This is a genomic window from Staphylococcus sp. GDY8P196P (assembly GCF_017891705.1).
Classification (GTDB): domain Bacteria; phylum Bacillota; class Bacilli; order Staphylococcales; family Staphylococcaceae; genus Staphylococcus; species Staphylococcus ureilyticus.
The window spans coordinates 57,672-173,014 of record NZ_JAESJS010000003.1 but is presented as its reverse complement, the minus strand read 5'-3'; the positions used below and the strand labels follow the sequence as shown (position 1 = coordinate 173,014).

At 32.9% G+C, this 115,343-nt stretch carries 104 protein-coding genes, 1 pseudogene and 2 riboswitches (2 of these 107 cut by a window edge); of the genes and pseudogenes, 42 read left to right on the top strand and 63 right to left on the bottom strand.

The window, feature by feature from the left end:
- Positions 1-693: the 5' portion of a DUF819 family protein gene (locus KA814_RS00855; protein WP_064209235.1), read on the bottom strand. Its footprint begins 504 nt before the window's first position; the window shows 693 of its 1,197 coding nt (coding positions 1-693); it begins with the start codon at positions 691-693; its stop codon lies off the left edge, out of view.
- A 152-nt stretch (positions 694-845) separates the two neighbouring features.
- Between KA814_RS00855 and KA814_RS00850 the strand changes: the two genes are divergently transcribed.
- On the top strand, positions 846-2,267 hold the full coding sequence (locus KA814_RS00850) for an SLC13 family permease (protein ID WP_064209234.1): 1,422 nt from the start codon (positions 846-848) through the stop codon (positions 2,265-2,267).
- 151 nt (positions 2,268-2,418) lie between these two features.
- Positions 2,419-2,625, top strand: a complete 207-nt coding sequence (locus KA814_RS00845; protein ID WP_064209233.1) for a hypothetical protein — start codon at positions 2,419-2,421, stop codon at positions 2,623-2,625.
- 485 nt (positions 2,626-3,110) lie between these two features.
- On the opposite strand, the gene KA814_RS00840 is transcribed toward KA814_RS00845, so the two are convergent.
- The 3 genes from KA814_RS00840 to KA814_RS00830 all read right to left on the bottom strand — a co-directional run bounded on the left by KA814_RS00840 (position 3,111) and on the right by KA814_RS00830 (position 6,791).
- Positions 3,111-3,980, bottom strand: a complete 870-nt coding sequence (locus KA814_RS00840) for an SDR family oxidoreductase (RefSeq protein ID WP_046206724.1) — start codon at positions 3,978-3,980, stop codon at positions 3,111-3,113.
- A gap of 173 nt (positions 3,981-4,153) precedes the next feature.
- Positions 4,154-6,040 carry an FtsX-like permease family protein gene (locus KA814_RS00835; RefSeq protein ID WP_064209232.1) on the bottom strand — a complete coding sequence of 629 codons (1,887 nt, stop codon included), beginning with the start codon at positions 6,038-6,040 and terminating at the stop codon, positions 4,154-4,156.
- Positions 6,030-6,791 carry an ABC transporter ATP-binding protein gene (locus KA814_RS00830; protein ID WP_046206722.1) on the bottom strand — a complete coding sequence of 254 codons (762 nt, stop codon included), beginning with the start codon at positions 6,789-6,791 and terminating at the stop codon, positions 6,030-6,032. Before KA814_RS00830 ends, KA814_RS00835 begins: the two co-directional genes overlap by 11 nt.
- A gap of 235 nt (positions 6,792-7,026) precedes the next feature.
- On the opposite strand from KA814_RS00830, the gene KA814_RS00825 reads away from it, so the two are divergent.
- The 3 genes from KA814_RS00825 to copZ all read left to right on the top strand — a co-directional run bounded on the left by KA814_RS00825 (position 7,027) and on the right by copZ (position 11,305).
- Positions 7,027-8,481 carry a SulP family inorganic anion transporter gene (locus KA814_RS00825; RefSeq protein WP_064209231.1) on the top strand — a complete coding sequence of 485 codons (1,455 nt, stop codon included), beginning with the start codon at positions 7,027-7,029 and terminating at the stop codon, positions 8,479-8,481.
- Between the two features lie 176 nt (positions 8,482-8,657).
- Complete coding sequence (locus KA814_RS00820; protein WP_064209230.1) at positions 8,658-11,042, top strand: heavy metal translocating P-type ATPase; 2,385 nt, start codon at positions 8,658-8,660, stop codon at positions 11,040-11,042.
- A 56-nt stretch (positions 11,043-11,098) separates the two neighbouring features.
- Positions 11,099-11,305: a copper chaperone CopZ gene (gene copZ, locus KA814_RS00815; RefSeq protein WP_046206719.1), complete on the top strand. Its 207-nt coding sequence runs from the start codon at positions 11,099-11,101 to the stop codon at positions 11,303-11,305.
- A gap of 68 nt (positions 11,306-11,373) precedes the next feature.
- Here the strand turns inward: copZ and KA814_RS00810 are convergent, their stop codons facing one another.
- The 5 genes from KA814_RS00810 to KA814_RS00790 all read right to left on the bottom strand — a co-directional run bounded on the left by KA814_RS00810 (position 11,374) and on the right by KA814_RS00790 (position 16,895).
- Positions 11,374-12,372 (bottom strand): D-lactate dehydrogenase, encoded by a 999-nt coding sequence (locus KA814_RS00810; protein WP_046206718.1) that lies wholly within the window; start codon positions 12,370-12,372, stop codon positions 11,374-11,376.
- Positions 12,373-12,386: 14 nt separating this feature from the next.
- Positions 12,387-13,550 (bottom strand): aminotransferase class I/II-fold pyridoxal phosphate-dependent enzyme, encoded by a 1,164-nt coding sequence (locus tag KA814_RS00805; protein WP_064209229.1) that lies wholly within the window; start codon positions 13,548-13,550, stop codon positions 12,387-12,389.
- A 62-nt stretch (positions 13,551-13,612) separates the two neighbouring features.
- A riboswitch (SAM riboswitch) is annotated at positions 13,613-13,725 on the bottom strand.
- Positions 13,726-13,851: 126 nt separating this feature from the next.
- Positions 13,852-14,592, bottom strand: a complete 741-nt coding sequence (locus tag KA814_RS00800) for an aggregation-promoting factor C-terminal-like domain-containing protein (protein WP_064209228.1) — start codon at positions 14,590-14,592, stop codon at positions 13,852-13,854.
- 512 nt (positions 14,593-15,104) lie between these two features.
- A complete protein-coding gene (locus KA814_RS00795) occupies positions 15,105-16,148 on the bottom strand; it encodes a PTS sugar transporter subunit IIC (RefSeq protein WP_046206715.1) in 1,044 nt (347 codons plus the stop codon).
- Positions 16,149-16,463: 315 nt separating this feature from the next.
- Positions 16,464-16,895 (bottom strand): 6-pyruvoyl trahydropterin synthase family protein, encoded by a 432-nt coding sequence (locus tag KA814_RS00790; RefSeq protein ID WP_064209227.1) that lies wholly within the window; start codon positions 16,893-16,895, stop codon positions 16,464-16,466.
- A 142-nt stretch (positions 16,896-17,037) separates the two neighbouring features.
- Here KA814_RS00790 and KA814_RS00785 point away from each other — a divergent pair, with 142 nt between their 5' ends.
- Both KA814_RS00785 and KA814_RS00780 read left to right on the top strand, forming a co-directional pair.
- Positions 17,038-17,391 (top strand): DUF488 domain-containing protein, encoded by a 354-nt coding sequence (locus tag KA814_RS00785; RefSeq protein WP_046206713.1) that lies wholly within the window; start codon positions 17,038-17,040, stop codon positions 17,389-17,391.
- Between the two features lie 12 nt (positions 17,392-17,403).
- The gene (locus KA814_RS00780) at positions 17,404-18,069 is read left to right on the top strand and encodes a DNA-3-methyladenine glycosylase family protein (RefSeq protein ID WP_064209226.1); all 666 of its coding nucleotides are present in this window, start codon (positions 17,404-17,406) and stop codon (positions 18,067-18,069) included.
- Positions 18,070-18,208: 139 nt separating this feature from the next.
- Here KA814_RS00780 and KA814_RS00775 read toward each other — a convergent pair whose 3' ends face one another.
- On the bottom strand, positions 18,209-18,766 hold the full coding sequence (locus KA814_RS00775; protein WP_226857789.1) for a M23 family metallopeptidase: 558 nt from the start codon (positions 18,764-18,766) through the stop codon (positions 18,209-18,211).
- A 391-nt stretch (positions 18,767-19,157) separates the two neighbouring features.
- On the bottom strand, positions 19,158-20,096 hold the full coding sequence (locus KA814_RS00770) for a nucleoside hydrolase (protein WP_210122640.1): 939 nt from the start codon (positions 20,094-20,096) through the stop codon (positions 19,158-19,160).
- 306 nt (positions 20,097-20,402) lie between these two features.
- Here KA814_RS00770 and KA814_RS00765 point away from each other — a divergent pair, with 306 nt between their 5' ends.
- Positions 20,403-21,371, top strand: a complete 969-nt coding sequence (locus KA814_RS00765) for a DMT family transporter (RefSeq protein ID WP_064209224.1) — start codon at positions 20,403-20,405, stop codon at positions 21,369-21,371.
- 88 nt (positions 21,372-21,459) lie between these two features.
- A complete protein-coding gene (locus tag KA814_RS00760; protein WP_103161494.1) occupies positions 21,460-22,029 on the top strand; it encodes a TetR/AcrR family transcriptional regulator in 570 nt (189 codons plus the stop codon).
- A gap of 124 nt (positions 22,030-22,153) precedes the next feature.
- On the opposite strand, the gene KA814_RS00755 is transcribed toward KA814_RS00760, so the two are convergent.
- Positions 22,154-22,921: a trypsin-like serine peptidase gene (locus KA814_RS00755; RefSeq protein WP_081254268.1), complete on the bottom strand. Its 768-nt coding sequence runs from the start codon at positions 22,919-22,921 to the stop codon at positions 22,154-22,156.
- A gap of 303 nt (positions 22,922-23,224) precedes the next feature.
- Between KA814_RS00755 and KA814_RS00750 the strand changes: the two genes are divergently transcribed.
- On the top strand, positions 23,225-24,196 hold the full coding sequence (locus KA814_RS00750) for an LLM class oxidoreductase (RefSeq protein ID WP_064209222.1): 972 nt from the start codon (positions 23,225-23,227) through the stop codon (positions 24,194-24,196).
- Positions 24,180-24,413 carry a DUF896 domain-containing protein gene (locus KA814_RS00745; protein ID WP_046206707.1) on the top strand — a complete coding sequence of 78 codons (234 nt, stop codon included), beginning with the start codon at positions 24,180-24,182 and terminating at the stop codon, positions 24,411-24,413. The genes KA814_RS00750 and KA814_RS00745 overlap by 17 nt, the downstream gene beginning before the upstream one ends.
- Positions 24,414-24,628: 215 nt before the next feature.
- Here KA814_RS00745 and KA814_RS00740 read toward each other — a convergent pair whose 3' ends face one another.
- Entirely contained in the window at positions 24,629-25,486 is an 858-nt protein-coding gene (locus KA814_RS00740; protein WP_064209221.1) for a fructosamine kinase family protein, read from the bottom strand.
- A 205-nt stretch (positions 25,487-25,691) separates the two neighbouring features.
- On the opposite strand from KA814_RS00740, the gene KA814_RS00735 reads away from it, so the two are divergent.
- Complete coding sequence (locus KA814_RS00735; protein ID WP_064209220.1) at positions 25,692-26,756, top strand: quinone-dependent dihydroorotate dehydrogenase; 1,065 nt, start codon at positions 25,692-25,694, stop codon at positions 26,754-26,756.
- A 106-nt stretch (positions 26,757-26,862) separates the two neighbouring features.
- Positions 26,863-27,285, top strand: coding sequence for a universal stress protein (locus KA814_RS00730; protein ID WP_046206704.1), 423 nt, complete (start codon positions 26,863-26,865; stop codon positions 27,283-27,285).
- A gap of 89 nt (positions 27,286-27,374) precedes the next feature.
- On the opposite strand, the gene KA814_RS00725 is transcribed toward KA814_RS00730, so the two are convergent.
- The 10 genes from KA814_RS00725 to yut all read right to left on the bottom strand — a co-directional run bounded on the left by KA814_RS00725 (position 27,375) and on the right by yut (position 36,468).
- Positions 27,375-28,196 carry a Cof-type HAD-IIB family hydrolase gene (locus KA814_RS00725; protein ID WP_064209219.1) on the bottom strand — a complete coding sequence of 274 codons (822 nt, stop codon included), beginning with the start codon at positions 28,194-28,196 and terminating at the stop codon, positions 27,375-27,377.
- Between the two features lie 58 nt (positions 28,197-28,254).
- The gene (locus KA814_RS00720) at positions 28,255-28,635 is read right to left on the bottom strand and encodes a VOC family protein (RefSeq protein WP_064209218.1); all 381 of its coding nucleotides are present in this window, start codon (positions 28,633-28,635) and stop codon (positions 28,255-28,257) included.
- A gap of 139 nt (positions 28,636-28,774) precedes the next feature.
- A complete protein-coding gene (locus KA814_RS00715; protein WP_064209217.1) occupies positions 28,775-29,188 on the bottom strand; it encodes a MarR family winged helix-turn-helix transcriptional regulator in 414 nt (137 codons plus the stop codon).
- 495 nt (positions 29,189-29,683) lie between these two features.
- Entirely contained in the window at positions 29,684-30,598 is a 915-nt protein-coding gene (locus tag KA814_RS00710) for an ABC transporter substrate-binding protein (protein WP_046206700.1), read from the bottom strand.
- 119 nt (positions 30,599-30,717) lie between these two features.
- Positions 30,718-31,410 (bottom strand): ABC transporter ATP-binding protein, encoded by a 693-nt coding sequence (locus KA814_RS00705; RefSeq protein WP_064209216.1) that lies wholly within the window; start codon positions 31,408-31,410, stop codon positions 30,718-30,720.
- A complete protein-coding gene (locus tag KA814_RS00700; RefSeq protein ID WP_064209215.1) occupies positions 31,403-32,188 on the bottom strand; it encodes an ATP-binding cassette domain-containing protein in 786 nt (261 codons plus the stop codon). Before KA814_RS00700 ends, KA814_RS00705 begins: the two co-directional genes overlap by 8 nt.
- Positions 32,181-33,002, bottom strand: a complete 822-nt coding sequence (nikC, locus tag KA814_RS00695) for a nickel transporter permease (protein WP_064209214.1) — start codon at positions 33,000-33,002, stop codon at positions 32,181-32,183. Before nikC ends, KA814_RS00700 begins: the two co-directional genes overlap by 8 nt.
- Positions 32,999-33,979, bottom strand: a complete 981-nt coding sequence (gene nikB, locus KA814_RS00690) for a nickel ABC transporter permease (RefSeq protein ID WP_064209213.1) — start codon at positions 33,977-33,979, stop codon at positions 32,999-33,001. Before nikB ends, nikC begins: the two co-directional genes overlap by 4 nt.
- Complete coding sequence (gene nikA, locus KA814_RS00685; protein ID WP_107521815.1) at positions 33,976-35,454, bottom strand: nickel ABC transporter substrate-binding protein; 1,479 nt, start codon at positions 35,452-35,454, stop codon at positions 33,976-33,978. Before nikA ends, nikB begins: the two co-directional genes overlap by 4 nt.
- A 114-nt stretch (positions 35,455-35,568) precedes the next feature.
- Positions 35,569-36,468, bottom strand: coding sequence for an urea transporter (gene yut / locus KA814_RS00680; protein WP_064209211.1), 900 nt, complete (start codon positions 36,466-36,468; stop codon positions 35,569-35,571).
- A gap of 211 nt (positions 36,469-36,679) precedes the next feature.
- On the opposite strand from yut, the gene KA814_RS00675 reads away from it, so the two are divergent.
- Genes KA814_RS00675 through KA814_RS00645 form a run of 7 tightly spaced genes read left to right on the top strand, consistent with a single transcriptional unit; the run spans position 36,680 to position 41,737 of the window.
- Positions 36,680-36,982, top strand: a complete 303-nt coding sequence (locus KA814_RS00675; protein WP_046206693.1) for an urease subunit gamma — start codon at positions 36,680-36,682, stop codon at positions 36,980-36,982.
- 13 nt (positions 36,983-36,995) lie between these two features.
- Positions 36,996-37,409, top strand: coding sequence for an urease subunit beta (locus tag KA814_RS00670; RefSeq protein ID WP_046206692.1), 414 nt, complete (start codon positions 36,996-36,998; stop codon positions 37,407-37,409).
- A complete protein-coding gene (ureC, locus tag KA814_RS00665) occupies positions 37,406-39,121 on the top strand; it encodes an urease subunit alpha (RefSeq protein WP_064209210.1) in 1,716 nt (571 codons plus the stop codon). Before KA814_RS00670 ends, ureC begins: the two co-directional genes overlap by 4 nt.
- Before the next feature lie 11 nt (positions 39,122-39,132).
- Positions 39,133-39,585: an urease accessory protein UreE gene (ureE, locus tag KA814_RS00660; protein WP_064209209.1), complete on the top strand. Its 453-nt coding sequence runs from the start codon at positions 39,133-39,135 to the stop codon at positions 39,583-39,585.
- Positions 39,578-40,267, top strand: coding sequence for an urease accessory protein UreF (locus KA814_RS00655; RefSeq protein WP_064209208.1), 690 nt, complete (start codon positions 39,578-39,580; stop codon positions 40,265-40,267). Before ureE ends, KA814_RS00655 begins: the two co-directional genes overlap by 8 nt.
- 13 nt (positions 40,268-40,280) lie before the next feature.
- Positions 40,281-40,895, top strand: a complete 615-nt coding sequence (gene ureG / locus KA814_RS00650) for an urease accessory protein UreG (protein ID WP_046206688.1) — start codon at positions 40,281-40,283, stop codon at positions 40,893-40,895.
- Positions 40,895-41,737, top strand: coding sequence for an urease accessory protein UreD (locus KA814_RS00645; protein ID WP_046206687.1), 843 nt, complete (start codon positions 40,895-40,897; stop codon positions 41,735-41,737). The genes ureG and KA814_RS00645 overlap by 1 nt, the downstream gene beginning before the upstream one ends.
- A 324-nt stretch (positions 41,738-42,061) precedes the next feature.
- On the opposite strand, the gene KA814_RS00640 is transcribed toward KA814_RS00645, so the two are convergent.
- On the bottom strand, positions 42,062-42,268 hold the full coding sequence (locus KA814_RS00640; protein ID WP_046206686.1) for a hypothetical protein: 207 nt from the start codon (positions 42,266-42,268) through the stop codon (positions 42,062-42,064).
- A gap of 104 nt (positions 42,269-42,372) precedes the next feature.
- A complete protein-coding gene (locus KA814_RS00635) occupies positions 42,373-43,464 on the bottom strand; it encodes a YkvI family membrane protein (protein ID WP_046206685.1) in 1,092 nt (363 codons plus the stop codon).
- 441 nt (positions 43,465-43,905) lie between these two features.
- Between KA814_RS00635 and KA814_RS00630 the strand changes: the two genes are divergently transcribed.
- Positions 43,906-44,376, top strand: a complete 471-nt coding sequence (locus KA814_RS00630; RefSeq protein WP_046206684.1) for a thioesterase family protein — start codon at positions 43,906-43,908, stop codon at positions 44,374-44,376.
- 76 nt (positions 44,377-44,452) lie between these two features.
- Here KA814_RS00630 and KA814_RS00625 read toward each other — a convergent pair whose 3' ends face one another.
- The 3 genes from KA814_RS00625 to KA814_RS00615 are packed head-to-tail and all read right to left on the bottom strand — an operon-like array spanning position 44,453 to position 46,971.
- Positions 44,453-45,100 (bottom strand): TetR/AcrR family transcriptional regulator, encoded by a 648-nt coding sequence (locus KA814_RS00625; protein ID WP_064209207.1) that lies wholly within the window; start codon positions 45,098-45,100, stop codon positions 44,453-44,455.
- Positions 45,101-45,118: 18 nt separating this feature from the next.
- Entirely contained in the window at positions 45,119-46,264 is a 1,146-nt protein-coding gene (locus KA814_RS00620; RefSeq protein ID WP_064209206.1) for an ABC transporter permease, read from the bottom strand.
- A gap of 2 nt (positions 46,265-46,266) precedes the next feature.
- Complete coding sequence (locus KA814_RS00615; protein WP_046206681.1) at positions 46,267-46,971, bottom strand: ABC transporter ATP-binding protein; 705 nt, start codon at positions 46,969-46,971, stop codon at positions 46,267-46,269.
- A gap of 171 nt (positions 46,972-47,142) precedes the next feature.
- On the opposite strand from KA814_RS00615, the gene KA814_RS00610 reads away from it, so the two are divergent.
- From KA814_RS00610 to KA814_RS00590, 5 genes are all read left to right on the top strand, one after another.
- The gene (locus KA814_RS00610) at positions 47,143-47,700 is read left to right on the top strand and encodes a TetR/AcrR family transcriptional regulator (RefSeq protein WP_019468982.1); all 558 of its coding nucleotides are present in this window, start codon (positions 47,143-47,145) and stop codon (positions 47,698-47,700) included.
- 100 nt (positions 47,701-47,800) lie between these two features.
- Complete coding sequence (locus KA814_RS00605) at positions 47,801-49,045, top strand: MFS transporter (RefSeq protein WP_046206679.1); 1,245 nt, start codon at positions 47,801-47,803, stop codon at positions 49,043-49,045.
- A 221-nt stretch (positions 49,046-49,266) separates the two neighbouring features.
- Positions 49,267-50,547 carry a homocysteine synthase gene (locus KA814_RS00600; protein WP_064209205.1) on the top strand — a complete coding sequence of 427 codons (1,281 nt, stop codon included), beginning with the start codon at positions 49,267-49,269 and terminating at the stop codon, positions 50,545-50,547.
- Positions 50,548-51,028: 481 nt separating this feature from the next.
- Positions 51,029-51,781, top strand: a complete 753-nt coding sequence (locus KA814_RS00595; protein WP_064209204.1) for a threonine/serine exporter family protein — start codon at positions 51,029-51,031, stop codon at positions 51,779-51,781.
- 11 nt (positions 51,782-51,792) lie between these two features.
- Positions 51,793-52,251 carry a threonine/serine exporter family protein gene (locus tag KA814_RS00590; RefSeq protein WP_046206676.1) on the top strand — a complete coding sequence of 153 codons (459 nt, stop codon included), beginning with the start codon at positions 51,793-51,795 and terminating at the stop codon, positions 52,249-52,251.
- 100 nt (positions 52,252-52,351) lie between these two features.
- Here the strand turns inward: KA814_RS00590 and KA814_RS00585 are convergent, their stop codons facing one another.
- From KA814_RS00585 to KA814_RS00560, 6 genes are all read right to left on the bottom strand, one after another.
- Positions 52,352-53,110: an ROK family protein gene (locus tag KA814_RS00585; RefSeq protein ID WP_348633950.1), complete on the bottom strand. Its 759-nt coding sequence runs from the start codon at positions 53,108-53,110 to the stop codon at positions 52,352-52,354.
- A gap of 243 nt (positions 53,111-53,353) precedes the next feature.
- Entirely contained in the window at positions 53,354-54,289 is a 936-nt protein-coding gene (gene manA, locus KA814_RS00580) for a mannose-6-phosphate isomerase, class I (protein WP_064209202.1), read from the bottom strand.
- A gap of 16 nt (positions 54,290-54,305) precedes the next feature.
- The gene (locus tag KA814_RS00575) at positions 54,306-56,255 is read right to left on the bottom strand and encodes a PTS fructose transporter subunit IIABC (protein WP_064209201.1); all 1,950 of its coding nucleotides are present in this window, start codon (positions 56,253-56,255) and stop codon (positions 54,306-54,308) included.
- Between the two features lie 78 nt (positions 56,256-56,333).
- Positions 56,334-58,196, bottom strand: a complete 1,863-nt coding sequence (locus KA814_RS00570; protein ID WP_064209200.1) for a BglG family transcription antiterminator — start codon at positions 58,194-58,196, stop codon at positions 56,334-56,336.
- A 237-nt stretch (positions 58,197-58,433) separates the two neighbouring features.
- Positions 58,434-59,366: a lactate/malate family dehydrogenase gene (locus KA814_RS00565; RefSeq protein WP_064209199.1), complete on the bottom strand. Its 933-nt coding sequence runs from the start codon at positions 59,364-59,366 to the stop codon at positions 58,434-58,436.
- A 52-nt stretch (positions 59,367-59,418) separates the two neighbouring features.
- The gene (locus KA814_RS00560; protein WP_064209198.1) at positions 59,419-60,234 is read right to left on the bottom strand and encodes a MetQ/NlpA family ABC transporter substrate-binding protein; all 816 of its coding nucleotides are present in this window, start codon (positions 60,232-60,234) and stop codon (positions 59,419-59,421) included.
- Between the two features lie 93 nt (positions 60,235-60,327).
- Positions 60,328-60,437, bottom strand: a riboswitch (SAM riboswitch).
- Positions 60,438-60,820: 383 nt separating this feature from the next.
- Here KA814_RS00560 and KA814_RS00555 point away from each other — a divergent pair.
- Positions 60,821-61,678, top strand: coding sequence for an ABC transporter substrate-binding protein (locus KA814_RS00555; RefSeq protein WP_046206669.1), 858 nt, complete (start codon positions 60,821-60,823; stop codon positions 61,676-61,678).
- Positions 61,679-62,157: 479 nt separating this feature from the next.
- Here the strand turns inward: KA814_RS00555 and KA814_RS00550 are convergent, their stop codons facing one another.
- On the bottom strand, positions 62,158-63,009 hold the full coding sequence (locus KA814_RS00550) for an NAD-dependent epimerase/dehydratase family protein (protein ID WP_064209197.1): 852 nt from the start codon (positions 63,007-63,009) through the stop codon (positions 62,158-62,160).
- A 526-nt stretch (positions 63,010-63,535) separates the two neighbouring features.
- Here KA814_RS00550 and panE point away from each other — a divergent pair.
- The gene (gene panE, locus KA814_RS00545) at positions 63,536-64,453 is read left to right on the top strand and encodes a 2-dehydropantoate 2-reductase (protein ID WP_064209196.1); all 918 of its coding nucleotides are present in this window, start codon (positions 63,536-63,538) and stop codon (positions 64,451-64,453) included.
- Positions 64,454-64,496: 43 nt separating this feature from the next.
- Positions 64,497-65,315, top strand: coding sequence for an acyl-CoA thioesterase (locus KA814_RS00540; protein WP_064209195.1), 819 nt, complete (start codon positions 64,497-64,499; stop codon positions 65,313-65,315).
- Between the two features lie 52 nt (positions 65,316-65,367).
- Here the strand turns inward: KA814_RS00540 and KA814_RS00535 are convergent, their stop codons facing one another.
- The 6 genes from KA814_RS00535 to KA814_RS00515 form a co-directional block, all read right to left on the bottom strand.
- A complete protein-coding gene (locus KA814_RS00535; protein WP_064209194.1) occupies positions 65,368-66,726 on the bottom strand; it encodes a PTS ascorbate transporter subunit IIC in 1,359 nt (452 codons plus the stop codon).
- 22 nt (positions 66,727-66,748) lie between these two features.
- A complete protein-coding gene (locus tag KA814_RS00530; RefSeq protein ID WP_046206662.1) occupies positions 66,749-67,033 on the bottom strand; it encodes a PTS sugar transporter subunit IIB in 285 nt (94 codons plus the stop codon).
- A 5-nt stretch (positions 67,034-67,038) separates the two neighbouring features.
- Entirely contained in the window at positions 67,039-67,479 is a 441-nt protein-coding gene (locus KA814_RS00525) for a PTS sugar transporter subunit IIA (RefSeq protein WP_046206661.1), read from the bottom strand.
- 10 nt (positions 67,480-67,489) lie between these two features.
- Positions 67,490-68,539 (bottom strand): BglG family transcription antiterminator, encoded by a 1,050-nt coding sequence (locus KA814_RS13785; protein WP_348633949.1) that lies wholly within the window; start codon positions 68,537-68,539, stop codon positions 67,490-67,492.
- 18 nt (positions 68,540-68,557) lie between these two features.
- Complete coding sequence (locus KA814_RS13780; RefSeq protein ID WP_348633948.1) at positions 68,558-69,430, bottom strand: BglG family transcription antiterminator; 873 nt, start codon at positions 69,428-69,430, stop codon at positions 68,558-68,560.
- 292 nt (positions 69,431-69,722) lie between these two features.
- Positions 69,723-70,619 (bottom strand): DUF7916 family protein, encoded by an 897-nt coding sequence (locus KA814_RS00515; RefSeq protein ID WP_064209192.1) that lies wholly within the window; start codon positions 70,617-70,619, stop codon positions 69,723-69,725.
- Positions 70,620-70,902: 283 nt separating this feature from the next.
- Here KA814_RS00515 and KA814_RS00510 point away from each other — a divergent pair, with 283 nt between their 5' ends.
- The 6 genes from KA814_RS00510 (at position 70,903) to KA814_RS00485 (ending at position 77,944) form a co-directional block, all read left to right on the top strand.
- The gene (locus tag KA814_RS00510) at positions 70,903-71,727 is read left to right on the top strand and encodes a zinc ribbon domain-containing protein (RefSeq protein WP_064209191.1); all 825 of its coding nucleotides are present in this window, start codon (positions 70,903-70,905) and stop codon (positions 71,725-71,727) included.
- 14 nt (positions 71,728-71,741) lie between these two features.
- The gene (locus KA814_RS00505; RefSeq protein ID WP_064209190.1) at positions 71,742-73,037 is read left to right on the top strand and encodes a TcaA second domain-containing protein; all 1,296 of its coding nucleotides are present in this window, start codon (positions 71,742-71,744) and stop codon (positions 73,035-73,037) included.
- Between the two features lie 321 nt (positions 73,038-73,358).
- Positions 73,359-74,177, top strand: coding sequence for a hypothetical protein (locus KA814_RS00500; protein ID WP_064209189.1), 819 nt, complete (start codon positions 73,359-73,361; stop codon positions 74,175-74,177).
- Positions 74,178-74,715: 538 nt separating this feature from the next.
- On the top strand, positions 74,716-75,825 hold the full coding sequence (locus KA814_RS00495) for a carbohydrate kinase (RefSeq protein WP_046206655.1): 1,110 nt from the start codon (positions 74,716-74,718) through the stop codon (positions 75,823-75,825).
- On the top strand, positions 75,809-76,720 hold the full coding sequence (locus KA814_RS00490) for a pseudouridine-5'-phosphate glycosidase (RefSeq protein WP_064209188.1): 912 nt from the start codon (positions 75,809-75,811) through the stop codon (positions 76,718-76,720). The genes KA814_RS00495 and KA814_RS00490 overlap by 17 nt, the downstream gene beginning before the upstream one ends.
- Before the next feature lie 9 nt (positions 76,721-76,729).
- The gene (locus tag KA814_RS00485; RefSeq protein WP_064209187.1) at positions 76,730-77,944 is read left to right on the top strand and encodes a NupC/NupG family nucleoside CNT transporter; all 1,215 of its coding nucleotides are present in this window, start codon (positions 76,730-76,732) and stop codon (positions 77,942-77,944) included.
- Positions 77,945-78,062: 118 nt separating this feature from the next.
- Here the strand turns inward: KA814_RS00485 and KA814_RS00480 are convergent, their stop codons facing one another.
- The 5 genes and pseudogenes from KA814_RS00480 to KA814_RS00460 all read right to left on the bottom strand — a co-directional run bounded on the left by KA814_RS00480 (position 78,063) and on the right by KA814_RS00460 (position 84,003).
- The gene (locus KA814_RS00480; RefSeq protein WP_019469020.1) at positions 78,063-78,194 is read right to left on the bottom strand and encodes a beta-class phenol-soluble modulin; all 132 of its coding nucleotides are present in this window, start codon (positions 78,192-78,194) and stop codon (positions 78,063-78,065) included.
- Between the two features lie 379 nt (positions 78,195-78,573).
- Positions 78,574-79,341: a glucosamine-6-phosphate deaminase gene (nagB, locus tag KA814_RS00475; protein ID WP_064209186.1), complete on the bottom strand. Its 768-nt coding sequence runs from the start codon at positions 79,339-79,341 to the stop codon at positions 78,574-78,576.
- 69 nt (positions 79,342-79,410) lie between these two features.
- The gene (locus tag KA814_RS00470) at positions 79,411-80,949 is read right to left on the bottom strand and encodes a PTS transporter subunit EIIC (protein ID WP_064209185.1); all 1,539 of its coding nucleotides are present in this window, start codon (positions 80,947-80,949) and stop codon (positions 79,411-79,413) included.
- A gap of 175 nt (positions 80,950-81,124) precedes the next feature.
- Positions 81,125-82,156 (bottom strand): ornithine carbamoyltransferase, encoded by a 1,032-nt coding sequence (gene argF, locus KA814_RS00465; RefSeq protein WP_164987244.1) that lies wholly within the window; start codon positions 82,154-82,156, stop codon positions 81,125-81,127.
- A 581-nt stretch (positions 82,157-82,737) separates the two neighbouring features.
- Positions 82,738-84,003, bottom strand: a pseudogene (locus tag KA814_RS00460) (MFS transporter).
- Between the two features lie 356 nt (positions 84,004-84,359).
- Between KA814_RS00460 and KA814_RS00455 the strand changes: the two are divergent.
- Entirely contained in the window at positions 84,360-85,949 is a 1,590-nt protein-coding gene (locus KA814_RS00455) for an L-lactate permease (RefSeq protein WP_064209183.1), read from the top strand.
- 217 nt (positions 85,950-86,166) lie between these two features.
- Here KA814_RS00455 and KA814_RS00450 read toward each other — a convergent pair whose 3' ends face one another.
- Positions 86,167-87,186: a zinc-binding dehydrogenase gene (locus KA814_RS00450; protein WP_064209182.1), complete on the bottom strand. Its 1,020-nt coding sequence runs from the start codon at positions 87,184-87,186 to the stop codon at positions 86,167-86,169.
- 22 nt (positions 87,187-87,208) lie between these two features.
- The gene (locus KA814_RS00445) at positions 87,209-88,570 is read right to left on the bottom strand and encodes a gluconate:H+ symporter (RefSeq protein WP_064209181.1); all 1,362 of its coding nucleotides are present in this window, start codon (positions 88,568-88,570) and stop codon (positions 87,209-87,211) included.
- A 174-nt stretch (positions 88,571-88,744) separates the two neighbouring features.
- On the opposite strand from KA814_RS00445, the gene KA814_RS00440 reads away from it, so the two are divergent.
- Both KA814_RS00440 and KA814_RS00435 read left to right on the top strand, forming a co-directional pair.
- On the top strand, positions 88,745-89,500 hold the full coding sequence (locus tag KA814_RS00440; RefSeq protein WP_191905095.1) for an IclR family transcriptional regulator: 756 nt from the start codon (positions 88,745-88,747) through the stop codon (positions 89,498-89,500).
- Between the two features lie 119 nt (positions 89,501-89,619).
- The gene (locus KA814_RS00435) at positions 89,620-90,279 is read left to right on the top strand and encodes a hypothetical protein (RefSeq protein ID WP_064209179.1); all 660 of its coding nucleotides are present in this window, start codon (positions 89,620-89,622) and stop codon (positions 90,277-90,279) included.
- Positions 90,280-90,414: 135 nt separating this feature from the next.
- On the opposite strand, the gene ssuE is transcribed toward KA814_RS00435, so the two are convergent.
- Positions 90,415-90,954 (bottom strand): NADPH-dependent FMN reductase, encoded by a 540-nt coding sequence (gene ssuE / locus KA814_RS00430; RefSeq protein ID WP_046206646.1) that lies wholly within the window; start codon positions 90,952-90,954, stop codon positions 90,415-90,417.
- Positions 90,955-91,504: 550 nt separating this feature from the next.
- On the opposite strand from ssuE, the gene KA814_RS00425 reads away from it, so the two are divergent.
- Entirely contained in the window at positions 91,505-92,737 is a 1,233-nt protein-coding gene (locus tag KA814_RS00425) for an ArgE/DapE family deacylase (protein ID WP_210122639.1), read from the top strand.
- Between the two features lie 175 nt (positions 92,738-92,912).
- On the opposite strand, the gene argB is transcribed toward KA814_RS00425, so the two are convergent.
- The 10 genes from argB to KA814_RS00375 all read right to left on the bottom strand — a co-directional run bounded on the left by argB (position 92,913) and on the right by KA814_RS00375 (position 105,167).
- The gene (gene argB, locus KA814_RS00420) at positions 92,913-93,674 is read right to left on the bottom strand and encodes an acetylglutamate kinase (protein ID WP_064209178.1); all 762 of its coding nucleotides are present in this window, start codon (positions 93,672-93,674) and stop codon (positions 92,913-92,915) included.
- A 12-nt stretch (positions 93,675-93,686) separates the two neighbouring features.
- Positions 93,687-94,925, bottom strand: a complete 1,239-nt coding sequence (argJ, locus tag KA814_RS00415) for a bifunctional glutamate N-acetyltransferase/amino-acid acetyltransferase ArgJ (protein ID WP_064209177.1) — start codon at positions 94,923-94,925, stop codon at positions 93,687-93,689.
- Positions 94,926-94,948: 23 nt separating this feature from the next.
- The gene (argC, locus tag KA814_RS00410; RefSeq protein ID WP_064209176.1) at positions 94,949-95,980 is read right to left on the bottom strand and encodes an N-acetyl-gamma-glutamyl-phosphate reductase; all 1,032 of its coding nucleotides are present in this window, start codon (positions 95,978-95,980) and stop codon (positions 94,949-94,951) included.
- Between the two features lie 32 nt (positions 95,981-96,012).
- On the bottom strand, positions 96,013-97,212 hold the full coding sequence (gene rocD / locus KA814_RS00405; protein WP_064209175.1) for an ornithine--oxo-acid transaminase: 1,200 nt from the start codon (positions 97,210-97,212) through the stop codon (positions 96,013-96,015).
- A 375-nt stretch (positions 97,213-97,587) separates the two neighbouring features.
- The gene (locus KA814_RS00400; protein WP_046206635.1) at positions 97,588-98,925 is read right to left on the bottom strand and encodes a gluconate:H+ symporter; all 1,338 of its coding nucleotides are present in this window, start codon (positions 98,923-98,925) and stop codon (positions 97,588-97,590) included.
- Between the two features lie 205 nt (positions 98,926-99,130).
- The gene (locus KA814_RS00395; protein ID WP_064209174.1) at positions 99,131-99,796 is read right to left on the bottom strand and encodes an ABC transporter ATP-binding protein; all 666 of its coding nucleotides are present in this window, start codon (positions 99,794-99,796) and stop codon (positions 99,131-99,133) included.
- A 10-nt stretch (positions 99,797-99,806) separates the two neighbouring features.
- Positions 99,807-100,730, bottom strand: a complete 924-nt coding sequence (locus KA814_RS00390; protein WP_064209173.1) for an ABC transporter permease — start codon at positions 100,728-100,730, stop codon at positions 99,807-99,809.
- Complete coding sequence (locus tag KA814_RS00385) at positions 100,727-101,893, bottom strand: ABC transporter permease (protein ID WP_210122638.1); 1,167 nt, start codon at positions 101,891-101,893, stop codon at positions 100,727-100,729. Before KA814_RS00385 ends, KA814_RS00390 begins: the two co-directional genes overlap by 4 nt.
- Positions 101,894-101,912: 19 nt before the next feature.
- Positions 101,913-103,409 carry a DUF6583 family protein gene (locus tag KA814_RS00380; protein ID WP_064209171.1) on the bottom strand — a complete coding sequence of 499 codons (1,497 nt, stop codon included), beginning with the start codon at positions 103,407-103,409 and terminating at the stop codon, positions 101,913-101,915.
- Positions 103,410-103,754: 345 nt separating this feature from the next.
- Positions 103,755-105,167 (bottom strand): MFS transporter, encoded by a 1,413-nt coding sequence (locus KA814_RS00375; protein ID WP_046206630.1) that lies wholly within the window; start codon positions 105,165-105,167, stop codon positions 103,755-103,757.
- A 211-nt stretch (positions 105,168-105,378) separates the two neighbouring features.
- Here KA814_RS00375 and KA814_RS00370 point away from each other — a divergent pair, with 211 nt between their 5' ends.
- A complete protein-coding gene (locus tag KA814_RS00370; protein WP_046206629.1) occupies positions 105,379-106,317 on the top strand; it encodes a nucleoside hydrolase in 939 nt (312 codons plus the stop codon).
- Between the two features lie 105 nt (positions 106,318-106,422).
- Here the strand turns inward: KA814_RS00370 and KA814_RS00365 are convergent, their stop codons facing one another.
- Both KA814_RS00365 and KA814_RS00360 read right to left on the bottom strand, forming a co-directional pair.
- Positions 106,423-107,565: a CapA family protein gene (locus KA814_RS00365; protein ID WP_064209170.1), complete on the bottom strand. Its 1,143-nt coding sequence runs from the start codon at positions 107,563-107,565 to the stop codon at positions 106,423-106,425.
- Positions 107,566-107,949: 384 nt separating this feature from the next.
- Positions 107,950-108,576 (bottom strand): nitroreductase family protein, encoded by a 627-nt coding sequence (locus KA814_RS00360; protein ID WP_064209169.1) that lies wholly within the window; start codon positions 108,574-108,576, stop codon positions 107,950-107,952.
- Positions 108,577-108,965: 389 nt separating this feature from the next.
- Here KA814_RS00360 and KA814_RS00355 point away from each other — a divergent pair, with 389 nt between their 5' ends.
- Positions 108,966-111,122 (top strand): bifunctional glycosyltransferase family 2 protein/CDP-glycerol:glycerophosphate glycerophosphotransferase, encoded by a 2,157-nt coding sequence (locus KA814_RS00355; protein ID WP_064209168.1) that lies wholly within the window; start codon positions 108,966-108,968, stop codon positions 111,120-111,122.
- Positions 111,123-111,492: 370 nt separating this feature from the next.
- Here KA814_RS00355 and betA read toward each other — a convergent pair whose 3' ends face one another.
- Positions 111,493-113,175 (bottom strand): choline dehydrogenase, encoded by a 1,683-nt coding sequence (gene betA / locus KA814_RS00350; protein WP_046206626.1) that lies wholly within the window; start codon positions 113,173-113,175, stop codon positions 111,493-111,495.
- A gap of 60 nt (positions 113,176-113,235) precedes the next feature.
- Positions 113,236-114,729, bottom strand: coding sequence for a betaine-aldehyde dehydrogenase (gene betB / locus KA814_RS00345; RefSeq protein ID WP_046206625.1), 1,494 nt, complete (start codon positions 114,727-114,729; stop codon positions 113,236-113,238).
- A 204-nt stretch (positions 114,730-114,933) separates the two neighbouring features.
- On the opposite strand from betB, the gene cudC reads away from it, so the two are divergent.
- Positions 114,934-115,343, top strand: partial view of a choline uptake/conversion transcriptional regulator CudC gene (gene cudC / locus KA814_RS00340; protein WP_046206624.1) — the 5' portion only. The gene runs 145 nt beyond the window's last position; only the first 410 of its 555 coding nucleotides appear in the window; the start codon lies at positions 114,934-114,936; its stop codon lies off the right edge, out of view.

Sequence of the window (115,343 nt, the reverse complement as noted above, 5' to 3'; positions counted from 1 at the left end):
TTTAAAACTGATTGCAACGATTGCTATTGCTGCAGCGATTGAAAATGCGATATCTAATAATTGAATTTTTTTTGGTTGCCAAAATGATTGTTGTGTTGCCGGTGTATGATCACTATGATAATGTGTTTTAAAGTGTTTTTTAATAAACGGAATGGATGGTATAGCAATTAATAACAGAAAATATAATGCCATGACACTATTATCTGCAACAACTGTGGATGAAACCATTTCTCCAGGCGTTTTTAATTTGGAACTTAATGCCGCAAAATTCACACCCCCACCAATGTAACTTCCAGTCATCATCGCCCCTATTTTTGATAAATAAGGCACTGAATGATTTAATATAATAAAAGCTACAGTTGTCCCTATCATGGTCCCTATTGACGCAATTAAAAAAATAAATAACAATCGCCGACTTTCTTTCCAAATTTTTAATATATTTGAACTAAAAAGTAGCAACGGTATAGATAAAGGAACAATATAATCCCACACGGTATCATAAACTGGTGCACTCGTTGGGATAACTTTAAAGTTAGAAAGTAACATCGCTCCTACCAATGCAATAATCGCTCCTGAAATCGTACTTGCCCATTGATATCGTTGTTCTAAAAAGATACTTATTGTGGCCCAAACTATAATAATCGCCCATAATACCCATGTATCATCTTTTCCTACTAGTGTACCCAAAACCATAAAATCACTCCCCTTTATTTTGCATGCATAAGATTAAATTTATTCTAACAATAAAACAGTTGTTTTTTTACAATTTTCTGAAAAATAAATTGTCATTACTTTTCCAACTTGATATTCTTACTAATGCAAGGGTACAAACAAGGGGGATTTTTATGAAACAAAAAATTGGTTTGATACTAGGACCGTTGCTTTTTCTTACTTTTTATTTTATTCCTGAGATTACTGGGCTAGATGACGCTCCTAGGGCCGTACTTGCTGTAACACTTTTTGTCGCCACGTGGTGGATTACAGAAGCGATTCCCATTCCGGCTACTTCACTCATACCACTTATTCTACTACCTTTAAGTGGAGGCACAGACGAACAAGTAGCTGCAAGTGCTTATGCTGATCCGATCGTCTTTATGTATATGGGGGGCTTCATTATTGCCTTGGCAATTGAAAAATGGAACTTACATAAACGTATCGCTATGACGATTATCGCTATGATGGGTTCTAATAGCAATAGGATTATTTTAGGTACCATGATTGCAACGGCATTTATATCGATGTGGATTTCAAATGCTGCAACAGCCTTAATGATGTTACCGATTGCATTAGCTTTAATACATGAAATCCAAAACGCACAATTTTTAAAGCCTGAGTCAGCACATAAGTTCAGTAAAGCTTTATTACTTACGGTCGCTTATTCCGCTTCTATAGGTGGTCTCGCAACATTAATTGGCTCAGTGCCAAATGCAGTTTTTGCTGCAATCGCTTCTTCAAGCTTAAATAGAACAGTTTCTTTTGCACAATGGATGATTTTTGCATTACCATTAACAATTATATTACTTATCATATTATATTTGTTAATGACAAAATGGCTCTTTAAAATTGAAGATGCAGATCAAATATCTTCTGATTTTGCTAAAAAATCATTACGTGATTTAGGACCTATGAGTCTAGAAGAAAAATTAACAGGTATTGTATTTCTATTTGTCAGTATATTATGGATTTGTGGTAGCCTGCTTCCATCTTCTCTCCACTTATCAGATACAGTTATTGCAATGATAGGTGCAGTGCTTTTATTTTTAATTCCAGCTAAATCCCACAAAGGTGGTTTACTTGTTTGGGATGATATGAGCAAACTCCCTTGGGGTATATTACTATTGTTTGGTGGCGGTCTTTCGTTAGCTGCTGCTTTTGAAGACTCTGGTTTAACAAAGTGGTTTGGGGGTATGCTAGGCGTTGTAAAACCGTTGCCACTCATTTTAATTGTTATCGTGCTTACGACTGGCATTTTATTCCTTACCGAAGTAATGTCTAATACAGCCGTATCAAATATGTTAATGCCAATCAGTATTGGATTTGCTGCAGCTATCAGCCAAGACCCTTTCATAATTATGGGTATTGTAGCAGTATCATCAACATGTGCTTTCATGTTGCCCATTTCAACACCACCAAATGCAGCGGTATTTAGTTCTGATGAATTAGAAATGAAAGATATGGTAAAAGCTGGTTTTATATTAAATATATTCACCATTATTGTCATATCACTATTTGCTTATTTCTGGTTACCAATTGCTTTTGGTCTCTAATTGAAACTTTAATTAGAATTGATAACCATATATTTTCATAAGCACGTCGTATACAACTAAGGTACGATAGTATGTAAATACTCTGGACGCATGTCACAGACTAAATTTTCATTTATAATATATGTATTATCATTAAAAGGAGTCATTACTTATGAAAACAATCATCAAAGGGGTAATAGCAATCCTCTTAATCTTAGGTGTCGTAAAAACATTTCAAGATCACGATATCGTAGCAGAAACTACAAATTATTATCAACAATTTAAAGAAGGAGAAATACTACAAAATATTGAAAATGTTAACTTTGACTCTTTAAAAAATATCAATGTCGATGATTTCATTCCTTCAGATTTCTTTTAGCATTTTAAAACGTATGCATCAAACTTGATGCCTTGGTTATAAATGATTAACATACTTTTTAGATATAGATGTACATGCAACCTAGCTTCTCTCAATTCAAAACTAGATCAATAACATATCTATGTTAAATATCATATTAACAATACACGCTCAACTTTAGAAAACTTTACAAACATTGCAAAAGTACTTTCATCTTTCAAAGGATTTTACAATTGCTATAAAATATAACAAAACACTTTCGTTCAATTCATGCTTTTACATGAATTGATATGAAAGTGTTTTTTACTACTAATTAATATAGAAGCATAATCAAAGTCTATCCCCTTAAGAGCTACAAAATGATAATGCTAAATCAAATATTTCAATTAACTTTAAAACAAGACACACCCTACATTCATTACTAATTTTATAGAGTAAGCTTTACTATCAAAGTTGCAGTAAGTTGTTATTTCGTTAGTCCATAATAATCAAGCTACACACTATGCTTAAGAAGTAATATAATCACCGCCATTTACATGAATGACTTGTCCTGTAATGTAAGAACTATCTGCATAAGACGCTAAAAATACATACGACGGTGCTAGTTCTGCGGGTTGTCCTCGACGACCCATTGGCGTTTCTCCACCTTGATGTGCTACTTTTTCTTCTGAAAATGTAGCAGGTATTAAAGGTGTATATATCGGACCAGGTGCAACAGCATTTACACGTACGCCCCGTTCTATCAAACTTGTCGCTAAAGATCTTGTAAACGCTACAATTGCCCCTTTGGTTGCTGAATAATCAATAAGATGCGCTGATCCTCTATATGCTGTTACACTTGTAGTATTGATAATGGCATCACCGTCTGCTAAATGTGGCGCTGCTGCTTGAGATAAAAACATCATGCCAAAAATATTAGTTTCAAACGTTTCTTTCACTTGCTCTGGCGTAATTTCTTGAAAACTATCCTGTGGAAATTGAACGCCACCATTATTTACTAAAATGTTTAAACCTCCAAAGTCTTTAACCACTTTATCAATTAATGCTTGAGCGTCTGACACTACCTTTAAATCATGTGCATAGGCTTTAGCTTTTACACCTATTCCTTTCAAATCATCCACTACTTTTTGAGCATCTTCATGTTCATCATAATAGCCAATAGCAACATTTGCACCTTCTCTTGCAAATAGCATCGCTACAGAACACCCAATGCCAGAATCACCGCCAGTAATCAGAGCAACCTTGCCCGTTAATTTGCCACCGCTTTTATAACCTTCCATCTCTGTTATAGGCTGTGGATTCATCTCTTTTTGTATACCTGGTTGTTTATTTTGTGTATAACCTTTAATTTGCTTATGAAATTCTAATAAATTCATCATTATACCCCCATGTGTAATCATTGTGTCGTGTACTACATACCACGAATAGACAACGACAAACATATTTAAAAAACCCGATACATAAACTAAAAATGCTGTGAATCATGTTATATGTTTATAACTTCATTCACAGCATTTTATTTAAGCTTATTAATAGAATGTTTTATTTTTTAAATTGAATGTTTTACAATTCGGCTTGAATGTATAAAAGACATAATTGCAAATATGCAATACACAATTGAATATACTATCATGACAACATAAACTGGTGTCATACTTGTCGCATTATAAATACCCATAAAAGCTTTTGCTGCAAAGTAAGCATGCATCAGTGACACAACTAAAGGTAAGCCAAAGTTGAAAATTACTTTTAACCCTAGTCCTTTCAACATATCCTGATGAGTATAACCAATTTTTCTTAAAATGCGAAAGTTCGGGATTTCATCTTCAGTCTCATCCATTTGTTTAATATAAATAATACATCCTGCTGCCACTAAAAATGCCAAACCTAAAAATGAAGTGACAAATAATAAAATGCCGACACTTTCATTCATTTCTTGTTTTATCATACCTTGTGATTGGATACTCGGTTCAATAGATTGTGCAATTTTCGTTGCTTTTGTCAAATCTGTATGATGTTTCAAATCATAACCGTATTGTTTATTCGTTTCTTTACCTTCTTGCTTGATTTGCTCATATTTATCCGAACTTACTAATAATACTGGACCACCATAACTTACTTCGCTCATAAATGTCGCTTTATTACTGTCGCCAATCACCTTAAATGTTTCCGTATGACTATTTTTTAACTGAATCTCTTTATTTAAATCATATTTTACTATTCCAGAACCAGCTGCTAAGTTAATCAATTTAGCTTTATTTCCAGAAACTGCTTTATCATTAAAGTATTGATTGCTTGTAACAAACAAGGTTTTCATATTACCCATATTTGATTTTTGAAATACTTGATCATTTAATATATCGTCGCGTGTCACTTCTTTATAGTCTTTCTTTACTTCAATGTGTGCTTTTTGTAATTTACTTTCAAATTGTTTTGCTTGTTTACTATCTTTAAAATTTAAGTCATGAGGTGCCATTAACTTTGTATTTTCATCCATCGTTGATTTACTAATTGCACCAAAACATAATACAGTTACGGTTACCGCTGAAATAGTTGCAATGATTGTTAATGATAATGCATTTTTCTTCATTCTGTGCATGATAGATGATGTAAACACAACGTCAGTGATTGACACATTGCCTTTTTTTGAACGTTTTAACGTTTTAAATATAAGCGAAACGGAACTACGGAAAAATAAATATGCCCCTAACACCGTTAAAAATAAAATGATAAATGGTGAATAGATAACCATATTGAGAAACTTACCAAACATTTCTGTTGAGATATAATATCCTACACCAATCATCACAATACCTAACACACCGAAGATCACTTCGATCACAGTGATTTGAGATTTGGTTGCTTCTGTGCGTGCATTGTCATTCATCATCATTAAAATACTACGCTTACGTAAAAAGATAAAGCTTTGTATGAGTATGAGTACAAATGACACCATAATAAGCATCAATGTTTGTATGACTGCTGGCAATTGGAACGATAACGATACGCTCATATTGATGTCTAATATTTTGAGCACGATCATCAGCAGCAATTTCGAACCAAATATGCCGATAATCATTCCGATAACGCCAGTTAATAAAAGCATCAACGCTTGCTCAATGACTAACATTCTCATGATGTTGTTTCTTGTTAAACCAATCAATTGATACAGCGCAAATTCACGCGTTCTACGCTTAATAAATAGTTGGTTTGCATACATTAAAAATATAACAATTATAAAGAATAAAAATACTGCGCCAATTTCTGAACCTTTTTGAATTGTCTTTAATGATTGCTCATTATTAATACTATTTGTATATTTTAAAGTTACAAAACTAAAATATAAAACGATACTGACAATTAAGGAAAATAAATACATGGCATAATGTCTAACGTTTTTCCTTAAATTCTTGATAACGATTTGATTAAAATTCATTTGCCACACCACCTAAGGCAGTTTGCATGTGAATGATGTTTTTATAAAATGCTTGATTACTATCCTCACCTTGATATATTTCTGAATGTATATCACCATCTTTTAGCATAATGACACGATTTGAATAACTAGCTGCAACGGGGTCGTGAGTGACCATTACGATGGTAGCATTCGTCTTTTGATTTAACTCTTCCAAACGGTTTAGTAAGTCTTGTGCACTTTTTGAATCTAAGGCACCCGTTGGTTCATCTGCAAAAATAATAGCAGGTTTGTGTACTGAAGCCCTTGCCGCAGCAGTACGTTGTTGTTGTCCTCCAGATATCTCATTTGGATATTTATGGCCCAGTTGACTAATACCTAATGCTTGCGTGACTTCGTTATAATTTTGCTCTTTTTCTTGTTTAGATAATTTTTGAATAGATAGTGGTAACATTATATTTTCTTTAACAGTTAATGTATTAAGCACACTATAATTTTGGAAAATAAAACCTATTTCTTTTTTACGAAAGTCTGCTAATGCTTTATTACTCATTTTATTAATTTGATGACCATTAATTTCAACAGTACCACTCGTTATATAATCTATGGAACTAATCACATTAAGCAATGTCGTTTTTCCAGAGCCTGATGGCCCCATAATCGTCACAAATTCACCTTTTTCTATTGCAAAATCTATGCCTTTGAGTACTTCTTGTTTTCTATGTTTATTACCATAATTTTTAGTTAATCCTTCTACTTTAAGAATAGACATGTGTTACACTCCTTCAATCACTTTACTTTTATTTATATTTGTATCATAGCGAATTCACTTTATTTTCTCGTTTGATTTTACTAACAAATACATATTTTCAAATTACAAAACTGTCACATGTTTATTTCGTAATAAATTATATTTTTTAAAATTTTTTTGTCATAAAGTACTATAAACTTTTTTTATGCTATGTGCTATACTATTAAAATTGACTTTTAATAAAGGAGCACAGTTTATGCTAAATAAATTAAAGAAAGAATGGCTCACTGCACCAGGTACAAATATATTAGCAGGTATTGTTGTAGCACTTGCGTTAATTCCTGAAGCAATCTCATTCTCTATCATTGCAGGTGTAGATCCAATGGTTGGATTATATGCCTCGTTTATCATCGCTGTTGTCATTTCATTAGTTGGGGGTAGACCCGCAATGATATCAGCTGCTACTGGTGCTGTTGCTTTAGTTATTGTGCCATTAGTTCGAGATCATGGTATTCAATATTTACTTGCTGCCACCATTTTAATGGGAATCATTCAAATCATCTTTGGGTTGTTGAAAATAGGTAGACTTATGAAATTTATTCCAAATTCTGTTATGATTGGGTTTGTGAACGCATTAGCTATAATGATATTTATGACACAACTTAAACATATCTTTGGTATCTCCATGCCTACATACTTATTTGTCATTATCACACTATTAATCATTTATTTATTACCTCGTGTGTTCAATCGTATACCTGCACCATTAATTGCTATCGTCGTATTAACAATCGCATATTTAGTTACCGGGGCAGACGTTAAAACGGTTGGAGATTTAGGCGAAATTAAAAAAAGCTTACCGCAATTAATAATCCCAAATGTACCATTTAATATGGAGACTTTTAAAATTATATTTCCCTATGCCATATCAATGGCAATCGTAGGTCTTGTAGAAAGCTTATTAACCTCACGCATCGTCGATCAGGCAACCGATAGTTATAGCAACAAGAATCAAGAAGCTCGTGGACAAGGTATCGCAAACTTTATCACAGGCTTTTTCGGTGCAATGGGAGGTTGTGCTATGATTGGACAGTCGGTTATTAATGTGCGCTCAGGTGCAACCACACGACTTTCCACATTTACAGCGGGTGTATTTTTAATTATCTTGATTATGGTCTTTGGTGACTGGGTTGTTGAAATTCCAATGCCAATTTTAGCAGGCATCATGGTGATGGTTTCGGTAGGTACATTTAACTGGGGATCATTTAAATTTATTCAAAAAGCCCCACGTTCTGATGCATTTGTGATGATATTAACGGTCGTTATCGTTTTGTTCACAAGTAATCTAGCGCTTGGCGTCATTGTTGGTGTTATCATCAGTGCATTATGTTTTGCTACAAAGATATCCAATGTTTCTGTCCAATATGAGGAACAAAATCATCACGTCTATTATAAAGTTAAAGGACAAATTTTCTTTGTCTCTATCGATTCTTTAATGAATCAATTAGATTTAGAAATAAGAGATCAAACAATTTATCTCGATTTTAGCCAAGCACATCTATGGGATGATTCAGCTGTCAATGCAATAGATACTTTAATAGAAAATTATAAAAAGAAAAATAATATGATTTATGTAAAACATCTTAATAAAGACAGCCGTAAAATTGTTTCTGAACTCAGCAAAGTCAATCAGCAGCAACATCTAATATAACTTTGATTTAAATCATAAGCTAACATCACTTGTTACATACATACTGATGTTAGCTTATTTTGTTTCAAACAAACACATTGACTTTTATACCTATAGGGGGTATATTAAATTTAACAGATGACATACAAATAGCGTTTCGTTATAAATCTATAAAACAAAAGGAGGCAGTCACTGAGATGAGTAACAACAAAAAAACGACACTAGGCATTACGGGCATGACTTGTGCCGCGTGTGCAAACCGTATCGAAAAGAATTTAAATAAAATGGAAGATGTCACAGCAAATGTCAATGTCACAACCGAGAAAGCAACGATTGAATATAATTCAGATCATACTTCAATCGATGCTTTAACTCAAAAAATTAAAGATACAGGTTATGATGTTGTCACTGAAAAAGCTGATTTAGATGTCATCGGTATGACTTGCGCTGCATGTTCAAATCGTATTGAAAAAGTTCTTAATCGCACTGACGGTGTTGAACAAGCCAACGTCAATCTCACAACCGAAAATGCAACGATAAATTATAATCCAGAAGTGACATCTATAGATGAATTGATAAAGAAAATACAAAACATCGGCTATGATGCAAAAACCAAAGCAGCTCCTTCAGAAAAGAATTCACGCAAAGCTCAAGAATTAAAAGGGAAACGAAACAAATTAATCATTTCAGCCATCCTTTCTTTACCTTTATTATTGACGATGTTTGTCCATTTATTCGGACTACCATTACCGAGTTTCTTAATGAATCCCTGGTTTCAATTCATATTAGCTACACCTGTTCAATTTATAATTGGTTGGCAATTTTATGTAGGCGCTTACAAAAATCTACGAAATGGCTCAGCCAATATGGACGTATTAGTTGCTTTAGGTACGAGCGCAGCATTCTTTTACAGTATTTATGAAATGATAAAATGGTTGAGCAATACAAATGATACACCTCATTTGTATTTTGAAACGAGTGCCGTATTAATAACACTTATCTTATTTGGTAAATATTTAGAAAGCCGTGCCAAAACACAAACTACTAATGCTTTAAGTGAATTGTTAAGCTTACAAGCCAAAGAAGCACGTATAATCAGAAATGGTAAAACACAGATGGTGCCACTCAGTGAAGTTGTTGTGGGAGATTATATACAAGTAAAACCAGGAGAAAAAATACCAGTTGATGGTCAAATAATTAAAGGTATGTCTGCGATAGATGAATCTATGTTAACCGGTGAATCTATCCCTGTTGAAAAAACATTAAACCATAATGTGATAGGATCAACAATGAATAAAAACGGTACGATTACAATAGAAGCAACAAAAGTAGGAAAAGACACTGCTTTATCTTCTATTATTAAAGTAGTTGAAGACGCTCAAGGTTCAAAAGCGCCTATACAACGTTTAGCTGATACGATTTCTGGTTACTTTGTTCCTATTGTCGTAGGCATTGCTATACTCACATTTATCATTTGGATTGCTTTTGTTCAAACGGGCCAATTTGAACCTGCGCTTGTAGCAGCAATCGCTGTATTAGTGATCGCTTGCCCATGTGCATTGGGCCTCGCAACACCCACTTCAATTATGGTGGGTACTGGTAAGGCTGCTGAAAATGGTATTTTATTTAAAGGCGGCGAGCACATAGAACGGACGCACCAAGTCGATACAGTTGTTCTAGATAAAACAGGAACAATCACAAACGGTAAACCAATTGTGACTGATTTTGAGGGTAATAATGAAACCCTACAACTATTAGCTAGCGCAGAAAAAGATTCTGAACACCCATTAGCTGAAGCAATCGTCAATTATGCAAATGAAAAAAACATCGACTTATTAGAAACATCTGCTTTTGAAGCCGTACCTGGTCACGGTATTCAAGCAATGATTCATAACCAAGACGTATTTGTTGGCACACGTAAATTCATGAAAGATGCACATATAGATGTTTCAATGTATGAAGATAATTTAGTTAAATATGAATACGAAGGTAAAACGGCTATGCTCATTGCTATTAATCAAACACTGCAAGGTGTGATTGCAGTCGCTGATACAGTCAAAGACTCTGCCAAGGAAGCAATACAACAACTACACGAATTAGGTATTTCCGTAACAATGCTTACAGGAGATAATGCACGAACAGCACAAGCGATTGCTAAACAAGTAGGTATAGACGCTGTAATTTCAGAAGTATTACCAGAAGAAAAAGCTTCAAAAATCGCTGAACTACAAGATAATAATAAAATTGTTGCTATGGTTGGAGATGGCGTTAATGACGCACCAGCATTAGTTCAAGCCGATATTGGTATTGCTATTGGTACAGGTACAGAAGTAGCAATAGAAGCAGCGGATGTCACTATTTTAGGCGGAGAATTATTATTAATTCCTAAAGCAATCAAAGCTAGTAATTCAACGATAAGCAATATCAGACAAAACTTATTTTGGGCGTTCGGCTATAACGTTGCCGGTATCCCTATTGCCGCTTTAGGTTTACTTGCACCATGGGTAGCTGGCGCAGCTATGGCATTAAGCTCCGTAAGTGTAGTAACCAATTCGCTTAGATTAAAACGAATGAAATTATAACTCAATTTTGTAATAATACTAATAATAAATATCCTTAATTTAAGGAGGTGATTCCTATGGCAACAGAAACAATTAAAGTTGATGGCATGAGCTGCGATCATTGTAAGCATGCAGTAGAATCTGCGCTGACGAATCTAAATGGCGTATCAACAGCTGATGTAAACCTTGAGGCTGGTAATGTTGAAGTCAATTTTGACGACAATAAAGTTACAATGACAAGCATGAAAGATGCTATCGAAGATCAAGGCTATGATGCTAAATAACCTGTACATTTATAAAATAAGGGCTGAGACGATATCAAACGTCTTAGCCCTGTTTTTATATTACCTATTTAATTAACGCGAAGTTTACTATCCCCTGTATATATTACCTCTAATGTTGCATCTAGCGCATCCACAATAAGATTTTTCACAGCTGCATCTGTATAAAAAGCAATATGTGGAGATAGAATGACATCTTGTCGCTCTATCAATTCAACTAATACTGCATCATCCAATTGTGTATTGCGTTGATCACTTGGGAATAAGCCTTTCTCACCTTCATAAGTGTCTAATGCTGCTCCTTTTAATTTCCCACTATTCAATGCATCTATAAGCGCTTTTGTATCAACAATCGTACCGCGCGCACAATTAATAAACACGGCACCAGTTTTCATTTCTGTAAATACTGTCTCATTAAACAAATATGTATTATCCTTTGTCGCTGGGATATGTACAGTGACAATATCCGCGTCTTTAATTGCTTCACTCATGCTTTCCTGATATGTCAAATACGCTTCGCATGAAATTTGAGGTTCAATATCATATGCTACTACTTCTGAACCAAAACCTTCTGCAAAAATTTTACCAACAATGGAACCAATACGACCTGTACCAATAACTGCAACTTTTAAATCTTTTATAGAACGTGACAAAATACTTGGTTGCCATCTAAAATCATATGTTGCAGTTTTATTTTGTATATCATTAAAATTTCTAATTAAATTTAATGCTTGGGATACGGTATATTCAGCGATTGAATTTGGAGAATATGAAGGTACGTTGGTTATAACTAGTTCATATTGCTTAGCTAACTCAAGATTGTAACTATCAAATCCAGCACTTCTCTGAGCAATTTGCTTAATGCCATAATCATGTAATTTTTTATATACTGTTTCATCTAATTCAATTTGTTGTGACAATGACACTCCATCAAAACCTTTGACACGATCTACCGTTTCCAAAGATAAAATGTCACTATCTAAATCTACTAAAACCTGATTTTTTTCTGACCATTCATTAATAAAAGGGATATCTTCTTCTCTGACACCAAAAAGTTTAATGCTTTTCATTAATCGTTTCACTCCTAATCTGCTTCATATAAATGTTTTAATGATTGAATGCGTTCTGCGGCTTCCATTAAGCTATCATCATCCACTGCTAATGAAATACGTACATAGTGCCGCCCATGTTCACCAAATGGAACACCTGGCGCAACCAAAATGGATTTTTCTTTTAATAAATACGTTTCAAATGTTTCACCATCATAATATTTAGGGGTTTTCAACCATAAAAATATGCCACCATTCATCGGTTCAAAAGGGATTCCCACTGCATTCAATTTAGCAGTGAACTTATCTCTACGAACTTTAAATATTTCATTTTGACTCAAGAGGAAATCATCATAGTGATTTAAAGCAAAGGTAGCCGCATCTTGCAGTGCACCAAACATACCAGCGTGCGTATGTGTTTGATATTTTTTCAATGCTTGTATCATATCTTTGTTTCCTACAGCAAAACCAACTCTAAAACCTGACATATTATATCCTTTTGATAAAGAGAAAACTTCTATTGCTAAGTTTTTAGCACCCTTTGATTGTAAAATACTTGGATTTTTATAATCAAAACCAAATGCACTGTAGGCAAAATCATGAACAATTTTAGTTTTTGTGCCTTGAAATTGTTTAATTGCTTTATCAAACACATCTTTTGTAGCAACTGAACCTGTAGGATTATTTGGATAAGTTAGATAAACTAAGCGCGTATTCAATAAGACATCTTTATCTATCGTATGCCATTGTGGCAAATAATAAGGTGGCTTTAACACAAGTGGTTGTGGCTTAGCATCTGCCAATAATACACCTGCTAAATAATCTGTATAACCTGGATCAGGAAGCAGCACATTTTCCCCTGGATTAACGATGCATGTAGGCAAAGCAACTAAGCCGTTTTTCGTACCATATAAGATACAAACTTCTTCATCCTTATCTAATTGAACCTCATATTGTCTTTTATAAAAATCCACGATTGCTTGCTTAAATGTTTCTTTCCCATGAAAAGCGACATATTTTTGATTTTCTGGTTTATAGATGGCTTCTGCGTAACAATCAAGAATACCTTTAGGCGTTGCACCATCAGGTATACCTACTGCCATATTAATCAATGGCAAAGGACCAGGCTCTATTTTACGCCCCATCGTTTTGCCAAAGTAACTATCCGGAATTTGTGATAATCGATCTGATATTACCATTAAAAGTCCTCCTTAAAATAAAAAACTATATGCCCCTTAAGTGACATATAGCTCTCACATGACACTTATCTATCAAGTATTTTACTTGTTGAATGTAGCACAGTACTTATGATAATAGATAAGTCTGTTGCTGAAGTTTCAACGGGTCAAGTCCCTCCACTTCTCTGGATAAGTTACTTTATAATTAAATTAATATTAATTTTATCAGAATATTCTAACATGTCAATATAAAAAAAGAGTGACTCGCTTGAGTCACTCTTTATCTATATCACCAAACAGAACTCGTTCAGCGTTATAGATTTTACCACCAACCGTGGTTTTTACGGAATTCTAATGCTGCTGCTTCAGAACCGTAACGTTGTTTAGCATAGTTTAACATACCTTTAGTTTGATCTGCTACTGAACCAGTACCCCATGATTCTTTAGTTTGGCCTAAACCTCTATATCCTGCTGGGTTAACCGCATTTGGATTACCACTTGATTCAGGCATTACAATTGAATTCCACATAGCTTCTGATCCACCAGCCGCTAAGAATTGTGCTTTAACTGATCCACCAGTTGAAGCTGCTGATGCTTGAGCTGTTTTATATGTTTGCGTAGCTGCACTTGTTTGTGCTGTTCTAACATTTGTAGTTGCTGAAGCTTTTGGTGCTTCTACTGCTGCTGGAGCAGTATATGATTGTTGTGAACGTACTTCACTTGCAGATTTTTCATTTGTATTAACACTAACTTCTGAACTTACATCTTGTGTAGTGTTAGGTGTTGAAGCTTGTGCACCAACTGCATGGTATTCCCATGACCATGTATTACCGTCTGATGTAAAAGTAAACTCGTTACCATCTAGTACAAAATTATAGTTATACGCACCAGCGTGTAATGGTTTTTGATTTAATTCAGCTGAATCATTTAATGCTAATTCTGCTAAATGTGCTTTGTCGATGTTTTGTTCTGAAGCGTGAGCTTGATTGTTGTCAGATGCTGCTGCATATCCTGTTACGCCTAATGCTACTGCTAATGATGAAGCTAAAATTGATTTTTTCATAATAAAATAAATCCTCCAAATTTAATTTCTAATAAAATATATTTTCGATAATTTTTTTGTCGTATTTGCTAAAATTCTTTAAATTTTATGTTTTGTTTTTTGACCATAGTTAATATACCACATATTTTTATCAAACATATTACACTTACATAACAAAACTTTACAAAAATTATTCTGATTTGTAACATTGCAATCTTTTGTAATCATTTTATACAACGTTCTCAAATAATTATTATTGCTCATACGATTTATGAATACTGGCATAAAAAAGTATTTTCACTTGAATCACTTCATTTTTTATATTGTCTGAAAAATTACAAACAACCGTTTTGTTACATAACTGTAATAATATATTTCGATATCTTTTTTATATATTGGGGTCAAACTTGCAAATTTTTTTGTACAAAATTAAAAAAGACCTTTGATTTGAGGCCTTTTTTAATGTTTTCTCTTACATTTTAACTATACGTATTTTCAATATATTACATTAATCAAGCATATATCTGCTTATTTTATGCTAAAAATTTAAATACTTCCTTATTATATAATTTCAAAACTTTCATATAGAACATATGGATTAAGAAACCTATCATAAACGGAACGACAAAAAAAGCGATAAATACATATAATAGATTAAGTAGTAACGGCGCTTCCATATGTCTAAATGCACTGATTGGCCCAACGAGTCCAATGATACCAAAACCTGCAGATTCTTTGGTACCTGCAATACCTAGCAATGCACCAAAAAAACCAGTGATTAGCGCATTGGTAAAGATAGGTAATAAAATGATAGGATGTCGAACCATATTAGGAATCATCATTTTTACACCACCTAAAAATATTGTGATAGGTACACCTGATCGATTTATTTTCATCGTACCTGCCACGAGAACTCCTTCACATGCTACGATACCTAATGAGGCTGAACCTGCTGCTAAACCACTAATACCAATAGCTAATGCTGTAGCCACTGTAGAAATTGGTGAAATGATGATGAAACTAAAGACAAGTGCAATAAGCATTGACATGATGATAGGTTGTAATTCTGTAAATGTATTAACTAAGTTACCGATACCAGTCGTAATTAATTGTATGTATGGTAATAACGTCAAACCAATCAAACCTGAAATTACACCAACGATGGTTGGTAAAATAATCAATGTGAGACTACCAAAACGTTCACCAATTACCAATATAAAAAATACTGCAATTGCTGCTGTAATCATTGTATTAATTAAGTCTCCTACTCCAGCAAGTACCCATACGCCATCTTTAAATTGCGCAACACCACTGCCAACAAAAGCTGAACTAGCAACTACAGCGGTCGCTAAAGGCGTTAAACTAAAGCGCATTGCAATCAAAGCACCTACCAATAGTGGAACTGTAAATTGAATACCTAAAACAACCTGTAGTAAAGATTCAAAAATGGCATGTTTCGGCGCTAAAAGCTTAAACACCTCACCTAAAATAGCATTAGGTATGAGCCCAGCAACAATTGCAATTGCTACTCCAGATAATACATTATTAATAAATTGTTTCGGACTTACTTTAATCATTGTGTGCCTCCTATGTTGTGATAAATAAAATATACCATATTATCGCAATTTTCAGAATATTTATTTATGTAAAATTTTCCATTTCAAATTAAAAATGTAGTTAAGTATATTCTCAAAATTTTCCAACTCTACAGTATGCTTACAAATCACAAAAATTGCACACAAAATACGGACAGACATTCATATCTATTGCATGAACTTGTCTATCCGTATACTTTGGTTGCTATTCAAAACGATATTAAACCTTGTTGTCGCTAAAATTTAACATACTCTAGTACATGCGTATTATTGATGAAACCGTGTTATTAACATACCTTATTTTTCGTCCATGAATTCACGCGTCAATACTAAACCTTGTGTTGCATTCTCAAAAAATTCTAGCTTTTGTAGTGTATTTTGCTCTGGCAAGTGTTGCTCAAATTGTTCCCATATCCAAAAGGCAATATTTTCAGCAGTTGTATTCATTGGTGGCAATGTTTCATTAACGAGTTGACCATCCAAATAAGTTGCGATTTTTTGATTATATATTTTATCTACTTCATTAAAATCTAATGCCAATCCGGTATCGTCTATTTCAGATAAAATTTCAATATCGAACTTATAATGTTGATTTGCTAAATCTTTGTGTGCTGTTTGACTGAAATATATTCGATTATCACAAGTGAATTCATAATAATTTTTAATAAGCACTGCATTACTACGGTATCTAAATTGTTCGGGTGGTTGTACTTGATCAAAATTCGTCATAGTTAAAATCTCCTTTTCAGCATTATATTTATCTATACCCTTTAAGGTAGAATATATGACCTCTGAGACCTCTGATGTTTTTAATATTAAATTTTAGGCTATAGAAAAATAATTGAAATAATTCAAATTAAAGGAGTATTTTATGACTATTCAAATACAACGCATTTATGAAAAACCACTTAAAGAAGGCGTTCGTGTACTTGTAGACCGTGTTTGGCCAAGAGGTATATCAAAAGATCAGGCCAATTTAGACCATTGGCTAAAAAATATTGCACCTACATCCGAGTTAAGAAAATGGTTTAATCACGATCCTCAACTTTATGCTGCATTTAAAGAAAAATACGAGAAAGAATTACGTGAAAATGAGGAACAACAAGAAGCTTTTAATGAATTGCAAGATATTATTGCTAACAGTAAGCAAGATGTCATTTTGCTATATGGTGCAAAAGATGAGCAACATAACCAAGCAATTGTGTTGCAACAATTATTACAATAAGGTGTGAGTACGATGACTCAGTGGCAAATTGATATAAATGATCCGGCTGTACAAACACTTATGAATCAAGATGAGACACTTGCAAAACTTATAAAGCAAATTGGCAACATAGAAATAACACTACGTACCAATCCGCTAAAATCGTTAATTCGTTCTATCATTGGACAGCAAATTACCAATACTGCCGCTTCAGCAATTTTCCAAAAATTTTCAGATGCTATACACAATCAATGGACCCTTGAATCGATTTTAAGTTTGAAGGAAACACAAATGAAACATATTGGTCTTTCAAAAACTAAAATCAACTATATTCAAAATTTGCTTGCATATATAGAACAAAATAAATTGGATTTTGCTAATTTACATGAATTAGATGATAAAACTGTAAAACAAGTTTTAACACAGGTCAAAGGGATTGGTCGTTGGACATCAGAAATATTTTTAATTTTTACATTAAAACGCGAAAATATATTGCCCATTTTTGATGTAGGTTTACAGAGAGCTGCACAATGGCTATATCAAACCTCAACCGCAGAAAGAAAAAAACAGCTCACTCTCTGTGCAAAACAATGGCATCCATATGCTTCATATGGAGCATTTTACTTGTGGAAAGCAATTCATCGAAATTTATTAAATTACGATTCTATTGACTCAGTTATAGATAAATCAACTTCTTAATAAGTTAATTTTATAGTTCCTAACTATGCCTTCAATATGGTAGAACAAAATTATTTTATATAATTTTGTTCTACCACATTGTTATCATTACATTATTTGGTAAATTGTGCCGTGATAGGCTAAAATATTTTCTAGACATTTATTGCTTATACAAACTTTTTTCACCTTTTGGCAATGATTCTATAAATTTTCTTGGGTTTTCCGCATAATCGTTGCCAACGCCACCTTTCATTCTTTGGAAATGTAGATGCGGTCCTGAAGTTTGAGAACCAGTATTACCAGAAAGTGCGATGATTTTTCCAGCTTCAACTTTGTCTCCAGGTTCCACTTTAAATTCATTTAAATGCATATACCATTGATGGTATACACCATTTTCTTCCCTAATTTGCACTACCTTACCACCTAACTCATTTTCAAAAGTTCTAGTTACCTTACCATCTGTTGCGGCAGTTACTGGTGTGTTTTTAGCTATACCATAGTCGATGCCATAGTGTTTACCATCAAAGTCATTATATTCATAATCACCAAAAGATTCTGTCTCTCTACTAATATTAAAAATACTTCTATCTGTTTCTTTTTCATCTTTATTTCCATCATTTTGTTGCACTAAATTTTCTCTTATATATCGTTGTACCGTATCTATATTTGTTAATAATAGTATTAACGGCACTAACACAATAATTAATAATAGTATCATTTTAAATGTATTTTTCACTATCTGATTCACCTTTTAAATTATGATATTAATATCATAATAAATGCTTTCATCTATATTTTGCTAATTATTCAACTTAAAATCTTCTCATACTTTCGTACTAAATGAATGGCACAAAAATATCAAAACACTTTTAGTAAACATATATCCATTGAATTCAGATATGAAAATCTCTTGATACCATTAATGTAAAATAAACGTCAATTTCTAATTTATTTTACTAGAAACCGACGTTTATTTTCAGTGACAAATATTTAAGCTCTATGCTTTTCTATTATTTTAATAAAATTTAAGAAATGCTAATGCGCACATTCTTACAAGTGATGTATATTAATATCTTCAAAATTTATGAAGCAATACCTATTCATTTAAATTACACGTTATAACTTTCTAACATATGTTCCATCAAAGTCCAAACGCGTTCAACATCTACTGATGTAGCAAAATATGCATTTTTTTCTTTGTTTGTAACATTATTTAAGTCGACTGACATTGTACCGTAAGTGAGTGAACTTTGATGTTCTATGTCGATATGTGTCTGTTGCATGGTAAATAAGTCTGGCTGCAATAAGTATAAAATTGTACACGCATCATGAATAGGACCGCCATCCATATTAAAATGCGTTTTATACGTAGATTTGAAAAATTTTAGTAGTTCAACAACAAATTTGGATATTTTATTATCAATAGCACTAAATCTTTGAATAACTTCATCTGTTGCTAAAACTTGATGTGTCACGTCTAGCCCAAAAACATTAATGTTAATACCACTTTCAAATACACGTGTAGCAGCTTCTGCATCTACCCAGATATTAAATTCAGCAGTAGGTGTCCAATTTCCGAAAGTACCGCCCCCCATGATAGTAATAGAATCAATGTATTGAGCAATACTAGGATCTTTAATTAATGCGGTAGCAACGTTAGTAAGCGGCCCCGTTGCTACAATTGTTACAGGGTCAGATCTTTGTTTCAATGTTTTAATGATTACATCTGCAGCGTGATATTGTGTTGGTTTCAACGATGGTACTTCTGGTAATTTAGGTCCATCTAATCCAGAATCTCCGTGAATTTCAGAAGCAAACGAAGCAGGTTTTATGAGCGGACGTGAAACACCTACTGATACTTCGATATCTCGTCTTCCCATAACTTCTAATACATTAAGTGCATTTTTGGTGTTTTTTTCAACTGCTTGATTTCCAGCTACAGTGGTCACTGCTAGTATATCAAGCGTGCTATGTTTCGCACCTGCAAGAATCAATGCTATCGCATCATCATGACCTGGGTCACAATCCATGATTATTTTTTTAGTCATTTAACACACTCCAATCTTCCTATATAAAAATAAATTGTACTAACTTTATCTAAGTATCATTTTGAAATTAATATTTTATTATTAAACACAACTACCTAAATCGCAACAACATGCTTTCAATTATATTGCTCTGTCTTTTTATACTACTGTTAAATCTATCATACTACTTTTCCATTGCATCCGCTTTTTATTTTTCCGAAAATTCACTTATTTTTATAAAATATCATCTTATTTGTACGAATTATGTTTGCTGTAATTAAAAAAACTGGTAAGTTAGTATCATTAAACAACTTGAGGTGGTCTTAAATGCGAGCAATTTTAATTGGTATATTAGCTGCTTTCTTTTTTTCTATTACATTCATATTAAACCATGCAATGTCTAACGACGGCGGAAGTTGGCTTTTTAGTGCGTCACTACGTTTTATTTTTATGTTTCCGTTTTTATTAATAATGGTTATTTGGAAGCATAAAACCCGCCCTCATGTTGTTCTGTTGCATATTAAACAACATTTTTTCGCGTGGCTATTGTGGAGTTCTCTTGCCTTTGTCTTTTTCTATGTGCCTATAACTTTTGTATCAAATTATAGCCCGGGCTGGCTTATTTCTGCAACATGGCAATTAACTATTATTTGCGGCCTTCTCACTGCTCCTTTTTTCTACACATACATACAACAAGATACAGCTACAATTAAAGTGCGAGAACGAATCGCATGGCGCCCGTTAATTACATCGAGCATTATGATTCTAGGTGTTATTATTGTACAAATACCACACATTTCAAATATAGACTTGCATATATTTTTATTATCCGTTTTACCGTTAATCGTTGCGGCATTTTGTTATCCATTAGGCAATCGTAAAATGATGGTGCTTGTTGGCAATGACTTAAATACGATTGAACGGATTTATGGTATGACCTTAGTCACCTTACCATTATGGTTGCTCATCTTTCTCATTGGATTGGCTAGGCAAGGACCGCCATCTTCAAATCAAATCATGCAAACTTTCTTAGTTGCAATTTTCTCTGGTATTATCGCAACAACATTATTCTTCTATGCTACAAATATGGTAAAACACAATCAAACTAAGTTAGCTGCAGTTGAAGCAACACAAGCGATGGAAATCGTTTTTACATTAATTGGTGAAATGTTACTTTTAGGTTTAGCGTTACCAAATATATTGAGTATCGTTGGTATTATGATCATCACATTTGGTATCATTATCTATTGTTTTTTAAATAGTAAAATAAATAATCGTAAAATAGAAATAAAATAATGTTATAGTCAGTTATGTTTATTGACAACTTGTGCGTAAAGCAAGATAATTTGTCTGATGCTAATAACAAATATAGAGGTGTAATCAATTGAATCATACTCATATAGATCCCCGTATTATAAGAACAAAGAAATTATTAATGGATGCTTTTCGTGAAATTGCAAAAGAAAAAAAGTTAGTATCGATTACAGTTAAAGATATCACCGAACGTGCTACTGTCAATCGCGCTACTTTTTATGCTCATTTTTACGATAAATATGACATTATGGATTATACATTGTCTGAAACAATCTTAAAAAATTTAAATCAATCACTCAGTATGGTTGCAGAATTAAATGAAAATGCATTGTGTCAATGTTTTATTACAATCACTAGCTATATTCAAGATACGCACGAAGAGTGCCGTCTAAACAGTGAAGCATATGGTGAAATTGTCGAAAAAAGAATTAAAGAAGAATTAGAAGATATTTTTTTAAAATTAATGTCTGATGAACACAAAGATATAGATAGAGAAACGCTTGCTACAAGTGCACGTTTTCTTTCATGGGGGTTATACGGCATTGCCAAACATTGGTTTCATTCAAGTAAATTGCCTGCTGAAACGTATATCAACAAGTCATTACCCTTCATTACATCACAACTTTCAAAACAAAAATAATTCACATACAATGAGTTTAGACAATGAAAATAGTTGTTCTGTAAACATTCACCCCCTCGTTAAACCATCAGTTATCATAACTTTATTTCACGAGGGGGATAATATATTTGAGTACAACAATTGTTTAAACATTGTGTTTCTTGATAAATTCTAATACTTCACCTGTTATCGCCACTGCATTATTGCTTTCTCCTTCCACTCCTCCGTAATGTAGGCCGATTAGTTCATTATTATCATTAAAGACAGGTGAGCCTGAATTCCCACCAAATGTGCTAGCACTATACGTCAATATGTTATCATTATTACTTTTGACTTTACCGGAACTTTCCCACATCGTTGCTAAAGGTTTGTCACCTGGATAACCAGTAACTGTTATTGGCTCATTGCTCGACACAGTGGTAGATTCTCCAATAGTGACAGGTGTCACAACATCACCAACCGATTGTCCTTCACTGTTTTTATTAAAATGAATAATTACTAAGTCAGCATCACCAGGATATGCTATCACTTCTTTTGCCTTAAAAGTACCGTACGGAAAACTATTTTCATTTTCAGCAGCGGGCGCAAACGACAGATTTGCATTATTGTTATCCGCTACATGTTTATTCGTCAGCACTGTATTTTTACCAATAACCACACCGGTAGCAATCATTTCTCCTTTTTCTATGTAGCCAATTGATTGGTAATGACTCGTTCGAGTATTTTTAATTTGATGTCTATTTTCACCTGGTAGCATTACCCTTGGCGTGGCAGTACCTATTTGGTTGTGTTCATTACTCTGTTGTGAATCTGGCAAAGTTCCATTTTGCGTTTGTGCTTGCGTCTCATCATTGATAGCGCTTGATAAGAATAATAGAACACCTATAACGATGCTAACTAAAATATTTTTCAACAAAAGTACCTCCTATTTAAAAGATATTACTTTTTTAATTTACAGAATTTTAAGATTTTAATCAATAATCATTAATGTTTCATTATGATTTTATAAATCGTTAATATTCATTCACAAATTCAACAATCATTGGGACATTAACTAAATAACTTAAACAACATATTGCTCACGTTGTTGTTTACACAATGAATCTATAAACATGTTGTTTGCATTATAATAAGTCGTGACATATAATCAATCTAAACAACAGATGTTTCTTAGTTTACAATCGTTGTTTAATATGATTGAAGAGGAGGGATAGACGTGACAACAATTCAAACACACAATGGTTTCAAACGAACTTTTCAACAGGAACATTTAACCTTAGGATTAATGTTACCCTTTGACGATTCTGAAAATATCGCATTGCCGTTTGATCAACAAATAGCATTAGTTCAATATGCTGAAAGACTTGGATTCACAAGCTTATTTGTGCGAGATAGTCCTTTATATAGTCCGCATCTTGGTAATGTAACGACAAACTACGATCCGTTTGTATTTTTAACTTTTATCGCTGCCAACACATCCAAAATCGCTCTCGGAACATCTAGTATTGTTGCAACATTACGTCATCCTGTGCATATAGCTAAAGCATCTGCTTCTCTTGATTTAATATCAAACGAGCGATTATTATTAGGGATTGCTACTGGAGATCGGCAATTTGAATTTCCAACTTTTAAAATCAATCCGAATGAGCTAAGTCAACATTTTCAATCAGCTGTATCATCTTTAAAAGAACTATGGCAATCATCATCACCACAAACGTCAAATCATTTATTTGAACTGTATGAAGATTCTGGCCTACAAGTATTACCAAAGCATAAGCATATTCCAATTTTCGCAACAGGATACGCCAAACAACATATGGATTGGTTAAAAACGCATTTGGATGGGTGGTTATTTTATCCTCAACCATTCCAACAACAAAAGGCATTATTACAGCAATGGCATCAAAATGAAACATTCAAACCATTTATGCATCCTTTAGTCATTGATTTATCAGCGAATCCAAATGAACTTGTAAAGCCAATTAAAGGTGGTTATCGCTTAGGAAGAAACACTTTGTTAAACATCCTAAAAGCGTACGAACGCATCGGAACCAATCATATCATGTTGCAGTTTATAACCAACGACAGAACTTATAAAGATATATTAACAGAGGTCGGCAATGAAATAATCCCACACTTTCCACCTCGACATTTACAGGAGGACAAAATTTATGAAACTACTAGATAGAATTAACCAATTAGCAAATAAAGAAAAAGTACAGCCTTTGACTGTAGAAGAAAAACAAGAACAGCAAGTATTAAGACAAGAATATCTTCAAATGATTCGTGGCCAAGTCGTTAACACATTTTCTACTTTAAAAGTTGTGGATCCTTTAGGTGAAGATGTTACGCCTGATAAAGTTTATAAATTGCGTGAAGAAATGGGCACGCTAAATTTAGATTAATAAGAAACCCGTCAAGCAGCAAATGCTTAACGGGTTTTCTTTATATCAATTAGATTGAAATATACTAATGATTCAGTTCATCATATTTAATTTTATACTAATCTCATCATTCTAAATGGCTATTACCGTCTATTTCATTTTTAAAAATTGTATATTCATCGTGAATACAATGTGCCACATCACTTTATAACAATAGAAAATCATCTTTATCATGTTTAACCATTTAATATGTTTTCCATGGAGCGATCTACACTGCCTGCATACATACTTCCAAATTTTAATAAATGCACCATTAATAAATATAAACGATAAAATTCTAATCGCTGATTCGCACCTTTACTTAAAGGATAATGCTTATTATAAGCATCATAAAAAGCTTGAGTAAAACCACCGAACACAGTGGTTATACCTAAATCAAACTCTCTATCACCATATAGTGGCGCCGGATCAAACAATGCAGGTTGTCCATTTTCTAAGAACATATAGTTACCACCCCATAAATCACCGTGCAATAATGATGGTTTACTCGTATGATTCCTTAATGAACTTACAATTTTTTCTCTCACTTTATGATAAGTTTGTACATCATCCTCTATCCATAGACCTTGATTTACCAATCTATCTTTTAAATGATCTAAACGTCGTTCAACAAATATAGTCATCCAACTGTCTGACCAATTATTATTAAACGATACATCACCACCTTCATATGGTAAATCAAAGCCAAACTTACCATCTGGCTGCTGTTGTTGATGCATTTTAGCCACCAAGGATCCAAGATCGGCTTGGCTTCCTTGTGTTCCTTCATTTAAAAAGCTTAGCAACAGATAGGCATCACCATCGATTTCACCACTATCAATAACGATTGGCGCAGTGATGCCAGATTTCTCAAACAAATTGAGCCCAGCGACTTCTGCAGCAAAAAAATCTTTACTTCTCTGACGCTGTACTAATAAAAAATATGGTGATTGAGATGTTTCTACTCTATATGCTTCGTTAACGTCTCCACCACTTACTGGTACGATAGACCGTATGTTGTCTAATGGTAATTGTGATTGCCATTGTGTTTTCATAATATTATCCCTCCATCATTCCATCACACAATTATACTATTACCGTTTAATATAAAATTTAATCAAAATCAATGTCTTCCCCGATAATTTGAAGGTTGTATTAACATTACTTATTTACACTAGGCATATGAATGCTAAAATGCTAGTCTATTAAAGACAAATCATTTCATCTACTACTAATTTAAACAAATGGAGCGATGACAACATGTACAAGTTAATTAAACCTATATTATTTCAATTAGACCCTGAAAAGGCACATGGCATGACGATAAATGCTCTTAAAATCCCACAAAAGCATACTAAATTGTTGCCGATACTTGAAAAATTATTTCATTATCAACATCCGATATTATCGCAAAATATGAAAGGGATACATTTTGAAAATCCAATTGGATTAGCTGCAGGATTTGATAAATCTTGTGAAGTTCCTAAAGCATTAGATAAAGTAGGTTTTGGTGCTTTAGAATTAGGTGGAATAACACCTAAACCACAACCTGGCAATGCTAAACCACGCATGTATCGTTTAGTAGAGGACCATGCTCTGATCAATCGTATGGGATTCAACAATTTAGGTATGAACAAAGCATTGAGCAACTTAAGAAAATTTAGTTACCATACACCTATTGGTATAAATGTAGGTGTAAATAAAACAACACCATATGAATCACGTTATCAAGATTATATAAAAGTCATCGACACATTTAAAAATGACGTTACATTTTTCACTGTTAATATCAGTTCGCCTAACACGGAAAACTTGCAAAGTTTTCATGATAAAAATGAATTTTCTCAATTATGTTCTGCTATACAAAATTACAAAATCCAGCATGAACTAGATGTACCTATTTTTATTAAATTAACATCTGATCTTAGTCCAGAAGGTTTATCACAAATGCTTAAACCCATCACACAAACGTTTGATGGCATCATTTTAGCTAACACTACGCAAAAACGCGAACAGTTACACTCCATTAATCAAAAAGAAACCGGTGGGTTAAGTGGTAAACCTTTATTCGAACGTAATTTAAAACTTATTGCACAAGCATATAGGGAAACGCAGGGGCAGTTTTTAATCATTGGTACGGGCGGTATTTTCACAGTGAATGATGTCATCAAAATGTTACGTCATGGTGCATCATTGGTGCAAATTTATAGTTCTCTCGTATTTGAAGGCCCCGGATTAACTAAAAAGATGAACAAACAACTCGTACAATATTTGCAAAACAATGGATACAATCATGTCAGTGATATCATAGGATTAGATGTGTAAAATATTTTAGTTTTTCTAATCGAATTATTTATTGTAAAATATTAATAGTGAAATTATGATAATTTTTTATTATATAGGGTAAATAATTACTGAAGGAGGCGCTAAAATGTATAAAAATATATTATTAGCCTATGACTTTGATAATTCTTTTAATAATGTTCCTCAAGAATTACAAAATTTAACTACTGGTGTTGATAATGCAAAAATCACTATTTTCAACGTGATACCTGAAGGTGATTTACAAACCTCAGTTCGCTATGATGGCAAACATTTTGAAGAATTAGCTGAAGAAAAAGGCAAAGAGTTATCACCTTTTGTAGAAAAACTAGAATCACTTGGCTTAAAAATCCAAGTGAAGTTTCGTTCTGGCTACATTAAACAAGAAATATTAAATGAAATCGAAGAAAACAACTATGATATCGTCGTTATGAGTAATAAACGTGCCAAACCAGACATAAAAAATGTACTAGGTAATGTCACTCATAAAATCGCTAATAGCGCAAATATTCCTGTACTTATTATAAAATAATGTTACACCATTAATAAAACTCATTATTCTGTTAACAAATCTCTCGTAAGGATATGTCGTAATGGAATAATGAGTTTTTTGTCATTGTGTTAGTTTGTCATATTGTTAGCTTGTTTTAAATATCGTTCAATGACTTGCAACACACCTGATTCATCATTAGATGGCGCTCTGTAATTTGCGACTTCAGCCACTTCTGGACTACATTCAGCCATTGCATAACTATTTGGCGTCATAGCTAACATTTCTATATCATTATTTGCATCTCCAAAAGCCATCAATTCATGAGGTTGAATCTTCCATTTATCTAAAAGTGTTTTAATCGCCACACCTTTATTCACTTTAGGTAATATTAAATCTAAACTATCATTTCCACTCGTTACTGGCTTTATTTCTTCTCCGTATTGTTCAGTCAAGCCTCTCATCACTTCATCTAAAAGTAGTGGGTCTTTAATTCTAAGCGCAATTTTAACAAATTTATCTTGATTAATTGTGTTAAAGTCTGTAACTTTTGTTATATTAAAATAATATTTATATAAAAATGATAAAAAGTCGTTACTCACACTTTCTAATACATAAGCCGTTTTAACTCCACTTAACACAATATCTTCAATATGATAATGATTAATGATCAAATTCAAAACGTCAAAAACCAATTGTTGATCAAAATATTCAGCCGCTTCTAACTTGTTATTTTGATACGTCACTGCACCATTTTCGGCTATATATGCTATCTGCTGATCTTTGTCAGGAAAAAACGAACGCAATTGCGCATATTGGTTTCCACTAGCAATGATAAATTTCATATCCCTGTCCATCATGCTCTTAAAAATTTTATTGAAATAAGCTTCATCAAAGGTATTATCAGATTTAAAAAAAGTACCATCTTTATCTACCGCTATTGCTTTTATCAAATGTTACACCTTCCATTCCTGTACAAATCATTCAAAGATGAGATTGTCTTGTAAGTCATTACATTACAATAACATTGAACAAATGGCCATCTATATCACTAAATAACGCCCCATAATACCCTTCATGTTCTGTGCCCGTTTCGAGTACTTTTCCACCTGCCTGTTCAACCAATGAAACCAACGTATCAACTTCAGGTTTTGTTGAAACTGAAAGTGATACTAATGCTTCATTACTACCTATAGATGAAAGTCTAGAAACATTTTCAAATTGTTCTTTTTCTATCAGCATAATGATTTGGCCATCTTTCGTTTGAATACCTCGCATTTTATTCATCATGTCTTTATGTTTTTTGATTGTAAACCCAATCGTATCATAAAATTTTTCACTTGCTTCCAAATCTTGTACTGGTAAATTGAGCCATGCAGCGTTAATTTCCATCAGCATTCTCTCCCTTTTCAAATTTTTCAATGTATTACACACTTATAGTAAAACATAAAATACATTAGAACGCATGACTTAATCATTTTTACATTTCAATAGCGTAAAGTTTTAAAATTTTTATTTCATACGACAAACATTAATCACTATCATCCATTTTTGCTAGTGTTCTAATACTCTTTAAATTCACTTGCTTTAATAATTGGTCGTAAGTATGAAGTGCTTTTTGGGTTACTTTTTCTCCATTACTAGTTAAGTAAATATACATGGCTCGTTGATCTTCTACACACTCTTGTCTATATACAAGCGCAGTCTCTGTATTTTCCATCCTTACAATAAGTCTAGACATCGCACTTTGACTTAAATCAACCACTTTTATCAAATCATTGATCTTGTATTTTTTATTTTTTGACTTATAAATTTCATATAATACATAAAACTCTTTAATACTTAGATGGTATTGTTCTTTCAATTTCCTCTCGATCATCGCTTCAATATAATGTATATATTTCGTCATTTTAATCCAGTTATCCACTTTTTGTTCTTTTTTCATGATATATCTCCCCACTAACCATACATTTGAAAGTTTCTTTAGTTCATTAATTAATTTTTAAATGATGTTGTACAAAAAATATTAATTCTAGCTTCTGGGTTTTGTCTAACACTACCTATATAAATACTTGGCTTCAACAATAAATTTGGCAATCTATATCATTCAATATACTCAACATTTTAGCATTTTCTTTCTAGTTTAAAGGATAAAAATATCGAGTTAAAGACTAGATACTCACATCCCTTACTATATACAGCTAATCATTTTGTTATTTTCTAAACCATTTGCCTACATTCATTTTAAAACATTTTAAAAATTATATATACTTTCATCAACCCTATATAATTAGGACATTATTTATCATTGAGCATAATACAAAAACCATTTTAGTGTACTAACAACAACTACTAATAAAATAAGTTCAATTCTATTAGTGTTTAAACTGTTAATAGTAACTAAAATGGTTTTAATTTATAAAATTAATCCGGTTTATATTTATTGCTTTTTCAATAATTGATCTTTCAAATCTTTACGTTCATATTCTAAAGAGTAAGGATCATTTAGCCAATAAATACCCTCGTCTACTTTAATTGTATGTCCATTTTTGACAGCCTCGGTACTTTTCCATAGATCTTTATTTTCAAAAGATAATTTAGTTCCTTTAGCGACAGGTGTAACCACGTAATCACCCGCCATATCTGGAATTTCCTCTTCAGATATATCAGCTAAATCATTTTTCTTAGTAGCTTTTTCAACATTTTCTGGCATTTTCAAGCCAAATGCATCATACAACACTTCACTACCATGACCGTATGTCTTACCGAGTGCATACACTTTTTTATCAAAATCTTTAATAATTGAAACTGTTGTGTTTTCACCAATAGCTTCTTTTATTGTTTTACCATCATTTTTTGTTTTTTTATCCCATTTATCAATCCATGCATTCGCTTGTTTTTCCTTACCTATAATTTTCCCTAATTCTTGATGTTGCTCTTTGTAATCATGTTTCAAATAATCAAAAGCAATTGTAGGAGCAACTTTATTTAATTTTTTTAAATTTTTATCTGTATTGTAAGTAATAATTAAATCTGGTTTTAATTTTGCGACACTTTCCACATTCTCTGCGTCTACTTTTTTGACATCTTTAAATTTATCTTTTAACACTTTGCTATCATTCACGATGTTAGCTACACCTACTATGTTCCCATCAAGTTGTTTTAAGCCACCTGCATAAGTAGCCCCCAGTACGACAATGCGTTTAGGTTTTTTAGGAATTTTCACTTTATCCCCTGAATCTTGAACATACGTCTTTGTTTCTTTCTTACTTTTTGATGATTCATTATTTGATTGATTACCACATGCTGCTAATACCAAAATAAGTGCAAGTAATGGTAATAATAATTTTTTCATTTCTAAATATCCCCTTTTCATATAATTACAATTTAAACTGAGCTTAATTATATATTATACTTCATTTATATTGAGCAAACCACAAAAATTTGTTGATTGTACTTTAATTATTGCCCAGCTTAATATAGAGAAAGTAGCGCTTTCGTATAATGATGGCGATCTTCAGAAAATAAATCAGTAATCATAAAATCATCGACAATTTCTCCATCTTTCATAACAACAATACGCTCAACAAATTGATTTAAAAATGCGATATCATGAGAAATCATAATGATGCCGTTGTTTGTTTGATCACAGTAATCTTTCAAAACTTTTATCATTCTTTGTTCAGCGATGACATCTAAGCTCGCTGTTATTTCATCACAGATTAACATATCAGGTTCTAGCATTAACGTGCGTATGGTGTTAAATCGTTGTAACTGACCACCACTTAACTCGTCTGGAAATTTTTGTAATAATGCTTCTTCTAACTGCATGTATGACATTAAATATTTTAGGTTTGAGCGAATATCTGATGTTGATTGTGAACCTTTGTAATATCGTAATGGCTCTTCAAGCGCGGTTTGTATTTTGAATTTGGGATTAAAGCTGTCATATGCATGTTGGAATATTGGAAGCATACTTAATCCTTGTGTTGAATAATAACCTTGGTAATCAGTTAATAATCCTAGCATGATATGGGCCAAAGTCGTCTTACCAGAACCGCTTTCACCAACAATACCTAGTTTTTCATTTGGAGATATAGTTAAATTAATATTTTTTAAAATAGGCGCATTTTTATATGCAAAGTTAACCTGTTTCAACTTAATCATTTATGCCATCCTTCCTTAACTGACTACGCGCATCAAATAATTTAAGACTATATGGTTTTACATTCCCATCTTTAAATGCTTGTACATGGTTAAAGTCTATGACCTTACCATGTTGAATAACACTAATCCAGTCACTAAAATCGAGCACATGAGATAAATTATGTGTAATCATCAATAAAGTCACCTTATGGACTTCCGCTAAGTGCTTGATTAAATGCATCACATTATAACCAGTGATTGCATCTAATGATGCTGTAGGTTCATCAGCGATAATAACACTTGGCTTTAACATTAAAACACTGGCGATTTGCACCCTTGCAAGTTGACCTCCTGACAAGTTAAATCTATAACGCGGCATCACTGTTTCTGGATCTAAATCCACCCATTTAAGTGCTTGTTTTACAAACTTTTTAGCCGTTGTTTTGTCTACCTTATAATGCATTTTATAAATCGCAAGTAATTGCTTACCTAATTTTGTATGATCATTAAAACTATGTGTATAATCCTGAGATATAAATCCAATTTCTTTTCCTAGTAAATTACGCACACCTGTGATGGATTGCCCTTTGTAAACTAGTGAATCAAAATGTGTGGTTAGCATATTAGGAACTTGTTGCACAAGTGCTTTTGCAGTTAAACTTTTTCCAGAACCGCTTTCACCCACCAAAACATTCACTTTACTTTTTCGTAATGCTAAATCAAGTTGATCTACAAGTCTTTGTCCGCTGTTATCTGTGATGGTTAAGTTCGCTATTGCTAAAAGGTTACTATTAGCCATCTACATCACGCTTTCTTTTTAAAAGTTTATCTCTCAATGCATCACCAGTTAAATTAAACAATAAAATAGTTAATGTGATTAGAAATGCTGGTACAATCAATAGTAAAGGATATGAACTGATATAATCTCTACCTGCATTTAACATTGCCCCCCACTCTGGTGAAGGTGGTTGTGCACCTAAACCTAGAAATGAGAGTGAAGAAATATAAAGTATAATCTTCCCAAAGTCTACGGTCATTAAAACAATCACAGATGGCATCACTTGTGGGAAAAAATGTTTAATAATAATACGATGTGTTGGTACATTAAATAGTTTAGCCATTTGAATATATGGTTTCCCTATTTCACTACTTACAATCGAACGTGTCAGTCGCGTGTATGTCATCCATTTTATAATCGTAATTGCTATCACTAAATTCCAAATACTAGGTTTAAAGAAACTTGCCATAGCAATCATTAACACAAACTCTGGAATACTTAATCCTATGTCAATAACACGCATAATTACAGTATTAACAAAGCCTTTTTTATAACCTGCTAAAAGCCCCAATGGTACACCGATTATTACAGTAATTAACAATGTGATTAAACTGATGATTAATGTATATCTAGCACCTATGATTACTCTTGCTAGTAAATCGCGACCATAATCATCTGTACCTAGCCAATGTGAACTACTAGGAAGCTCTAGTGTATGATTCAAATGTACCTCCAAAGCACTATCTGTTGAAATAAAAAATTGAGCAATGATGAGCAACAATACGTATATACCAAACACGTAAAAGATAAAACTGCTTTTATTCATGTCTTTCATTCCATATCACCATCCTGACCGTGGCGTTTTAATTTATCATTGATTTTATTAAAACGACGTTTAGGATCGATCCATAAAAGTAACAAATCACTAATCGTATTGGCTAACACCACAAAGCATCCAATCATGATAACGGCACCTTGTACTACCGGATAGTCCCTCGCTCTAATACTATCCACAAGAAAGTGACCTAGGCCCGGTATACCAAATAAATTTTCAATCACTACCGTACCACCAATTAAACTCCCAACAGACATTCCTAATACAGTAATCACGGGAATAATAGCTGGCTTAAATAAATCTTTCCATAATATATATTGTTCTGACATCCCTCTTAATCTAGCCGCTTCAACTTCTTTAGATTGATACAATTCAACTAAAGTCGAACGCATCAATCTTACATAATATGCACTCATTCCAACACTCAATGCAATGACAGGTAATATATAACCAGCAATGGAATCTAAACCTGATGAAGGAAGTATATTTAATCGTTGTGCAAATATATAAATTAATATCGTTCCTAAAAAGAAGGAAGGCACACTTACTGTAAATGAAGTCAGTATTCTTATCCATGTATCTACCCAAGTATGATAACGCTTAGCTGCTAACATACCCAAAGGAATGGCAACTAGAAATACGATAACTATCGTTAATATTGCAATCGTTAAGGTTGGAGGTGTATAGAAAATCAATTCCTTAATCACAGGTTCACCAGTTTGATAACTGGTACCAAAGTTCAATTGTATTATTTGACCTAACCATTGAAAATATTGCATTACCGGGGATTGATTAAGCCCTAATCGCTCTTTCGTAGCTTCAATTTGATCACTCGAAACATTCGCTACATCTAAGTGCAAAACCTTGTCAACTGGGTCTCCGGGTGTAAGTTTCATTAATATAAAAGTAATAGTAGAAAGGACAAACAATACAATGATCATTTGTCCAATTCTAGAAAGTATCTGTTTTAATATCATTCTTTTTTATCAACCTTATAATCAATAAGGTAAATACCTTCTGGTGTTGAAGTTAAATTTTCTACATCCTTATTCATTCCAACAATATTGTCATTGTAAGAAATATAACTGTTTGCGATGTCATCATTTGTAATATCAATGATTTGATTGGTAATGCGATTTCGTTCTTCTTTATCCACTGTTTTATTTAACTCATCTATTAATGCTGCGACCTTATGATTATCATAACCCCCTGCATTAATTGCACCTTTGGGTTTATAAGCTTGGTTAAAGAAATAACCTGTATCTCCTCTAGGGATTGTGCCGAAGCTGTAAAGTGAGGCATCCCATTGTTCTTTATCTTTTAAATACCCCTGTATGTCATCCACATTGCGTAATTTGATATCAATATTTGCCTTTTTAGCATCTGACTGAATCACTTGTGCAATTTTAGGTAATTCGGGACGACCATTATACGTAGATATCGTCAGCTTTAATGGGTGTGCTTCACTGTATCCAGCATCTTTCATTATTTTCTTAGCTTGCGCAATATCTTGTTTTTGCACATCTTTATTTTCTATAAAGTCGAGTTTATTGTTGAACGGTCCAGTTGCTGATGTTGCATAACCTTTTGAAACATTATCTGTAATACGCTTGCGATCAATGACTTTATCTAAGGCTTCACGAACCTGCTTTGTCATTTTGTCACTCGTGTGATTATATAATAATAATCCAGTTCTAAAACCAGAGACAGATGAAATTTTTGTCTTATCACTCTCTTTTAATGATTTAACTTTTTCAACTGGTACATCTGTAATAACATCTGCTTTTCCAGAATCTAAATCACTCGTGCGGGCATTGCCGTCTTCTTGATATGTAACATTGACGTGGTCTAGTTTAGGTTTGCCTTGCCAATAATCTTTATTTCGGTCCAATTGAATTTTCTGTGATTGTTTATAATCTTTGATTTGATATGGACCAGTGCCTACAGGGGTTTTATTGATATCTCCTTTAGCTTTAGTATCATAAATAGCTGAGAATGGGCTAGCTAATTCTGAAATGAGCTCAGGATATGCGGATTTAGTTGTGATTTGCAACTTTTGTCCATTCACTTTGATATCTTTGATTGGTAGTGAACCTTTGACTAAATCACTTTTTTGAATACTTTCCTCCAAACTAGCTTTAACCGCTTCGCCTGTCACCTTTTTGCCGTTTTGGAATTTAATATTATCTTTTAATGTTAAATCTAATTGAGTCGGTGATGTTTGATCATAAGATTTAACTAACAACTTTTGAACTTTGCCATCAGATGTCGCTTTAAACAATGATTCTGCAGCACCTATTTTCACAGGCACATCCGTTTCATATGGTGCGATAGATGTCGTTTTCAAAGGTAACTCTACATCTAAAGTTTTGCCTTTAGACTCGCTGTTAGAGCCACTACAACCAGCCAAAATCACTGCTGCAGAAGCTAATACTGTGATGATTTTTTTCATAAATATACCTCTTTTCAACAATTTTTATTAAATAATAAACGCATAATCAAAGTTCATCCTTTTTCATTATACTTAGTTTGTACATTTAATTAAACCGCATGCCTCAGTGGTTACTTATTTTTGTACACGCATACTATTGCCTGCGAATAACATAATCCATGTAGCAATAATAAACGGTAAGGTAAATACAGGTAATCCAAATGGTGTTAGCAATGTAATCATGCCTGCATGTATAACCACTGTTAGTAAAACACCCAGTACAATACTCATATACCTTGGAATTCTAGTTTTAAATGCCACGCCTAACGCTAAAACTGTAAGAATGACATTATAACCAAATAAACCGTCATTAATCTGATCATGATTTGCACCGAGTATTGTAACTGCTGCAAAGCCAATAACATTAGCAATCATTGCGTAGCATCCTGCTTTTCTGGAAGCAATAAAAATTCCAATTAAAATGAATGTACCTGCCAAAACACTTTTCAATAAAAAAACTTCACTAAAACCTGATAAAAAGGCACTGATAAAATCGATTTGATGTCCCGAAAATGTAATTTCTTTGACTGTGTTAGGCAATATCTTTACATCTGCATTTACAAATTTGAATTGGAAAGACATCAATAAAACGACCCAGCTTACAAACACATATGGCATCGTTAACATTGGTACACCAAAAGGTTTGAAAAATTCCCTGAATGCAGATCCTAATGGCATTGTTATGACTATTGCAACTAAGACGATCAATAGGCTGTACCATTCAGGTACTAAAAATAACGTTAATGCAATTGCTGTCAATACTGGATTGAACCCTGCTAAACCACTATTAATCTCTTCCTCTGAATAATTCGTATGTTTAGCTAATAATAACGATATTAAACTAGCAATAAGTGCCATTAAACCGACTTTCCAACTACCTACAAATAGGCCTATTAAGATAAATAAACCTGTCCATGCATTGTTCAACAACAAAACCTGCGCGATATTTTTTAATAATATTTGAATCGCATTCACAATGTCACCTGATTTCTATAAAATTTACGTTATTTATCTTATATCATACAACCTATAATTAAAAGTCTTTCAAATTTTACTGAATTTGTTATTTTTGCATTTTTCACTAATGTGTAATTCTTGTAGTTAGCCTAGCAACCCTTTATTATAAAAATGTAGACACTTATACATGAGTGTTGTTTTCAACAGTTTTGGAAAGGGAGTGAACAACGTGCATTTTACACAACGTGAGCAAGATAAATTAATGTTAGTCATTGCATCCGATTTAGCACGTAGACGTCAACAAAGAGGATTAAAATTAAACTATCCTGAAGCAGCTGCTATCATTAGTTTTGAATTATTAGAAGGCGCACGCGATGGGAAATCAGTCGCAGAGCTCATGAGTTATGGAAAACAAATATTAAGTGAAGATGATGTCATGGAAGGTGTTGCAGATATGTTAACTGATTTAGAAATTGAAGCAACATTCCCTGATGGTACAAAATTAATTACTGTCCATCATCCGATAGTCTAAAGGAGGATACTAGATGAAACCAGGTGAAATTATTGTTAAGCGTACAGAAATCGATGTTAACAAAGGGCTTCATGCCACAGTCATCACAGTAAAAAATACAGGTGATCGGCCTATACAAGTTGGTTCTCACTTTCACTTTTACGAAGTGAATCCTGCTTTAGATTTCAATCGTGATCACGCATATGGCAAACGTTTAGATATACCCGCAGGTGCTGCAGTTCGTTTTGAGCCAGGTGATGAAAAAGAAATTCAATTAGTAGAATATAAAGGGAAACGTAATATTTATGGTTTCCATGGCAAAGTAAATGGTCCAATAGACGAAACCCGTGTAGTTAAACCTGATGATTATACTAAAGACTCAGAAATTATCGATGAAGCTAATTTATCTGAAGATAATGCTAATAAAGAAAGTGGGTATAAAAAATGAGCTTTAAAATGACGCAATCTCAATATACAAGTCTTTATGGCCCAACGATTGGTGATTCAGTTAGACTCGGTGATACAAACTTATTCGCCAAAGTCGAAAAAGATTTTGCTACTTATGGTGACGAAGCTACTTTCGGTGGCGGTAAGTCCATCCGAGACGGTATGGCTCAAAACCCTAACGTAACAAGAGACGATAAAAAAGTTGCAGATTTAGTGATTACTAATGCGTTAATCTTAGATTATGACAAAGTAATCAAAGCAGATATCGGTGTGAAAAATGGTTATATTATGAAAATTGGTAAAGCAGGCAATCCGGATATTATGGATAATGTTGATATTGTTATTGGAGCAACAACTGATGTTATTGCTGCAGAAGGTAAAATCATAACTGCGGGTGCCCTTGATACACACGTTCACTTCATTAACCCAGAACAATCACTCGTTGCACTAGAAAGTGGTACAACGACATTGATTGGCGGAGGTACAGGTGCTTCTGAAGGCTCAAAAGCAACAACCGTTACACCAGGTCCTTGGTATATTCATCGCATGTTAGAAGCGGCAGAACAAATTCCATTAAACGTTGGTTTTACTGGAAAAGGACAAGCCGTTAATCATACGGCTCTCGTAGAACAAATACATGCGGGTGCCATTGGCCTTAAAGTCCATGAAGACTGGGGTGCAACACCATCTGCCTTAGATCATGCTCTACAAGTCGCAGACGACTATGACATTCAAGTAGCCTTACACGCAGATACTTTAAATGAAGCCGGCTTTATGGAAGAAACAATGGCTGCAGTTAAAGACCGTGTGTTACACATGTACCATACAGAAGGCGCTGGTGGCGGGCACGCACCTGACTTGATTAAGTCAGCTTCATACTCAAATATTTTACCATCATCCACTAACCCTACCTTGCCTTACACACACAATACCATTGATGAACATTTAGACATGGTTATGATCACACACCATCTTAACGCTTCCATCCCTGAAGATGTCGCTTTTGCTGACTCACGTATTCGTAAAGAAACGATTGCTGCAGAAGACGTATTACAAGACTTAGGGGTATTTAGTATGGTTAGTTCAGACTCTCAAGCTATGGGACGTGTGGGTGAAGTAATTACACGTACATGGCAAGTGGCTCATCGCATGAAAGAACAGCGTGGCGCACTTGAAGGAGACGGTGAATATAACGATAATAATCGAATCAAACGTTATATTGCGAAGTACACAATTAATCCTGCAATCACGCATGGTATTTCAGAATATGTTGGGTCTATTGATGAAGGTAAACTCGCAGATATTGTGATGTGGGACCCAGCGTTCTTCGGTGTTAAACCTGAAGTAGTACTTAAGGGTGGTATGATTAGTACAGCAATCAACGGTGATGCTAATGGTTCTATTCCAATTTCTGAACCGCTCAAATACCGTAATATGTACGGCCAATTAGGTGGTAATATGCAAAGTACTGCCATCACTTTCGTTTCGTCTACAGCTTACGAAAATGATATTGGTAAAAGTTTAGGCTTAAAACGTAAATTAAGACCAGTTAAAAACATTCGTAATTTATCTAAAGCAGATATGAAAAATAATAACGCTACACCTAAACTAGATGTGGATCCACAAACTTATGAAGTATTTGTCGATGGCGAGAAAATAACAAGTGAACCAGCTACTGAATTGCCACTAACACAACGTTATTTCTTATTTTAGGAGGATAAAGTATGATCATCGAAGAAATTAAAGGTAATATTGCAAATCTTACGCAAAATGAAAAAAACAAACATGTTGAAAAAGTTTACCTTGAAAATTCTGACTTAGTGAAACGTATTCAACGCGTTACAACAGATCATGGTAATGAAATTGGTATTCGTTTAAAACAGCCAATCGATTTACAATATGGTGATATTTTATATCAAGACGATACAAATATGATAATTATAGACGTCAATTCAGAAGATTTATTAGTTATCAAACCACGCACATTACAAGAAATGGGTGACATTGCACATCAATTAGGTAATCGACATTTGCCAGCACAATTCACAGAAACAGAGATGCTTGTACAATATGACTATCTTGTAGAGGATTTACTGAAAGAATTAGGCATACCCTATAGCCACGAAGATAGAAAAGTAAATCAAGCATTCAGACATATAGGTCATTCACATGATTGATCATGCACATTTGCGCCTTTTTCAATTTTGTGATTCTCAATTTCCAACAGGCGCTTTCAGTCACTCATTCGGACTTGAGACATATATCCAAAGAGATATTGTTCATGATGAAGCATCATTTAAACAATGGCTTGAATTATTCTTAAATGAACAACTTTCGTTTGCTGATGGTTTAACGATGCGTCTCGTCTATGATGCACTCAATCATCAGAACACAGAAAAAATCTTGTATTTAGATAAAATACTTTTTGTACAAAACCTACCTAAAGAAACCAGACAAGGTTCAAAACAAATGGGTAACCGCATGGTCAAATTAGCAGCAGAACTTTATGATAGTGAATGGTTAAAGTGGTATCAAACGCAAAACAAAAATAAAAATGCAAAATTGCATCCTGCGATTTGTTTTACGATACTCGGTCACCATTTGGGTGTCGATATTGAAATGATTATCGATTACTATTTATACCAAAATGTTTCGAGTTTAACACAAAACGCCGTTCGTGCAATTCCTTTAGGACAAACTGCTGGTCAAAGAATCGTGCATGATATGATTCCCTTTATGAAAAATACGAGAAATCATATTATGACATTAGATGAATCACAACTAGGTATCACTGCACCCGGATTAGAAATCAACCAGATGGAACATGAAAACGTAAACGTAAGAATATTTATATCTTAGGAGGGCATTTAAAATGACAGAGACAGTTAAGATAGGTGTCGGTGGCCCTGTAGGTGCAGGGAAAACACAACTTATCGAAAAATTAGTAAAACAATTATCTAAAGAATTTAGTATCGGAGTCATTACTAACGATATTTATACAAAAGAAGATGAAAAGATTTTAGTTAATTCCGGTGTGTTACCTGCAGACCGCATTATCGGTGTCGAAACAGGCGGCTGCCCACATACAGCAATTCGTGAAGATGCTTCAATGAACTTTGCTGCAATCGATGAATTAAAAGAGCGCAATGACGATATCGATTTAATCTTTATCGAATCTGGCGGTGACAACCTTGCTGCGACCTTCAGCCCAGAGTTAGTCGATTTTTCTATTTATATTATCGACGTTGCCCAAGGGGAAAAAATTCCTCGTAAAGGCGGACAAGGCATGATTAAATCTGATTTCTTTGTAATTAACAAAACCGATTTAGCTCCATATGTTGGTGCTTCATTAGAACGTATGGCCGAAGATACAGAAACATTCCGAGGCAAAAGACCATTTGCATTTACTAATCTTAAAACAGATGAAGGCTTAGATAAGGTTATCGAATGGATTGATCAAGACGTCTTTCTTAAAGGTTTAGCTTAATGGCCGATGCACAACAAAAATGGACTGGCATATTAGATTTAACCATTTTTAATAATGGTAGAAAATCTGTAGCGCGTAATATCTTTTTTGAAAAAGCATTAAAAGTCATACGCCCAGTCTACTTAAACGGCTCAGATATACCTACATTTTATATTGTAAATGTAGGCGGTGGTTATTTAGATGGTGACCGTTACAAGATGGATTTTACAGCAGAAGAAAATGCACATGTAACGCTAACTTCACAAGGTGCGACAAAAATTTATAAAACATTAAATGATCATGTCGAACAATATCAAAATTTTACCATTAAAGATAATGGTTATATTGAATATGTCGGCGATCCTATAATTGCATTTGAAAACGCCAAATTTTTCCAACAAAATACGTTTAATTTAAGTGCTAGCGGTTCACTGTTCTATACAGATATACTGACACCTGGTTATTCAAAAGAAGACAAAGCCTTCACATACACATATATGCATCTGCTTAATGAAATTTATGTTGATAATGAACTCGTAACTTTTGATAATTTGTTACTTGATCCAACTAAAAATAAGGTTGATGGCCTAGGATATATGGAAGACTATACACATTTAGGCTCATGTTATTTCATACATCCTGAAGTAAATCAATCCTTTATTGATGATGTATATGATCACATCAAGCATTATCAAAAAGTATATAATTGCCGTTTTGGCATTACGCAACTGCCAACACATGGTTTCAGCATTCGAATTCTATCAAATAAAACACAAATTATTGAGCGCATTTTAAATGCAGTTCAAACGTATGTTGTACATCAAATCTTTGATAGAGAAGTCAATTTCTTAAGAAAATATTAATTTTCATTGTGCCAAATATCAAACAACCACCTTCACGTCAAAAATAATAAGACTTACAAATTAACTTATACAAAAGAGAACTAATCCATACAAAAGATGGATTAGTTCTCTTTTTATACAACATATTGATTTTGACCGTGCCTGACTGAGGCTATCATTTATATCATCAGAGCCAGTCAGTTTCTGCTAATTTAACAATCAGAGGCTGAGACAAAGTGCTCCGTTCCAGCCTCCTCTATTGCACATCTAAAATTTTGTGTTTGAGTCAGCTATTTGTGATAGCTTATCAACACGTAATGCTTAAATAGCTTTTTTACCATTCATTTAAACTATATTTAGCAACCATACAATACTAATTACTAACAATATAATTGTCGCAATGTAAATCGCTAGCTTTTGTCCTTTTTTTAATGATTTTTCTTCATGTGTAAACAAGCTAAATAATGATCCATCTTTCCCCATCAGCAGTGCAATAGAATAAATCAATAATATAATCGCTATTATCAGTAACAACAATGCCACATAAACCATTTGCGATTGGCTCCTTTCGGATTTCAATAGTTATCATTTCTTATACGTACCTGCTAGCTTAACATTTACACTATAAAAATATGTACCTATTTTCATATGATATTTTACAAATCTTGCAATGATTTACCTTGTTTTTTTATTCGTCTCACCTTAAATGGTGCATAAATTAATACGATTATAATAATGATTCCCATATAACCAATTACTGGATAGAAAAATGTCATTAAATCTGTAAAACCTGCAAAACTAATTGCAAAACCGATTAAAGTGAATATCGTATAAAATATTTTAAATTGTTTCGTTTCAATTTCAGTGAAACGTGTAGCTAATGAGTAAAACATACCTAGGCATGTGTTAAAAATCATTAAATAAATAACGATTGACATGAATACGCCTAATATAGGTGAAATATCATTGACTAATCCTAACATTGGTAACGGCAAGTGCCCAACTGTTTCAATCTTAGAAAAAATTGCCAAATGGCTAATCATAATCATTAAACCTAATACTATACCGCCAACTAAACCGCCCCATGCCGCTATTTTACTATTTTTCTCATTGCCTCCCATGACAATTGACATTGATGCACCTAATCCTACATTAAGTGAGACATAATTCACACCTGCGATAAACCAATGTGGGACAGCTGAGGTATGACTTTTAGCCAATGTATCCAATTCACTAAATGAACCTGACATCGTAAATAAACAATATATCGCAACGATAACAATACAGATAATCAATAGCGGCGTAATGTTACCAATCACTTTTACAACGTTATCCACACGTAACATTCCAAATACAAGTACTAAGATAACCATAAGAGCGGTACCGTACACAGCTGGTATGCCAAATTGTTGTTCAAAATTCGAACCTCCACCTGCAAGCATAACGACACCAAATCCAAATAAGGCAATAATGAGCACAATGTCTACTAACCATGCAATCACTTTGCCAAACATTGTACCACCAGTCAATTTATGTATCACGTCGTTATGTCCTTCAGCTTTAAATATACTACCTAGCCAAACTAACATCATACCTACGTAAGCGAATAACACGGTAGAAACAATTCCCGCGAGTATACCTAACGTTCCAAAGCTAGTAAAATACTGTAGTATTTCTTGACCTGAGGCAAACCCTGCACCCACGATGATACCAATGAATGCACTACCTATTAAAAATATCCTTTTCATATAAATCCCCTTCGCTAAAGTTACATTAAATTTCATTTATAAACATTTACAAATGTCTATAACACTACTTTGCTCGCTTGCATCTTTAATCTTGATATAGGATGAACGAGCTTAAAATATGTTTGTGGTTTTCACAGAACCTTAAGTCTGTACCCGTTTTTCCTAGTCACCCAAACCTTTGTTACCTACCGAATTCTGTTTAAATTCAAAATTTTTATATCTTTTATTTTAAATTTATAAATACTGATATAAACTTAAAACATTCAAAATGCAAGCGTTTACATTTTTTATAATAACTTACTTACATTTGTTTATCAATGCTCGTATTTTTAATAATTAATGCTGAATTATGCTTAGATTCAATCAAAATACTAACTTAAACTGTTTAATGTTGTTACAATAATATAGGTTACTATTAATTTTTACTCGAGGAGTGATTTTGTGGCAGAGGAATACATTTATAAAAACACCGTGCAACCATCTTGGATAGATAATAATAACCATATGCATGATGCACAATATTATTCCATTTTCAGTGATGTTGTCGTTGGCTTTTTTGAATCAGTCGACTTATATGTTTCTTATCGACAAACACATGAAATTACCATTTTTAGTTTGGAGGCACATATTTCATTTTTAAAAGAACTTGTGTTAGATGATGCCTTTTATGTTAAAGTACATATTTATGATTATGATGCGAAAAGAGTACATTTATTCCTGACAATGTATAATGACAATGATGAGCGTATTGCTACATATGAAGTTATCATGATAGGTGTTAGTAAAGTTACACGTCGGAGCATGGCGTTCCCTCAACCTATACTAGAGAAAATACAAGCAGCTTTTAATATGCAAACGCCGTTTAATCCGCCATCACAACTAGGACACGTTATTGGTATACCTAGAAAATAAAAAAAGAAAAGTAGAACGGAGATGCTAACTTCCATTTCTGTTCTACTTTCTTTATTTTAAATAAGCTATTATATTGTTAGGCTTTAAACATGTAGTAAAGACTTTCTTTTGTATAAAGTAAATGTTTTTCATACGCTTCGTCACATTGATAATTCAAATCAATTAAACAACTTATATTTAAATTGATTGTTTGAGCAATTAAACTACGTACAAAAAACTCCGCTTCGACATCTCGCATTTCACCACAACGTATCATCTTATTGATTATCGGCTTTAAATGAGCAACTAAACGCTTATTAAATATTTCTAATAAAACTGATTGAAATGTTTTACTTGTCATAGCCTCATTAAAGAATATCTTTATCAGCATTCTATTTTCATAAATAAATTGAGAACGATTGTCCACAAATGTATTTATAAATATTTCCAAGTTGCTTGCACGATTCAATTCATTTAAGAATTCTTCTGCTACAGTTGGCGCTATATTATCTTTTATGATAGGCACTAAACCTGCATATAGCAATGCTTCTTTATTTTTAAACTGTTTGTATACTGTACCTTCAGCAACACCTGCCCGCTTCGCAATATCACTTGTACTTGTTTGATTATAGCCTTTTTCACTAAAGAGTACGAGGGCACTTTCAATCACTGAACGTTGCTTTTCAGTTAAATGTTCTAACTTAGGTACAATTTCTTCCACAATATCTTTAATATTTCGATTCATTTTTGATACCACCCATATTTAAACTTTTCTATAACGCTTCATACCTAAAATATTCAATATCAAGAGCACTACAAAAATACCAAATAATATACATAAATTGATATAAATATCTTGTATACCAAATCCTTTAATCATGACATCTTGCATAGCTTGCCCCGTATAGAATAGTGGCATCAAATGTGCAAAGTATTGCAACCCTATATTCATAGACGATATTGGTATTAATCCTGCAAATAGCACTTGCGGTACAATTACAAGTGGTATAAATTGGATCATTTGAAATTCTGATGATGCAAAAGTAGACAGCAGTATACCGAAAGTTAAAGCTACGAGGGCCGTTAATACCGTTGTAGCTAAGACAAGCCAAATCGAACCTGCAACAGCTATATTTAACACATATATAGCATATATAACTACTACAAAGGTTTGTATCACGCTAAAAATACCATAACCCATTATATAACCATAAATAATATGACTACGCTTAATTGGTGAAGACAACAACCGTTCCAACGTCCCTGAGGTTCTCTCTTTTAATAAACCGATGCCAGAAATTAAAAAAGTGAAGAAGAATACGAAAAATCCTATTAAAATGGGATTAATTGTATCAAAATATGTAGCATCTTTATCCCCATATAAATAATGTGTATTAACTTTTGTTGGCTTGCTGATATTTTGCTGATTATCTGTCATACTTTGACCTGAATTAGCATTATCAGGCATTTGCGATTGAACTTCCTCAAGTGCCTTTTTTAATGATTCTGTATTTTCTTTCATTTGAGTCATATTATGATTGGTTAACCATTTTTGGTTTGTAGAAGCCATGATGCCCTTATCAGTTGGATTATCATTAGCAAAAGTGACTTCTAACTCATTATTTTGCATATACATAAAACCAGTCAATTGATCTTCTTTTATTTTATCATCTATATTTTTATGGTCCTTAAAATTTTCTATCGTAATATCTTGTGACTGTAATTCATCTTTCAGTGATGCAGGAATATCATGAACGCCTACTTTCACACCATTCGAGTTATCTGAAACTGTAAATATATAATACAGTAATGTTAATATTAGCAAAGGTGCTACTAGTAATAACATTAACGTACGTATGTCTCTGATTGTTTGTTTGAAAATTCGTTTAGTAATATAAAATGCATTCATATTTAGTCCTCCATTTTCAAAAACACATCTTCAATAGATTCAGCTTGATATTGCGTTTTAATATCTTGTGGTGATCCTATTGCAATAATTTCACCATGATTCATAAGTAATAGTCTGTCACAACGTGTTGCTTCATCTAATACGTGAGTTGTGACTAGAATACTTTTCCCTTCTTTTTTGGCTGCATCCAAATCCCTCCATACCGCTTGTCTAAGTTTAGGATCAATTCCAACAGTTGGTTCATCTAGTATCAATATTTGTGGATCTTGTAGAAAACTAATAGCCAAAGACAACCTACGTTTCATGCCGCCAGAATAGGTAGATACCTTTTTATCTAATGCTTCTTGAAGTTTTACCATATCACTACAAATTTCCACGCGTTTTTTGATGTCTTTTCTTTTTTTTATATATATACTTCCAAAAAATTCTAGGTTTTCTCTCCCCGTCAAATCTGTGTAAAGTGCATCACTTTGAGCCATATATCCAATGTCACCTAAAATTTTTCTATTGGGCATTTCAACTCCATTTATCGTTACCCAACCTACATCAATACGTTCCATTCCTAACATGCATTGGATTAGCGTTGTTTTTCCAGTTCCAGACGGACCAATTAATCCAACAATTTCACCTTTTTCAAAAGCAACATTTATATCTTCTAATACTTGTTTATTACTAAAAGATTTACTTAAATTATTCACTTCAATCATTTCTACACCCCACTCCACAAATAGTGAGTATACACTCATTTTATTGTTATATTACACTTCTAAATATAAAATGTCAAAATCATAATATGTTGATATTACTTTGACATTTTGCTATTTAGCTGTTAACTTTAAATAGAACGGTCATTCTACTAAGAAGAAAGTGTGAGACGATTGTCACAAAAGCGACAAGATATATTATCAACTGCTGAAAGGTTATTTTATGAATATGGGTTTCGTGGTATCGGCTTAAAGCAAATTATACAAGAAGCCAATGTAGCTACGATGACTTTATATAATCATTTTGAATCTAAAGACAATTTAGTTGAGGCGGTGTTAAAACAACGTGAATCTAGATATTGGCATTATTTAGACACTTATGTTGAAAAACAACCACACCAACCTTTTATTTCTGCAGTCAAAGCACATTGTCAGTGGCTTAATGATCATTCTTATAAGGGTGATATGTTTATGAGGGCTATCGAAGATTATGCGAATACAGATAACGAAATTGAAAATATTGCTAGAGGACATAAACAAAAGTTGTTAAATTACTTAGAGCAATTGGCAAATAATGCTGGTATCGTCAATGGATTGGATTTGGCAATTCAATTCACACTATTACTTGAAGGAACAACCTCAATGACAGCATTACTAGGTTCAAAAAAAGCTACATCGCACGCCATAACTATGGCTGATTTACTACTTAACGAAGCACACAAAGAAATTTAATTCTTAAACGAGCATGAGCATCTTACTTTATATACTCATCTCGTATTTTTTTAAAATTAAAATAGAATGAACATTCTATCTACTAAAGGAGAAATTTATAGTGAAATTTTCTAAACTTGTATTTCCTGGTATAGCTATGATAGCAACAACCTATGGTTTAGGACGTTTTAGTTTTGGTTTGTTTTTACCTGAAGTAACCACTGATTTACATTTATCTGCATCACAATCAGGGATTATTTCCTCATTATTTTATTTATCCTATTGTTTTACAATTATCTTTTCAACATTACAAACTGATAAAATTGGCCCTAAACGTATGATTATATTAGCAGGAATCTCTGTACTAATAGGTTTATTAGGGATAGGCATTTCAACAAGCGCAATCGTTTTATCTATCGGTGTCATCTTTGCCGGTGCGAGTACTGGACTCATTTCACCTCCATATGGCTACACCATTTCTTTATGGATTAAAGTGCATGAACAAGGAAAAGCAAATACTTGGATTAATTCTGGCACAAGTATTGGCCTTATGTTTACGGGTATAACAGCCATGTTCACTTTTATAGATTGGCGACAAACTTATTTTATCTATGCGATATTGGCACTTATCGTTTTACTTTGGAACTATCTCATCATTCCATCATTAAAGCAAAATATTAAAATTCATACAGGTTCATTTAACATTCGTGATATTTCAGCTAGTACACGTATCACGACTGCTTCTATATTATTAGGTGTATCTACTGCAACCTTTTGGACATTTTCCAAATCATTTGTTCAAAATACTGGTAATTATTCTGATATTGCACTTTCACTCTTTTGGATTTTGATAGGATTATTCGGCATGATAGGTGGCATATCAGGTGCAATTATTGATAAACGCGGACTTCGTTATGCATTTAATTTAGGTGTTATAGCACTTGCCATCGCAACAATCGCCCTTGCTTTCACACCCAAAATTTGGATTATTCCCTTTGTATCTGCTGCACTATTTGGTATGAGTTATATATTCTTAACTGGCGTACTTTTAGTTTGGGGAATTAAAATATTTGTTAAAAATGCCTCTTTAGGTATAGGCATACCCTTCTTAATGTTGGCTATTGGACAAGTGATTGGATCTACTTTTGCAGGATTATTTATAGATACGTTTAATTTTATGTTTACATTTATGATATACGGTTTAATTGGTTTTATTCCCCTATTTATTTATCCTAAAGTTGAAGCTCTCGAGAGCAAATTACCAGAAGGAGATTACAGTCAGCTACAACAGCAAAACGCTGAAGTTTTAAATCATGAAAATATGGATGATACACACGATCAATATGCGCATGATCAACATTACTAATATATAAAATTGCCTAGGAAATAATGATCCTAATCGAATGAACAGATTTTGCCTATAAAGTTCCCCATGAATATTGTTACATATTAATATTCGTGGGGACATATTATTGTTATAAACATAAAATTAATCCTTACTTTCTTAGTAAGGATACTTGAAATTAAAAAAGTGCTCTTGTATAGTAATAATTATCAGAAAATTCAAATATATAGGAGGGACAATGTATGTCTCAAAATCATTGGCATTTAGATACTTTATCGATTCATGCGGGTCAAGAGGTAGACGCATTCTCAAAATCACGAGCAGTACCGATTTATCAGACCTCAAGTTACGTGTTCGATGATACAGAACACGCAAGAAAACTTTTTTCACTAGAAGAACCCGGAAACATTTACACCAGAATTATGAATCCTACACAAAACGTTTTTGAAGAACGCATTGCTGCACTTGAAGGTGGTGTCGGTGCCCTAGCCACATCTTCTGGACAAGCTGCAATTCACTTAGCTTTATTAAATATTGTTGAAAGCGGTGATGAAATTGTAGCATCTTCAAATCTTTATGGTGGTACCTACAACTTATTTAATGTCACTTTCAAAAAACTAGGTATTAAAGTACACTTTGTGGATCCAAGTAATCCCGAAAATTTCAAAGCAGCCTTAACGGATAAAACCAAAGCAGTTTATGCCGAAACAATTGGTAATCCTAGAATAGACGTCTTAGATATTGAAAAAGTTGCTCATATTGCGCATGACCACGAGATACCTTTAATTGTTGATAACACTTTCCCAACTCCGTATTTATTACGCCCATTTGAGTATGGCGCTGATATTGTGATACACTCAGCCACAAAATTTATAGGAGGCCATGGGACTTCCATTGGTGGCATCATCGTCGATAGTGGTAAATTTAATTGGGATAATGGAAAGTTCCCTGGTTTAGTCGAACCGGATCCAAGTTATCATGGTGTTTCATATGCAAATGATGTAGGCGAAGCTGCTTATATTACAAAAGCACGCGTACAATTATTACGTGATCTTGGTTCTGCTGTTTCACCGTTTAATGTACATGAATTTCTAATTGGCTTAGAAACGTTACATCTTCGTTTAGAACGACATTCAGAAAATGCACTTAAAGTCGCACAGTTTCTTGAAGAACATCCTAAAGTTTCTTGGGTGAATTACCCTGGCTTGGAAAGTAATGCATATCATAATCTTGCTAAAAAATATTTACCTAATGGCCAAGGCGCAATTTTAACCTTTGGTGTGGATGGTTCAGTTGAAGATATTGCCAAATTTGTTGAATCTTTAAATTTATTCTCACATTTAGCAAATGTAGGCGATTCAAAATCATTAGTTATTCATCCAGCTAGTACGACTCATTTACAACTTTCACCTGAAGAACAACAATCATCTGGTGTCTTACCAGAATTAGTAAGATTATCAATTGGTACTGAAAATATTGATGATATTATTTCAGATCTTGAACAAGGCTTACAAATATTATAAAAACGTCTGCATGTCTTTAAGTCATTTGATAAAAATCTAATTCATTCAAAATGATTATGACGGTCTGCAATAGAATGGCTAAAACTTGAGCGAACAAGCTTACATTAAGTCCCACTGACTCAAAACATTTGAGAAGTGGGACTTTAATTGCTAATTAAATGTTAAAGGCTGAAACAATTAACTTTTATCAGCAATATAATATCTAATTGTCTATGTAGACGTCGCATCGATAAAAATAAGACATGTTTTTATACTTGAATTTTATTGATTTAACTTTTTAAAACCTTTAAATTTCATTTTGCTGAAACGATAACGTCTAATCATTACTTAAGACACCTCGCAACGTAACCGCAGACAACCCGAAGGCTAACGTCAGCAATGCATATTGTTTATGCTTTTTACATTTAGTAAATTCTCTTTGAAATTACATAATAATATTGGGATAATAATGATAATTATTTATCAAGTCGGAGGTACGCTTTTGGATAACTACAAAGATAAAGTTACGATGAATGTGATATTACTTGCTGGTAAAATTTTATTGTCATCTGGCGCTGAGGTTTCTCGTGTTGAAGATACAATGAGACGAATCGCCATTTGTATGGGTTATTATAATAGCCAAGGATATGTCATTAATGTATTTATCAATTTTTCATTAAGTGAAGAACACGATACTCGAATTTTGCGTATTGATAAAAACAGTACTAATTTACTTAAAATATTTCAAGTCAATAATATTTCCCGTAAACTTACAGACAATCAACTTGCTATAGAAGAAGCTTTTGAAGCGCTGAAAAATATTGATAGATCCAATTTAAGTATTCCACTATGGAAAAAAGTGATTGCGGCAGGTATTATATCGTTAAGTTTTTTATACTTACAAGGCGGTACTTGGTCTGATGCAATTACTACAATTATCGCTGGTGCTATAGGATTTTTAATCGTTGAGTATATGCAAAGTAAATCACTCACCATGTTTATACCTGAATTTGTAGGTTCATTTATCTTGGGTACGACCGTTATATTTGGTTCAGAACTGTTTCAAGTCAATCAATCTTTCGGACCAGCTATGATTGCCTCCGTTATGCCAATTGTACCTGGTGTACTAATAACGACTGCGATACAAGATTTATTTAGTAGACACATGTTAATGTTTACAGCAAAATTTTTAGAAGCACTCGTCATTGCCTTCGCAATTGGCTCAGGTATTGCGATTGCTTACTTAATTTTTTAGGAGGTCACATAATGACAATTTTATTTACTTTTTTATGTAGCTTTAGCGCATCATACTTTTTTAATGTGATTTACGATGCCCCTAAAAAATTATTTTTTCCAGCTGGGTTTGCTGGCTCAATGGGCTATTTTGTCAGCTACATTTTAGAACAATCATTTGAAATGGATAGTATATATTCTAGCTTGCTTGGTAGTTTAACATTAGGTTTGCTTGCCCATATTATGAGTCGTATTTTCAAAGCGCCCGTTGTACTTTTTATGATTCCTGGCATCATTCCACTTGTCCCAGGTAGTATTGCTTTTAGAGCGACACAGCAATTGGTGACTTTAAATTTCACAGATGCAACCAATACCTTTATACGAGCGATTTTAATTGCAGGTTCAATTGCATTAGGATTATTACTTTCTGATCAACTATCTAAAACATTAAACATAAGAAAATATATTTTGATTAAGCGCAACAGACTATAAATCAACTTAAGCATTTTAGACATCAAAAAATAGCGAGCATCTGAAATTTCCATTAAATCATTTCAGATGCTCGCTATCTTTATGAATGTGCAAACTGTTTTTATTGTTCATTTACATAATAAAGACCAGTAAGCACATTTTCTGCCAAATTACTTACTTTAATATGAAATGGTTTGTTTTGAATCAAATGGTGCTTTTGCGCATACGCTTCAATGTTTGCTTTATATGGTAATGCACTTTGTGTAACACCACCACCAAGAATAATATGATATACATTAAAGATATTAAATAAATTCGTACATAGTTGTTGTGTTAGTAACACTACTTCATTCATCATACGACTGATATTTTCATTGTCATTATTCATGTAGATGTCGATTGCTTCTCTAGTACTCACCACTTTTTGTAAAATATCACTCGCTTTACGACTGATCGCTAAACCTGACAGTTCATTTTCAACACATCCAAATTGGTGACACACCGGACATTGATAATCGCTATTATTTTTTATGATAGTATGACCAATTTCTCCAAAATTACCATCAATGCCAGTAACGAGTTGACCATTTCTTATATATGCCATACCAATACCTGTGCTAATTGTTAAGTATATGACATCTTCTACATCTGAATTTAAATATTGATATTCCGCTAATATCGCTGCATCAGTATCATTTACAAAATGTGGTTGAAATGCACTTTGCGCCTTTATAAAATCACCAGCATTAAAGCCTACATATTTCTGTAAATTAGGAGGATTCAAAAACAATCCTTCAGTATAATCACAAGGTCCTGGCATCGCGATATTCAATGTACTTTGCGCTACATTATTATATTTTTTGCTGAATTCATTTGCTATATTAATAATTTTTGTAAATTCTGCTTCCGGGTGATCTACATCCGTCTCGAATTTTGACTGTCAATCACTGATAAGTCTTGGTCTATAACCCCTACAATGGTTTTCGTGCCACCTATATCTGCGCAAATTTTAAGCATATCCATACACCTCATCACTCATATTATTACTTCAATTTTGGATAAAAAGAGGTGTAGGTTAAATGAATCTGCCTTAACGCAAATCCATGCCCTCACCTCTTAAACATTATACATAACTTATAATCATTGTCATATCACCGTTAAATGCTATGTTTTTATCTTCTGTCGTTAATATAAAATGTATTCCTTTTTCTATTTTATAAACTTCATCATTCGTTTCTACATTACCATTACCCTCAACTATGGATACAAGACAATATGCGCTTGGTTTTTCATAATTTAATGCACCCTTGATCATCCAGCGTTCGACCGTGAAGAAATCATTTGAAACAAATTGCGTATATGTTTGCCCTTGTCTCACCTCGTGTTTGGGTGTTGTATTGGGCGAAGTCGCAGCAAGATTAATCACAGCTTTACTCTGCGCTAAATGTAGTTCACGTTGGTTACCTTTGTTGTCAGTGCGCTCATAATCATAGATTCTGTATGTTGTATCGGAAGATTGTTGTGTTTCTAATATTAAAATACCTTCTCCGATAGCATGTACTGTACCAGCAGGCACATAGAAAAAATCTCCCGCCTTCACTTTAACTTTATGAAATAACTTATCAAATTGTTGTTGATCTATCATATCATTCAGTTCATCTTGATTTTCAGCGTTTACACCGTAAATAATTTCAGCATCTTCTTGTGCGTCTAATATATACCAACACTCTGTTTTACCGTATTCACCCTCATACTTTTGGGCATAGTCATTATCTGGATGGACTTGTACTGATAATTTATCTTTTGCATCTAAAATTTTAGTTAGCAATGGAAATTTAACATCACCTGAAACACCAAAAAGTGCTTTATCCTCATTCCACACTTCTTCTAAAGTTTTACCTTGATGCCTTCCATTTTCTATTGTATTTGTACCATTTGGATGCGCCGAAATCGCCCAACATTCTCCTGTATAATCACTTGGAATATCATAATTAAATGTTTTTAGAGCTGTTCCACCCCATATCCGTTCTTGAAATACAGGTTTTAAAAATAATGGCATTGCATGATACCTCCATTTAAATATCTTTTAATATATTATAAATCTGCTTACTATTTGTTGCATTTATTAAATTTTGCCTAGTTTCATCATCCATCAATGTTCTTGATAATCTTTGTAATAATTTGAGATGTGTGTCACTGCTATCACTTGGTACAGTAATTAAAAATATCAATTGAGGTAACGTTCCATCTAAACTTTCCCATTTCACGCCGTGCTTATTATTCATGACTGCTACGATAGGTGCTTTAACCGCATCCGATTTTGCATGAGGAATGGCTACGTTCATTCCAATCGCTGTCGTTGATTCCATCTCTCTCTTTAAGACATCGGATTTTAATTGTGATTGATCTGTAATATACCCTTGTTCATTTAAATTTTCTATTAACTGGTCTATTGCTTCATCTCTAGATAAAGTTTGTTTTGAAATATGAATAACTTGTTCACTAAATACACTTTGTTCTTCTAATGCTTGATTATCCATCGTTGAAACACTATTTTTTTCTGTTTCTATCTCATTTTCTGATTGATCCATACCCATTTCAATATTATTCGTATCAACTGCAAGTGATGGCGTTTGTCTTCTTAAAATTAAAACCACACTCATTGTAACGATACTACCAATGATTACTGCAATAAAAAACCACAATATTTGATCAATTCCGCCTAGCACTGCAACTATTGGGCCTCCGTGTGCAACTCTGTCACCTACACCACCAATTGCAGCAATAACGGCAGCTACCATCGCACCAATCATATTAGATGGTATAATTCTAAACGGATCTTGTGCAGCAAATGGTATAGCACCTTCCGTAATACCGAACAATCCCATGGTAAATGATGCTTTGCCCATTTCAATTTCACCTTTATTAAACTTACGTTTATTGATAAATGTAGCCAATCCTAAACCAATAGGAGGTGTACATACTGCAACTGCAACCATTCCCATAACAGCATAGTTACCCTCCGCGATTAATGCTGAACCAAATAAAAATGCTACTTTGTTTACTGGTCCACCCATATCAAAAGCAATCATAGCGCCAACTATTAATGCTAAAATAATAATATTTGTCCCTTGCATACTCTTTAACCAAGTTGTTAAACCTTCAAAAATACTCGCAATTGGTGCGCCAATCAAGAAGATAAAAATTAATCCTACAAGCAATGAAGAGATGATTGGAATAATAATGATTGGCATAATAGGTGCCATCGCTTTAGGTACTTTAATATTTTTTATCCATTTTGCAATATAACCTGCGATAAATCCTGCAACAATACCACCTAAAAACCCAGCGCCTGCATCACTACCATAAAAGCTACCGTCAGCTGCGATTGCGCCTCCAATCATACCAGGTACCAAACCAGGTTTATCTGCAATACTCACTGCAATATACCCAGCCAATATTGGAACCATAAAACTAAATGCTAGAGAACCAATATTTTCAATTGATTTCCAAAAAGAATCTTCTGGTATAACTAAACCTTTTGATGAAGCCTCACCACCTAAAGTTAGAGCAATAGCCATCAATAATCCACCAACTACAATGAAAGGTACCATAAATGATACACCATTCATTAAATGTTGATAGACCATTTGCATCCCACTTTTTTGCTCTTGATCATCATCTTTTTGATTCGTATCCCCATTACGATCATGATGAATATGTCCGTCTTTATCAATGATACGTTGAATTAATTCTTTTGGTTTATGAATGCCTTCACGAACACTTTCATTTATAATTAATTTCCCATCAAAACGTGACAAATCTACTTGTCTATCGGCTGCAATGATAATGCCATCCGCTTCTTTAATTTCTTTTGATGTTAAAACATTTTCTGCCCCTACACCACCTTGAGTTTCTACTTTTATATTGACGCCCATTTCTTGAGCAGCTTGTTCTAACTTTTCTTGTGCCATATATGTATGCGCTATACCATTTGGGCACGATGTAATCGCTAATATTTTCATCATTTCATCCTCCTCACATTCAATTGTAAACGCTTTCTAATATTGATAAAAAAACATAATTGCCGTTATCAACGGCAATTATGTTTTGATGAGTTTAATCATATACTGTTTTAGATGTTGTGCATCCATAGTCATAAGTTGATCGACATCATACTCGTTTAATCCAGCTATCACATGTATGATTTTCTTCATTGCTGAGGTATCAGAATTTGCGATGGCTAAAAAGAACACTAATTTAACTTTATTTTGTTTCCATAGTAAGCCATGAGGGCATTTAAATATAATAACATGTGAACGCAACACTTTCGCAGGATCACCATGTGGCATACTAATACCATTCCCTATATATGTTGAAGCAAATTTTTCACGTTCCAATGCACTCTTCATATAACTTTCCGTAATAGCATGTTGTTTCATCAGCATTGACTGTGCGTTTTCAAAAACATGGGTTGCAGTTTCCTCATCTGTCATCGTTTGAACATCAAATTGAATTGCAGATATTTCATCCTGTTTCAACACAGGGTTTCTTTTATTATTGATAAATGATTTAATGTGATTTATATCATTATCCGAAAGCAAAGGGGATACCTCTATCACGTGTAATGTATTTGGTAAATCAGCAGTGTCAATGGGATGCGTGGTAATCAACATATCAACATTTGAAAAATTGTAATGAGACAGTCTCTCTAATTTTAAAGTATCAACAATATTTATATGACTATCTAGATTCGCAATTTTCACTTCCAACAAACTAGATATTCCTAAACCATAATAACAGGTTATCACAATGTTAACTTCGTCTTTTTTATTACGATCAATAGATGATTGAAAATGTAATGCTAAAAAAGCAATTTCATCTTCTACTAAGCTTAAATTTGAATCTTTAGCCAAGTATTTTACAGTTTCATACAATGCATTAAAAACAAAAGGATAGTATTTTTTGATTTCATCCGTTAATGGATTATTAATATATACATTTTTAGCGATACGCAAATACGCTCTGCTAAAATGTACTTGAATGTTTTCACGTAAAATATTGTCTTGGGTAAAATTGATACCAACTATTTTTTCCATTTGATGAATCATGCGCGCTACATAGCTTTCAACAAAAAAGGTTTCTATACCCAAATCATATTTATTAAAGTAATAACTAATGAAAAAAGAAAATAACTTAGCTGTATCTTTCGATAATCCATAAGCTAATTTATGGTTGATATCTTCTATACACTGCATCGCTATTTCTTCAGCCTCTTCATTTATCACCCATGAATCTTCACTTATCTTTTCCCTTTTTATAATAATGACTAAATGAATGAGTAATTGTTGAATACGCATATCAGAAGTAAAAATATAATGTTTTGCTAATCTGTTTTTAATAATATGACATATGGTTTTGATGTGCGCTTGAGGTATTTCATTAAGTATCAAACCCTCTACTGTCTTTTCATTATTAGACAATTGATTTAAATGTAATATCGCATTCCTTATATTCATTTCATTACCAGTTATGGTAACACCTTTTTTCTTAATGACCTCAACGTTAATATCAAATGATGCACACCAAGCCTTTATTCTATTTATATAATCATTAGCTTCTGCTTTCGTTACCATAAATGCTGATTCTATTTGATCAATGGTAGTGGGTTTCTGATACATTAATAATTCATATCCAATTTTCATTAACTTTTCATTTTCTTTTGTTAAATAAGAATGTATCAATGTCTCTAATTCTGTCTCATCATAATGGTCATGATTGAGTTTATATCCTTTCCCTTTAACACTTGTAATCAAGCGATTTATAATTTCACCATTAATGTATTGTATATCATTTCTCACTGTTCTATTGGAAACACTTAAATAATTAGCTATTTCATCTGCGCTTAGGTAATGATTACTGTTGTTCAACAATAACCTAATGAGTTTAGCATGTCTTATCAACATGATTGCACCGCGCTTTCTAATCGTTTAATTTTTTATTAAATTCAATATTAATATTTAAATACATTGTAGCCATACCTTCATATTAAAGCAAGCAGTCACACTATGATACTTCTGACATAATGATGAAACAAAAATATGAGTACAAAATAAAAAAGTGGCAATTTCTATATAAAATCTAGAAATCGCCATTTTTTATGCTATGTGATACTTATGTTTCTCACTCTATATTAAATGAACTTAATTTTGTGCTATATGAATTGTTTGTCTGATATATTGATATGCTTCAACGAGCTGCTGTTCTTCTTGTTCATCCAATGTGATAGGATATCTTTGTACAATACCATGCTGATCAATTAATGTCGGCAAACTATACGCCCCGTCATCTAGCCCGTATTCCTGACTGTTTGATGTTAGTGGCATAATTGTGCGTTGATTCAAAGCAATCGCTTGTATCAATGTAGTAGTCACCCTGGAAATCGCTGCATTGGTCCACCCTTTTTGATAAAAAACATCCATTGATACTTCATTGATAATTGATGTAATATGTGCTTTATCAATTACTGGTGATTGACTTAAAGCTTCATACTCTGATAGTTCCATACCATGAATGCGCACTTTGCTCCATACAGGCACTGCATACTGACCATGTTCACCAATAACAAAAGCTTCAACATTTTTAGGATCAATTTGGTAATGCTGAGCGATAATGGTTTTGAACCTTGAGCTTTCCAATGCTGTACCCGTTCCAATGATTTTATGAGTTGGATAATTGACTTGATTAGCAAAATATACCATCGAATCCACTGGGTTAGAAATTAAAATAATAATAGCTTCTTGCGTTACTTCAGCAATTTGTTTCATAACATTTTTTATAATATCATGATTATCTTGTGCCAATAGTGTACGATCACCATCGTTTTTATCCGTTTGTATACTTGCGGCAATTACTATAAAATCTGCATCAGCTAAATCTTGATATGCGCCAGCTTTAATTCGCACATGACTTGTATTAAACAATCCTTGCGAATGATTATGATCAAGCGCCTCACCGCTTGCAATTTCTTCTTTGCTATCAATTAATACAATTTCTGAAAATAAATTCAAATATTGAACGTCTGTCAATACTTGGCTGCCCACTCTACCAAGTCCGACAATTCCTAACTTAGACATGTTTAACCATACCTCCTCTGTTTGTTAAAACCTATATCATAAATTAATGTTTTTATTTTTCATAAGGTATAACATCTTCATTATATTCTTTTTTTATGAACTTTTTCATATCTTCAGATTGTAAAACTTTTAATAGAGTTTGATACTTTTCATCATCTTTATGGCCTTTTTGAACTGCAATAATGTTAGCAAATGGTGATGATTTACCTTCTATTGCAATAGCATCTTTGTGTGGCGTCAAACCATTATCTATCGCATAATTAGAATTCATGATGACAGCTGCGCCTTCTTTACTTTTATATGTTTTAGGTAAAAATTCTGCACCCTGCTTATTGTTAAATTTGAGATTCTTTTTATTTTCCACGATATCTTCAAATTTGGCATCTTCAATTTTGACACCTTTTTTAATTTTTATTAATCCTTTATCTACGAAAAATGATAAGAAACGCCCTTCTTCAGCTGGATTATTGGAAACGTAGATTGTAGAGCCTTTAGGAATGTCTTTGATGTCTTTATATTTTTTACTGTATACGCCCATTGGTGTCGTAAATACTTTTCCTACTTCCTCAATATTATAATTATGGTCATCTCTTTCAGCCTTCAAATAAGGTACATGTTGAAAGAAGTTTGCATCAACATCACCTTTGTCTAAAAGTTTATTAGGTACTTTGTAGTCATTAACAACTTTGATTTCTAAATCATACCCCTTTTTCTTCATTTCATCTTTCGCATGTTTTAAAACTTCGCCATGAGGTGCTGGTGATGTAGCAATCGTGATTTTTTTATTTTCTTTATCTTTGGACGAACCACAAGCTACGAGTATTGCAGCAAAACATACTAAAATTGTTAAACTAATCAACTTTTTCATAACATCTCTCCTTAACCTTGTCTGAAAATAAAATTCACTCATTATGTAAAAAAATACTTTCTCTTATTGTAATAAAGAGAAAGTATCCACCTTCTCTTATCTTTGAAAGTAATCAAGATTACTTTCTGTGAATTAGCACCATTTCGTTTAACGATGGTTGCCGGGTTTCATCGGGCACATCCCTCCACCTCTCTAAATAAGAGTCAATCCTATGTATTTGAGTTGTATTAATCCTAGCATTCCACTCATGTATAGTCAATAAATTTTAGAAAATTCTAATTAATTATTGATTAATCTAATGTTAATAAAATTGTTCCATGTGAAACGAATATATTTACACTATGAACCGGCAATGCACTCACATCTTAATTATTTAATTTGTTAGTTTACATAATGGTTTTACTTCTATTTTCAAATAAACATAATGATGTCCGTATATGAAACCACCAATATTGTGTGGGTTTTCTAAAATATAAAACATTCGTTTATAATCATTGTTGGCATTTGAAAATATAGATTTCTATTACGTTTTGTATAACAGTTAAGTGGAATATTAATACTGTACTATCTATTAGGAGGTAATACAATGACTTTTGAATTTAAACATGATTTAGGAACGACTGATTTACCAGAAGATATTCATTCAGCAGTAGCTTTAGAATTTTCTTTTGTCGATGCATTCGTTGCTTTAAATATAGATGTTAAAGGCATTGCTGATGATAATGATAGCACAAATTTAATATCACCAATTAAAGAAGCAGTTGGTAAATATAGATCTGTTGGCACTCGTATTGATCCAGATTTTGAATCAATTCGTTCTGCCTCTCCGCAACTTATCATTGGAGATGTTGATCGTCATCAAGATATATATAATGAATTAAGTGAGATTGCACCTACTATTTTATTTAGAAGTTTTGATGCTGGCTATCAAGAAACTTTAGAAATATTCCAACGTATTGGTACAGCAGTTAATAAATCTAAAGAGGCTAAAGAGCGCTTAGACAAACACAATGAATTAATCAATGATTTCAACAAGCAAATTGATATAGATAAAAACAAAGAAACATTGGCGGCTGTAGTTTCTGAACAAGGTATAACTGCACATTCTAACAAAACGTATGTAGGTGAACTTCTAAGTAAATTAGGTTTCAATAATGCACTTAGTGAAAACATTGCGGATAAACTACCTGCATACAGAGAATCAAATTATTTAGAAATGTCATACGAACAGCTTGTTGAGGTTAATCCAGAAAGATTAATTATAATGATTGATGAAAATAATGATGAAGATTTAAACAAATTACAAAACAGTAATCAATGGGACCAACTTGATGCTGTAAAAAATAATAATGTTCATTTCGTAAATAGAGATGAATGGTCAAAACTGCGTGGCTTATTTGCCTCTGAAGATATTGCAAAAACTTTAGCTAATCTTAAAGAATAATGTATCTTTATAATTGTATTATCAGTTTACTCGTTTTTTAAAATTAGTTATAAATGATGAAAGGTGCATTTGGTAAGATTGTTATAGATTTTAATAAGTAGGACCATTGAAACACTAAACCCGAAACTTACTAGAGTAAGCTTCGGGTTCTTTTAGATGTGCTGTGTTAACATTCGTAAATAATGCACAATGTAAAGCTATCCTCAATAACGGCATATTGTCCATCATTGGTAATATAGGCGGTTTCGCTTTATCATTCAGATGTATAAATTGTAAATAACATTATTATTTTGATTTCAAAGACATTTTTATCTCCACTAATATACACCATAATACTATGCTTTATTGAATATTATGTAATTAATTAAAAATCTAAGAAAGCCTTAACGATAATGCTGTTAAGGCTTTCTTACATAAAAAACATACATTAATAATATCTCGCATCAATGTTTATGCCACTTTCTAATAAATTTCTAAATCTAGTTTATTGGATTCATTCCAACTTTCCATGTTTTATAAGTTAATTTACCACCTTGCCTTTTAAACTTTTCATTACTTACACCGCGTTCATAGGGTGCTGCAGCTTTTATATTAATGTGAGGTGTTACATTTAATAAGTTTGCATACCAGTCAGCCCAAACATTGCCTTTTACAGGATCATCATCTGCTACATTATAAATACCCGAATCAAAGTTTAAAGCCTGAATTGCTGTTTCAATTGCATCATCTATATGAATAAATGATTGAACACCATCTGTGATTGAAATTTCATTATTCATAAATTGATTATAAATCATGCCGTCTTTACCATACCAAGTACCTGGACCATATAATAACCCATAACGCAAAATGACATAATTTTTTATTCGAGCTGTTTCTTTTTCTAATCCATCAACGCCATCTACTGTAATTTTACGATCTCCACTAGATTCGTAATCTAAAGGCGTATCCTCAGTTGCCAACCCATTACCACCTTCATATGCGAAAGCAATGCTTTGTGATTGGATATGTTCCACGCCGTGCTGAATTGCTGCATCAACAAGATTTTTTGTACCTTCAATTCTAACTTTTGTGTTAGCTGACATATCAACTTGCTTTAAATCAGTAATTTCATTCATGATAATGTCTGGTTTGAAATCACCAATACTGCGTTCTATCGTTTCGTATTCTAAAATATTACCGATATATGCTTGAATACCTGCATTAACTAGTTTCTCCTCACCCTTTTTAGATGTTGTTAATCCAGCTACTTCATAGCCTTCTTCAAGTAAACGCTTTGTCAGTTTCGTGCCAATAAGACCTGTAGCACCAGTTACAAATACTTTCGTCATAATCATCCTCCTTCATGATTCACACTTTATAATCATTTTTATTTTTCTTGTCTAAATTTTATACTACTTTCAAAGATGATAATACACGTGACCTTCAAAAGCTTATGTAACATCTTAAAGGTCATGTTCATTATAAATATCAAAATAATGATATGAGCATGGTTCTACATTTCAAATAATTGCTATATAGTAATCACCACTTTCACTCCATGCTTCATTTATTAAATATACCCACAGCGTATTTAACAATAAACAATGAATTACGTTATATATCACTTGCTTTTGCAACTACACGGCCAATCCATTACATAATCATCAAAAATTTAATGTTTTTATATTTTGGCTTAGATTATTAAGTCTCATTTCTCAAATATGAAGGATGTTCTTTGATATTTAAAATTTATTGTATATTATGCAATGAGCATGCCTTTAAATTTTCTGTTCATTTCCAATGCGTAACTTTGAACTTTTAGTGGTATATATATATAACAATATGAATCATTACATAGATTAAGGAGTGTTTAAGATGCGTATTTTAGTCTTAGGAGCAGGTGGAATTGGAGGCTATTTTGGTGGTCGTTTAGTAGAAAATCATAAAAATGTCACTTTTTTAGTAAGACCGAAAAGGAAATCTTATTTGGAAAGGAACGGCTTAGTCATCCATAGTGAGAACGGTGATTATAGTTTTACCCCTCAATTGATTACTAAAGAAGACAAAGCAGAACCATTTGATGTAATTTTACTATCTTCAAAATCCTATCACCTTGAGCAAGCAATCGATGACTTGAAACCATTTGTTGGGGACCACACAGTGATTATCCCACTGTTGAACGGTGTTGCACATATTCCAAAATTACAAGATGTTTTTGGTGAAAATAAAGTCATGGGTGGATATTGCATCATTGAAACCTCATTGAATGCCACTGGTGAAGTCGTACAAACTAGTGATTTCGATAAACTTTTCTTTGGAGAATTAAATGGTACGAATAGTGATAGAGCTAAATTAATAGAAGATACTTTCGCTAATACAAAATCTGAATTTATATTAACTTCAGATATCATGCGTGGTATGTGGCAAAAATATCTAATGATTACAGTATTATCAAGTGTAACTACGATGATGCATGCACCAATCGGACCAATACGTGATAGTGAAGGTGGCACTGATTTTATCAAATCATTATATGAAGAAGTTTCATCCATTATGAGAAGTCACCAAGTGCCCATTGACGATACAATAGTTGATCAGTATATGAAAGGACTTACTAAGCTCTCATATCATTTCAAAACATCAATGCAACGTGATATGGAAAAAGGCTTAAATATCGAAGCCGATCACTTACAAGGCTATTTACTGAATTTAGCCGAAGAACATCAACTAAACGCACCATTGCTTTATGCTTCATATCAAAATCACAAAGTTTATAAAGAAATGCTTCAATAAAATCTTCTTAAAACTCAGCTAAAAATTATAAGGAGGCATATCAATGAGCTTAAATACGTACGCACACCCTTTTGATATCGCAACAAACCTAAAACAACAAGAAATTGGCGTTTATCATGGACATACTTCTGACGATTATGCCAATATGGTTGGCCCTTTTGGTGGTGTGATTGCATCAACATTATTACGAGCAATTATAGAACATCCTGACTGTCTTGGTAGCCCAGTTTCATTTACTGTTAATTACGCAGCACCTGTCAAAGACGGCTCATTTATTATTAAGGCAAATCCTACAAGAACCAATCGTTCTACACAACATTGGTATGTTGAACTGTGCCAACATCATGAAATAGTTATCACAGCGACTGCAGTTACCGCAAAGAAAAGAGATACATGGTCTTCAACCGAATTAAACAAGCCAGAAGTGCCAGATGCAGAACGTGTAGACAGTTTATCATTAACTGAAGTCCCACCCTGGGTAAATCATTATGATATTAAAATAGTAAAAGGTGCACCTAGAGCTTACACAAAATCAAATCATGCAGATTCAGTTACATTACAATGGATGAAAGACAAGCCAAATAGACCACTAGATTATTTATCACTTGCTTCAATGTGTGACGCCTTTTTCCCAAGAATATACGTCCGTCGTGAAAAAGTTGTTCCAATAGGTACAGTTTCTCTTACTGTTTACTTTCATTCTGACACGGAAGCATTAGAAAAACATAATAATCATCATGTATTAGGACATACACGGGCACAAAATTTTAATAACGGTTTTTATGACCAAACCGGCGAAATTTGGAGTGCTGATGGATCGTTATTAGCTACGACAACACAACTTGTTTACTATAAAGAATAAAACAACACAAAATCCTAGGTTTATGATTTTACATAGCCTAGGATTTTTATGATTACTGTTCTTTCATCGCTTTTTGGTTCGAACGTTTTTGTAATAAAATTGACACTACAGCGACAACAACAATTAAGCCAACAATACCAATGATGCCCAAATATTTTGCTACATTACCAAGCACGACACCCACTACTAAGAAATCTGTATCTGAGAACGTAGTAGCAGCACCACCTAAATCCCCTAAAAATGGCAAGAATAATAATGGTAGGAACGTGATTAATAAGCCATTTAAAGCTGAGCCAGCTACCGCACCTCTAATACCTCCGCGTGCATTACCAAAGACACCTGCCGTAGCGCCCAAGAAGAAGTGTGCCACCACACCTGGAAGTATCACGACACCACCGAATAAGAATAAAATGAACATCCCAATCACACCTACAACAAAGCTGACAAAGAAGCCGATTAACACTGCATTTTGTGCATAAGGGAAGACTATCGGACAGTCTAACGCAGGTTTCGTATTGGGAACCAATTTTTCAGATATACCTTTAAATGCAGGCACTATTTCTGCAAGAATTAAGCGAACCCCAGTTAAAATAATAAATACACCTGCTGCAAATGTAACGCCCTGAATAAGTGAAAATACAATAAAGTTTTGCCCATCGCTGATTTCTGAATGTACGAAAGTAGGTGTAGCAAACAATGATGCTACAAAATAAAGCAATGTCATTGTTAAAGAAATACTGATCGTACTTTCTCTTAAAAAACTTAACCCTTTAGGAAAATTGATATCTTCAGTCGATTTTGATTTACTTTTAAATAATTTTCCAATTTCTCCAGCAGCCCAATAACTCAATGTACCAAAATGACCCAAAGCAACTTGATCGTTTCCAGTGATCTTTTTCATTGTAGGCTGTGCTAAAGCTGGTAATATTGCCATAATCAAACCTAAAATAATCGCCCCAATAATCACTGTTAACGTACCTGTCACATGACCAACTGACAATAATATCGCTAAAAATGCAGCCATATAAAATGTATGGTGGCCAGTTAAGAAAATATATTTCAAATTAGTTATACGTGCAATAATGATATTCACTAGCATGCCAAACACCATGATTAACGCTGCAGTCGTACCATATTGTTCCAGTGCAATTGATATGATTGCTTCATTATTAGGCACAACCCCCTGCACACCAAATGCATGTTGGAAAATTTTACCAAATGGTTCTAATGATTGCGTTACTACATTAGCACCCGCACTTAAGACTAAAAATCCTAAAATTGTTTTTATCGTACCTGAAGTAATATCAGTTGCTGACTTTTTCTGAACAATTAATCCAATCAATGCGATTAGGGCAACTAATATCGCAGGTTGACTCAAAATATCGACGATAAAATCAAGAATTGGCTTCATCGTCCCACCTCCTTATTAATGATTAAAGTACGTTTAAATCTTTTAATTTTTCATCTAGTTTTTGCTGTAATTCTTCTTTATCTAATATATTATCTAACACAATGACATCACCTAAATTTTTTGTGTTTTCTTCTAAATCTCTTCCACAAATAAATAAATCTGCCATATCAGGGCTCGCGCTCATAACATCACTATGTTCAACCTTTATGTCTGATGGTGCATTTAAATTTTTAAGTGCTTCTTGTGCATTCATTTCAACCATAAAACTACTTCCTAATCCGTGACCACATACTACTAAAATTTTCATTGTCCTCATTCTCCTTTAAATATATTTATAATTTCACTTGATGTTTGTGCATTTAATAAATGTTCTACTGTCTGTTGATTGCCTAAAGTTATAGCTAAATTTCTCAATACTTCTAAGTGTCCTTCATTATCTATAGCACTTAATACAAACACCAATGAAGCATAGTGTCCTTCTTCTGAAAAGTTAATGTGCTGATTTAGTTTTAACAAACTTAGACCTATCTTTTTTACATTATTATTCGGTCGAGCATGTGCAATCGCTATTTCTGGAGCAATAACTATATAAGGGCCTAATTTTTCTACACTATGAATCATGTCATCAATGTAATCTTGCTGAAAATAGCCTTGTTCTTTCAAAGGATTTGCAGCTATACTAATTGCTTCACGCCAACTTTTAACCTGTTCAAGTACTTGCACTTTATCTGATGATAAAATTTCCAAAGTCATTTTCCCCTCCTTAATGTTGACTCACTTCATTTATGCAGTGCATAATTGCTTCAATATTTCCTGAAAGTAATATATTTCTAGTTTTATCATTCATAATCAGTTCACTAAGTTGTCTCAATGCATTTAAATGAATTTGCGGCTGAGCGGTTGCTAACGTCACAATGATATATACAGGATCATATTGTTCATGTCCAAAGCGAACACCTTTTTGATAGTGTGTCAAACTAAAACCTACTGTCCCTTTAACATGTGTTGGTTTAGCATGAATTAAAGCAATGTGCGGACTGATAACCATATATGGTCCAAATGCATTTAATTGTTCAATGATTTCATCGGCATAAATACAATCAACAACTTGAGCATCAATCAAAGTTTCAATACTTTGTCTAATTGCATCATTTCTACAAAGTGAAGGTTGTTGTGTTAAAATTCTATTTTTTGGTAAGACTTCTTTTAGAGTAGGCCCTAGTCCTTTGATATCATACACATATTGTTCTCTTGATTTATTAATAATTGTGTTAATTTGTTGACGGTCATTTTTATCTAAAAATGGAGAAACATTGAGTATAGGTATTGAAGCATGTTCAAACGGTACCGTTGATATGATATAGTCAACGCCTTCATGCTTTAATAACGTCTCATCAATTTCGTAGATTGAATAAGCATCTACAATTTCAAGTTCAGGGTAAATATGTCGAATTCTACTTCTCAATAATTGTGAAGTGCCGATGCCTGAGCCGCACAGTAAAACTACTTTTAGAGCATTTGTAGTAATTGCGGAAATACGTTCAATTGCTGAAGCAAAATGTAACGTAATGTATGCAAGTTCATCTTTGTCAAAGCAAATACGATAATTCTCTTCCACACCCCAAATATGATTGCGTAATCTTCCTACGATGTGATGGTACTGTTGAAATATTTCATCTGTCAGAGGATTATTATGCGTCATATTGAACTTCAACCGGTGAATTGCTGGTCTTAAATGAACAATTAAGCCATTTAATAATTTAGTATCGTTAATTAAATCTATGCCTAAGTCACCACTCATGCGTTCTATCAATTGTTCGGTTAGAATTTCTTAATCATCTATTGTTTCGTTTTTTTGATTCATCTCTGAAGTTTTAGCCCCTAGCAAATGTAATGTAATAAAGCCTGCTTCGCTTTTAGGGAATTGTATATCGAGTTTTTCTTCCAAAGATGCCTTTATAAGTAATGCCACGCGAAATTGGTCTGTTTCCGCTAATTTGTTATATTCCATATCTGGTATTTCAAAAACAAACTTTTCTTTCGTTCGGTGTATCGCAATTAAAATATGATAAATCAGACCATCAATTGCACTTTGGACTAACTGATAATCCGCTTCAAATAATACTGACACTACAGTTAATCGAATCGTTTCCAATGCTTTATTCGAAAATAGCTTATGCCCTATTTGATGTGTATGGTTTTGAAAATATTCATGGACACGTGTCGCATATGCTTTTCGATAATCTGTTTCTTCACCTTGTATGATAAATCCCTTGTTTTTAATATATTTTAAATTCAAATTATAAGAAGATAACCAAGTCTGTACATTTTTCAGATCTTCAACGATCGTTCTACGTGTCACAGAAACCATATCGGCCAACGTGTTAGAAGATGTTGGTGTATTAGATTCAAATAGCTTTAATATGATATATCGAATTCTTTCTTCTTTAGAATAATGTATTGAAGTCGCTATATATTGAGGAACAATATCATCCAAAGGTTTTTTAGATTCAATCTTTATACCTGCATTTTTATTTCTAAAAATCGTTAAATCCAATTGTTTTGCCATACTTTCTATATATTCTAAATCGTACTGTATCGTCCTTTCTGAAACATTGAATTGGTTAGCTAAGTGATGAATAGTTATAAAGGATTCACGTTCAAGTAAGAATGTTAAGATATGATGCTGTCTCTTGCTTAACACATGAGCAACCTCCTTATATTTATATTGTAACCGCTTACTTCCGTTTTTAGATGTGTAATCTCTTTCGTCTCATAATCCGAAAAGTTGCACATCTATCATAAACGATCACTTTTTAAAATTATAATTTATTTAATTATAATTTTATATAAATACTTCAATAAAATATTAAAAAGAGAATCCAACATTAATGTGTTGCATCCTCTTCTCCGTACCTATAATTTTTAATGTATTTAATCAAACTAAAATAAGCCAATGAATATTTGTAACCATGGATTTATGCATGGCGTTTTTATTAGCGATTTATGGAACGTGCAATCATCGATATCGTGTGTCTCTCTCCACGCAACGCCTTACTCAATTCAAATATATTTTCCACAGGAGCTAAACCACAATAACTCCCATCACCAATGTGTTGAATATCCACACCACATATTTTATTTCGAATGGCAAAATCTCTAATAGTGCTCGGATCAGCGCTCTCTTGACTCGTACCAATTGCTGACATGACAAGTCCCCCTTCACGATGAACTTCTTTGACAATGTCTTTAAGTTGCGCTTCATCGAAACCTGGCACTGTACCGACAGCAGGTACTAGTATAATATCAGCACCCGCTTCAATAAATTGCTTTACATATGCCCTGGTAATCACAGGCTCATCTACACCTGAACTATGCATTTTCCCAGCGATAATCAAACCTGAAAAATGATTTCTTGTATTTTGGATTGCTTCAACTATTTTCTTATTAGATACACCAGTTGCAGGATTTCCAGTCATACATATAAAATCCACCCCTAATGCTTCAAGTATTTGAACAGTTTCTGGACTTGCCTGACGTCCTTCTTCAATTTCTAAGTGTTGCTCATACATATTTGTTCCGTCATCAACAGGTTCTAAGTTCACACCAATGGGTCTACCCACGAGTCGTTTTAATGTTTCTATAACCTGTTCGTGTTCATCTATATTTTTCACTTTTGGATGAAACGCATCAAAGCCATTTAATAAAATCAAATCAGCACCAAACGCACGCGCTATTTCAGCATTGGTAATATCTGGCACGACAGGCGTTTCTGTAACTATATTTTCAGATAAAACTACACGCCCAGCACTCGCCTTAATGCTCTGTTTTAATTCTTCACCTGACATTGCTAGTAGTTCTGAAGCATTGTTACTCAGTATTCGCTTAACCATTTGTATTCCACTCCTTAATATATACTTTAGCTGTCATCTATTTATTATAACTACATGATATAGTAATGATGTTCTTTCTTCCGTAACGACGTCACTGAATCCCCCTATATTTCATTATACACAGTCTCTACTTATTATTATTATTTTTTAAATAAAATCTACTACTATATGCATTTACATTTTTTTGAATTTAAATTTAGTTAATTTTCAAAATAGTAGTGTAACACAAATATAAATGTGATAATATTATATTTTAATATACATATTACAAGGGGGAAGCTTTATGCAGTGTCCAAAATGTGGAAATCCTATTGAAGCATCAGATTTATTTTGTGGAGAGTGTGGTACAAAATTATCTCATCAAACAAATACAACAAACGAAACTAAAAACAAACCGAACCATGCATCCGAACATAATTTAACGGAATCTAATGCAACACAAATATCAACACAAGATTCAACACAGTCTAATCATAAAAATGAGCAGTTTTCAAAGCATACTTCAGATATTTTCAATGAAGCTAAAACGTTCTTTTCAACTGCTTTCAGACATCCTGATAAAGAACTTGTGAGTCCTCACTTTTTTTCTTACAAAACACTTTTCAGTTTAATCGTAGCAGGATTACTTTTATCCATTATATTACTGACGATATTGATACCTGCAGAAGTTGCATATTTCATGACAAGTAAAGCAAGCGTTGTGTTTAACATTTCACTTTTCTTATTAATAGCAATTACAGTACTATTTGGTATCACTTTTGCACTAATAAAAATATTAAATATTAATTCGACGTTACATAAAGTATTTTCAGATTTCGTTTTAGTCAACACCCTTTCTGTTATTACACTTTTGTTTGGTTTATTATTTTTAGCAATTCATGTTCCAAGTTTTGCAGTATTCCTTATCATTATTGCTATATTATTTACACTCATTGCACCAATATATTTAATTACGAAATACAGCCACAATCAACTTATACGTATGCCTGTCATTTATTCTATATTTATCTATATCATCATTTTAGGAATCATTTTACGTATTATAGTGGAAAGTACTGTTTCTAATACATTAAGTGATTTAAGTTCATTTTTTAATACAGGTTATTAAGGAGGATATTTCAAATGAAGTATTGTAGTAATTGTGGTGCTGAAATCAAGCCTGGTCAACGCGTTTGTACTCAATGTGGTACGCCTGTTCAACAACGAACAACGCATCAACCACCTAATCGTAAATCAAAATTACCTATATTTATTATTATTGCAGTGATATTAGTCATTATTATTGCTTTGTTTGTTACTTATAAAATAATTGACGCGCAACTATCACCTACAAAACAGGCAGAAACCATTTCTAAAGATTTAAAAAACAAAGATACAGATCGCCTAGCCAACCATTTAAAAGCAAATGGTGAAGCTATTTCTAAAGATGAAGCTAAAGCTATTTATAAATATATTGACGAAACTGATAGCATAGATCGTGTTGCTGATGAACTTCAAAGTAGTGCAAAAAATATTAAAGAAAATAAATCAAATGAACATGCTGTCACTGTTGGTGACACTGCTTTAATTAATATTACCGAAGATGGAAAAAAATGGGGCATATTCAAAAATTACATTTTTAATGTTAGTAAGGAGCCTGTTTCGATTACCTCAGAAGAAGACACAACGCTATCTTACAAACTTAATGACAAAACAACCCAAGTTAAATTAAAACAAGGTAAGACGAAGACACTCGATGATTTTCCAGTTGGCATATATGATTTAAAAGCAACACAAAAGGTTGATAATAAAAAATTCGACGGCGTTATTCATATCGATATGTCTGAAAGTAACAGTGCAGATTTACAATTCAAACAAAAACGTTTTACAGTTAGTATTGATTCAACTTATGCAGATTCTGATTCTCTTAAACTTTATATTAATGGGGATGAACAATCAGATTTTGACGAATATGAATCTGTCACTTACGGTCCTTATGCACCAGATGAAAAAATCGAAGTCTATGCTACAACTGAAGTTGAAGGCAAACAATTCAAATCAAGTGTAGAAAATGTTTCTAGTCCTAAAGATGATGAAGATGAAATAGACGTATCTTTATCATTTGACGATGATGCAATAAGCGATTATGAAGACAAAATGATCGAAAAAGAAGCAGATTCTGATGACGACGATAGTAGTAACGCCAGTTCTGACGAAAAAGTAACGCGTGATAATGTTATTGATAAAGTCGAATCTTATGAAGGTAGCACTTTGGATACAGATAATTATACTTATAAAGAACCAGAAAAAACTGGAGACAGTTGGGGATTTTCTTTCACAGATAAAGACGGAGACCTAGCAGGTTCTTATAAAATTGATGAGGATGGTTACGTAACTGAATATGACGAAGACGGTGAAGAAGTAGATTCAGGATACTAATAAACTACAAGTAGTAAATACAACATACTACTTGTAAAAGTCCATAACATTGCATTAATACTTAAACACACTATACAAGGGAGTGAGATAGAAATCTGATATTTTAAAAAAGATTTCTGTCCCGCCCCTTTTATTTTTATCTTTGTTAAAGCAAACTAACATTACACCAAATACATTAGCTCAGTCTAAATGATGATGTTTTATTAATGAGAAGTTAGTAATATATACTTAAGATTATTAAAACAAGCAATGTTTATACTACCAGAGTTGGGTAATTTAAAAGTAAGCACTTAATATCTAAATACAATTGAAGGTGAAAAAATGACTAACAACAACTCTTTCAATGATTATCCTAAAATTTTAAAAATTGAAGATGATGGAAAAATTATTGCGCTAGACAAATATGGAAACGTTAATACTGATTTAAATATTCACACTGTGAATGACCAACAACAACAAGATATCTACGGAAAGATCTTATACAATCCTTATCGTCGTACTGTGAAAAACAGTGAATCTTATAATGACCATAAGTACAATGATTACAAGTCGGAAACAAGCTACAATCAGCGAGATCGTGAACGAGAGTTGCAGTTATTAGAAGAAAATAAAAAATCAAAGCGCAAGCAATTTTGGCTTGGTTTAGGTCTGGTGGCTTTATTAGTCATCATTGTCATTTTTGCAGTTAGTACTTTTATGAATAATAACAATGATAATCAACAAACTGGTAATGAAACAAGTGAACAATCCACTGCCAATCAAAATCAATCGAATGATACGCAAGGTGATAATGTCAATTTCGAACGTCAGAACAATCAAGTCAAAGATGATATTCAATCGTTAAAGTCAGATATTTCAAATTCTAATGAAGCAACAGATTCTAAATTACAAGCATTACAAGATAAAATTAATAGCCTAAAACAAGAAGCTGATTCTAATAAAACAAATAAGTTAGCTGATAAATACCAAACTACAGTAGATGATTTAAAACAGGCAAAAAACGAAAAAGATAATGGTAATACTGATAAAATGCAAGAAGAATTAGATAAAGTAAATAGCAAACTAGATGATATAAAATCTAAATTTTCTTCGTTGTTTAGTAAAGATGAACAAACAAATAATGAGGATGTTGAAAGTTAACGCAAAAAATTAATATATGCTTTTAAAAATACGAGATATAGATTGTATTCGCTAAATAATAACTGTCGACTAAGGACGCACCTTGTCGGCAGTTTTTTTATTTAAGCTTACCTACTGTCTGATATGTTTATATAAGTGTGTACTCGCTTATTTTCCTAGTTATTTCCTTGTTACAAAATTATTGGATATATGCCTACTTGAAAAACAACTACACTTCTTTTCTATTTCATTAATATTTTGAATTATATTTTCAAAAATTTAAACATTAATTTATTGAACTTCAAATATTAATTTTAAATTTTTTCATACAAATCATTTTAATAAATTCCACAAATGATCAAACGCCATAAAACCCTTGATTTTTAGCGACATATAGCATATATAAATTTCTGTTTCGTGAATATATAGATTTTACAATTTTACGAACTATTATATGTAAGCGTATACATTTCAGAATATTCGTGCTATTATCTTATCAACTTAAACAAATGTTTAATTTGTAAACTTAAGTTTAATTTTGCATAAAGGAGGTTGCCATATGAATAAAAATGAACAGGAAGTTTTAAAGCGTATTCAAGAAAATCCATTCATTTCACAACAAGAATTAGCACAATCTATTGGATTATCTCGGCCAGCAGTTGCAAATATTATATCTGGACTTATCCGCAAAGAATATGTTTTAGGGAAAGCGTATGTTTTAAATGAAGATTATCCAATTGTCTGCATTGGTGCTGCGAACTTAGACAGAAAATTTTATGTTCATAACGATTTACAATTAGAAACGTCTAATCCTGTTACTTCAACGAGATCTATAGGTGGGGTTGCACGCAATATAGCAGAGAATTTAGGGCGTATGGGCGAAACAGTCGCATTTTTATCTGTGAGTGGTAATGACAGCGAATGGGATATGATTTATAAATTATCAACCCCATTCATGAACTTAGACCACGTCCAACAAATAGAAAACGCAAACACTGGTTCCTATACAGCATTAATCAATAACGACGGTAATATGGAATACGGTTTAGCAGATATGGAGGTCTATGATTATATTACTCCAGAATTTTTAATTAAACGTACACATTTATTAATAAAAGCAAAATGTATCATCGCAGACCTCAACATTTCAAAAAGTGCAATGGATTTTTTATGTGCTTATTCAGAAAAGCATAGCATTAAATTAATAGTTATTCCCGTTTCATCTCCAAAAATGAAAAACATGCCTGATTCATTACATGCTATCGATTGGCTTATTATTAATAGAGATGAAACCGAAACTTATTTAAATATGACTATACAAAACACTGATGATTTGCGTATAGCTGCACAAAAATGGAATAAGTTAGGCGTTTCAAATGTTGTGATTACAAATGGTGTAAAAGAACTTATTTTTAGAAATAGTAACGAAGAAGTCATTAAACCTGTGATACCTTCACAACATGTCGTAGACGTAACAGGAGCTGGTGATGCTTTCTCTAGTGCAGTCATTTTTAGTTGGTTAAATGAACTAGACACTGAAAGCATACTGACAACAGGCATGATGAATGCTCGAAAAACAATTGAAACTGAATACACCGTGAGGCAAAACTTAGATAAGAAACAATTATTTAGAGATTTGGAGGACTATAAAAATGAAGCAATATATTGAATTTTCTAAAGAAGTAGCACAAGCTAAAGCAGATAAAAAACCCATCGTAGCACTAGAATCAACAATCATTTCACATGGTATGCCTTACCCACAAAATGTGCAAATGGCTACGGCTGTTGAAAATATCATACGTGATTATGGTGCAATTCCAGCAACCATTGCATTAATTGATGGAAAAATCAAAATTGGACTGGAAAATGATGAACTAGAATTACTCGCTAAAAGTGATAATGTCGCAAAAGTTTCACGTCGTGATTTTGCAGAAGTAATCGCTACTAAACAGATTGGTGCAACTACAGTTGCATCAACAATGATGAGTGCAGAATTAGCAGAAATTCAATTCTTTGTAACTGGTGGTATTGGTGGTGTACATAAAGGTGCCGAAAACACAATGGATATCTCAGCGGACTTAGAAGAGTTAGGTAAAACAAATGTAACAGTAATATGTGCTGGCGCTAAATCTATACTAGATTTACCAAAAACAATGGAATATCTTGAAACAAAAGGCGTACCCGTAATAGGTTACCAAACAGATGAATTACCAGCATTTTTCACACGACAAAGCGGTATTAAACTAAACAGTTTTTCTGAAACTCCAGATGATATCGCACATATTTGTAAAGTTAAAAATGATTTGAATATTGAAGGTGGCGTTGTTATCGCTAACCCAGTTCCTAAAGAACATGAATTACCTAAATCTTATATTGACGATATTATTGAAGAAGCAGTTAAAGAAGCAGAAACGCAAGGTATTAGTGGAAAAGATTCTACGCCATTTTTACTTGGTAAAATTGTCGAAAAATCTGAAGGCAAGAGTTTAAATACAAATATCAAACTAGTTGAGAACAATGCGGTACTTGGCGCAAAAATTGCAGTTGCTTTCAATACATTGTAGGTGATACTTATGTCAATCATATTTGCCATTACTGGTATATTTTTTGCATTATTCATCGCTTTTTTATTTAGCTATAACAGAAAGGCGATTGATTTCAAAAAACCAGTCATTATGTTAATCGTTCAAATCATCATTGTAGTATTCATGATGAATACGACTATTGGTTTAACGATATTAACCACATTAGGTTCATTTTTTGAAGAATTAATCAATATTAGTAAAGCTGGTATCGAGTTTGTTTTTGGTGGTTTACAAAACAAAGGTGCTTCAACGTTTTTTATTACCGTTTTACTACCTTTAGTATTTATCTCTGTATTAATCGGTGTGTTAAACTATTTTAAAATTCTTCCGTTTATCATTAAATATGTTGGTATTATTATCAATAAAATCACACGTATGGGTCGTCTCGAAAGTTACTTTGCTATCTCAACTTCTATGTTAGGACAGCCAGAAGTTTATTTAACTATTAAAGAAATGATTCCTAAATTATCTAAAGAGAAATTATATACGATTACTACTTCTGGTATGAGTGCTGTCAGTATGGCTATGTTAGGTTCATATATGCAAATGATCGAACCTAAATATGTAGTTACTGCCGTTATGCTCAATATTTTCAGTGCTTTAATTATCGCAAGTGTCATCAATCCATATCAATCAGATGATAGTGACGTGGAAATTTCCAACTTATCCTCAGATAAAAGCAATTCAAATAGTGATGAAACAAAGTCGAAAAACGTTCCATTTTTCCAAATGATTGGCGATAGTGCTACGGACGGCTTTAAAATTGCCGTAAGTGTCGCCATTATGCTCCTTGCATTCATCTCTTTGATGGAAGCAGTCACAGTATTATTTAATTTTGTCGGTTTAGATTTCAAACAATTAATCGGTTTTATTTTTGCACCGATTGCTTTCATCATAGGTGTACCTTGGAACGAAGCAGTTCAAGCTGGATCACTCATGGCAACTAAATTAATCACTAACGAATTTGTTGCTATGTTAGACTATCAAAAATTAGCTGGAGATTTAACACTACGTACACAAGGTATCATTTCTGTATATCTCGTTAGTTTTGCTAATTTTGGTACTGTAGGCATTATCGTTGGTGCTATCAAAGGATTTAGTGATGTACAAGGCAATAAGGTGGCTTCGTTTGCCCTACGCTTGCTACTAGGTTCAACACTTGCTTCAATTATTTCAGCATCAATCGTTGGTTTAGTATTATAGTCTTTAAAAAATGACTACATAAATCCAAATAACTTTAAATGATATTGTAATCTATAGCTAGCATTGAATAATAAAAGGCTGAGACAATTCAATTTGTCTCAGCCTTTTACATTATTTATTAGTTAAAGAAACCTAAGATGAAGTCAGCGCCTTTAGCTAATGCGTCAGCAATGCTAGTTCCCATTGTTACCCAGTCAGCACTTAAACCTGCTTTTACAGCTTCACTGATTGCGTTTACGAAATCAGACATTTAACACACCTCATTTCTCAATATATGATTTGTTAAAGGTTGATTACCTTTAACTAAATTATAATAATAAATATTAATATTGTTGTAAATATTTCCTAATTTGTATGTTTTTGTGCCTAAGTGTTATTACAATACTTAATTTTTACAATTAATGTTTCCTAGTTGTCATTCAGTGATAAAGTTTTATATTATTTTTATAATGACAGAAATAATGCATCTGGGACATAAATCCTAAAAAAATAGCACTCAGATGATTTAATTCAATTCATCTGAGTGCTTCCTTTTTATTCAATACTTCGTATTGTTGGTTCGCTTTCTTAAGGGACGACTTCATCCTATACTCAAGCGTCTAGCCAAAACACAACGTATTCAAATATCTTTATGACAAATGCCTTTCTAATCGCTGAACTTTATCTTGATCTAATGTGTCGAATATTTCATTATCTACAATTACTTCAACATGAGGATGTTGATGTAATATAGATGCAGGTAACGTTTCGGAAATTTCTCCCTCTATTAATTGTGAGACGGCTTCTTTTTTATTTCTACCCATCGCTAACAAAATAATACGTTTCGCACGTATAATAGATGCCAGTCCCATAGAAATTGCTTGCTTAGGAACATCTTCTATTGAATCAAAATAACGACTATTTGCTTTCATCGTTGAAGAAGATAAATCTACAACTCTTGTAATACTTTCAAACGACGAACCAGGCTCATTAAATCCTATATGCCCGTTTTCACCTATACCTAAAATTTGTATATCTGTAGGTCCTTTATCTTTTAAATATTGTTCATACATTAAGCATTCTTGTTCTAAATTATTGGTATCTCCTTGTGGTATAAATATATTTTCTTTATGCCACGTTTGATGATGTTTAAATAACTGTCGATACATATATGCGTGATAACTTTGTTCATTGTCTGCGCTTAAACCCACATATTCATCCAAATTAAATGTCACTATTTGATCTAGTTGCAAATGATTATGATTAATCAATGTTTTTAAATACTTGTAAACATCTGTCATAGTATTTCCTGTAGCAAGACCCAATACTGAATCCGGTTTCATTTTTATTTGCTTTAACAGTTCAGTCGCAACATATTGACTTGCAAGTTGTCTATTCTCTAAATTTAAAATATACATATACTCACCAATCACTTTCTAATTTCTGTATATTACCTTTGTTTAATGATAAATTGAATATTTTATAAATTACGCTTGTTCACTGTCTAGTAACTCTTCTACTTCATTTTTTATCGTTGTGACATGTGGTCCATAAACAATTTGTACACCATTACCTTTTTGGATGATACCTCTAGCTTCGGTAGAATTCAGCAGTTGCTTATTGACTGTAGCGTCTGACTTTAATGTCACTCTTAGCCTTGTAGCACAACAATCGACAATTTCTATATTTTCTTTACCACCTAAACCCTCGATAATTGTTTTAGCACGTTCTGTCGTTTCAACAGTTTCTGTAGTTGTTTCCGCTTCTCTACCAGGTGTTTTAAAGTTGAATTTGTTAATTAAAAATCTGAAAATAATATAATATAAAATAAACCAAACGATGCCAATCGGTATTACCCATAAAAAGTTCGTCTTAGCATTACCTTGCAAAACGCCGAATAATAAAAAGTCTATAAAGCCACCACTAAATGTTTGACCTATCGTAATATTAAATACGTCTGCCATCATAAACGCTAAACCATCTAAAAATGCATGTATCACATATAAAATTGGTGCAACAAATAAAAAACTGAACTCTAACGGTTCTGTAATACCTGTTAAAAATGAAGTTAATGCTGCAGATAGCATTAGCCCACCCACGACTTTTTTATGTTGCGGTTTCGCAGTATGATAAATTGCTAAAGCTGCACCACATAGTCCAAACATCATTGTAATAAAACGACCTGACATATAACGCGAAACACCTGAATAGTATTTCGTTACGTCTGGATCACCAAGTTGAGCAAAGAAAATATTTTGAGTGCCTTGAACAAGATGACCCTTAACTTCTAACGAGCCACCTAATGCAGTTTGCCAAAACGGTAAATAGAAAATGTGATGTAAACCAAATGGCCCCAATAGCCTTAATATAAATCCAAAGAAAAAAGTACCAATGACACCAGTTTTATCTACGATACCTCCTACACCAAATATCCACCCCTGTACTGTTGGCCAAATAAAGAACATGATAACCCCGAGTATGATTGCAGAGATTGCTGTAATAATTGGAACAAAACGAGATCCTCCAAAAAATCCTAAATATGATGGAAGAGAAATCTTGTGATATTTATTATGTAAAAGCGCCGTCATAACTCCTGTGATAATCCCACCAAACACGCCCGTTTCTACTGTTTGAATTCCTAGAACCATACTTTGTCCTTCTTCTGCTAAATTGCCTTTTGCTAACGTATCTGTAATGATTAGCAATCCATTCATCGAAGCATTCATAATAAGGAATCCTAACATTGCTGCTAATCCTGCAGTACCTTTATCACTTCTAGCTAATCCAATTGCAACACCTATGGCAAAAATTACTGGTAAATTTTGAAATACAATATTACCAGCTGATGACATAAGAACAAATATATTTTGCAATAAGTTAATATCCAACACGGGATATGCTTTGATTGTATTCGGATTACTTAATGCGCCACCGATTCCCAACAACAATCCAGCTGCCGGTAATATAGCGATAGGTAACATAAATGATTTACCAAATTGTTGTGCCTTTTCAAACAATTTACTCATAGTCATTAACCTCCTAATTATCATAAATATACAATCAAAGAAAATATTAATCAATATAAAATACCATTATGAAAAACTTTTTCATAATGGTGATATATGCCTTCTTTTTTAATGAAAAAAACTCACAAAGCACGTTACTTTGTGAGTTTCTTTATTTATTCAATTAAGATATGTGTTAAAAAATATCCCCTAATGTTCCTGCCATAATTGCTTTAATTGAATGTAATCTATTTTCCGCTTGCTCAAATATAACAGCATGTTCACCTTTAAATACATCATCTGTTATCTCCATTTCAGTTAAACCATGAGTCTTATAGATTTGTTGTCCCACCTTTGTATGCACATCATGGAAGGCGGGCAAACAATGTAATACAATAACATCTGGATTCATTGTATTGACAAGCATAGCTTCATTAATTTGATATGGAAGTAATTTTTCAATACGTTGTGTTTGAACTGATTCATCTTCTCCCATTGAAAACCAGACATCTGTATATATTGCATCTGCTTTATAAACTGCTTGTTGAATATTATCTGTAATTAAAATATTACTGTGCGATTGTGTTGCATAATTTTTAGCAAGTTGCTGAATATCTTGATCAGGCTGTAGCGATTGAGGGGCTGCAATATGAATATTCATACCTAATATTGCGCCGGTAACCAATAAATCATGTGCTACGTTATTTCTTGCATCACCAACATAAGTCAATGTTTTGCCTTGTAATGTGCCTAGGTGTTCTTTTAAAGTATAAAAATCTGCAATCATTTGAGTAGGATGCCATTCGTTTGTTAAACCATTCCATACTGGAACTTCGGCATGTTGCGCTATACTTTCCACATCTTTTTGATAAAAACCTCTAAATTCAATACCATCATACATACTCCCTAATACTTTTGCTGTATCTTCTGTCGATTCTTTGACACCTAGATGAATTTCACCTTGACCAAAATAATCTGGAAAGGCACCTAAATCGTTTGCTGCTACACTGAATGCTGAACGTGTTCTTGTAGATGGTTTTTCAAATAATAAAGCAATATTCTTACCTTTAAGATAAGGGTGAGGAATGCCTCGCTTTTTCTTTTCTTTTAATTCTCCGGTAAAGTCAATCAAAGTGACTAATTCATCTGCAGTAAAGTCACTCGTTTTCAAAAAGCTCTTACCTTTTAACAATGCTAGTTTTTTTAAATCTGTTGTGTACGCCCCAATTTCATCACTCCAATATATTTATAAGATTTATATACATATTAAACTTAAATAGAGTTATTTTCAAGTATAAATATACTATTTATTGTATATTTTTAAATCGTTTAATTATTTTACTAGTTTTGAAGTATAACCTACGCTAAATGTATATTTCCATACAATCACGATCTTATTTGCAACAGTCAAGCAAGTAAGATGTCTGACAATAAACACCGTGGCAATGATTTAACTAAGTTGTGCTTTCCTACACAATATTTTAATAATATATAGTAAATTGAACATGTAACCACTAGCTCATGGAGGTGAACATACATGTTAGATTTACTATTTGCCACTATTAAGCAAATTGCTGCTCATTTTGTTTCAGGTGGTTTCCAAGAAAAATAATTATATTTATCCCACGTCATCTCAAAATCATTGCATAATCATCCCTTAAAATGAATACAAAAACGGGCAAACAATATCAAAACCCCTCATTTTGAAACTGTTCGCCCGTTTACTATTATTTATTAATCGTTAGCTGAAGCTATTAAAAAATCATCCATTAAGCCATATCCTAACTTTTTTATAGCTACTATAATAGATTATTTACTGTATGATGCAAAATTTTTAGACTTTCTACGTTCCCTTTCCTCAGGTGTCTTTAAGAAACGTGTCATAATTGCACTAGCAACATATAATCCAAATATTAAGTACATCATGCCTTTAACACCAATACTATCATAAAACAATGCCACTAATCCTGGTCCTGCAAATACACAAAGATCAGCGCCTAAATTTTATATTGCCATTGCTGGTCCTTTATCACCATCATGAACTAAAGAAGGGACAAGTGCAGAAATAGGGACAAAGCCTGCTAAACACATCCCCCATAGAAATCCTACCGTACCCACAATAAAAACATTACCTGTAAATAACTCTGGCACAAAATATAGTCCTAACGTAAATATCGCACATCCAACACCACCAATATAAGAAATCGTATTTTTCCAGCCAATTTTATCGCTCAACGCACCAAATATTAGATTGAATATAATATTAGCAATAAAAATTGTTCCCCAAATATTTAACCAAGTTGTAGTAGCAATACCTTTGGAAGCTAAATAAATCGGCAGAAATAATGGAAAAGCATATTGTGCCGCCTGGTTTATGATTCTAACAACACATGCCACTGCCACACGCGGTTCCCTTTTTAGTATCGTTATACCTGCAAGTACCTCACTAAAGTGTTCTTTAAATCCGTGCCCTTTTTCTTCAATCATAAACTGGTCTCTATTTACAAATACTGCTAAAAATGTTCCTATTAACACCCAAATAATCGCTGTCCACAATGTAAAGAAGTGTCCAAATAGTTGAATCGCAAAAGAAGAATAAAATGATCCTAGGACACTAAGCCCTCCTGTAAACACAAACCAAAACCATCCTACTGCAGCACCTAAACGCTTTTGCGGAGAACGATAAGCAACCCAAACCAAAAAAGAATAAGCAAACAAAGGATAGCCAAACCCTCTTATTGCATATGACGGAATCATGATATTATAGTTCATCGTTGGGATTGCCAAACCAACAAATATTGCATGACCGATGATATATAACCCTGTTCCTAACAGCATCACTTTTCTTGGACCGATAATTTCTACCAAGACACCTGATAACCAAGAACCAATAGCTATCGTTACACCATAGCAAGTGGTCAAAATCGCAGTTTGTTGCACGGATAGACCATGATCATGTAAATAAGGACTAATCCATGCTAGCTCTAAACCGTCTCCCATCATAAATATTAATACACCAACATATCCCCAAAATAACGTTGGAGGCATTCCCATTTTAGTTAATTTATCACTCATATTACGCACCCCTTATAAATCAATCGTTGATATTAAGATTAATTTAAATATTTTCTTGCAATTTTTGTAATCACTTTTGTAAACGCTTTCAAATATTATCATTATATTATTATATTTTTTCTAATAACGCAAATTTATTTTCATTTATTTTCGTTTTAAGATATAAATAAGTAAAACCGAAAATACAGCTTATTAAAATCAACGAAAAATATTTGTATACGATTTAAATTGTATATATGAAAAATTCATTTTTTATACATGATTGAAAATTTATTTGTAAACGTTTACAATGAGAGTTATTTAAACATCATATGACTAGATGATTATTAAATTTTTATGAGGGAGTTTTATATAAAATGATGTTATTAGTCGCTTTCAGTGCAGTAATCGTACCTTTTTTATTTCTTGTACTCTTACGTATGTCAGCTTTAAAAGGGATGATTATTAGCGCTATCGTTGTAACAGTTTTAGGGATTTTTGTATGGGGGATGCAAGGTAATGTCGTTATAGCTTCAATACTTCAAGGTACGCACAAAACATTAACGATACTTTATATTTTATTCGGTGCGCTCGTGTTACTTAATACATTACGCCAAACGGGTGCAGTAAACCGTATCAATGCAGGATTTAAGAAAATTTCACCAGATATGCGTGTCCAAGTCATCATTGTCGCTTTCTTATTTGGTTCACTTATTGAAGGCGCTTCAGGATTTGGTACACCTGCAATGGTTACAGCACCTTTACTAGTTGCATTAGGTTTTAGACCTATGATAGCTGTTGTTACAGCTTTAATTGCCGATAGTATTGCAGTGTCTTTCGGAGCAGTGGGCACGCCAGTTATTGTTGGATTAAGTACTTTAAAAGAAGCAAATCAATCCTTTTTCCATTCGACAGCTGAGCAAATAACTATATTAGACTTATTGAGTGGTATTTTCATACCTATCATCGTTATCTCTACGATGATTGTTTTCTTTGGGAAAAATAAAAAGTTAAAATCTATTATTGAAATGCTACCATGGCTAGCATTAATAGGAATTGTATATGCAGTATCTGCCTTTGTATATGCACATGTTTTCGGCGCAGAATTTGTTGCTATATTAGGCTCATTAACTGGTTTAGTAGTTGCCGTCTTAACTGCAAGTAAGGGTTGGTTGTTACCTAAAACAGTGTGGACAGATGGCTTAGATAAAACATACGAGGCAGATAGTACAGAACATTCTATGAGTTTACTAACTGCTTGGGCACCTTATGTAATGGTTGTTATCTTACTTTTATTAACGAGAACGGTTCCAAGTGTTGAATATTTCACCACACATGTTCTTGATTTTTCTTGGAATAATATTTTAAATTTCTCTGAAATATCATCTGAATGGCAATTTCTTTATTCACCTGGGACAATTTTATTATTATCAGCAATTTTCGCCATTATAATTCAAAGAAAATCTATTAAGGATTTAGGTAATGCAAGTATCACATCCTTATCAACAATAAAAATTACTGGCATTACACTAATTGCCACACTCGCAATGGTGCATGTTTTTATCAACTCAGGTATCAATGCGCATGATTTAATAAGTATGCCAGAATATATCGCCAAAAATATGGCTAATACTTTAGGTCCTGTATGGCTATTCGTTGCACCATTCTTAGGTGCTTTAGGTTCGTTTATTACAGGTAGTGCTACTGTATCAACGTTGACTTTCTCACCTATTCAATTAAACATTGCTAACTCTATTGGTGCAGATCCATTTATTGTATTAGCTGCACAAATCATTGGTGCAGCTGCCGGTAACATGATCTGTGTGCATAATGTGGTCGCAGTTTGTGCGGTAGTTAATATGCCTGGTAAAGAAGGTAGTGTCATAAGAAAAACATTAGGCCCTGCACTTCTGTATTGTATTCTAGTTGGGATTAGCGCGTATATTATCTCATTATTTTTCGCTTAGTCTATGCAAGTCTGAGATACAAATATCTTGAACTTAAAAATGAAGTGAGATATTCAAATTTAATTGATTTAAAATCACTTCTTCATCGCACGGCGATAAGAAAAAAAGCTGAGACAAATTGAATTGTCTCAGCCTTTTTATGAAGTTTTATAAATCACTATATTATCATACCAATATATTAACTCCGTTCTGTTTTGCTGTAATATAACTTTTATGATTAAAAAGCAATCATGACTTTTGAAGATAATTTTGAATTTGCTGCTATTGCAAAGGCTTCTTTATATTTTTCAACATTATATATTTGTGTTACAACATTACCTAAACTGTCATTTTTTTCTAATACTTTTAATGCCTCTTCTATTTCACTATTAAACCTATAACAACCACGATAAGTAGCTTGTTTAATATTAATAGGACTTAAATTTATCGGCGCATCCTTATCTTGTAAATTGCCAACTTGAATAATAATTCCACCAATATTTACTGCTTTAAATGCGGTTGATATCGCTGGTGTTGCACCTGAACATTCTAAAACAACATCAAATTGATCTTCAGGCACTTCATGTTCCATTATATTTAATACTTGTATATCTCCCATATCTTTCGCACGCGATAATGGTTCTGCTAACATATCTGTAATTGTGACACTATCAGCACCTAGTGTATACGCAGCCCCTGCAGCAAGTAAGCCAATGGGACCTGCCCCAGAAACAAGTACAGATTTACCTTTGACTCCGCCAGCTAAATTAATTGCATGCATTCCCACACTAAGTGGTTCAGCTAATGCACCTAGCTTTAGAGATACATTTTTCGGTAAGGTTATAATTTGAGATTTATCTACTAACATTTTTTCAACCATAGCTCCCTGTTTATGAGGTAAATACCTAGCTGATCCTAAATATGAACCATCTGGCCAAATTTCAGGGTTGTTAGGCAATCTATCAATTTTCTCACCATATGTGGCAGGGTGCACAGTTACTTCGGTTCCTTTTGGTAAGGTTGCACCTTGATACACCATCTCTTCAAGTAATATACCACTGAGTTCATGGCCTGGTATTAATGGCTCACGTATCACTGCAGCTCCACTAGTACCATCTGCTAAATAATGTAAGTCAGATCCACAAATACCTACATATTTTACTTCAATTAACACTTTAAATTCATCATTATGACTTTGAATATTTTCAACTTCTTTTAATTCGATATCTTCTTTACCATTAATAAATACTGCTTTCATAATTAATGATACTCCTTCCATCTTATACAATTATATTTAATATTAATACAAATGCTAACCCACAAACGGAAATCGCAGTTTCTAATACTGACCATGTTAAAAATGTTTCTTTCACTGTTAATCCAAAATATTCTTTAAAAATCCAAAATCCTGTATCGTTAACATGTGAAAAGATAATACTTCCTGAACCAATTGCAAGTGTTACTAATGCTAAATTTGTATCTGTTGCTTGTAGTAGTGGCAGCACTATACCAGTTGTAGAAATGGCTGCTACTGTAGCTGAACCTTGTGCAATACGTAGCAAAGATGAAACAATCCAAGCTAATAATATTGGAGACATACTTGAACCAACAAACATATGCTCAATTGTCTTGCCGACACCACCATCTATTAAGATTTCTTTAAATGAACCACCTGCACCTAAAATCAGTATCATCATACCTATCGGAATAATTGCAGAAGAAGCACTGTCCATTACTTGCTTCATTGTTCTTCTTCGACGCATACCCATAGAATATATTGCGAATAATAGTGAGATTAACATTGCTACAGGTGCATTACCTATAAAATACACAATACTTTCAAATTGATTTGTAGCACCATCTTGATGTCCGGTAATCATTTGTACAATTGTCGAAAGCAACATTAATATTACGGGTAATAAAGCAGTAAAAACACTAATACCAAAACCCGGTTTATACTTATCGTTAATCGCAACTTCAGAAATGATATTTGACATGTCCACTTTTTTTGAAAAAGCACTTGGTGATAATTTAGGTAACAAATGCACTAAAAGACCACCTACAATCAAAACTGTAGGAATAGCAATAATAATTCCATATAATAATACTTCTCCTAAATTCGCGTTCAATTCTTTAGCAATAACCACTGGTCCTGGATGTGGTGGTAAAAACCCATGCGTTACTGATAATGCAATTGCCATTGGAATACCTATCTTCATATGTGATACGCCTAAACGCTTCGCAATCGTAAATGCTAATGGAATCAACAATACTAATCCCACTTCAAAAAACAATGCAATACCAATAATAAATGATGCTAAAATCATTGCCCATTTGATATATTTTTCCCCAAACTTATCAATAAGTGTGTCAGCAATACGATTCGCACCTCCACCATCAGCAATTAGTTTTCCTAAAATGGCACCTAAGCCAAATATAATAGCAACACTACCTAAAGTATTACCCATCCCTTTTTCTACTGTTTCAATAATATTATCTAGTGGCATTCCCAAAATAATACCTGTAAAAATAGATGTAACGATTAAGGAAATAAATGCATTTATTTTGAATTGAATAATTAAAAATAAAAGTACAATAATACCTAATACAACACCTATTAGTGGCCATAATTCCCCAAACACTGAAACACTTCCCTTCTTTTATTGACAATTTGTAAGCAATTCAACTTGTATTTTTATGTTTATTCCATATTGTGAGATAATATATTGCATTAAGGAATTAACTTATATTATAATAATGTTATGAAAGCGTTGTCAATAAAATAAAGAAAACGTTGTTATTTTAGGAGGAAGATTATGTCAAATGTTCAATCACTTGATCGTGCACTAAATTTATTAGAGTTAATCTCAAAACATAGCCCAATATCATTAAATCAACTTGTGTCATTGAGTGGTCTTTCCAAGACAACGATACACCGTTTAGTACAATCTTTAATCGAAAATGACTATGTAAAGAAAGACCATTTAACACATCAATATGAGCTCTCCTATAAATTATTTCAACTTGGATACGCTAGTATACAAAATATTGATTATTTAAATATCGCTAAAAGTTTAATAAGTAAACTTGCAATTAATGTTGGCGAAACATGTCATTTAGTGTTAGAGGATAAAAATGAAGTTTTATATATTGAAAAATTCATACCTAATGAATCTCAACAGTCTATGTCTTCGAAAATTGGATTACGCTCGCCCATGTATTGTACAGCAGTAGGTAAAGTAATATTATCTACTTATAGCGATGATGCAATACACCAAATATGGCAAGCAACAACTGTTAAAGCTTACACAGAAAATACCATCACAAATTTTGATGATTTAATGGATGAAATAAAAGTAATTCGTCAAAAAGGCTATGCTGAGGATAAAGAAGAAAATGAGAAAGGGATATTTTGTGTTGGTGCTTATTTTGTGAACTTTAGAAATGAAGTTCAAGGTGCCATAAGTTTGTCTGTACCAACTTCCAAATTAGATAAAAAAGAATTTTTTATAGAACAATTAAAAGCAACTACTCATTCTATTTCTAAACATTTGGGCCATATTGTTACTTAATGCGTATTATTTCATATAAAATTCTTATTATTATCATATTGATTATTATTTTGATAAAGTACAAGTAAATTATTTCTTATATTTATATGATAAACATGAGGATTAGGTGGGGTTTGTTTATGAAAATTGAAAACATTAAATTATTCACTTCAGAATTTGAAAAGACATTCCAATTTTATGAAGAAATTTTAGAATGTCCAGTTTGGATGATTGGCCAAGAGGCTTTTACAGTTAAAATTGGAGAGACGCATCTGTGTTTTCAACAAGCAAACGACGATGTCCAACCATTTTATCACTTTGCGATTGACATTCCTTACAACCATTTCTTCGACATGAAACAACATTATCAAAATATTTTATTTCTATTGATGGAGGATGGTCAGCATACGACGTATTTCGAATCTTTTGTTGCACATTCTTTTTACTTTCAAGATCCTTCAGGGAACGTCGTGGAACTCATTGCACGCATTTCTAATATAACTGATGAACCTGAATTTTCAAGAATTAGTGAAATTGGATTCGTATGTAATGAAACGAAGGCAGTCTTTGAAGCATTGTCGAAATTTCATTTAAATACATATGAAAAGCAACCCTTTGCACCACATGATTTAAACTTTATCGGCGATCATTATGATGACAGTTTTATTTTACTGACACCGGAAGATAATAAATGGCTGTTCTCTGACCAGTTTTCCGAATCTCATCCCATGTGCATTCAAACAAATGAATTTAAGTTAAGCATGGATAACCAAGCTCAATGGCACTTAAATAAACTTTAAATCTAAAAATAATGAGCACACAATATCAATTTAGCAAGTTTTGATACTGTGTGCTCATTTTTTATTAACACCGTCTTATAACGTCATATTCTAAGTTTATCGTATATTTTGATTTTAACAGTTTTACAATCAAATTTACTCTTTAACTTGTGACTTGTCACTGACAAATTTCTTTAAAGTTTTATTTAAACCATCTTTCGCTTCTTGGTCATAACCATAACTACCATCTTCATTTTGTGTGATGTGCTTATCTAATATAAATCTGCCTTTATGAATAGTATCTGCACCTAGTTCTTTAATAACTGGATCAAGACTATATTGGATTGCTAGCACATGTGCAAACGTGCCTCCTAAGGCTAATGGTAGTACCGTTTTACCTGTAAATGCCCCTCGTGGTAACAAGTCTAAGTATGTTTTCACGATACCTGAGTAGGCAGCTTTAAATACTGGAGATACTATAATAACACCATCCGCATCTTCAATCGTTTTATGCGTAGCATTTATCGATTCATTAGAAAAATCTGCAGTAATTAAAGCCTCAGCATCTAATTGATGTACGTGGATGACATTTGTCTCGATGCCCTCAGCATTCAAATACGATTCCGCGTAATCTATAATACCTGTGAGTCTTGATTTTAGTTTATTGCCTCCAGCAATAATTGCTACTTTTGCCAAAATGATAATCCCCTTTCTATATAAAATTTTTCATATATACCTTCGACATTTACACGCTTATCTATTAATAAATATATGAAAAAATAGAATCCATTGGAAACAAATTCCACTTCTTTAGCGTATCATCAAATATAGGTAAAATCATAGGAAATGATTTGAATTATCGCAATTATTATTGTATCAATAAGTTTATATATTAAATTTATGACATTGATTAGGCTTTTCTTTGGAAATAATTATATTGTCATTTAGCACTTTATATTGATTATTATCTAAACCCATTGATAACTTATCACTTATGTTATTGCTTCAAAAGCTATGACCTTTAATTCTCCTGTTGATGCATTTTTTTATTTCTTAACACATTATTAATTCTAAACATCATACACGGTTGAGTGTAATAGTACAAAATCAGTTTTTTTGTTTCAACTTTAAAAAATTTTACAATATAAATAATTTTATTATATTCTTTTTTTAAAAATCGTTTCGCTTTAAAAACCTTTTTTTCTAGATGTATACTTAATTTAGACATACAAAGGAGTGATACACAATGAGTACATTTTCTAATAAAGAAAAAGTACAAATCTTATCAGATATTGTAGCGATTGAAACAGTAAATGATAATGAGCTTGAAGTTTGTAATTATTTACAGAAACTATTTTCTAACTACGGAATTGAATCAAAAATTCAAAAAATTGATGAACGACGTGCTAACCTCATTGCTGAAATCGGTGAAGGCAAGCCGGTAATCGGTATTTCAGGTCATATGGACGTTGTTTCTGCTGGTAATAAATCTCAATGGACATACGATCCATTTTCGCTTACTGAGGATGATGGATTTTTATATGGTCGTGGCGCAGCAGATATGAAGTCAGGACTTGCTGCGTTAGCAATTGCACTTATTGATATTAAATCTTCTCAAGCACTGCAACATGGTCGTATTAGATTTTTAGCAACTAGTGGTGAGGAAATGGAGCAACTTGGTTCTCAAACTTTGTACGAACAGGGTTATATGGATGACGTTGATGCATTACTTATAGCAGAACCTTGCCAAGATATCATGGTGTATGCACATAAAGGTTCAATGGATTATCGTATTACTTCCTACGGTAAATCAGCACATAGCTCTATGCCAGTAATGGGCACTAATGCCATAAAACCATTAATCTCATTTATACAAGATATTGATGACGCCTATGCTAGAATTTCAAAAGAAGTTCAGGGAAAAGCGCTAGATTTCACAAAATTCATTGAAAGAATTAAGCCATCATTGCCTGCAACAACAGCACTTGAAGACGTAGAATCTGCACTTCAAGGTTTAGTTTTTAGCAATACATTAATTAACGGTGGGGTACAGGTGAACTCTGTTCCTGAAGAGGCAGATGCAGATTTTAATATTCGTACAATTCCAGAATATGATAATGAACAAGTAAAAACGTTATTCTCAAACACAATTCAAAACCATAATGATAAAGGTGCAAATTTATCAAGCGACCTATACTTAGACCTAGATCCAGTACTCACTACTGGTGATAACAGCTTAATTAATACTGCTCAGAACATAGCTCAATCTCTATTTGACAAGGACTTTATCGCTTCTCCAATCGGTGGCGTTACTGATGCTTCAAACTTATTAAAAAATAAAGATGAAACTTTCCCATTCTTAGTATTTGGTCCAGGTATTAAACCACATCAAATTGATGAATGTGTAGAAAAAGACATGTATTTAAAATTCATTGATTTTTACAGTGAACTTTTAACAACTTATTCTAAAAAGCTTTAGTTTTAATTAAATTAACTTCAGCCATTTAAAAAAGCTCAGACACACTATGTTCTGAGCTTTTTTTTATAACATCGTGATAAGGTAAACGTGTGTACATACTGTTAAAACCTTGTCCTGACAATAGTGGAACAAAACAACACATTTAAAAATTTGTTATTTACGCTTTTGTACATTGCTACTTGCAAATTGTAGTACCTACATTATGGCCATGTTGCAATTTTTGAATAATGTGCGCTTCATTTCCTGCTGCAATAACTACTTTTTGACATCCCTTTTCTATTGCTTTAACAGCATCTTGGACTTTAGGTATCATACCACCATATATTAATTTTTGTTCAATATAGGTGGCTATATTTTTCGCATTTAATGACGGTTGTACTTTTTCATTGATTAAAACACCCGGAATGTCGCTTAATAAATAAATTGGTGCATGTAAAGCTTGCGCAATTTTATACGCTAGCGTATCGGCATTAATATTATATACCTGGTGCGTCATTTGATTTACACCTATAGATGCGATGACTGGTAGAAAAGATTGTGTTAAAGTCGCGATAACGCTTGTATCTATATGAATAGGTTCGCCAACAAAACCATATTTTAAATCTAATGGTTTAATATCAAATAATTGCGCATCTATGCCATTCATGCCAATACTTTGAATACCAAATTGATTGATTTTATTGACTAAACTAGGATTCACTTGTCCAATTAATGTTTGAGTCGTAACAGAAAGTACTTCATGGGTAGTAACTCTCAAACCATCTTTAAATTCTGTTGCTACTTCTTGTAATTCCAAAGATTGATTTATAAAAGGCCCACCTCCGTGGACGATTAATGGTTTATAACCTTGCTTTTTTAATGCAACAATATCTTCAATTATCGAATCATGCATATTCGTCAAAGTGCTCCCGCCTATTTTAATTACAATGTAATCCATATCAAACACCTCTTAAGTTCTATACGACGCATTTATGCGCACGTATTCATATGATAAGTCGCAGCCATAAGCGGTAGCTTCCCCATATCCATCACCTACAGTAGCTTCTATAATGATATTGTCTGCTTCCAATTGTTTTTTTAAATAAGCTTCATCAAATGCCACTGACATGCCTGCTTTAACCACATCAACTTGGCATAATGATACGTTTGTCGCATGAGGATTTATATGTTTTGATGCGTAACCCATCGCTGTTACAATTCTTCCAAAATTTGCATCTTCACCATGAATTGCTGTTTTAACTAAATTGGATGAAACAATACTTTTCGCCATTTTTCTTGCCTCATGGATATCTATTGCCCCTTTAACTCTAGCTGTCACCAATTTAGTCGCACCTTCGCCGTCTTTTGCAATCGACTGAGCCAAATAACGTGCAACATAATTGATGGCGTAAACAAATTTTTGCCATTCAGGATGATTTTCATCTAGCCAATGATGATTAACTTGACCATTTGCCATACATAGAACCATGTCATTCGTGCTAGAGTCACCATCTACGGTTATCATATTAAATGAGTGATCTGTAATTTGTTTTAAACATTCATTCAATGGCTCACTACCAACTTTTGCATCTGTCGTTATAAAACCAAGCATGGTTGCCATATTGGGATGTATCATCCCAGAGCCTTTTGCTGTACCACCTATTGTCACTATTTGGTTGTCTATATTTACTTTTACAGACACATGTTTCGTTGTCGTATCTGTCGTTAAAATCGATTGATTAAAATAGTCACTCTGGTTAAACGCATCGTGTAAAATATGATCGACGCCACGTTTCATTTTATCCATAGGCAAAAATGAGCCAATGACACCTGTCGAAGCAATACCAACATGATGTGGTTCTATGTTTAATCGTTCAGCCACCCAACTTTGTGTATCTTTCGCATCTTGTATACCTCTATCTCCAGTACATGAATTCGCATTTGCTGAATTAACTACAATTGCCTGCAATGTTTGATCGATGTTGATACTATCTTCAGTTACTTTAAGTGGTGCTGCTTTAAAACGATTAAGCGTATATACACCTGCTGCAGTCGCTTTTGTAGTAGAGTAAATCCATCCAAAGTCTTTTTTCTTTCTTCTTAGGCCAGCATGAAATCCACCAGCCATATACCCCAATGGCGATCCAACGTCACCATTGATATCTACAGTGATTTGATTGAATGTATCTATCGTTTCAATATCTTTCATCTCATCTCTCCTTTCGCATTTCATTACGGATAAATTGGTAGCTGATTCAGACCAGTTGTCTCGTCTAAGTCATAAAGTAAATTTAAATTTTGGATTGCTTGACCACTCGCACCTTTAACTAAGTTATCTATAACTGATACGATAATAGCCCTTTGATTTTTTTCATCTACATACAGACCTATATCGCAAAAATTACTACCATACACTTCTTTTGTTTTGGGGTATTCTCCCAAGTCTCTAATTCTTATAAATGGTTTCTGTTCATAATTATTTTTATAAATATCATGTAAATGCTCTGCTGTCATATACTCGTTTAACTTCACATAAATTGTAGATAAAATACCTCTTGTCATCGGTATTAAATGTGGTGTGAACATCACATCGCACTTTGTCCCAGCAATATTAGATACATATTGTTCTATCTCTGGTTTATGTTTATGGTTTCCAATTGCATAGGCACTAAAATTTTCATTCATTTCAGCGTAATGGAGGTGTTGTGCTAATGCACGTCCTGCTCCTGAAACACCTGTTTTTGAATCAATAATAATTGAATGAACATCGATTGCATTTTGAGCAATCAGAGGATGTAACGCCAATAAAATAGAAGTGGGAAAACAACCAGGATTCGCTATCAACTTTGTGCGTTGTGAATCTATTTCACTCCACTCCGCAATACTATAAAGGGCCGAATCTAAAAAATCTTGTTCTGCTGCTGCTTCACCATAATATGTTTGATATAGGTTTCTATCTGTCAGTCTAAAATCTCCTGATAAATCAATCACTTTAACACCATTATTAATTAAATTTGGCACTAAATGTTTGCTGACATTTGAAGGTGTTGCAAAAAATATAACATCACAAGACGTCGCTTGTTCATTTAATTCAGTATAATTAAGTGCGATATGGTTTAAATGTGGAAATGTTTTACTGATTGGTTCATCAATCTTAGAATGCGAAAATACATATTTAATTATGACGTTAGGATGATGTTGTAATAAACGTATAAGTTCTACAGCACCATAACCACTTCCACCTACTATTCCAACTGTAATCATCTTCCTCATTCCTTTCTGAATATTCGGAATTTTTAATGTGCTTTTTTATTTTTTTCAAGTACTTCTTTAATCACATCAGCAATTTGATTAATCTCATTTTCATTAATGACTAACGGTGGTGCAATTCTAATAACATTGCCCTGTGTTTCCTTACACAACACGCCTTTTTCTATCATTTCTAAACAATATGGCTGTGCTTGTTCTGTTAATTCAATACCAATAAATAACCCTCTCCCTCTGACATCATCAATAATTGGACTATCGATAAGTTGTAATTGATTCAACAGTGTTTGGCCTAACTCAGCTGAATGTTCAATTAAATTTTCATCTAATAAAACATCTATGGCTGCTATCGATACTGCACAAGCAAGTGGATTACCACCAAATGTAGAACCATGCGTGCCTGGTGTTAAAACATTCATGATTGTTTCATTTGCTAATATAGCTGAAATAGGGTAAAGTCCACCCCCCAATGATTTGCCTAGTAAATAAATATCAGGCTCTACGCCCTCCCATTCCATGGCAAACATCTTGCCTGTCCTACCTAGTCCAACCTGGATTTCATCAGCAATGAATAAAATATTATGTTGATTACATAAATGACGTACTTCTTGAATAAAATAGTCTGGGGGGATATTCACGCCACCTTCACCTTGTATTGGCTCTAAAATAATGGCCGATGTATTATCATTAATCAATACTTTTAAATGTTCAATATCTCCAAATTCTATATAATTAATATTTTCTAACAATGGACCAAATCCTTTTTTGTAACTATCTTGTGCAGATAAAGATAAAGACCCTAACGTACGACCGTGAAAGTTACCATTCATAGCAATGATTTCACTTTCATTTTCTTTAATACCTTTGACATCAGCGCCCCATTTACGTGCAATTTTAATTGCTGTTTCCACAGCTTCAGTACCAGTATTCATGGGTAGCACTTTGTCTTTATTTGCTAATTTACAAATTTTTTCTTCCCATTGTCCCAAGTTATCACTATATAAGGCACGCGATACCATAGTTATTTGCTCGCTTTGCGCTTGAAATGCTTCAATAATTTTCGGGTGACAATGTCCTTGATTGACCACTGAAAAGCCTGCTATACAATCAATATAACGCTTACCTTCAACATCCCATACATGAGCACCTTTACCTTTTGTTAATGCTAATTTCAAGGGACTGTAATTATTTGAACTATATTGATCTGTTAATTCGAATAACGTATTCATTAAATACACCAACCTTATTATTATTCTATTATTTGTATTAATATTCATGAATATTACACTTTTAAATATAATAAGTCAAAGGTTTATTTAAATATTTTTTTATAAAAATATTTAAAAAGGCTTTAAAATAAGCAAAAAGCATCTATCAAAATTATAAAAATTTCAATAGATGCACATAAATCATTGTATACAATTTGCATATCATCATTTAATATTTAAGATAATATCCGTACCTACCATTCAAATTATACATTCAATCGTTTTAACAATTGTGGTAAAAGATATATTTAAGTAAAATGCCATATTAAATAACTAAAAAGAAATATAGAGTAGAAAAAAATCACCATTTTTCATTCCGCTCATACTATCGTTACTTTACATAAACAGATCCATGATTAATACAATAACCAAACCAACAATAGAAGATGTAAATAACAAAAGACCCCAGGTTTTAAATGTATCTTTAATCGTTATATTAAAATATTCTTTAAATAACCAAAATGATGCGTCATTCACATGTGTAATTGTATTACTACCAGCAGCAGTTGCTAGAACCATCAATACTGGATTAACATTAAATGTAGGAATTAAAGGCCCTACAATTCCAGCTGCAGTTATTGCTGACACCACCCCTTGTCCTGTAGCAATACGTATAAGTGCTGTAATTAACCACGCCATGATTAGAGGTGAAATATTTGTATTTTGCATAATTCCCGCAATATAATCGCCTACATTTGCTTTTAAAATAATTTCTTTAAATGCACCACCAGCACCTACGATAAATATAATCGTTGCCACACCTTTCAAGCCACTTTCGAAAGATTTCATCAACTCATCCATCTTTTTACCTTTTCTCAATCCAAAGACAATAATTGATGTAAGAATTGCGATTATAAGACTAATTTCTGCACTCCCAAAAAATGATACAATTTCATGCCATAAAGTGTCTTTCGTTAGAAACATACTTAATATTGTTGAAAGTGAAATTAAAATCGCAGGAATGAGTGGTATTAATAAACTCATCCCAAAATTAGGCATTTCTCTTTCACTAAACGTTTTATTTTTCTGCAACAACGGTGGCACAGGGTAATTCAAATTTTTCATAACTTTCGGTAAAAGGATACCAGCAATCATTACACCAGGTATAAAGACGATGATTCCCAAGATATATACCATCCCCATATCAGCATGATAGGCGTCTACCAATGCAGTCGGACCTGCCTGAGGTGGAAATAAACTATGAGATAGTGTTGTTGCAGCTACCATAGTAATAGCCAATTTCATAAATGGTGTTTTAGCTTCTATAGCAATACTAATTACTAAAGGAGCTAAAATCATAAAAGCCACTTCGTAAAATACAGAAATACCAAAGACAGCACCAATAATAATCAATGCCCAATGCACATGCTTTGCACCGAATTTATCAATTAGCGTGGTAGCTATTCGTTGAGCTGCTCCAAAATCAACCATTAACTTACCTAAAATTGCACCAAATCCTATAATTAGTGCAAGACTACCTAACGTTGAACCTAATCCATCTTTAATTGTATCTAAGATTACCATTGGCTTCATACCGTTCAGTAAGCCAACAGCAATAGCTGCAAAAATCAAAGAAAAAATACTGTTAATCTTTAATTTAATATTTAAAAATAATAGCAATGCTACGCCAATAATAAGTGATATTATCGGTAAATTTTCACTCACAAATGACAATTTAAGTCCCCCAGTCAAAATCGATTTTATGAAAGCGAATTCACAAACTAACATTATACACCTTTTCGCCTTTAATAACAACGTTGTTATTTTGTGGTTTTAAGATTTCTTAAAAATAAAAAAGCACAGACAAAATAAATGATTGACATTCACTTTGTAAGTACTTTTTTAAATATAAGTAAACAAATGATTTAGAAATTTAAAGTTAATTATGATAACGCTCAAATTGCCATTGTTTGTCTGATAATACTTTTTTATAAAACGGATCGACGCCTATGACTTTAATACAATCAGCCAATGCCTCTACCTCATCTAAATGATGTGTTGTCAATATGATCAAACAATTTTGCTTCATTTGATTGAGTAAGTGATGGATATCAAACCTTGATTTTAAATCTATGCCTACCGTTGGTTCATCTAGTATCAGAACTCGTGGATGATTCAGTAAACCTATTAATACATTCACTTTACGCTTCGTCCCCCCAGATAGACGAGAAACAGTAACATCTAAATCTTTGATGTTTAATTGTTCCATGTATTTTGTAATTAACGCATCAGATATTGGATGTTTACATAATGCTTTAAAACAATTAACGTTTTCAGCAACAGTCATATGCTCAAATAATGCAATATCTTGTGGTACATATCCAATCATTGCTTGTAATTGTTTTTTAGACAATTTTTTTCCAAAGTACGTAATTTCCCCTTGATTAGGTTGTTCTAACCCCGCAAGCATTCTTAATAGTGTCGACTTTCCAGCACCATTTTCACCTAATAGCACAGTTAATTGTTGGTTTTCAAAAGTCATATTCAGAGATTGAAAAATTGTTTTATTATGATATCGTTTCTGCACATGTTTTAAAGTTATCATCCCATCCCTCCTAAATTTGTATAAGGATATAAATCACGCTCATGACAAGCGCATATATAAACGTCATAAATAACCTATGACTAAGTGTATTAATTTTAAATAATAAAAAAGCAACACCGGCTTCAAATAATACAATGATAAACAGTGATTTCAAATAAAATATCCATGTTAACGATTGATGAAACAATAATGCACTTATGATTAATATCATTAACAATAGCATCGTATGTATCAGTATGTAAGTAAGATACAATTTCACCTGACTATATTGAACTAAAAAAATTCTTCTCAAAGGCCCATTCTGTTTTAATCTTTGGTGCAAAATAATTTGCACACTGCTCATACTCAACAATATCGCAAAAACAACACTCAATGAAATAGAAGTATCTGAATGTGACTTTACAAAATAATGTACAATTTGAGATTGAGGTGTCTTATCATTCAATATTTTATTTACTGTGTTCAAAGATGTACGATCACCATTATCATCTAAATGACTTTTAACGATATTAGGTATCTGTTGTTCATATAATGACATGCTTATGATTTCTAAGGTAATATCACCAATAAAATCATCTCTTCCATATAATAAAATTGTTTCTTTTAAACGGTTATCATGCAACTTTTGACTGTAATTTTTAGGTATTTGTAAACTTACTACCGCTTCTTTTCTTTCTATATATTCATCCAAATACGTTTCTTCAGTTGGCACTTTTATTTGAGTAATGAATTCGTTACTTGTGATGTTTTTGATTAAATTTTTAGACGCTGCAGATTGATCTAAATCTTGTATTGCTACAGGAATTTGAAATGATTTATTTAGTGTTTTATATATCCCCCAAATAGCAATTAAAGAGAATAATAAGATACACATAAAGACTAAATGTTGTTTCCACTGTTTTTTTATAATTATGAAGAAATAGGGTTGAATCATAAGCGATACCTCCCAATCAATATCAAGACTAAGATGAAAATTGATATAAATAAACTGCTATAAAAAGTTATTGGTACATCTAAAATATAATTATTCAATACAATTTCCAGCATTTGATTTGTTACAAAACTAAATGGTAAGTAATCAACCATCCCTAATATAGAATGTTTAAAATAAATGGTTGGTATCGTCATCCCTGACAATAGAACAATCAATATACTCAATATACTTTTCAGTACATAGTTCATCCATTTAAAAGCAATTAAATCAATAATGGTTAACCAAATGATAATCATCAAGACATAATAGCTCAGTTGAATTACAATCGTTAACCAATTATAGCTTTCAAACTGATTTGGCAAGGATTTAATCAACCAAAGCACACCAAAAATCGTCCATAATCCTGTATAAAAAAGTGTAAATAAACTTCTTATCAGTGTTAATTTTTCAAAAGAAAAATGGTGCATGCTTAATCTTGACCACAATGCAGTCGTTTGATTCATTTTCAAAATAGTAAATATTGACAAAGCAAAAATATAAATAGATGTTAAATACGTTGTAATTACATAATAACTTGCACTGTCATATATATGTATAGATTCATATTCAAATGCGCCAGCACGATTTAGTCCTGTAAACAATAAATCCGTTAGCAGCATTAATGTATGATCTTTATCATTATGTGAGGACAACGTTGTATAGGCTAGACCTCCACCCATCGATAACATAAGCCTTTGATATACTGAGTCTGTTAACTGATTAATGACTAAACTTTTGGTAGACTGTTGATCATATGTATGTACTGAAATAGGCAAACTTCCATTTTTATAAAAATCCTGTGTCATACCTTTTTCAAACACGTAATAACCCTCTAATGCTTTATTCTCTAACTTTTTTTCAGCTACTTTTTGGTCATATTTTTTTATGCTAATATCTTTCCCCAAATTCGCACCATCACCTAGTGATTTCAATATGATTTGCGTCTCTGGAGATCGATCTTTATCCACAACACCAATTCTAAATTTCTCATTATCTTGATTTAATTGTTGAATCACTATTAAAGTAGTAAACAACCCTATAACTATAATCAATAAATATAGTAGTAAATACCATTTTTTTAATAAAAAAGAGTGGTAAATGCGAAACAATTGTAATGTTTTCATTTTACCACTCTCCTTTTAGTTATTTTTTTAAATCTTTTGCTAAATCTTTAATGATACCTTCTGTTTTTTTAGAAATTTCCTTTTGTAATTTTTTCAAATCATCATCGGACAATCCATTTAAATCTTTGGCACCTGATTTTTCGAATTTAATATCTTCTTTAAGTTTTATTTCACCTTTGATATTAAATGTTACTGGTTGATATCGAATATCTGTAGTCAATTTAAAATCTTGCTTTTGCGTATTATTCTTCACATCGGTTTCTAAATGATTATTATATTCAAATTCAGTTTTGCGATAATTTGCATCAACGCTCACTTTACCTTTGTCTGTACGTTTGTCACCATCTTGAGTCTCATTGTTTGATAACTTAATCGTAGATTTTTTGTAACGCTCATTAGCCCCAATTGTATAATTGTCTTTATACTTATCATCGTCTTTTGTAGATTTACCTTTTAATGATAACTCAGTATCATCTGCAGCAATTTTATAATTCACTGCTAGTTTATCATCATCAATTTGATTCGTTCCTGTTAATTTTACTTCTGAATCATTTTTATCTTTAGCAGTTAATTCACGTTTTAAAATTAAATTATCTTCTTCCCAAATTACAGATTTAATACTTGGAAAATCATTTTTATCTTTATCTTTCACTTCTTGTATCGCTTCATCAATTTTATCTTCATAATCCTCTGCTTTGAATTGATCTTCGGCTATTTTTTTAATATCTTTATCCTTCTTAGCTTTTTCCAAAACTGATTTCACAATCGCTTTTGTTTCGCCTTTGCTAAGTTTCAATGTTACTTTCTTAACATCTTGTTCATCGCCATCTACATCAATCGTAGCATTTTCTTTTTCAAAATTATCTTTGTCTAATTTATCAATGATTACATCTGTATATTTACTACTTATTTTTTCTATATCTTTTTGTGAAATTTGTGACCCCGATAATAATGAATTTAAGTTTAATGTATCATTTGTCACTACATTCTCTTTACCTGTAGTACTTGATGTATCTCCAGTTATTTTTTCAAAAGCATCTACTAGTTCATCATTTTTAGCTTTATAAACATCGTTAAATAATGGTGATGCATAATATTGATTGTCTTTGTCTGCAGCCCATTGAAACTTACCGATTTCATTATCTGCTATCGTTGGGTTTAAAGCCAAAATTGATTTTTCTTTTTTAGGATCGTGTCCCACTGTCAATCCCACTTCAGAAGCATCTGCGACAGATTTAGGAACACCTGATGATTCTAATAAATTTTTAGGCACATCGGCGTCTCCTTTTAAATTGATCAGATATGATTCATCTTTCATCTTATCTTGAAATTTAAATTCATTTTCAAATCGATCTTTAGCATATTCTTGAAATTGATTAGCTGTTTCCTTTTCGCTCAATAAATATGTGTTTTTAGGTGTGTTTTTGATAAAAAAGTAATAAGCAGCTCCCCCAATACCGGCAATTAAAAGCACACCAATCACAACTGCGACAATTATTTTTACTGTTTTAGACATACCCCTCAACCTCCCATTAAGTTTGATTGTTTTAATAATACCATAAAAGACTTAATATTAATTTATTTATTTGATTTTTCTTTTATTTTTCACTTGTTATTTAAATTAATTATCAAACATTTTTAATATTTGTAATATATCATTACATCCAATCAATTGTGCACTCAATACATATGTAGTCACCTTTATATTTCCTCTTAATTTGTAAAATAATTATTATCAATGAAATTCAATACGAATATAAAATGAGCCCCAAAAGATTACTTTTATTAGCAACCTTTTGAGGCTCAATCTTAAAACCAAAATTCTAAAATATTTTGTTAAAAAACTGTGATTTCAATCATGCTATGTTGTGCTACGTTTTTCGTGTTTAACTTCTTTTTCCCACCACAATGCATCTTTTGGATTTTGAATCACATCTTCGTAATCTTCTTGGGATTCTACATTTGGATATGATCCTCTTAAAGATTTATTAGATGTTGATTTGAACATTGTTACAAAGATTATTAAGCCAACAATATTTATAAACATCAAATAATATGAAGGTGCAATTTGTTGGCCAGTTGTTTCTACAAGTGTAGAAAGGATAAATGGTGTTAAACCACCAAAAATAGCAGCACCTATATTATATACAAGCGATAGCGTACGCAATCTGACTTTAGTGTGGAACATACTTGGTAACACTGAAGGCATAACACCTTCAAATGTTGACATAAATAATGCAATGATAAATAAACCTAAGATAACTAAAGGCAACATCGGTATGCTCATTAACCAAAATGCTAACACTGAGAATAAGCTGAAACCTGCTAAACCAAATATAATCGTACGTTTATTTCCAATTTTATCACTATACCACCCAAAGAAAAATACAGCTGGAATCATGAGCAACATAGTGATTGTACTTAATATTGAACCCATTGTCCCACCTAAATTAATCGTCGTATTCAAGAACGAAGGCATATATGACAATACCATGTAATTGGCTACATTCAAGAAAGCTACGCCTGTAAAACAAACTACAACGTCTTTCCAATAATATTTAAAAATATCTAAATATGAATATTCTAATTCTTTTTGTTCTTCTAATGTGGACTCATAAGCTGGACTTTCATCAAGACTCGAACGAAGTATAATACCAACAATACCTAATGGCGCTGCTATAATAAATGGAATTCTCCAACCCCATTCAGCCATTTGCTGGTCATTCAACAAACTATACATTGTACCAGCAAGTATTGCAGCTAATATATTTCCTGCAAGTGTTCCTATTTCTAGTCCACTGCCTAATTTACCTCGTGTTTTATCTGGAGATGTCTCAGCAATATAAGTCATCGCTCCTGCATACTCCCCACCAGTGGAGAATGATTGAATCATTCGAACTACTAATAATAGTATGGGTGCCCAAATACCAATTTGTTCCTGCGTTGGTAACAAACCGAGCATTAATGTAGAGGCAGCCATCAATAAAATGGTAGTAGATAAAACTATTTTTCTACCATATTTATCTCCCAAATGACTGAAAAATATTCCTCCAATTGGTCTTACAATAAATGCAAAAGCAAAAACTGCAAAGGTTGACACAATTTGCATTTCTTGTGGCAAATTACCGAAAAAATTCGCACTGATCACCACTGCTAATTGTGCATACAATCCAAAATCAAACCATTCGATTGCATTACCTATCCCCGTTGCTACTACACCTTTTTTAGCTTGATTTGAATCTACATGATTCACTTTTTCTTTTTTAAACTTCACAAATAAAAACACCCCTTATTTACTTCCATAGATATAACATAACCTTTACGCATATATATAAACACTTACATTTTTTATTTTCAGAATTTTCCCACCCTGTGGCTTTTAATATCACGTGCTAAAGATTTATGAACTTTTGTTTAAATTGCTTATACTAATAACTGAGTTTGGTATAATGATTTAAAATCATTGAATTCGGAGGATTATATTTATGAAAAAAGTTTATTTTAATCATGATGGTGGTGTAGATGATTTAATCTCACTTTTCTTATTACTTCAAATGGAAGAAGTCGATTTGATTGGTGTCAGTGCAATCGGTGCTGACAGTTACATAGAACCAGCTGTGAGTGCATCACAAAAAATAATAAATCGTTTTTCATTAACGCCTGTCCATGTAGCAGCATCAAAAGCACGCGGCAAAAATCCTTTCCCAAAAGATTGGCGTATGCATGCTTTCTTTATGGATGCATTACCTATACTGAATGAGCCTACTTCGCAACATTCTAAAATATTAACACATGAGGCATATGAAGATATTATCGAAAAAGTAAACGCGAGCGATGAAAAAGTTACATTATTATTTACTGGGCCGCTTACGGATCTAGCTAAAGCTATCTCCGTTGAACCAAAACTCGTAAATAATATTGAACGGTTAGTATGGATGGGAGGCACATTTTTAGAAAAAGGGAATGTAGAAGAACCCGAACATGACGGCACAGCTGAATGGAATGCATTTTGGGACCCTGAAGCTGTTAAAACCATTTTTGATACAGAACTAAAGATTGATATGGTCGCTTTAGAAAGTACGAATCAAGTACCTATGACTTGGGACATTAGACAAATGTGGGCCAACGAACGCGCTTATACTGGTGTTGATTTTTTAGGTGTAAGTTATGCTGCTGTGCCACCGCTCACACATTTCCAAACAAATTCTACATATTTCTTATGGGATGTTTTAACAACTGCTTATGTCGGTAAACCAGACTTAGTAAAACAACACGATGTAAAAACTTCTGTTCATGTTAATGGTCCTAGTCAAGGATGTACATATATCGATGAAGCAAATGGCCGGTTAGTTTCTGTGGTACATCATGTTGAACATGATAGCTTTTTTAATTACATTACAAGTTTAGCTAAGCAAGTAAAATAAATACACATAACTCAAAGAAGAAGCACAATCAAAACATGTGAATTGATTACGCTTCTTCTTTTTATACTATTAAATAAGCATATTCATTTTATAAATAAATAATAATCAGAAACTTTCGTTAGTCACAAATTCAGAATCAATGTTTGCTTTAGTGATTTCCTCTAAACGTTCCACGTTAACATTACCTTGATTTTTTTGATTTAAACCATGCTTACGTGCTAACTCATTATTATATTGATTTAAAGGATACATTTTAAAATTTTGTTCCTTATTGCTATATAAAGTCGGTTCCAGCTCATAATGTGTTACTAGTGATTTCCATCTGACTTGCTTGATTTTAGTTTGCTTCGGTGTTTTTTCAATATCGAACGCTAAATTACCTCCCAGTACATTGTTTTCATCACCTGTTTTTTGACCATTCAAAAAATTTCCCAGGGAATAAGCCACTAATGTTTTATGATTATCTTTACCCTTAATCCACTTCACAGGCTGAATGACATGGGGATGCGTTCCAATCACTACATCTACCCCAGCATCAGCAAACACTTTCGCATATTTCTGTTGTGTTTTATTTGGTTTATGTTTACCTTCATTACCCCAATGTGCTGAAACGATAACAACATCACTTTGTTTTTTTGCCTTAGCCACGTCTCTTTTTATTTGCTTTTCTTCAAAGTAATTTATGTAATATGGTTTATCCGATCGAATACCATTCGTGCCATATGTATAACTCAATAAAGCTATATTAATATCGTTTTTATTCATAATTTGAACTGTATCTCTATTGTTTTGTGAATTATATGTTCCAAAATATTCAATATCATCAAATTGCTTCCAAAGTGCAATTTCATTCATAAGTCCACTCGCCCCTTGATCTAATGCATGATTATTAGCACCGTTCACTAAATTGAACCCTGAGTCAGATAAATCTTTTGCTATAGCTTCTGGCGTATTAAAGCGCTTAAACCCAGACAATCCTTTGCTATCTCCACCAATGGGAGATTCTTGATTTATATAAGCTATATCCGAAGCTTCAATATCTTTTTTCAAATGACTATACATTGGTTTAAAATCAAAACTTCCGTTATTCACTGAAGCATCATGATAAACTGCTGGATGAATTAAATTATCCCCCACCGCATAAAATGAAACGTTCTGACTCAAATGCTTAATATTTAATAAGCAACATGCACCAACTATGATAAAACACAAAAACAATAAAGGAAGTAAAATTTTATATTTCAACACACAAACACCTCTACTATACAATATAAATTGTTAGCTTGTTTTTTTAATTACGAATCCTACCGTTTCCTACATTTATAAACTATTTATAACATAATAAAGTTCAAAAAGTTAAGCTTTTATTACACATATTTATAGAAATGTACTTTTTGGTTATGTAATAAATACTATAAAAATAAGCACGCAAACCTTATTTAGATTCACCTGCTTATTTTTGAGTATCAACTTTTTATGTTCAAGCATTTATTGCTTTTTGCTAATTTATCATTTTAGTCATCTTAGAAATGACATTCATAGCTAGCTAACGATAAATTATTAACATTCTTCAGCCATTTAATATTCAAGTCGTTAATACTATTTAACTTAGCTTCCTTAAAATTATAAATTTTAAACATATTTTGTAACAGTCTCCGCTGACAATCTATAAGAGTCATGACCCGGATTTTTAGCTTTTCCTATAGCAACAATCATTACTGGTTCAAAGCGTTCTGGATCTAAATCAAATGCTTCAGCAATTTGATCTTTTTCAAAACCACCAATAGGATTTGTATCATAACCATAAGACCTAGCAACGAGCATAAATTGCATTGCTGCTAAGCTACTATCAATTTTAATAATATCATTCATTTCTGCACGATTTAAACTTTTATATAAAGGCAATATTTTGCCTAACATTTCAACCTTTACTTCTTCAGGCATATAACCATTTAAAACTGCATTATGATAGATGTCTTCTCCATATTCATAATTTTGCATATCGCCAAATATAATAACCATAGCTGCGGATGTATCATTTTGACGGGTATTAAAACGAACAAGTGGCTTCAATTTTTCTTTTCCTGCTTCACTTTCAACCACTAAAAATCTCCACGGTTGCATATTCACAGACGATGGCGCTTTTGTTGCTTTTTGTATCATCTCATCCATTTCAGTTCTAGGAATTTTAACTTGTTCATCAAACACTTTTACAGATTTCCTATTTAACACAACATCTTCAAAATCATTATTCTTCATTCCAAAATTCTCCTTAATCTTTTTTTACAAAATCAAATTATACGCAATTTGTTATATTTTACAAATCATCTGTTTAAATATTTAATGATTTCTAGTTTGGAAATATTTTATTTTGCCTCTAGAATTCCCTATAATGAAGTTATTAATTTATCAAAATAATTAAGATTTAAGTAAAACGTTTATTTCAATAATTTTTATAAAAGTGTAATTGAAAATAAACAATAGTTGATGTTTTGAATATATATTTATATTGTAGTAAAATAAATAAATCCGTTTTAACTCCTAAACGGTGAAGTTATTTTAAAAAAACACCCTATTATTTTGAATATTATCAGCACAAGTATGCTATTCAAATAATAAATAGAGTTAATGGAAAAAGAGGTAAAATAATGAAATCTGTATCAGTAATTGTAACTTATTACAACTCCGAAGATTATATTGAAAATTGCTTAAACAGTTTAAAAAATCAAAGGTTCCAAGATTTTGAATTAATATTAGTGAACGATGGTTCAACTGATAGTTCAAAAGCTATTGCAACTGAAACAATCAAAGATTGGAACATCTCAATTAAAGAAATTGATTTAACTCAAAATTTCGGACATGCTTATGCAAGAAATATTGCGCTAGATTCAGTAACATCACCTTATTTTATATTTATAGATTCTGATGATTATCTTGCGTCTTATGCGTTAGCTTTCTATATGAAACATTTAAATCAATACGATGCTTTAATTGCACCTATTCATTCTTTCACTTTAGATGTGCCACAATACGTCGATCAAAATTTAGTGAAAGTGCAATATTTAAACACTAAAACAAAATCAAATCAATTTCTACGTAAACATTCTGTTTGTAATATCGTTTTTAAAACAGCAATTATGCGTGGACATAATATTAAATTCAATGAAGATTTAGATATCTTTATCGACTGGTCTTTCGTCTTAGAATTCATTAAATATTCAAACGGTTTTGTAAGAATCAGTAGATTCCCTTTCTATATTAAAGGAGAAATTTATGATCCGTTTGAAAAACCGACGTTGTCAACTCAAGATTTCAATATTATTTTTAATGACTACGTTTATAGTTTTTCAGACGCTGTAAAACGTGCGCCTTTAAAAGAAAACAAAAAATTCATTAAAACTAAGATGAAAAATTTATATAGAGATTCGTTTGAGCCATCATTAAGAAAAACACCTGAAAGATATAAATCAAATAGTGAGCTTTTACCAAAAGTCACAAGACAGTTAATGACTACAATATTCAAAAGCGAGAAACCATTATTTATTTTAGAATCATTAATGCTTATGTTTAATAAGAAAAAGCCGGCATTTAAAGTAAATCGATTTAGAAAGCATGCACGTTTAGCTAAAAATGTTGTTTTACGTCGAAAAAATAAAAACCGTTCATTATATCAACTTACAGATAGCGAAAACAAAGTTAAGCCGAATACAATCGTTTTCGAAGCTTTTGGTGGTAAAAATTATAGTGACAGTCCAAAGTATATCTATGAGTATATGATGAAATACCATCCAAACTATGAATTTATTTGGGTATTCAGAAAACCTGATCAAGTCTATTTACCAGGACCTGCCAAAAAAGTTAAAAAGGGTTCTAACGCATACTATGAAGCTTACGCTAGTGCAAAATACTGGGTAACAAATGCAAGACTCCCATTATACCTAAATAAAAAAGCTAACCAAGTTTATATTCAAACATGGCACGGCACGCCTTTAAAACGCTTAGCAAATGATATGAAAGTTATCCGTATGCCTGGAACAACAACTGATAACTATAAGCGTAATTTCAAAGAAGAAACAAGCAGATGGGATTACCTTGTCTCTCCAAATGCTTATTCATCTAAGATATTTGAAACAGCTTTTTGGATGCCACCAGAGAAAATACTTGAAATTGGTTATCCTAGAAATGATGTCTTAGTTAATCGTGCAAATGATCAAGCTTACATTCAAGAAATTAAAGAAAACTTAAATTTACCTAAAGACAAAAAAGTAATTATGTATGCACCAACTTGGCGTGATGATGAATTTGTCAAAAAAGGAAAATATTTATTCGACTTAAAAATCGATTTAAATAATTTACAGCAAAAAATTGGTGATGACTATGTTATTCTATTAAGAATGCATTATCTTATTGCTAACGCATTAGACTTAAGAGGTTATGAAGATTTTGCAATCGATGTATCAAACTATAGTGACATCTCAGAATTATATCTCATTTCTGATTGCTTAATCACAGATTATTCTTCTGTAATGTTTGACTATGGCGTATTAAAAAGACCTCAAATTTTCTTTGCTTATGATCTAGATAAATATGCTAAAGATTTAAGAGGCTTCTATTTAGACTATCACAAAGATTTACCAGGACCTATTTATCAAGATGCATATCAACTAGCTGAAGATTTACAACATTTAAATCAAATTGAAACTGATTATAAACCTAAAATTGATAAATTTTATAATGATTTTTGCTCAATTGAAAATGGTAATGCTGCTAAAGCAATCGCTGATTTAATTACCAAAAATCAATAAATATTAAAAGATATCATGCGCATAGCTTATATATGGCTATGTACAAACAAGCGCGCTAATCCATGATGGATTAGCGCGCTATTATTTTTAAAATCCTACATCTTTGACCCACTGAAGTACAATATGTGTAAGTAGTTTAAACTAGTAGTCTTGCACGCAGACTATACTTGGAGAAAAATACGTTCTTAAATCACTGTCACTGAAGTACTATAGTTTAAAGGAAACACACCTTCAACTTAGCGTATTCAGCTTCATAAATTAAAGAGGTTGTTATTTCATAACCAATGGTTTCAATCCATTAAAATAAACCTCCCGTTTTCATTTATTACGAATGAAAATAGGAGGTTCTTATATATTAATAGCATGTACTTTATTTTACTGTACCTGCGTCTTTATCATGTACACCATGACGATAAAAATCAATATATTCAGGTTCTAATGGTTTTTTACCTCTAATTACATCAGCAGCTCTTTCAGCTATCATCAATACTGGAGAATGGATATTACCATTTGTCGTACGTGGCATAACTGAAGCATCTACGACACGTAAATTTTCCATACCATGTACTTTAAATGTCTCAGGATCTACTACTGACATTTCATCAGATTTTGGTCCCATTCTACAACTACAAGATGGATGTAATGCTGTTTCTCCATCACGTTTTACCCATTCGATAATTTCTTCATCTGTTTGAACCTCAGGTCCTGGTGAAATCTCTCCACCATTGAATGGATCTAAAGCTTTTTGAGACAAGATATTTCTAGCTACTTTAATTGCTTCTACCCACTCACGTTTATCTTCTTCAGTAGACAAATAATTGAAGACGAAATCCGGTTTTTCAAATGGATCCTTAGATTTAATCTTCAAGTGGCCACGTGAATTAGAATACATTGGACCAACGTGAACTTGATAACCATGTGCAGTTGGCGCTTTAGTACCATCATATCTTACTGCAATCGGTAGGAAGTGGAACATTAGGTTTGGATAATCTACTTCATTGTTAGAACGAACAAAGCCGCCACCTTCAAAATGATTGGATGCTGCAGCACCTTTACGACCTAATATCCATTGCAAACCAATAAATGGCATTTTCAATTTATTCAAACTTGGTTGCATTGATACAGGTTGTTTACATGCATGTTGCACATATACCTCTAAATGGTCTTCAAAGTTTTCACCAACACCTGGTAAGTGTAAACGTGGCTCAATACCTACAGAACGTAAATGTTCTGAATCACCAATACCAGATAATTGTAATAATTGTGGTGAATTTATCGCACCACCTGATAAAATGACTTCTTTAGCATGAACTGTATGTTCTTTACCATTTTTCTTAAATGTAACACCAGTTACTTTATTTCCTTCAAAATTTAGTTTAGTAACAAAAGCACGTGTTTGTACGTCTAAATTTTTACGTTTCATTGCTGGATGTAAATATGCTCTTGAAGCTGAAACACGACGACCATTATGAACTTGGCTATCAAAAGGACCAAATCCTTCTTGTCGGAAACCATTAACATCTGGTGTTTTGTTATATCCCGCTTCTACACCTGCATTAAAAAACGCTTGGAATAATGGATTCGATGCAGGACCTCTTCTTAATTTAATCGGACCATGATGGCCACGGTATGGATCATCTTTACTTGAACCAAATGTTGTTTCTAAACGTTTAAAGTATGGTAAACAATGTGCAAAATCCCAATTATCCATGCCTTCAGGTTTTGCCCATTTTTCATAGTCCATTGGGTTACCTCTTTGATAAATCATGCCGTTAATAGAACTTGAACCACCAAGCACTTTACCACGGGCATGACCGACTTTTCTACCGTCCATATGTGGTTCTTCGTTAGTTTCATAAATCCAATCATACAGTTTATTGCCTGCTGGATACATTAAAGCAGCTGGCATTTGGATTAATAAATCCCAAGGATAGTCACTACGCCCTGCCTCAAGTACAAGTACGTTATTAGATACATCTTCACTAATTCTCGCACCTAATACTGATCCGGCACTACCGCCTCCGATAATAATATAATCATATGCTTCTCTCATTTTTATATAGCCTCCTGATATACATATTTATAAGCTTCATCGTAAATTTTGTGATTAACGTTACGCTTTACCGAACCAATTTACAGGCTCTGGATTTGTGTTACGAAGGATATGTTTCTCAACTTGGTACTCTGCTAGACCTTCTTTTCCAAGTTCTCTACCAATACCTGACTGTTTATATCCGCCCCATGGTGCTTGCGCAAAATATGGATGGAAATCATTGATCCAAACTGTGCCCATTCTCAATTGGTTAACGACACGTTCTGCTTTACCAACATCGTTAGTAAATACACCGCCAGCTAGTCCATAAATAGAATCGTTAGCTAGTGTGATTGCCTGTGCTTCTGTATCAAAACCTTCGATTGTTACTACAGGTCCAAACACTTCTTCTTGAACGATACGCATTGAAGTATCACAATCAGTAATCACTGTTGGTTCAAAGAATAAGCCGTCTTGTAAGTCCTCACGTTCTGGACGTTTACCACCGATAGCAATAGTGGCATTTTCTGATTTAGCTATTTCTATATATTTCTCTATTTTTTCTCTATGTTCTGCAGAGATTACTGGACCCATTTCAGTTTCTGGGTTAAAGCCGTCGCCCAATTTAATATTTTTAATTCTTTCAATTAACGCTTGTTCAAATTGTTTTTTTATTTTGTTATCTACTATGATTCTTGCACCAGCTGAACATACTTGACCTGCATGGAAAAAGCCACCATTTAGCGCTTGATCAACTGCAAGTTCAAAGTCTGCATCTTCGAATATAATATTAGGGTTTTTACCACCGAGTTCTAAAGCAACATTTGTTACATGATCTGCCGCTTGTTTCATGATATGTTTACCTGTTTGAATGCCGCCTGTAAATGAAACTAAATCGACATCTTTATGTGCTGATAGTGGTTCTCCAACTTCAGAACCTTTACCTAATACTAGGTTAATGACACCTTTAGGGAAGCCTACTTCTTCCATCAATTCAAACACACGGATTGTTGTTAATGGTGTAATTTCACTTGGTTTCATTACTAAAGAACAACCAGTCGCTAATGCTGGCGCAATTTTCCAAGATGCTTGAAGTAAAGGATAATTCCAAGGTGTGATTTGTGTTACAACACCTACTGGCTCTTTAACAACTTTACTTTCTGTATTCGGAATAGGAGAATCAATAATCTCTCCTCCATCTTTATCTGCTAACCCAGCGAAAAAGTTAAATACATTTGCGATATCGTCCATATCAGCATAAGATTCTTCTAATGTCTTACCTGTATCTAACGTTTCAAGTTTCGCTAATTCTTCACGGTGTTTTTCAATCATATTAGCTATTGCTCTAACTTTCTTACCTCTATTTTCACTTGTTTCATTAGCCCATGTGCCTGCTTCGAAAGCACGTCTTGCTGCTAAAATTGCACGTTCACTATCTTCCGCAGTTCCTTCTGCTACTTCTAGAATAACTGCTTGATTATATGGATTAATAATCTCTCTTGTTTGCTTATTTGAGCTTTCCACCCATGCTCCATCAATATATTGAAGACGAGATAAATGATCTACAAGTTCCATTAAAATTACCTCCGTTAAGTTTGTTAAATTTTTATTTAACGAATTTTATGAACTTTATGTTATCATAGTAGTTGAAAAAGTGTCAAATGTGTTTAAATATGATAGGGGTTTATGCATGCATCTTTTTTATATGGAAGGTAAACTATAGAAACTCACTATTTATTTTTCACTTAACGCTATAAGGACTTGAACGGAGGTGGACAATTGGTACATTCGACCAACCCTGATTATCAATTAGAGGAAGCTAAGGATATCGTTATTAATGCTATTGGCGAAACCATGGATTTGTACGGCATCAATAGAAGTGTAGGTAACTTATTTGGAACAATGCTCTTTGAAGACAGTATGACACTTGATGAAATGAGAGAACAATTACAAATGAGCAAGCCCAGCATGAGTGCTGGTGTTAAAAGATTGCAAGAATTTGATATTGTTAAGCAACAATTCACACGTGGAAGTAGAAAACAACATTTTGTCGCTGAAAAAGATTTCTTTAATTTCTTTAGTAATTTCTTTTCACGCAAATGGCGTCGTGAAATTGTTATTAATTCAGAAGGTGTTCATGATGCAGTAGCCATCCTTGATAAGATTATTGATAACAGCAAAGCAGATGA

Excerpts from the sequence above, each read along its gene's own strand:
- KA814_RS00850 (WP_064209234.1), top strand. The coding sequence starts at position 846 with ATGAAACAAAAAATTGGTTTGATACTAGGACCGTTGCTTTTTCTTACT.
- KA814_RS00845 (WP_064209233.1), top strand. The coding sequence starts at position 2,419 with ATGAAAACAATCATCAAAGGGGTAATAGCAATCCTCTTAATCTTAGGT.
- KA814_RS00840 (WP_046206724.1), bottom strand. The coding sequence starts at position 3,980 with ATGAATTTATTAGAATTTCATAAGCAAATTAAAGGTTATACACAAAAT.
- KA814_RS00835 (WP_064209232.1), bottom strand. The coding sequence starts at position 6,040 with ATGAATTTTAATCAAATCGTTATCAAGAATTTAAGGAAAAACGTTAGA.
- KA814_RS00830 (WP_046206722.1), bottom strand. The coding sequence starts at position 6,791 with ATGTCTATTCTTAAAGTAGAAGGATTAACTAAAAATTATGGTAATAAA.
- KA814_RS00825 (WP_064209231.1), top strand. The coding sequence starts at position 7,027 with ATGCTAAATAAATTAAAGAAAGAATGGCTCACTGCACCAGGTACAAAT.
- KA814_RS00820 (WP_064209230.1), top strand. The coding sequence starts at position 8,658 with ATGAGTAACAACAAAAAAACGACACTAGGCATTACGGGCATGACTTGT.
- copZ (WP_046206719.1), top strand. The coding sequence starts at position 11,099 with ATGGCAACAGAAACAATTAAAGTTGATGGCATGAGCTGCGATCATTGT.
- KA814_RS00810 (WP_046206718.1), bottom strand. The coding sequence starts at position 12,372 with ATGAAAAGCATTAAACTTTTTGGTGTCAGAGAAGAAGATATCCCTTTT.
- KA814_RS00805 (WP_064209229.1), bottom strand. The coding sequence starts at position 13,550 with ATGGTAATATCAGATCGATTATCACAAATTCCGGATAGTTACTTTGGC.
- KA814_RS00800 (WP_064209228.1), bottom strand. The coding sequence starts at position 14,592 with ATGAAAAAATCAATTTTAGCTTCATCATTAGCAGTAGCATTAGGCGTA.
- KA814_RS00795 (WP_046206715.1), bottom strand. The coding sequence starts at position 16,148 with ATGATTAAAGTAAGTCCGAAACAATTTATTAATAATGTATTATCTGGA.
- KA814_RS00790 (WP_064209227.1), bottom strand. The coding sequence starts at position 16,895 with ATGACGAATTTTGATCAAGTACAACCACCCGAACAATTTAGATACCGT.
- KA814_RS00785 (WP_046206713.1), top strand. The coding sequence starts at position 17,038 with ATGACTATTCAAATACAACGCATTTATGAAAAACCACTTAAAGAAGGC.
- KA814_RS00780 (WP_064209226.1), top strand. The coding sequence starts at position 17,404 with ATGACTCAGTGGCAAATTGATATAAATGATCCGGCTGTACAAACACTT.
- KA814_RS00775 (WP_226857789.1), bottom strand. The coding sequence starts at position 18,766 with ATGATACTATTATTAATTATTGTGTTAGTGCCGTTAATACTATTATTA.
- KA814_RS00770 (WP_210122640.1), bottom strand. The coding sequence starts at position 20,096 with ATGACTAAAAAAATAATCATGGATTGTGACCCAGGTCATGATGATGCG.
- KA814_RS00765 (WP_064209224.1), top strand. The coding sequence starts at position 20,403 with ATGCGAGCAATTTTAATTGGTATATTAGCTGCTTTCTTTTTTTCTATT.
- KA814_RS00745 (WP_046206707.1), top strand. The coding sequence starts at position 24,180 with ATGAAACTACTAGATAGAATTAACCAATTAGCAAATAAAGAAAAAGTA.
- KA814_RS00740 (WP_064209221.1), bottom strand. The coding sequence starts at position 25,486 with ATGAAAACACAATGGCAATCACAATTACCATTAGACAACATACGGTCT.
- KA814_RS00735 (WP_064209220.1), top strand. The coding sequence starts at position 25,692 with ATGTACAAGTTAATTAAACCTATATTATTTCAATTAGACCCTGAAAAG.
- KA814_RS00730 (WP_046206704.1), top strand. The coding sequence starts at position 26,863 with ATGTATAAAAATATATTATTAGCCTATGACTTTGATAATTCTTTTAAT.
- KA814_RS00720 (WP_064209218.1), bottom strand. The coding sequence starts at position 28,635 with ATGGAAATTAACGCTGCATGGCTCAATTTACCAGTACAAGATTTGGAA.
- KA814_RS00715 (WP_064209217.1), bottom strand. The coding sequence starts at position 29,188 with ATGAAAAAAGAACAAAAAGTGGATAACTGGATTAAAATGACGAAATAT.
- KA814_RS00710 (WP_046206700.1), bottom strand. The coding sequence starts at position 30,598 with ATGAAAAAATTATTATTACCATTACTTGCACTTATTTTGGTATTAGCA.
- KA814_RS00705 (WP_064209216.1), bottom strand. The coding sequence starts at position 31,410 with ATGATTAAGTTGAAACAGGTTAACTTTGCATATAAAAATGCGCCTATT.
- KA814_RS00700 (WP_064209215.1), bottom strand. The coding sequence starts at position 32,188 with ATGGCTAATAGTAACCTTTTAGCAATAGCGAACTTAACCATCACAGAT.
- nikC (WP_064209214.1), bottom strand. The coding sequence starts at position 33,002 with ATGAAAGACATGAATAAAAGCAGTTTTATCTTTTACGTGTTTGGTATA.
- nikB (WP_064209213.1), bottom strand. The coding sequence starts at position 33,979 with ATGATATTAAAACAGATACTTTCTAGAATTGGACAAATGATCATTGTA.
- nikA (WP_107521815.1), bottom strand. The coding sequence starts at position 35,454 with ATGAAAAAAATCATCACAGTATTAGCTTCTGCAGCAGTGATTTTGGCT.
- KA814_RS00670 (WP_046206692.1), top strand. The coding sequence starts at position 36,996 with ATGAAACCAGGTGAAATTATTGTTAAGCGTACAGAAATCGATGTTAAC.
- ureC (WP_064209210.1), top strand. The coding sequence starts at position 37,406 with ATGAGCTTTAAAATGACGCAATCTCAATATACAAGTCTTTATGGCCCA.
- ureE (WP_064209209.1), top strand. The coding sequence starts at position 39,133 with ATGATCATCGAAGAAATTAAAGGTAATATTGCAAATCTTACGCAAAAT.
- KA814_RS00655 (WP_064209208.1), top strand. The coding sequence starts at position 39,578 with ATGATTGATCATGCACATTTGCGCCTTTTTCAATTTTGTGATTCTCAA.
- ureG (WP_046206688.1), top strand. The coding sequence starts at position 40,281 with ATGACAGAGACAGTTAAGATAGGTGTCGGTGGCCCTGTAGGTGCAGGG.
- KA814_RS00645 (WP_046206687.1), top strand. The coding sequence starts at position 40,895 with ATGGCCGATGCACAACAAAAATGGACTGGCATATTAGATTTAACCATT.
- KA814_RS00640 (WP_046206686.1), bottom strand. The coding sequence starts at position 42,268 with ATGGTTTATGTGGCATTGTTGTTACTGATAATAGCGATTATATTATTG.
- KA814_RS00635 (WP_046206685.1), bottom strand. The coding sequence starts at position 43,464 with ATGAAAAGGATATTTTTAATAGGTAGTGCATTCATTGGTATCATCGTG.
- KA814_RS00625 (WP_064209207.1), bottom strand. The coding sequence starts at position 45,100 with ATGAATCGAAATATTAAAGATATTGTGGAAGAAATTGTACCTAAGTTA.
- KA814_RS00620 (WP_064209206.1), bottom strand. The coding sequence starts at position 46,264 with ATGAATGCATTTTATATTACTAAACGAATTTTCAAACAAACAATCAGA.
- KA814_RS00615 (WP_046206681.1), bottom strand. The coding sequence starts at position 46,971 with ATGATTGAAGTGAATAATTTAAGTAAATCTTTTAGTAATAAACAAGTA.
- KA814_RS00600 (WP_064209205.1), top strand. The coding sequence starts at position 49,267 with ATGTCTCAAAATCATTGGCATTTAGATACTTTATCGATTCATGCGGGT.
- KA814_RS00590 (WP_046206676.1), top strand. The coding sequence starts at position 51,793 with ATGACAATTTTATTTACTTTTTTATGTAGCTTTAGCGCATCATACTTT.
- manA (WP_064209202.1), bottom strand. The coding sequence starts at position 54,289 with ATGCCATTATTTTTAAAACCTGTATTTCAAGAACGGATATGGGGTGGA.
- KA814_RS00575 (WP_064209201.1), bottom strand. The coding sequence starts at position 56,255 with ATGAAAATATTAGCGATTACATCGTGCCCAAATGGTATAGCGCATACA.
- KA814_RS00570 (WP_064209200.1), bottom strand. The coding sequence starts at position 58,196 with ATGTTGATAAGACATGCTAAACTCATTAGGTTATTGTTGAACAACAGT.
- KA814_RS00565 (WP_064209199.1), bottom strand. The coding sequence starts at position 59,366 with ATGTCTAAGTTAGGAATTGTCGGACTTGGTAGAGTGGGCAGCCAAGTA.
- KA814_RS00560 (WP_064209198.1), bottom strand. The coding sequence starts at position 60,234 with ATGAAAAAGTTGATTAGTTTAACAATTTTAGTATGTTTTGCTGCAATA.
- KA814_RS00555 (WP_046206669.1), top strand. The coding sequence starts at position 60,821 with ATGACTTTTGAATTTAAACATGATTTAGGAACGACTGATTTACCAGAA.
- KA814_RS00550 (WP_064209197.1), bottom strand. The coding sequence starts at position 63,009 with ATGACGAAAGTATTTGTAACTGGTGCTACAGGTCTTATTGGCACGAAA.
- panE (WP_064209196.1), top strand. The coding sequence starts at position 63,536 with ATGCGTATTTTAGTCTTAGGAGCAGGTGGAATTGGAGGCTATTTTGGT.
- KA814_RS00540 (WP_064209195.1), top strand. The coding sequence starts at position 64,497 with ATGAGCTTAAATACGTACGCACACCCTTTTGATATCGCAACAAACCTA.
- KA814_RS00535 (WP_064209194.1), bottom strand. The coding sequence starts at position 66,726 with ATGAAGCCAATTCTTGATTTTATCGTCGATATTTTGAGTCAACCTGCG.
- KA814_RS00530 (WP_046206662.1), bottom strand. The coding sequence starts at position 67,033 with ATGAAAATTTTAGTAGTATGTGGTCACGGATTAGGAAGTAGTTTTATG.
- KA814_RS00525 (WP_046206661.1), bottom strand. The coding sequence starts at position 67,479 with ATGACTTTGGAAATTTTATCATCAGATAAAGTGCAAGTACTTGAACAG.
- KA814_RS00515 (WP_064209192.1), bottom strand. The coding sequence starts at position 70,619 with ATGGTTAAGCGAATACTGAGTAACAATGCTTCAGAACTACTAGCAATG.
- KA814_RS00510 (WP_064209191.1), top strand. The coding sequence starts at position 70,903 with ATGCAGTGTCCAAAATGTGGAAATCCTATTGAAGCATCAGATTTATTT.
- KA814_RS00505 (WP_064209190.1), top strand. The coding sequence starts at position 71,742 with ATGAAGTATTGTAGTAATTGTGGTGCTGAAATCAAGCCTGGTCAACGC.
- KA814_RS00500 (WP_064209189.1), top strand. The coding sequence starts at position 73,359 with ATGACTAACAACAACTCTTTCAATGATTATCCTAAAATTTTAAAAATT.
- KA814_RS00495 (WP_046206655.1), top strand. The coding sequence starts at position 74,716 with ATGAATAAAAATGAACAGGAAGTTTTAAAGCGTATTCAAGAAAATCCA.
- KA814_RS00490 (WP_064209188.1), top strand. The coding sequence starts at position 75,809 with ATGAAGCAATATATTGAATTTTCTAAAGAAGTAGCACAAGCTAAAGCA.
- KA814_RS00485 (WP_064209187.1), top strand. The coding sequence starts at position 76,730 with ATGTCAATCATATTTGCCATTACTGGTATATTTTTTGCATTATTCATC.
- KA814_RS00480 (WP_019469020.1), bottom strand. The coding sequence starts at position 78,194 with ATGTCTGATTTCGTAAACGCAATCAGTGAAGCTGTAAAAGCAGGTTTA.
- nagB (WP_064209186.1), bottom strand. The coding sequence starts at position 79,341 with ATGTATATTTTAAATTTAGAGAATAGACAACTTGCAAGTCAATATGTT.
- KA814_RS00470 (WP_064209185.1), bottom strand. The coding sequence starts at position 80,949 with ATGAGTAAATTGTTTGAAAAGGCACAACAATTTGGTAAATCATTTATG.
- KA814_RS00455 (WP_064209183.1), top strand. The coding sequence starts at position 84,360 with ATGATGTTATTAGTCGCTTTCAGTGCAGTAATCGTACCTTTTTTATTT.
- KA814_RS00450 (WP_064209182.1), bottom strand. The coding sequence starts at position 87,186 with ATGAAAGCAGTATTTATTAATGGTAAAGAAGATATCGAATTAAAAGAA.
- KA814_RS00440 (WP_191905095.1), top strand. The coding sequence starts at position 88,745 with ATGTCAAATGTTCAATCACTTGATCGTGCACTAAATTTATTAGAGTTA.
- KA814_RS00435 (WP_064209179.1), top strand. The coding sequence starts at position 89,620 with ATGAAAATTGAAAACATTAAATTATTCACTTCAGAATTTGAAAAGACA.
- KA814_RS00425 (WP_210122639.1), top strand. The coding sequence starts at position 91,505 with ATGAGTACATTTTCTAATAAAGAAAAAGTACAAATCTTATCAGATATT.
- argB (WP_064209178.1), bottom strand. The coding sequence starts at position 93,674 with ATGGATTACATTGTAATTAAAATAGGCGGGAGCACTTTGACGAATATG.
- argJ (WP_064209177.1), bottom strand. The coding sequence starts at position 94,925 with ATGAAAGATATTGAAACGATAGATACATTCAATCAAATCACTGTAGAT.
- argC (WP_064209176.1), bottom strand. The coding sequence starts at position 95,980 with ATGATTACAGTTGGAATAGTAGGTGGAAGTGGTTATGGTGCTGTAGAA.
- rocD (WP_064209175.1), bottom strand. The coding sequence starts at position 97,212 with ATGAATACGTTATTCGAATTAACAGATCAATATAGTTCAAATAATTAC.
- KA814_RS00395 (WP_064209174.1), bottom strand. The coding sequence starts at position 99,796 with ATGATAACTTTAAAACATGTGCAGAAACGATATCATAATAAAACAATT.
- KA814_RS00390 (WP_064209173.1), bottom strand. The coding sequence starts at position 100,730 with ATGATTCAACCCTATTTCTTCATAATTATAAAAAAACAGTGGAAACAA.
- KA814_RS00385 (WP_210122638.1), bottom strand. The coding sequence starts at position 101,893 with ATGAAAACATTACAATTGTTTCGCATTTACCACTCTTTTTTATTAAAA.
- KA814_RS00380 (WP_064209171.1), bottom strand. The coding sequence starts at position 103,409 with ATGTCTAAAACAGTAAAAATAATTGTCGCAGTTGTGATTGGTGTGCTT.
- KA814_RS00370 (WP_046206629.1), top strand. The coding sequence starts at position 105,379 with ATGAAAAAAGTTTATTTTAATCATGATGGTGGTGTAGATGATTTAATC.
- KA814_RS00360 (WP_064209169.1), bottom strand. The coding sequence starts at position 108,576 with ATGAAGAATAATGATTTTGAAGATGTTGTGTTAAATAGGAAATCTGTA.
- KA814_RS00355 (WP_064209168.1), top strand. The coding sequence starts at position 108,966 with ATGAAATCTGTATCAGTAATTGTAACTTATTACAACTCCGAAGATTAT.
- betA (WP_046206626.1), bottom strand. The coding sequence starts at position 113,175 with ATGAGAGAAGCATATGATTATATTATTATCGGAGGCGGTAGTGCCGGA.
- betB (WP_046206625.1), bottom strand. The coding sequence starts at position 114,729 with ATGGAACTTGTAGATCATTTATCTCGTCTTCAATATATTGATGGAGCA.